A 104,471-nucleotide genomic window follows, 5' to 3' on the forward strand; every position below is an offset into this window, starting at 1 on the left:
GAATCCAGCGTGCTGGGCGTCGAGTCGGCCCTGTGGGGCGAGTTCATCCGGCACGTCGGCCAGGCGCAGTACTACGCCTACCCGAGGCTGATCGCCACCGCCGAGGCGGGCTGGACGCCGCAGACCCAGCGGAGTTACGCCGACTTCACCACCCGGCTGTCCGCGATGGGAGGGCGGCTGACGGTCCAGGGGACGAACTTCTTCCCCACCGCCGACGTCCCCTGGCGGATGGCGGCGCTCGGCACGCCGACGACCGCGCAGATCGGTGCCCCGTCCCGCGCCACCTGGACGGTCACCGCACCCGGACTCGCCTCCACCGCGCTCACCGCGACCGTCACCTGGAGCGACGGCGTGACCGAGCGGCTCACGCCGACGACCACTCGTGAGGCGAGCATCCCCGAGATGCGGATCAACGACGCCTTCACCGTGGTGTCCGGCCGCGCGTTCAGCGATCCGGGGACGTTCACCGGCACGCTCTCGATCGGCGTACCGGGCCGGGCTCCCGCTGAGGAGACGCTGACGGTCACCGTGCGCGACTGACGTCGGCCACCGGCGACGAATCCCGCCCGGCCGATCCCCACGTGGGTGATCGGCCGGGCGGTCCGACTTCGGGCGGCGGATGGCAGCCGAGCAGCTCGCGCCGTCTCACAGGGGAGAGGGCGGTCCGCCGGGAACCGGCGCGATCACCGGTTCTCAGCGGTCGGTGCCCAGATCCGCCACCCGCATCTCGATCGCACGGGCGAATGATTCGTAGGACTCCGTCAACCGCTTCTCCACCCGGGCGGAGTCGAATCCCCCGTCGGGGATCTCCATGCCTCCGAGCGCGTCACCCAGCAGTTCGCGCGTCCTGCGCGCCCCGTCGTCCTGCGCCTCGCGGATGGTCTTCATCAGCTCCTCCGCCAGGACGTGGCTCTCCAGCCGCATCACGCGGGGGTTGAGCTCGATCTTCTCCACCCGGCCGCTGCCGTCGGCGACGACGGCGATCATGCCGTCCGCGCTCGTTCCTGTGCCGCGCACCCCACCGAGTTCGCCCTCGACCTCGGAGAGGCGCCGCATCATCTGTTCCGCTTCCCGGCTCACACGATCGAGGTCTTCTGCCTGGACGTTGTCGGGGTCAAACCGAAAACCGGACACGACAGTCCCCTTTTCACGCCGAGTGATCAAAGGTGACTCAAATCACTCCTGACACGACACAAAATGACAAGATACTGTCCCCTTCATAAGTACGCCATGCCACGAGATGTTGACACTTAGGTGAACAACGACGCACGGGTAAGGGAGAGACGGCGCATGAGCCAGGACATACACGTCACCTCTACGTGCATCACAAATGTGCAGCGCAATCTCAATGAATACCTCCTTCCCGCGTTGAAGGAGCTGAAGAAAGACATCGGGAGTACCGATGTCGGCTTCCCCGGATTCGGCACCCTGGGCGCGGTGATGCTCGGCAGGTACGGCGACGTACAGCACAACGTCCGAGGCAGGACCGAGGACGCCATCGAGACCGTGGAGGCCTGGATCGAGGCACTGGAGACCATCAAGAAGAACTGGATCCAGGCGGAGAACAACAGCACCGTGGTTTACAGGTAGCACCCGAGAGGAGAGGCCGAGCGTGCTCCCCGTCGCCCTGCAGTCCAGGGCAGCCCTCGAAGCACTCAAGGAAGCCGCGAAGTCGGCTCCCGCCCTGTGGACGGGAGTGGCCATCGCGCTCACGGCGGTGGCGAACGTTCCGGGGATGAGCGACGCCAAAGCGAACTGGAATGCCCTCGCCAAGGTTCTCGAAGTCGAGTACCCCGGCATCCTGGGCAACGCCGCCTTCGTGTCCCGCGGAGACTGGATCGCCGACGACCAGAGAGCCTTCCTGGACGCGACCTCGCATTTCGGTGGTGACCTGCAGAAGCTCAGCGGTCTCTGCTACACCATGGAGGGCCAGGTCGACCAGGTGCGCGACGCGTACCAGCTCTACTGGCAGGAGATCGGCGCACTCGCCGCCACCGTCGTCGGCTACATCGCAGCGGCCAAGCTCATGCTGCTCATGCCACAGTCGAGAGTTGCCGGGGAGATCTGGCTCCAGCGACTCGTCGCCTTCACGAACCTCATCATCGCGAACAAGACGAAGATCCTCCTGGGCTTCTTGGGCGCGGCGGGCGTCACGCTGAGCAACACCACTCAGTCCATGACGCAGATGTTCAACATCAAACCGACCGGACGCGGCGCGATCGATTTCAAGCGGGCCACGATCTCGACGGCGCCCCCTTCTCAGTGGATCGCTCCCAAGCGGGAGATCCCGGAGCCCGCGCCGCCCCCGACACCGACGCCGACATCCCCGGCGCCGACATCCCCGGCGCCGACATCCCCGGCGCCGACGTCCCCGGCGCCCCAAAGGCCCCCGGCTCCGTAAGCACCCCAGGGCCCTGCCTTCTTCCGCGATCGCGCGACGGCCACGCGGCTGTCACCGGGAAGCGCCGCACCTTATCGGCCGGTGTGCGGCCTTTACCAGCGAATCTGGCAAGGTGGATGGATGACGATCCTCGGGGTGCTCTTCGACGTCGACGACACGCTGTTCGACTACTCCACCTCGGAGCGGGTCGGCATCCTCAAGCACCTGGCGGCCGAGGAGATGCTGGAGCTGTTCCCGTCCCCCGCCGAGGCGGTCGAGGTCTGGCGGGAGATCATGGAGGAGGAGTACGCCCGGTTCCTCGCCGGCGAGCTGACGTTCGCCGGGCAGCAGCTCGCCCGGGCCCGGCGGCTGCTGGCGCACGTCGGGCGCCTGCCCGCCGACGGGATGCCCGACGACACGGTGACCGTTTGGTTCTCGAGGTACACGGAGTTCCGGAAGACCGCGTGGGCCGCCTTCCCGGACGCCGCCCCCACGCTCGCCTCGCTCGCGGTGCGATACCGGCTCGGCGTCGTCTCCAACTCGTCACTCGCGCACCAGCGGGAGAAGTTGCGCGTGATCGGGCTGCTCGACCACTTCGGCGACGCGATCCTCTGTTCCGACGACCACGGCGCGCCCAAGCCGGATCCCGGCATCTTCCTGGCGGGGTGCGCGCTCCTCGGCCTGCCGCCGCACCAGGTCGCGTACGTCGGGGACAAGTACGACGTGGACGCGCTCGGCGCCAGGGACGCCGGGCTGCACGCGTACTGGCTCGACAGGGCGGCCACCGGAACGGCCGACGGCGCCGCGCCACCAGACGGCGCGGACGGCGTCACGATGATCGGTTCGCTGGATGAGCTGGTGACCGCACTGACCACACTGACCGCCTGAGCGCGATCAGGTCGCGGCCGGCCGCCTGATGCCGGTGTCCAGCATGGACTGCCGAGGGGCCGGGCGGCGCCCGGGCGGCTGCGTGGGCGGTTCGCCCGGGGATATCGGGGGGATCGGGCGGCTGACCGGCGCGCCCATGGCCACGGTGTCCGGCCGTCCGCAATGGACGATCTTGATTGGTTCGCCGGCGAGCAGGGTGTAGGTGGCGGTCTCCCGGTCCACCGTGACCCTCAGCCGCCGCCCCAGCAGGGAGACCGTGAAGGAGAGCCTGGTGAGCGCCGAGGGCAGGCGCGGCGCGAAGCACAGGAGGTCCCCGTGGTGGCGCATCCCGGCGAGCCCCTCGACCAGGGCGATCCAGCTCCCGACCAGGGCCGCGATGTGCAGTCCGTCGCGGGTGTTGTGCTCGACGTCCTCGAGGTCCATCAGCGCCGCCTCGGCGAGGTAGTCGTAGGCGAGGTCCATGTGGCCGACCTCGGCCGCGATCACCGACTGGGTGCAGGCCGACAGCGAGGAGTCCCGTACGGTGATCCGCTCGTAGTAGGCGAAGTCGCGCGCCTTCTGCTCGGGCGTGAACGCGTCGCCCCGGCGGTGCAGGGCCAGGACGAGGTCGGCCTGCTTGACGACCTGCTTGCGGTAGAGGTCGAAGTACGGAAAATACAGCATCAGGGGGTACTGGTCGGGTTTGGTGGCGGCGAAATCCCACACCTGGTGGTTGGTGAAGTTGTCGGACTGCGGATGGACGCCGAGCACCGGGTCATAGGGGACGTACATCGCCTGGGCGGCGTCCCGCCAGCCCGCCATCTCCTCCTCGTCGACGTCCAGTCTCCTCGCCTCGGCGGGGTGGCGTTTGGCCGCGTCGGCAGCGGCGCGCAGGTTCCGCTGCGCCATCAGGTTGGTGTACACGTTGTTGTCCGCGACGGCGCTGTACTCGTCCGGGCCGGTGACCCCGGCGATGCGGAAGGCGCCTTCGGTGTCGTGGTGCCCCAGGGACCGCCACAGCCGGGCCGTCTGGACGAGGAGCTCCAGGCCGACGGTCTTCTCGAACGCCTCGTCCTGTGTGATGTCGAAATAGCGGGTGACGGCGTCGGCGATGGCGGCGTTGACGTGGAAGGCCGCCGTTCCGGCGGGCCAGTAGCCCGAGCATTCCTCGCCGTGGATGGTCCGCCAGGGGAAGGCCGCCCCGCGCAGCCCGAGCTGCCGGGCCCGGTCCAGGGCCATCGGCAGCGTGCTCTGCCGCCAGCTCAGGGCGTGGGCGACGGCCTCGGGAAGGAGATAGGTGAGCACCGGCATCACGAACGCCTCGCTGTCCCAGAAGCAGTGCCCTTCGTAGCCGCTGCCGGTCAGCCCCTTGGCCGGGATGCCCCTGCCCTCGCCGCGCGCGGTGGCCTGGAGCATGTGGAACAGCCCGAACCGCACCGCCTGCTGGATCTCGGCGTCGCCGTCCACCTGGACGTCGGCCCGGGCCCAGAAGTCGTCCAGGTAGCCCCGCTGCTCGGCGAGCAGGCCGTCCCAGCCGGTCTGGCGGGCGGCGGCGAGCGCGGCGTCGGCCTGGTCGCGGACCGCGGGGCGCGACCGCGACCCCGACCAGCCGTACGACACGAACTTGACCAGCCGCAGCGGATGTCCTGGAGAGATCGAGGCCGTCACCGTCACCCGGCCGAGGTCGGGGGAGCTCTCCGCGACGACGCCGGTGCCGGGCGGCCCGTCGACGACGTGGTCCATCGACGCCGCGAGGCACAGGCCGCTCTCGCGGGTGAGGTGCACCAGCCGGGCACGGACGTCCCGGGCGTCGTCCTCGCAGGCGAGCAGCGGCGCCTCCAGCACGGCGGTGGCCCGGGGATCGCCCGCCACCGACGGTAGCTGCTCGTTGGCGACCAGCTCGGACTGCACGACCACCCGCAGCGGCTCGTCCAGGGGCTCCACCTCGTACCAGATCGCCGCGACCGCCCGCTGGACCAGCGATACCAGCCGGACCGAGGACACCCGCACCGCGTACCCGTCCGGGGACTCCCATTCGGCGGTACGGCGCAGCACACCGTCCCGGAAGTCCAGCGACAGCTCGTGCGACCGCAGCTGTCCATAGCGGATGTCGAAGGGCTCGTCGTTGACGAGCAGGCGGATCAGCTTGCCGTTCGTGACGTTGATGACGGTCTGCCCGGACTCGGGGTAGCCGTAGCCGCCCTCGGGGTACGGCAGCGGCCGCAGCTCGTAGACACCGGACAGATAGCTGCCGGGCAGGCCGTGCGGCTCCCCCTCGTCGAGGTTGCCGCGCCAGCCGATGTGCCCGTTGGACAGGGCGAACAGCGACTCCGACTGGGCGAGGACGTCCACGTCCAGCCCGGTCAGCCGCAGGCTCCACGGCTCGCACGCGAAGGCAGGATGGCGGATCATGCGCGCTCCAACAGCTCGGAGAGGTCGGACACCACCACGTCGGCGCCGTGCTCGCGCAGCGCGGCCGCCTGCCCGGCCCGGTCCACCCCGACCACGCAGGCGAACCGCCCGGCCCGCCCGGCCTCGACCCCCGCGAGCGCGTCCTCGAACACCGCCGCCTGGTCCGGCGCCACCCCGAGGGCCCGCGCGGCGGCCAGGAAGGTGTCCGGAGCCGGTTTGCCGGCCAGGTGGTCCCGGGCCGCGGTGCGGCCGTCGACGCTCTCCTCGAACAGGTCCTCGATCCCGGCGCCGGCGAGCATCTCGCGGCAGTTCGCGCTGGACGACACCACCGCACGGCGCAGTCCGGCGTCCCGTACCGCGCGGACGTAGCGGACCGATCCCTCGTACACGCCCACACCGTCCTTCTTGACCCGGTCCAGCACGAGCCGGTTCTTGCGGTTGCCCAGGCCGTGCACGGTTTCGGCGCCCGGCGGGTCGTCGGGGCTCCCCTCCGGCAGGTGGATGCCTCGCGAGGCGAGGAACGACCGGGTGCCGTCGGCCCTGGGCTTGCCATCCACGTAGGTGTCGTAGTCGTCCACCTGGTCGAAGGGGACCATGGGCGTACCGGTGCGCTCGGCCCGCTCGCGGAGGAACCCGTCGAACATTTCCTTCCACGCGGCGGCGTGCAGCCCCGCCGTACGGGTCAGGACCCCGTCGAGGTCGAACAGGCACGCCCGCACCCGGTCCGGCAGGCCCAGCGTCTTGGCGGCAGACGGCTCCATCCTGGATGACCTCCTCGACCATGCGGAACCCGGTATTCGCTCCCCATACCCATAAAGGGACAGATCACCAGAATTCGGGCAGACCGCCTACGCCTGCGGCTCCGGTTCCGCCCCTCGGGGCAGCCGAACGCTGACAGCGAGGCCGCCCTCGGGGCGGGGCCGGGTCGCGACCGTGCCGCCGTGGGCCTCCACGATGGCGCGCACGATCGACAGGCCGAGCCCGGCGCCGCGGTCGGAGCGGACCCGGTCGCCGTGCAGCCGCCGGAATGGCTGGAACAGGTCGTCCACCTCGTACGGCGGGACCTGGGGCCCGGAGTTCTCCACCGTGACGATCACTCCGTCGCCGTCCTCACGGAGCACGACCCAGACGTCGCCGTCCCGGACGTTGTACTTGACCGCGTTCTCCACGAGGTTGAACACGCAGCGCTCCAGGAGCAGCGGGTCCCCCAGGACGACCGCGGGACGTAGGTCCCGATGGACGGTGACCCCCCTCTTCCGCGGCCCGAGAGCGAGCTCGTCCAGCACGACGCGGACCACATCGCGGAGATCGACCGGCTTGCGCACGGTGAGCTCCTGCTCCGACTGGGCGAGCAGCAGCAGCCCGTCGATCAGCCGTTCGTACCGGGCGTTCGTGCCGAGTAGCGCGCGGGCCAGCGCCTTGAGGTCCTCGGAGGCCGCGGGCTCCTCCAGCGACACCTCCAGCACCGTGCGGTTGATGGCCAGCGGGGTGCGCAGTTCGTGCGAGGCGTTGGCGATGAAGCGGCGCTGGGCGTCGAACACCCGGTGCAGCCGGTCGAGCATCGCGTCGAAGGTGTCGGCCAGCCGCTTGACCTCGTCCTGCGGGCCGCGCAATGCGATCCGCTCGTGCAGCGTGCTCTCCGAGAGCCGCCGCGCGGTTTCGGTCACGTGGTCGAGCGGCCGCAGCGCGCGGTCGGCCACCAGATAGCCGAGCATCAGGGCGATGATCCCGATCAGGACCATGATGATCAGCGAGGAGCGCATCGCCTCGTCCAGCACGCCGGCCGCGCGCTGCTCGACCTGCACCTGCTGCGGCAGCGGGCCGTCGATCAGCGCCCTCGGCCCGATCTCGGCGAGCAGGCTGACGGGGGCCTTCGCGAGCTTCATGACCAGCTGCTGGTCCAGCGCCCGGGCGGTCATCAGGTAGCTGGACCAGAGCACCGCCGAGCTGCCGACGAAGAACAACCCGCCGTACAGCAGGGTGAGCCGCACGCGCAGCCCCAGCCTGTTCCAGGGGAACACCGCGCCGAGGAGCCGCCGCGCTCGCGAGCCGCCGGGGGCGGTCAAAACCGGTACCCCTTTCCGGGCACGTTCTCGATCAACGGAGGAGCCCCGAGCTTCCTGCGCAGCGAGGTGAGGGTCACGCGCAGCACGCCCGTCCCCGTGTCGGCGTACTCGTCCCAGACGGTCCTGCGCAGCTCGGCCGAGGAGACCAGCTCCCCGCCCGCGCGCAGCAGTTCGAGCAGGACGTCGAACTCCTTGCGGCTCAGCGTGATCTCCCGCCCATCCCGGGACACCGTACGGCGGGCCGGGTCGAGCCGTACGCCGGCCCGTTCGAGCGCGGGCGGCGCCGTCCGGGGCGAGCGGCGGGCCAGCGTCCGCACCCGAGCCACCAGCTCCGCGAACGCGAACGGCTTGACCAGGTAGTCGTCGGCGCCGAGGGACAGCCCGTCCACCCGGTCGCGTACCTGCCCGGCGGCGGTCAGCATGAGGATCCGGCTCGCCGCGCTCGTGGCCAGCAGCTCGCGGCAGACGTCGTCGCCGTGCACCTCCGGCAGGTCGCGATCGAGGACGATGACGTCGTAGTCGATGTAGGCCGCCAGCTCCAGCGCCTCCTGGCCGTCGTAGGCGACGTCCACGGCGAGAGCGTGCAGCCGCAGCCCCCGCGCGACGGCGTCGGCCAGTTGTTCCTCGTCCTCGACGACGAGCACGCGCATCCCCACCTCCCGGGTCCCGCCACGAGAGTGGCCGACCACGTGTTAGCCGCGAGTAAGACGATCCGGGTCGAATCCGGGATCGCATCCGGGCTCGTCCCGGCTTATCCGCGTTTAGCACCGCGCCCGCTGGAGTTGGGCCGCGCCCCGGGCGAGCGACCCGCGGCGCGAAGGAGCGCACCATGAAGATCCGACTACTCGCGGCCGCCGCCCCGCTGGCTCTGGCGCTGGCTGCCTGCGGCACCGCTTCCTCCGGGGACGACGGCATCGCTTCGGCGAGTGGGGGCACATCCCGCCCCGATTCCTCCGCGTCCCCGTCCGCCACGCTCGACCCGCATGAGGCGCCGCTGAAGTTCGCCCAGTGCATGCGGGAGCACGGCGTCGACATGCCCGACCCCGACACGGACGGCAGGATCCGCGTCGCGATGCCCAAGGGCATGGACAAGAGCAAGGCCGACGCGGCGATGAAGGCGTGCCAGCCGATCATGGAGCAGGCCGTCGGCGACAAGGCGAAGATGAACGATCCGGAGATCCGCGACCGGATGGTGAAGTTCGCCCAGTGCATGCGCGAGCACGGCGTCGACATGCCCGACCCGAGCGACGGCCCCATCAAGCTCCAGGTCCCCGAGGGAGGCGAGCAGAAGCTCAAGGAGGCGCAGGAGGCGTGCAAGGAGTTCGCGCCGAACATGGGAGGCAAGCCGTGAGGAAGGCCCTCACCGCCGTCGCCGGCGTCCTCGCGCTCGCCGCCGCCTGGGCCGTGGTGACCCTCCTCGATGACGGCGGCACGGAGGCGGCGTCGCCGAGCACACCGGCCGCCGCCACCGCCACAGCGCCGATCACCCGGCAGGACCTGGTGGACACCAAGACGGTGGACGGTTCGCTCACCTACGCGGGCGAGCGGCAGGTCAGCACGGACGCCTCGGGCACGGTGACGTGGGTGGCCGCCGAGGGTTCCGTGGTACGGCGGGGCCGGCCGCTGCTCAAGGTCGACCGGAAGCCGGTCGTCGTGATGTACGGCTCGCTCCCGCTCTACCGTCCCCTGCGGCAGGGCGTGTCGGACGGACCGGACGTCAAGCAACTCGAGCGCAACCTCAAGGCCCTCGGCTACGGCGACGACCTGACGGTGGACGACCACTTCAGCTATGCGACGTACCTGGCCGTCAAGGCGTGGCAGGACGACAACGGCCTCCCGGAGACCGGTCAGGTGGACGCCACGCAGGTGGTGTTCCTCCCCTCGGCCGTCCGGGTGACCGACGCGAAGACCGAGGTCGGCGGCCGGGCCGCCCCCGGACAGCCGATCATCACGGTCAGCGGCCTGCGGCGGCTGGTACACGTGGACCTGGACACCGGCGACCAGGCACTGGCCAAGAAGGGCGCCAAGGTCACCGTGGAGCTCCCCGGCGGAGAGAAGGTCAACGGCAAGATCAGCTCGGTGGGGACGGTGGCCAAGTCCAGCGGGTCCGACCAGGGGCAGAGCTCCGGGACCACCACCGTCGACGTCGACATCACCCTGGACAAGACGCCGAAGACCAAGCTGGACCAGGCACCGGTCGAGGTCGAGCTGGTGAGCGAGCGGCACAAGAACGTGCTGGCCGTACCGGTCGAGGCGCTGCTCGCCCTCCGCGAGGGCGGGTTCGGCGTCGAGGTCGTCGAGAACGGCGCCACCCGCCTCGTGGCGGTCGAGACCGGCGCCTTCGGCGGCGGCATGGTGGAGATCACCGGCACCGGCCTGGCCGAAGGCATGCGCGTGGGGGTGCCCGAGTCTTGAGCGAGCGAACCAACGAACGAATCGACGAACGAATCGACAAACACCGCGCGCTTCGCGAATGCGACTCCGACCCGCTAGGCGAGGGGGCCGTCGCGAGCGAGCCGTACGTCGTCGAGCTGCGCGACGTGACCAAGGTCTACGCCGGTCACGTGCAGGCGCTGCGCGGGGTGGACCTGATGGTCGGTAGCGGCGAACTGCTCGCCATCGTCGGCCCCTCCGGGTCGGGCAAGTCCACGATGCTCCACATGATCGGCACCCTGGACCGGCCCACCAGCGGAACCGTGCGCATCGCGGATCACGACGTCGCCGAGCTCTCCGACCGCGAGCTGTCCGCGCTGCGCGCGCAGCACCTGGGGTTCGTCTTCCAGAAGTTCCACCTGTCCCCCGGGACGAGCGCGCTGGACAACGTTGCCGACGGCCTCCTCTACGCGGGCGTCCCGCTGCGGGTCCGGCGGGAGCGGGCCGCCGCCGCGCTGGAACGGGTCGGCCTCGGCCACCGCCTGGAGCACAAGCCGGACCAGCTCTCCGGCGGCGAGCAGCAACGGGTGGCGGTGGCCCGTGCGGTCGCCGGCGACCCTCCGCTGCTGCTCGCCGACGAGCCGACCGGCAACCTGGACTCCGCCGCGGGCGCCGAGGTGCTGCGCGTCCTGCGCGACCTGCACGCCGCCGGGACCACGATCGCGGTCATCACGCACGACATGGAGATCGCCGCGTGGTGCCCGCGTCAGGTCCGGGTCCGGGACGGCCGGATCGTCGCCGACGAGGGTTCCGGCCGCCGCGCGCCCGCGGAGATCACGATCGGAGCACGCGAATGACCCGGCGCCCCACGCCCGCCCGGCTCGGCCCCGCCGACGTCCTGCGGGTCGGCGCGGCTGGGCTGCGCACCCGCCCGACCCGCGTGTTCCTGTCCGCGCTGGGGATCGCCATCGGCATCGCGACCATGATCGCGGTGATCGGCATCTCCTCGTCCTCACGCGAGCAGCTGCTGCGCCAGCTCGACCGGCTCGGCACCAACATGCTCACCGTCTCAGCCGGGCGCACGCTCTTCGGCGGCGAGTCGAAGCTGCCCGTCGACGCGGTCGCCATGGTCAAGCGCGTCGGCCCGGTCCGTACGGCCGGCGCCACCGGCTCCACCGAGGCGACGGTGCGGCGCACCGACCGGATCTCCAAGGCGGTGACCGGCGGCATCGCCGTACAGGCGGCCACCGTCGATCTGCTCACGACGCTGGAGGGGCGGGTGGAGAAGGGGACCTGGCTGAACGCCGCGACCGAGCGGCAGCCCGCCGTCGTCCTCGGCTCCGCGGCCGCGAAACGGCTCGGCGTCGACAGGATCGGCGTGCAGGTGTGGATGGGGAACCGGTGGTTCACCGTCATCGGCGTCCTCGGCCCCATGCCCCTCGCACCCGAGATCGAGCGGTCGGCCCTGGTCGGGTTCCCCGCCGCCGAGAAGCATCTGAACTTCGACGGACACCCGACGACGATCTACGAGCGGTCGTCGGAGGAGTCGGTCGAGGCCGTCCGGGCCGTGCTCCCCCGGACGGTGAATCCGGAGAACCCCGAGGAGGTCGAGGTCAGCAGGCCGTCCGACGCGCTGGCCGCGCGCGCCGCCGCCGCGGGCGCGTTCACCAACCTGCTGCTCGGGCTCGGCGGCGTCGCGCTGCTGGTCGGCGGGGTCGGCGTGGCCAACACGATGGTGATCTCGGTGCTGGAACGCCGCAAGGAGATCGGCCTGCGCCGCTCGCTCGGCGCCACCCGAGGACAGGTGCGGATCCAGTTCCTGGCGGAGTCCCTGCTGCTGTCCGCGCTGGGCGGCCTCGCGGGCTCAGTGCTGGGGGCGCTGGCCACGATCGGCTACGCGTTGTCGCGGGACTGGCCGCCCGTGGTGCCGCCATGGGCGATCGGAGGGGCGATCGGCGCCACGCTCGTCGTCGGCACGATCGCCGGACTCTATCCCGCCATGCGCGCGGCGCGGCTCTCGCCCACCGTCGCCCTGGCCACCACCTGACGGCCGTCACCTTCAGACGGCCGTCACCTCGGACAGCGGGTCACCTTCAGACAGCGGGTCACCTTCTGCCGGCCGGACCCGGCCTCGGGCGAATCGATCACTTCACCACAGATCGTCGAGGCCGGGTTCCGGCCAGAGCAGGAGCATGTCGAGCATTGCCGGGTCCACGTCGCCCGGACCGGCCGTCGTCACCGGGTCCGGTTCGGGCTCATCAGCCTCCAGCGGAACATCGGTGATGTTCGCCGACCCCGGATCGCTTTTCAGCGCTTTCTCCGGGACGACGATGGTGACCTTCTGCGTCAGGTTGCATACCTTGACATTGCGGCAGAAGGCGTTCTGAACGCTGGTCTCACCGCCGATGGCGCTGGTGGACGTGTGCTGAGTGCCACGATTGTGCGTCGGGCTCTTCACCGACGAGATATTGCTGTTATTGCTGCCGTTTCCGGTGTGGACGGTGTCTCCGCCGCCACCGGAGCCGATGCTCGGCACCCGCCGATGCGTCGGGGCACGCTCTGCTTCCGCGTCCGCGGGAACCGGAGCCATGCCCGCGATGAATGCCGTCGACGCGGACACACCGACAAAAAAGAGCGCGATGCGATTTCCGCGGAGCGCCCTGCCGCCATGCTGACAAAACATCTGAGTCGCCCTCTGCTGAATTCGAACGAGTTCGGGCCACCTTCAGAGCCGGAACCGTTTCGCCAGCGTACTGTTCGACCGGACCTCGATCCGGGCGCCCATAACGAGAGGGCCGGTTATTACCGGATCATTACCGTGAACTCCGACGGCCGATGAGCGTCTTCATCGCCCGCCGTGGAACGCCTTGAGCCTCTGGCGGATCTTGCAGGCGCGGCCCCGCTTCCTGCAGAGGGCCGTCTGAGCGTTGTTGCCCTCGCCGGTGTTCGACACCTGCTGCACTCCGTGCTGGATGGTGGGGCTGTGGACCGAGACCGAAACGTTCTTGTTGCACTTGCCGTTCCCCGTACGCACGACGGGGCCATGGCCCTCGGCGAGCGTGGTCACCCAGGCGACGGGGCGGATCGCCGTCACATTCGCCATCGCGTTCGCGGTCACGTTCGCTGTCACATTCGCCATCGCGTTCGCCCTCTCGTGTGGCCATGCGACGGCCCCGGATATCGCGACCGCCGTCACGACCGTCGTCAGCCGCAAGGCGTTGCGGAGCGACATCACGCGCGAGCGTCCCGCAGGGTGACGGACCATCTCGTAGTGCACCTGCCCCTTCACGTTATTCGACGGCGGAGACTTCGAAATAGGCGATACCAGCCTGTGTACCCCGCAGCCAGGAGACAGCCACGCCTTTCCTGATCGACAACTGGGATGATTACCGACTCTTGCCGCAATGAAGAGAACCACCGGCCGCCGAATAACGAAATATCGATAAATATGGCAAACGGCGGGCGGACACGACAAATGTTGAGACCTGACGGTCGCGCTTCAGTGGGTCAGCTTCTCGGCCCTGAAGGGCCAAGCTTGCAGCTCCTCCCCGTACCTGGCGGGTACAGGTCAGGCCGCGTCGTCGGCAGCGTGACTCACTGCCCAGCCCGTGACACCGCGCGAGGCGATGTTGCGGGCCGCGTTGACGTCGGCGTGCTCAGCGAAGCCGCACGACGTACAGCAGAAGGTTGCCTGGCCCGGCCGGTTGGCCTTGTCCACATGCCCGCAGGCCGAGCAGGTCTGGGACGTGTAGGCCGGATCAACGTGGATCACGGCGACCCCATGCCGGGCCGCCTTGTAGACGATGAAGCTCCCCAACTGGTGGAAACTCCACGAGTGCAGCGTGACCCGCTGGGGCTTGCGGAGCCGTACCCGGCCGCGGATCCCGCCCAGGTCTTCCAGAGCGATGCCGCGTCCGGTGCGTTCTGCCTCGGTCACGATGCGTTTGGCGATGCGATGATTGGTGTCGGCGGCGAACCGCGCCTCCTTGCGGCGGCGCTTCTTCAGCAGCCGTTTGGCGGACCTGGTGGCCTTAACCTGCAACCGGCGGCGCAACTCCCGGTTGCGATGGCGGACCGCGTTCAGGCCCTTACCGCAGTGGCGGGCGCCGTCACTGGTGGTGGCGATGTTGGCGATGCCCAGATCCACCCCTACGAAGGCGCCGGGTTCGGTGACCGGAACATCAGGGATCTCACACGTCGCATACAGAAACCACATGCCATCCCGGCAAACCAGGTCGGATTCGCCCTTCCGATACAAGGCGAGCATCTTGAGCTGGTCGGCCGAGCCGACGAACGCGACATTCTTCACCCGGCCGGCCGTGGTCCAGATCGACACCGTGTGGGCGGTGTGATCCCAGGACAGGCAGCGGTCATCGAACGGCTGCGCCGCATCGGCGCGGAAGACGATCGGTTTACCCTCGGCCCGCATGCGGCGCCGGGAGCCTCCCGGTCCCAGGTTCCCGGCCCGGATGTTGGCCTTCAGCGTGGTGTAGGCGTCGGCGACCTTCTTGATCACATGCTGGGCGGCCTGCGCCCCCAACCCGCGCGCTCTCACCTCGCGATAGGCGTGCTTGCGCAACGCGTACTCACGCCGGTCCCCGGTCGTGAACGCCGTCACCGAGGCGAAGTTCGCCGCATCGTTGCAGGCACGCAAGGTCGCCTCCAACGCCGCCGCCTGCTCAGGCGTCGGCCGGAGCCTCACCTGCACCACCAGCTTCACATCGAACACATTATCGGTTGGCTCATGTCGCCGTGATGGAAACCGAAACCGGATGTCCGCCAAGGTCGCAGTGTGATCTACAGGCCTACAGCCTCCACGCGCATCCGGTCTTCCCCACCAAGTACCGGCGTGGTGTGTTCACGGGCGACCTGCTGTCACGAGGCGAATACATCATGATCAAGGTCGCCGTCTCCTGTGGCGGCGCCCGCCGAGACGGCAGACTCAGTCGGCTGCCGCTGTCGATCATCAGGGAGTACATCGAGAACCAGAAACGCCCGGACCAGCGTCCTGGTGGGGAGAGGGAAGCGATTCCTCCCGGGCGTGAACGCCCGGGGTTCCTCGCTAAATCACGCTGAACCCGCCTCACGGCCTCCCCGCACCTGGTCTGGCCCGGCCCGGGGGCGATGACGCCCGGCCGTTCGAGAACGTGAGCCCATCGGTCGAGTCGCTCCGAGGCGTCCCCGCCAGGAAAGCGGTGAACGCGCGCCACCCATGACGGTCGTCACGGGTCAAGTCACGATTCACGCCACTTATCGGCGACGATCGGCAAATCTACTGTCGAAGGCATGGAGAACTCGACAGTCCTCTTCCGCGAGGTGAGCAGGCGCTTCGGAACGACGCAGGCCCTTGACCGGGCGAGCTTCAGTGTCGGCCGAGGCGAGACGGTCGCTCTGCTGGGACACAACGGCGCGGGCAAGTCCACCGCAGTGGATCTCATGCTCGGGCTCCGCCGCCCGGACGACGGCGACATCACCATCCTCGGCACGTCCCCGTCACGAGCGGTGGCGGGGGGCCGGGTCGGCGCGCTCCTGCAGACCGGCGGCCTGCCCGACGGGGCGACGATCCGCGACATCGTACGGCTGGCCTGCGGCCTGTACGGCGGGAAGCGCCGCGTCGGCGAGGTCCTGGAACTGGCGGGGCTGACAGAGCTGGCCGGCCGCCAGGCGACCGAGCTGTCCGGTGGTCAGGCGCAGCGGGTGCGGTTCGCCATCGCGGTCTCCGGCCGTCCCGACCTGCTGTTCCTCGACGAGCCGACGGTCGCTCTCGACGTGGAGGCGCGCCGCGAATTCTGGGCCGTGGTCCGGGGCGCGGCCGAGGACGGCGCCAGCGTGGTCTTCGCCACGCACTATCTGGAGGAGGCCGACCAGTTCGCCGACCGGGTGGTCGTGCTGAGCCACGGCCGGGTGGTCGCCGACGCCACCCCCTCCGCGATCAAGGCGATGGCGGGGGGCCGCGCGGTCCGCTGCGTGCTCGCCGCGCCGGACCCGCAGCGCCTGCTCGCCCTGCCGGGCGTGGTCGACGTGACGATCCACGGAAACGACGTACTGCTCCGCACGGACGACGCGGACCGGACCGTCGAGATGCTCTACACCTCGATCGGCGGCGTACGCGACCTCGAAGTGACCGGTGCAGGTCTGGAAGAAGCCCTTATCTCTCTCTCGTCGCGGAAGGACCAGTCATGATGTCGTTCATGCGGTTTGAGATCGCCCGTACGGCACGCAACGTGAAGTACCTGATCTTCCTGATCGCCGTCCCTGTCGGGTTCTACCTGCTCTGGGGACGCCAGAGCGGCGAGCAGGACGGCGTGCAGATCTCGGCGCTGGCGCTGGTCGCGATGGCCGTGTACGCGGCGACGGGCGGAGCGCTCATGGCGGCCGGGGGCGGAGTCGCCGACGACCGGGCCCAGGGGTGGATCCGGCAGCTGAAGGTCACCCCGCTCAGCGACGCGCGGTGGCTGGCCGGCCGGATCGTGCTCGGCGTCCTGATGGTCCTGCCCGGCGTGGCCGGCGTGTCCCTGGCGGGGCTGCTCGCCGGCCACGTGCACCTGCCGGCCGGGCGGTGGGCCGCGCTGATCGGGCTGTTGCTCGTCGGCTCGCTGCCGTTCGGGCTGCTCGGTCTGTTCCTCGGTCTCATCCTGCGGGGCAAGACCGCCCAGCTCGGCATCGTCGTCGTCTTCTTCGCGCTCGCCGTGCTCGGCGGGGTGATCGGAGCGGGCGCGCTGCCCGGAATCTGGGAGAAGGTCCGGCAGCTCACCCCGTCCTACGGGCTCGTCCAGGGCGGCAACGCCGTGATCGCGGGGCACGCGCCCACGGTCACGCAGGCCGGCGTGCTGGCCGTCTGGACCGTCGTCGCCGGTGTCGCCGTGATCCTGCGGTGGCGGCAGAGCTCGGGCGCATGAGCGCCGTGTCCGACAGGCCAGAGGACGGCTCCGCGCAACGGATCACCTCGGTGTGGTCGGCACGGAGCTGGTCCCGTTTCATCCTGATGATCGTGGCGACGGTCTTCGCCTCGATCGTGTACGTGAACGGTGCCCACCCCGCGTGGGCCGTCGCCCTCACCCTCGGACTCGCCGCGCTGACCGCCGTCCTCGGCGTGGTGACCAGGGTCATCCCGGACGATCGGGAGAGTCACTGGCTCCTCGCGTTCGGGGCGCTGGTGGTGCTCGCTCTCGGGCTGGTGGCGTGGGGCGGCCCTGAGTGGGCGGTGAACGTCGCCTGGGCGACCTCGGCCGCGGGCTGGAGCCGGAGGAAGCAAAGGAAACCGCTGATCCTCGGCATCGGCGCGGTGACCGGGCTGCTCGTCCTCGCGCACGGCGCGGATGCCGGACAGGCCGTGATCCTCACCGCGTCCGTCCTGCTGATCGGCATGTTCTCGGCCCAGGCGCGCAGAAGCGCCGAGCTGATCGACGAGCTCCGGGATACGCGGCGGGAGCTGGCCCGGCTCGCCGTACTGGAGGAGCGCAACCGCATCGCCCGCGACCTGCACGACCTGGTCGGGCACAGCCTCTCGGTCGTCGCGGTGAAGACGGAGCTCGCCCGCCGCCTGCTCCCCATCGACAAGGAACGGACCGACGCGGAGCTGAAGGACATCGACGCGACCGTGCGCCGGGCCCTCTCCGAGGTGCGGCAGGCCGTCACCAGCTACCGCCAGCCCACACTCGCCGCGGAGCTGTCGTCCGCCGTCCAGGCGGCGGAGGCGGCGGGCATCGTGTGCACAGTACGCGCACCGGACACCTGGGACCTGCCGGTGCCCGTGGAGGGGCTGCTCGCGTGGACGGTGCGCGAGGGGATCACCAACGTCCTGCGGCACAGCGGCGCGTCGTCGTGCGTCATCACCGTGTCCGCGGACCCGCCCGTGTCGGTGGAGGTCGCCGACGACGGCTCGGGCGCCCCGGACGGAGGACACCCGGGCAACGGGCTCATCGGGCTGAGCGAGCGGGCCCGCGCCCTCGGCGGGTCGCTCACCGTGGGACGCCGCGACGGAGGCGGCTTCCTGCTGAGGGTCGAGGCACCGAAGGAGACACGATGACGATCCGCATCCTGCTGGCCGAGGACCAGACCATGTTCCGCGGCGCGATGGCGGCGCTGCTGTCGCTTGAACCCGGCTTCGAGGTGGTCGGCGACGTGGCACGCGGCGACCAGGTCGTGGGCGCCTGCGAGGCGTTCCGTCCCGACGTGGCGCTGCTCGACATCGAGATGCCCGGCATCGACGGGCTGGAGGCGGCCAGGCGGCTGCGTACGGCGGTGCCGGAGACGAAGGTCGTCATCGTCACCACCTTCGGCCGACCGGGCTACCTGCACGCCGCGCTCGCCGCCGGGGCCAAGGGCTTCCTCATCAAGGACACCCCGATCGAGCAGCTGTCGGCCGCGATCCGGAAGGTCGCGGACGGCGGGCAGGCGATCGACCCGGCGCTGGCGGTCGCCGCTCTCAGCGAGGGTGCCAGCCCGCTCACGCCGCGCGAGAGGGACGTGCTCGCCGCCGCCCGCGGCCACGGCACCATCGCTGACATCGCGTCCGACCTCCACCTTTCGGCGGGTACGGTGCGCAACCACCTGTCCGCGGCCATTCAGAAGCTCGGCGCGCGGACCAGGGCCGAGGCCGTGGAGATCGCGGCGGGCAAGGGCTGGCTCTGAGGGTGGCTCTCACCGGCTCTTGGCTGCTCTGAGGGTGGCTCTCACCGGCTCTTGGCTGCTCTGAGGGTGGCTCTCACCGGCTCTTGGCTGCTCTGAGGGTGGCTCTCACCGGCTCTTGGCTGCTCTGAGGGTGGCTCTCACCGGCTCTTGGCTGCTCTGACGTCGGCTGCTCCCGCCGTCCGGCCCGCCGGCCGAGCCTCTCGGCAGGTCGCGGGGTATAATTCGGTTGTTGCCTAACAAGGAAACGATGCGATGAATCTCGTCTACGAGGCCCTGGCGCACCCCACGCGCCGGCAGATCATCGCGCTGTTGCGGCGGGGAGACCTCCCCGCGGGAGAGATCGCCGCCCACTTCGACATCGCCAAGCCCACGCTCTCCGGCCACCTGCGAGTGCTGCGCGAGGCCGGCCTGGTGCTCGGAGAGCGGCACGGCACCTCGATCGTCTACAGCCTCCAGCTCTCCCTGCTGGAGGAGTCGCTGGCCGCGCTTCTCAACCTCTTCCAGATCGACTCGGCCGGGCCCCCTGAACCGGATTCGTCCTCTCCTGACCCGACCCCGGCCCCCATCACGACGAGGAAAGGATCCCCATGACCAAGGACGCCGTTCCCGAGGACCCCGTGAACGAGACCCGGCTGAACACGCGCCCCGGCCTCATCGCCACCGCCGCCGCCCTGCTCCTGACCGGCGGGATCTCCCTGTGGGGGTGGCAAAACCTCCCCAACGACGCGCGGATCCCCATGCACTGGGGGATCTCCGGCGAGGCGGACCGCTTCGGCGGCAAGACGGAGGCCCTGCTGACGCTCCCCCTGATCATCCTCGGGATCGGCGCGCTGCTCGCCTTCTCTCCCCGCCTGGCGCCCAGGCAGCAGAACACGGCGCGGTCGCGGCACGTCTACTTCGCCGCCTGGATCGGCATGCTGGTCCTGCTCACGGTCCTGCACGCCGTGAGCATCATCAACGCGGCCGGCGGCGATCTCCCCATGACCAGGATCATCGTGGCCCTGCTCGGCGCCCTCTTCCTGGTGCTGGGGAACTACCTGCCCAAGTCGCGCAGCAACTGGCTCGCGGGCGTACGCACCCCCTGGACCCTCGACAGCGACCTGGCCTGGAGGCGCGCCAACCGCCTGGCGGGGTTCCTCTTCGCCGGGTTGGGCCTGGTGCTCCTGGTCACGGCCTTCATCCTGCCGATCCCCGCGCTGTTCGCCGTCCTCCTCGCCGGAGTGGTGATCTGCTCGATCGGCCCGACCGCCTACTCATGGTGGACGTGGCGCGCCGAAAACGGCCGCTGACCGGAGCCCTGCCACGCACCGGAGCGCGCCTCGGGCCGGAGCCGGGTCGCCGTACGGTCTCGCCCGGCGCGAGGACTCTCGGCCAAGGTCACGTCTTCCTGGCCCGGGGCCGGCGCAGCAACAGGAAGGCGCCAAGCAGGAAGAGGAGCCCGATCGCCACCCCGGTGCCGCCGATGAGCAGGTAACCGGAGTCGATGGGCGGGTGCGTGAAGGGCTCGTCGGTCGGGCCGTTCCCGAAGTACTTCTTCCCCTTGTACGGCACCGCCGCGATCTCGGCCTTCGTCGCCGATCCCGCCGCCGTGACCGCCGCCGCCGCGTCCACCTGCCCGTAGCCCACCAAGGGATTCCAGCCGCCGGTCGGATGCTTGGCGGTCTTCGTCAGGATGTCCCGCACCTGACCGGGGTTCAGATCCGGGTTGCGCGACAGCATCAACGCCACCACCCCGGCGGCGAGCGAGCACGAGTCAGACGTGCCATCACCCTGCCGGTAGCCGCCGGTGTTAGAGGCGCCGACAATCCCCACGCCCGGAGCGGAGATCGCGTTGTAGGTGTGCACCTGGGAGAACTCGGCGCGGCGGCCGTCCGGCCCCGATGCCGCCACGCCGATCACTCCCGGATAGGCGGCGGGATAGGACACGTTATTGTTCGCGTCCTTGTCGAAGTTCTTGTCAAAGATGCTGCTGGTGCCGCCGCCGTTGCCCGAAGCGGCCACGATGACCACGCCCTTGGCGAGCGCGTAGCCCACCGCGGCGGCCGTGTCCTCCTCGTAAATGTCGAAGAACGCCCACTCACTGGTGCCGAGGGACATCGAGATGACCTTGGCGCCCTTGTCGACGGCGTACTTAATACCCTTGGCCAGCGCCTCACGGGCCTTCCAGGCCTGTTTGTCCGACTTGAGCAGCTTTTTGGCCTTCTCGCGGGCAGGGTCCTTATGGTCGTAGATAACGCGCACCGACAGGACCCGCGCCTGGGGCGCCACGTTCAGCACATTGGACGCCATCGCGGTCCCGTGCTCTCCCCAGTACGACATTCCCGGGCGGGCACCGCCGCCGACGAAGTCAGGTCCCGTGATCACCCGCCCCTTGAGCGCGGGGTGGTTCGCCACGACGCCCGTATCGAGGACCGCGACCGTGACCCCCTTCCCCTGCGCCGCCTTGTGCGCCTGGGGCACGTTCATGGCCGCCACTTCCCAGTGTGGTGGCGCGTCCGCCGCCGCTGGCGGCGCTGTACCGGTGGCGAGCAGGACGCCGAACACAGGGGTGAGCAGAGCCGTACCGGCCCGCTTGCGCATCATCGTCACGCTCCGAACGTGAGATCGGTCAGCCGCCACGCGACGGACTTTGCCAGCCCCTTAGCGGTCTCGACCCAGGGGGAGCGGTCCTGCCACTGGTCGATCGGCGCCCGCCCCCAGGGTTGTGGGAGCCTGCCCGGCTTTCTGCCGTCGGCGGGTCCGGCCGTGGCCACCACGAAACAGGGCGTGTACGTATCCATCACGTAGTTTCCGCCGTCTCCGGTCCGCGCCCGGTCGTCCCACTTCGTTCCGGGTGCGGCCAGGGCGCGTACCGCGTGGTCCACCCGTTCATCGGACAGCTGGGCCAGCAGTGGTTCGAAAATACGCGGCCAGGCGGTGTCCTCCCGCTTCAGCGTGACGATGGCGATCGTCGCCGCGCTCCCACCGGTGTCGTCGACGTAGGTGGCGCGCACGGCCGCCACGCAACCGCTCTTGGCCGCCAGCTGGGCGAACTTTTGCGACAGCGCCTTGTCGCAGGAGGTGTCCTCCGAGATCGCGACTCGCGTCCAGCCGCGCTCGTCGTTCGGATCGCCCTGCTTCTTCTCCGGGTCCTGCAGGCCGATCACATTGGGGAACAGCTTATCCACGGGCTCGTTGCGCCACAGGTTCCGCGCGTACTCCTGGTTGCGGATCTCCTGCCGGCTGTTGGAGATCGCTTGGGCGATCACAGCGCCACCTCCGAGCAGGGGCAGGAGGCCGATGGCGGCCGTGAGGATCCCTCCCACGATCCGGCCGGGGCCGCGCCGGGGCCTCTCCTCACCGGCGAATGGTTCCGCTGCGGGGTACTGCTGAGGCGCCGCCGGAGAGTACTGCTGAAACGGCGCCGCGGGAGGGGACTGCTGATACGTCCCCGGTGGCTGCCCCGACGCATATTGCTGATACGGCGCCGCCGGTTGGCCCGGAGCGTACTGCTGCATCGTGGGCGGTTGCTCCGGCGCGTACTGCGGATACGCGGTCGGCGGTTGCTGCACCGCGGGCGGGTACGTGCCGTACCCCTGGTTCTGCCCTTGGGCTTGACCTGGTCCCGGCCAGGCGCCCTGTCCTGGAACCTGCCCTGGCCCCTGTTCTGGGCCTTGTCCTAGCCCCGGGCCTTGTCCAGGAACCGGGACCTGGCCGTGGCTTGGGGGCGGGAACTGCCCCGGCGCCGGTGGCGGATATGGGGCGGGCCACTGGCCATAGGGACCGGCGGGGTTGGGGGGATAGCCCGGGCCCGGCGGGTCCGGGGGATGCCCGGAGCCCGGGTCCGGGGGATTCGGAGGGTGTGCGGGATGCCCGGGATCTTGGGAGGGGGGATACACCATCTCTCTCCGGTTGTGCGTGCCGTACGGCGAGACCGCTCACTCGAAGGGGTCGGCCGCCCGACCGGAATGTGGGGCGGTACCGGGCGCACGCCGGATTTAACCTCTCCGCCCCCGATCATCACATTCGGCACTATAGTCACCTTCCTCCCACACGCCGCCGACCGGCTGCAGCGCACCGCGTCCTGGCTGGAGGGCCTCGAAGGCGGCATCGACTACCTGCACAGGGTGATCATCGAGGACCGGCTCGGATCTGCGCCGAACTCGACGCCGCCATGGCCCGCCACGTGTCGGACCACACCGGCGAGTGGCGCGCCACGCTGGAGGACCCCGAGAAGCTGCGCCGCTTCGTGTCCTTCGTGAACGCGCCGGACACCCCGGACCCGAGCATCGTCTTCGAGCCCGAACGCGACCAGATCAAGCCCGTCATATTGAAGATCATCCGGCCACGGGGGATGCCCGCGACGTTGACTAGTGCCCCAACCGGCAAGGTTTGCCCGGTAGGAGCGGTGTCCAGGGTGGTGCATCGCAAGGCGGAGGAGGAGGTCGTAGCGGAGCCTACGGGCGACGACGACAACGCGGCGAGGTGCCGCCCTGGGCGACGCGACGGGGCAAAGATTGACGGGCGGGGCACTGGCATGAGATCTAACGCGAAATCGCACCCGTCCTGCCGGCCGTCACGGGCCGGCATGTCATCAGATGGGAGCGAAACATGAAGCAGACTCAGACGATTCCAGAGACGTTTCTCGGCGTCGGTTACACAAGAGACCGAGCTGGGCTGCCGCTTGAGGCGGTGCGTGTTCCCGTCCCGCAGCCGGCGGCCGACCAGGTTCTGATCCGCGTCGCCACCTCGTCGCTCAACCCGCTGGAGTACAAGCTGGCCGACCTCAATTTCATGGGACGGACGCCCCCCGTCGTTCTCGGTCTTGACCTCGCTGGCGTGGTGGTCGCCGTGGGCCATGGTGTGAGTGGCGTAGCCGTCGGCGACGCGGTGGCCGCCATGGCCGATTTGAACGGTGATGGCGGCTGGGTCGCAACGGGCGGGAGCGGAGGGGAAGGCGGCTATGCCGTCGCACGCCGATTCCTCACCGTCCGCAAGCCGCCATCCCTGAGCTTCCGCGATGCGGCGGCGCTTCCGATGTGCTTCCTGTCCGCTTTCGTGAGCCTTTACCGAGCCGTCCAGGCCGGTGACACGGTCTATATCCCGGGCGGTGGGGGCGGCGTCGGGCATCTCGCCGTGCAGATGGCGGCGCATGCCCTGGGGGCTGGACTGGTCATCAGCAGCGGCAGCACGCCGCAGTCGATGGCGCTGGCCCGGCAGTCTGGCGCCCACCTCACTTTCAATTACAAGCGCGACGACATCGCCGCCGAAATCTCGAAGCTGACCAGTGGGCGGGGCGTTGACCTTGTCTTCGACGCCACCTACAGCGAGCAGGGCTTTGTCGAGACCGCGAAGACCGTTCGGCGGGGTGGCAGTTGGATCGTGCTCGGTGTCGGCCCCGGCAAGACGACACGCTTGGTCGAGACGCATAACCCGGTGGATGCCATCCTGGCCGAGCGGGGCGCCAAGCATGTCAACGTCAATCTGCTGCGTTACTTCTCCGAACCCGCCACGCTGGACAGCGAGGCGCGTGGCTTTCTCCAGCGCGGGATGGCTCTGGCGATGGAGTGGGCGACGCAGGGACTTGTGGTCCCGCATGTCAGTCAGACCATCGACAGCACCGTTGAGGCGATCAATGCGGGACTGCAGTCGCTGAAGGCGGGCCGTGGCGTACTGGGCAAGGTGGCGGTGATCGTGGATCGCGACCTGGCCGCGGGGAAGTGACGGGCGGTCGCCTGTTTTCCCACGCCGCCCGGCTGTTCATCACCGAGGCTACGGTCAAGACGCACCTGCTCAACATCTAGCAGCTTCCGCAGCTTTTGCCGCCTTCAGCGGCAAAAGCCCTTGGATATCCCCATCCCGAAAACTCCGGCAAATTCTGACAACTCCTGCAAAACCACTGCGTAACACAGGAGAGCCGGATAATCTCAGCCACCAAAGCACTACATCCGGACTTCAGAGGTACCCGTGGCCTGGTCGTGGGGAGAGCTGCCTATAGGCCGCGTCGTGCGCCTCCAAGGGGCCGGCATGGAGGCCCTGACCCTGTCGATCGAGCCGTTGCCCGATGACGCCCCGGCGATCGTCACGTACTTCCCGAGCGAGGCGCGGTCCACCGCCGACATGGTGGCCTCGATGTTGAGCGCTATGGAAACGGCGGCCCTCGGCCTGTTCCCGGCGTGGCTGCCTGAGGCGGCGGGCATCGGCGGCCCGGGAGGCGCGGGCGCGCGGGCCGTACGTTCGCTCGCCCTGCGAGCGGCCCCGGCGACCGGCCACTTCGGCCCCTTCCTCGCCGACCTGGCCGAGCTCTCCGTCAGAAGGGCCGCTTCTGCCGTCGGTGGCGTCCCACCACGGCTCGGGGCGAGGTTCACGCCGGAGGTACGGGCAACCGGCCTCGCTCGGGTCCTCGCCGCCGGGTTCCATCGGGCGCACGCGTCGATCCTCGTGGCTGTTCCGCCTGGCCTCTCGCCGGTCGCGGAGGAGATCCTCGTCGGAGCCTGCGAATGGCTCGCGCAGCGTGGCGGGCTGGGCGTCTGGCTGGCCGGCGCGCCCCTGGCCGCCGTCGACCGCCTGGAGACACGGACCGTACGGCTGTTCTCTCCGGAGTACGGAGACGTCGCCGCCGGAGACGCGACGAGGCCGCCCGCCAGACTGCAGGGCGGCCACGGCCAGGCGAGCGAGCGGACCGACGGAAGCGAGACGACGAGCGGTTCGACGCCCGTCGCGGGCAGGCCGCATCCCGGAAGCGTCGTCGAACAGATCCTGGAAAGAGCCCTCTCCTCCTGCGCCTGGGCGGCCGGCCGGGCGTGGAACCAGTCGTACCAGTCACATCCCCTGGTGAATCCGATCCGCGTGGATCTGCTCTGGCGTGAGGAGCGCTGCGCCGTCGAGATCGACGGGTCCGACCACCGCGGTTCGGCGAAGTACGAGCGGGACCGGCAGCGGGACATACGGCTCCAGACTGACGGCTACGCCGTTTTGCGGTTCACCAACGAGCAAATCATGAGCGATCCGAAATCCGTGCTCAGCCAGATAGAGCGGTTCCTGCGGGCCCGTCGCCATGGAAAACACGGAAGCCCCCACGGAATCCCGAAAGGATAAGACATGCCCGAAAAGGCGTTGACGTTCTCCGAGGTCGCAATACTGCTGGTTCTGATGGCCGAGGCCGACGAGATTTCCAATCCGGAACTCAAGGAACGCTACGGCGTGACGCTGACAGGAGACGCGCGCAAGAAGCTGAACGACCTGAAGTGGGTTGAGAGCCGGAAGCAGGGCCGCGCCTACGCGCACATGCTCACCGACACCGGTTGGGCCCACATCGCCGGGATGGAGGTGCAGGCGGTCATCGGCAAGCCGAACGTCGGTGGAACAGCCGTGGCGGCGGTACGTGCCCTGGTCGCCGGTTTGCAGCGGTTCCTGGACCGGACCGACCAGAGGTATTCGGACATCTTCACCCCCCAGGACGACACGGAACCCTCCAACGCCTCACAAAACGACAGCGGTCTCACCCCGGCAGCGGACGACGACGCCGCGCTCATGGCCCTCAACGGAACATCCCCCGCTTCGCACAACGATTCCTCCACCACCTCCGCTGACTGCCTGACCCCCTCCAGCGGGCAGGCGGCCCCGGCCCCTTCCACGCCGAAGGAAGTACCGTCCCCGGTCTCCCCGACCAGGGCCGCCCCGGGCTCGGAGACCGACCTCATGACCCGCATCCGGGCCACATACGCCGAACTGGCCAAGGAGCCCGGCGCCTGGGTGAGCCTCACCCGACTCCGCCCCCTGCTCAGCGATGTGCCGAGAGAGGATCTCGACGAAGCACTCAGGCGGATGAACCGCATGCCAGGTGTGAACATCGTTCCCGCGTCGGATCAGAAGGCGCTCACCTGGCAGGACCGGGACGCGGCCGTGATCATCGGCGACCAGGACAAGCACTTCCTCTGGATCGGCGCGCGATGACGACACGCGAGTTGAGCGCCCTCGGGGCCCTCAGGTTCAACTACACCCACGTTCCCGACGACGTGTGGCGCCCTTCGCCGTTCCACGTGGAGAGCCTGCACCGGCACACCACGCGCATCCTTCTCACCGGCGTGGCCGAGGCCAAGGACAGCCGCGACTCCAACCCGATCGGCGTGGTCGTCCAGGGCCAACGAGGCACCGGCAAGACCCACCTGCTCGGCTGGCTGCGCGAGCAGGTGCAGCACGACGGCGGTTACTTCTTCCTGGTGGGCCTGCTCGACGCGAAGGGCTTCTGGGAGAGCACCGTGGTTTCGATGTTCGACAGCCTGTCGCGTTCTGGAACGAGCGGCGAGAGTCAGTTGACCACCTTCCTGGAGCGTCTGTCAGCGCTGGTGGACGTGCCGCGTATGGTGCGACGAGCCGTGTCCGGGAAAACGACACTCTCGAAGGAGGCCCTCGACACGTTCATCGAGGGGCTGCGTCGCTTCGACCGGCAGATCGGCCGTGACTCGCAGGACACCGCGAGAGCACTCGCGTTGCTCGCCTCCCACGACCTCAACGCGCAGGACATCGCAGACTCGTTCCTGTCCTCAGCGCCGGAGGAAGAGCCCGGCGAGCGTGCGCAGTGGGGTATTCGTCAGGTCCAGAAGTCTCCTCAGGAGATCGTCCGGGATCTGTCCCGGCTGCTTTCCCTCACTGGGCCGTCCGTCATCGCCATTGACCAGATAGACGCCCTTCTCGCGCAGTCATGGGTGACTACTGACGGCAACGCGACCCCGGACGGGCGCGAGCTGGTCAAGGTCGAGCAGGTTGCGCATGGGCTGATGGCATTGCGCGAGGTCACCCGCCGCACGTTGACCGTCGTCTCGTGCATCCCGGCAACATGGGTGCTCATCGAGGAGTACGCCACCGACACCGTACGAGATCGCTTTCGGCAGGCACTTCAGCTCATGACGATCCCCGATGCCGAGACCGGGCGGCTCCTCGTGGCGAAGCGGTTCGAGGCGCAATTCGGCGCGGTCGGCTTCGAGCCGCCGTACCCCACCTGGCCCGTCAGGGCGGAAGCGTTCGAGGACGCGCCCGACTACACCGCGCGCCAACTGCTGATCAAAATCGACAACCACATCCAGTCCTGCCTGCTCGATGAGGAGATCAGGGAGCTGGAGCACTTCGGGGGCTCGGCCGTGGTGATTCCGCGCCCTGGGCCGACTCCGCCGCCCGAGGATCTCGCCGTACTCGACACGAGGTTCGCGGAGCTGAGGAAGGCCGCGGACATCCGGACGGCGCTCTCGCCCGCGACGGAGGACGTGGCGATGCCCGCGCTCCTCTCGGCCGGGCTCGCCGCGTGGGTCGCGGGGCTCGGCGACGCCGGGCGGGAGTTCACGCAGGATCCCCCGCCGAGCTCGAAGCCCCCGCTGCACGCGCGCCTGCGCCGGATCCTGGACGAGCACACCGAGGACGAGGCGCACTGGGCCTTCCGCGCGATCGCCTCGGAGAACGCCGTTGCCGCGCTGAACCGGCTGCGCAACGCGTCTGTGGCCACGGGGCTGGACGCCGACGTTCCGAAGCGGCGGCTGTTCGTACTGCGCAACGCCAAGTGGGCGAACGGCCCGCGCACCCGTGAGGCTCTCGCCGCCTTCGAACGGGCGGGCGGGCGGATCCTCGGCCTCGACACCGAGGACCTCACGATGATGGCCGCGCTTCGCACCCTGATCGACGAGGATCCGCCCGGCCTGCGGACCTGGCTCGCCTCCCGGAGGCCCGCCGCGGACATCAAGTTGTTCAACGAGGCGTTGGAGGACGCCTGGACCGTTCCGGACGGTCCGCCCGCCCTCCCCACCCTCTCCGAGCCGGCTGTGCCGACTGCTCCGACGGTGCCGGTCGTTCCACCTGTTCCGGCACCCCAGACCGTCGCGGCGGATCCGGTCGCCCCGGCGATCCAGAACGCCCCGGGCGCATCCACGACGCCTCCGCATACGGAACCGGTCCCGAGCACCGCGCCGTACGTCACGATCGGCAGGGCGATGAGCGATGGTGCCCCGATGCGCGTGGACCTGGAGACGCTCAGGAAGCACACCGCGATCTTCGCGGGCTCCGGGTCGGGGAAGACGGTGCTCATCCGCCGCCTGGTCGAAGAATGCGCGCTCCAGGGCGTGTCCGCGATCGTGCTCGACCCGAACAACGACCTGTCCCGCCTGGGCGATCCGTGGCCGGAGGCTCCACCGTACTGGGGCGAGGGAGACGCGACGCGAGCCGAGGACTATCTCGCGAACACCGACGTGGTGATCTGGACCCCGCGCTGGCAGCGGGGCCGGCCGCTCAGCTTCCAGCCGCTGCCGGACTTCGCGAGCGTCACCGACGACCCGGACGAGTTCGACGCGGCGCTGGACGTCGCGGTCGCCTCAATCGTGCCGCGCGCGAGACTGGGCGCGAACACGCACAAGGCGCAGCGCGGCCAGGCCGTGCTACGGGAGACGGTCAGGTACTACGGGCGACAGCGGGGACGCACCACCCTGAAAGGTCTCATCGAGCTGCTGTCGGATCTGCCCGACGGCGTGAGCGATCTCGACGGCGGAGCGAAGATCGCGGCGGACCTGGCCCAGACCCTGACCGCAGCCATGGTCAACGACCCGATGTTCGGCGGCCAGGGGACACCGGTGGACCCCGGATTGCTGCTCACACCACCCGACGGCAAGCGGGCACGGATCTCGGTGATCAGTTTCATCGGTCTGCAGGGCGACGAGCAGCGGCAGAGCTTCGTCAACCAGCTCCAGATGGCGCTGTTCGCCTGGATCAAACGGAACCCGGCCGGCGACCGGCCGCTGGGCGGGCTGTTCGTGATGGACGAGGCGCAGACGTTCGCGCCGTCCACCACGCTGACCCCGTGCACCCGGAGCACGCTCGCGCTCGCGTCCCAGGCCCGCAAGTACGGCCTCGGCCTGGTGTTCGCCACCCAGGCCCCGAAGGGGCTGCACAACCAGATCCCCGGAAACGCGGCCACCCAGTTCTTCGGCCTGCTCAACAGCCCGGTGCAGATCGCCTCCGCGAAGGAGATCGCCCAGGCCAAGGGCAGCGGCGTGGACGAGATCTCGCGGCTCGGCTCCGGACAGTTCTACGTGGCATCCGAGGGAACGCCGTTCGTGAAAGTGCGGGTCCCGATGTGTCTGAGCCATCACCCCAAAGCGGCGCTCACCACTGATGAGGTGATCGAAAGGGCGAACAGCTCCATCTCACGCACAAGCGAACAATGAGTGACGATCTACCTCTATCTCGATTTACCTGGATATTGTGATCTCCACCTGTTCGAGGGGAAGGCGGGCGATGGCTACGGGTGGGTCCGAGGTGTCTCTGGGCAGCCGGTACGTGCTTCTCGACGAGATCGGCGCCGGTGGGATGGGCACCGTCTGGCGGGCGCGGCACCGGGAGACCGGGGAGACCGTGGCGGTGAAGCTGCTGCGCGAGAGCCTCACCGGCGACCAGGACCTGGTGCTGCGGTTCGTGCAGGAACGCAACGTGATGCGGACCCTGCGCCACCCCAACATCGTCACGGTGCGCGACTTCGTCATCGAGGGAGAGCGTCTCGCCCTCGTGATGGACCTCGTCGACGGCGGAGACCTCCGTACCCTGCTCCGGCAGCACGGCACGCTGCCCCCGGCCGAAGCGGCGCGGCTGATGGCCCAGGTCGCCGACGCGCTCGCGGCCGCGCACGCCGCGGGCGTCGTGCACCGCGACATCAAGCCGGGAAACGTCCTGATCGACGGCGCCACCGGGCAGGTACGGCTGACCGACTTCGGCGTGGCCCGCATCGTCCACGGCCCGGGCATCACCCAGACCACCTCGATCATCGGCACGCCCGCGTACCTGCCTCCCGAGGTGGCCGACGGCAGCGCCCCCACGCCGGCGGTGGATGTCTACGCCATCGGCCTGATCCTTTACGAACTGCTCGCCGGACGCCCGCCGTTCGTCGGCGACCACCCCATGGCCCTGCTCCGGCAACATGCGACGGCCATGCCCCGCCGGCTGCCCGGGATGCCCGACGCCCTGTGGGCGGTCATCGCCGCCTGCTCCGCGAAGGATCCGGCCGAGCGCCCCGCCGCCGGGCAGGTGGCGGCGGCACTGCGCGCGGCCGCGCCCTCGCTGGCCGGACTCCCCGCCCTGCCGCCGGTCACCAGGAGCGACGCGCCGTCCGTCACCTCCGAGCCACTCCAATCGGCGGGCTCCCCCGCGGCGGCCGTATGGGCCTCTTCCCCACCCTCCCGTGCGACCGACACACCCGGCGCGGCCGGCATCCCCGATCAGGCCAGCTCGTCCGGTACGGGTTCCAGCACCGGGGAGGTTCTCCGCGCCGGCGAGGAGACCGTGGCCTCCAAGCGGGGCAAGCGCACCCGGCAACGGGTGATCATCACCGCGACGACCGCCACGGCCCTGGCGCTCAGCACGGCGGCCGTGGCCGTCGTAGCCCCGTGGCAGGCGTCGGACACGGGAGACGAGCGGAACTCTGCCGCGTCAATCAAACTCACCGGCGGTGAACCCGGCTCCGGAACCGCGACCCCCGCTCCGTCCGACGCCACGGGGGGCTCGCCCACGCCGTCGCACAAGGTACGGCCGACGCGGACCCGCACCCCGGACACGAGGGTCTCCACGCCGCCCGCGCAGCCGCCCCCGACGAAACAGACAGCACCCGCGACGCAGGGCACCCGTACGCCCCAGCCGCGGCGATCGGCGACCGTGGCGGCCGACCCGAAGCCGGAGGAGAAGATCACGGTCGGCTCCACGCCCCAGGACACGCAACCGAAGTGGCAGTGCCGCTCGTGGATCTCCACAGGCGCCGGCACGGGCACGGAGATGTCGCCCTGCATGGCCATAGTGGGCGACGTCTTCTACCTGATGGGCCGGATCAGAGGATCCAGTTCGGTCCGGTCGGACGTACACGTCCAGCTGTACAACACCGACGCCGACGTCAACGTCTCGCAGCCCTTCATCTGCTCGGGCGTCTCCCCCTCCCGTGACGGCGCGATCGCCACCTGTGGACCGTTCACCACCACGGCCCCGCATGCGGGGGCCAAGCACGACGTCCGCCAGCGGTGGAGGAAGACGGGAACGGCCAATTTCGGCGGCGGCGCGGAAAGCCCCTGGGTCCTCTGGTGATCCCCGCCCGGGCCGTACGGCCCGGGTGGGGAGGAGGGTCAGCCGAGGGGGACGCAGATCGCGTAGACCTCGACGCTGATCTTCTGCTTCATCGGGTTCACCACGACGAAGTCCCACGCGTCCTGGACGCTGCCGGGAGCGTCGCTCGTGCTGCCGGGCGCGCTGACCGGGAAGGCCACCGGCTTGCGCGGGTCGTGCGCGCCGTTGAAGGCCTGACCGCCGCCCACGGCGCGCCTGCCTTCTCCGCACACCACGTTGGTACTGAGGATTCCGCGGCCAGGGACCTTCCGTGTCTCCTTCACCACGGTCACCTCCGATCCGCGGAGCCCGGTCGACCCGCTGCTCCGGTCAGCCGAGGCGATCCCGCCCAGCGCGACCGCGGCTGTCGCCAGCACCCCCGCCCCGGCGCCGACCAGTGCGATCTTCCTGCCCAGAGGCCCGAGAAGCTCCACGTGATTCCCCTTGTCGATCTGATACGAGCTGACATACGAGCTGACACTGACAAGAGCGCGGCCGCCGACGCCGTGGCACCGGGCAGACGTTCCCTAACGAACCGTTAGATGCGGCGTTGGCCCGGATTGTTCTCCCCGACTGTTCTCCCGGATTGCTCTCGCGCCCCGGCTCCGCGTTCGTTCGTGCCGTGCGGCGCCGTCGGCATCGCCGCGCCAGTACGGTGATCTTCGCGCTTGATGATCTTTGAATGACAACCTAAGGTTGCCAAGCATGGAGCCATCAGAATTACTCACACAGGCGCGGTCGCGGTCGATCGATCCGGCGGACCCCCTGGAGACCCTGTCAGCCGCGATCACGCTGAGCGTCGAGCTGAGCCGTGACGCGGACGCCCTGCTCGATCTCGCCGTACGCGATGCCCGTGAGGCCGGCGCCTCCTGGACGGTCATCGGAGAGCGGTTCGGTTTCTCGAAGCAGGCCGCCAGGAAACGCTTCACCCAGCCCTTCGCCGGCCGCCATCTGGCGAACCGCCGCAAGAAGCGCGACGCGGCCTGCTCCTTCTGCCGTCAGACCCCTGGGCCGCGCATCCAGATGGTGCACGGCGAGGCCGGCCGGATCTGCGGCACCTGCGTGTCACTGGCCGGCGACATCGTGGCCGACCTCAACAAGCGCCGCTGATCCGAGAGCCGACGACGACGAAACCGACAATGGAACCGACGACGAAGACAGCCGATCAGGTCACGGTCAGGCGCTGCTGGTAACGCTCGTCCCGCCACGACTCCTTGTCGAGCACCTCGGCCAGCGCCGTGGCGGAGTCGTACACGTCGACGTAACGCAGGTACAGCGGCGCGAAGCCGAACCGCATGATGCCCGGCTCGCGGTAGTCACCCACGACGCCCCGGTCCGCGAGCGCGCGCACCACCGGGTAGCCGTCGGCGTGCCGGTAGCTCACCTGGCTGCCGCGCCGGTCCGGATCACGCGGTGTGACGAGGGCCAGGTCGGGCCGGAGCTCGTCGATCAGGTCGATGAACAACGTGGTCAGGGCCAGGCTCTTGGCCCTGACCACGGACATGTCGACCGTCTCCCAGATGTCCAGCGACGCGTTGAGCGCGCTGTAGGCGAGGACCGGCGGGCTGCCCGTGGCGAACCGCCGTACGCCGTCGGCGGGCCGGTAGTACGGCTCGAAGGCGAACGGCGCGGCGTGCCCGTGCCATCCGGAGATGACGTTGTGCGCCGCGTCCTGGTGCCGCTCGGCGACGTAGAGGTACGCGGGGGCGCCGGGCCCTCCGTTCAGGTACTTGTACGTGCAGCCGATGGCGAAATCCGCGTCGGCGGCGCGCAGGTCCACCGGCACGGCGCCCGCGCTGTGGCAGAGGTCCCAGATCATGAGCGCTCCGGCGGCCCGCACCCGCGCGGTGATCGCGTCCATGTCGCGCAGCGCGCCCGTCCGGTAGTCCACGTGGCTGAGCAGGACCGCCGCCACGTCACCGTCCAGCGCCTCGTCCAGCGCCTCGTCCAGCGCCATGTCCAGCGCCTCGTCGAGCGACCCGACGTCCCTGATCTCGTACGCGCCGAGCGCCTTGGCGACCCCTTCGACGACGTACCGGTCTGTGGGGAAGTTCTCCAGCTCCGAGACGATCACGCGGCGGCCGGGCCGGAGCGGCAGCGCGGCGGCCATCACCTTGAAGATGTTCGTCGACGTGGAGTCGCCGGCGAGGACCTCGCCGGGGCCGGCACCGATCAGCGGCGCCAGCCGGTCACCGGTGGACTGCGGCAGATCCCACCAGCCGGCCGTGTTCCAGCTCGCGCTGAGATCGCGACCCCATTCGGTCTCGACGGTGTGCGCGACCTTCGCCGCCGTACGCCGCGGCAGCGCGCCCAGAGAGTTGCCGAGCAGGTACGTGATGCCGTCGGGCAGGGAGAACTCCTCCCGAAGATCCCGCAGCGGATCCTCGGCGTCGAGGGCGTGACAGTCGGCACGGCTGATGGCCACGATCAGAACTCCTTCATTTGGTCGTTGATTCCTGAAATACCGTCAAATGTGCCGTTGCACACAGTCGGGAGGCAATACCTGTCTTCGGCTTACCGGGTGGCCACCTTCCCGGCACCACCTCCAGAATGTCCGCCATGTGGCTCGTATGGCGTATGTGGGGTCATGTCATCCTGGGCGCCGTCCTGGCGATCCCGGTCGCGCTGATCGCGGCCCACCTGCTCGCCCGCGCGAGAGAGTCCCGCGGCCACCCCCACCCGGCTCGTACGGCCTACGCGGACGTCCTCATGGTCGCCGGAACGGCCCCCTGACTGTGGATGATCCTCACCCCGGGAAGCACCACCGAGGGGATCAACCTCGTTCCCCTCCGCGACCTGATCGAGGTCTTCCAGGCGCCGGTTCAGACCGTGATCGTGCAGGTCGGGGGCAATCTCCTGGTGTTCGCGGCGCTGGGCGCGCTGCTGCCGATCAGATCCGCGCGGTTCGCCCGGCTCCGGATGGTCGCGCTGGTCGCCGCCACCGCCTCGGTCACCGTCGAGGCCCTCCAGTACGGCCTGGACCTCCACCGCGTGTCATCGATCGACGACGTGCTGCTCAACACGGCGGGAGCCGTCCTGGCCGCGATCATGACGCAGCGTTGGCATGCGGCCCCGACAGCGACCCCGACAGCGGCCGGGACCGTTCCACGGTAACGGGTCGCAATAATCCCTCGAGATCGCCACAGGGGCACGATCCACTCAAAATAAGCACGGGACCACCGTCATTTCTTGTGCGATCGTGGACAAGACGGGGCAAGTTCTCTGGAGACGCTTACCCCCGTTGGTGACAGAGGGTGATCAAACGTGACGGACTCCTCCCCGGTGCATCACGAACTCCCGATCTATCGGCGCATCGCCGACCAGCTGCGCGGCAAGATCCTGTCCGGCGACCTGCGCGATGGAGATCGGCTACCGGGCGAGAACGTGCTCATGGCCGAGTACGGCATCGCACGCGCCACGGCCCGGCAGGCCCTCGCCGTACTCATCAACGAGGGCCTGGCGGTGCCCAGACGCGGGTCGGGCGTGTACGTACGGCTGTTTCGCCCGATCCGGAGGCACGGCTCCCGGCGGCTCTCCCGGGAGCAGTGGGGAGAGGGCCGGGCCATCTGGGACAACGACACCCATGGCCGCGCCTACACGGTCGACCAGGTCCAGATCCAGCGGGAACGGGCCAGCGCGGAGATCGGCCGCGTACTGGACACCGATGAGGTGTGGGTGCGCCGCCGCAGGTATCTCGTGGACGGCCGGCCGGTGCAGCTCGCCAGCTCGCATTTCCCGGCCGACCTGGTCGAGGGAACGGCGGTCGTGCTCCCCGACACCGGGCCGGGAGGCGTCTACGCCCGCCTGGGCGATCTCGGCCACACTCCGGCGCACTTCACCGAGGAACTGCGGGCCCGGATGCCCCATCCACGGGAGGCGGAGCTGCTCGGCCTGCCCGCGGGCACCCCCGTCATCGCCATCGGCCGTACGGCCTACACCGCGGCGGGCCGCCCGATCGAGCACAACGAGATGATCCTCGACGCCGCCTCGTACATACTTCAGTACGACTTTGACGCATAGGTCACGGAAATAGGCGGCGAGTCGGCGATAGGTTGACCTGACCCTGCCGCCATTGATTTCTCTAGAGATGTCCCGCACCGTGAGTGGGAGAGGTCAAGGCGCCCCCGGCGGTCCGCGGCGAACACTGCACGGCGAATGCTGCACGGCGAACACTGGGGAACGTCGGGAGTGGCCGACCCGGCCACGAGCGCGGAAGCCTCCGACCCGATCGGGGGCGGAGGCTTCCGCTTCCATGAACCCCCGTGGGGGCGTCGCCACTGGTGCCATCCCAACGGCGCCTCCACGGGCACCAACCGCGCCACGATGCTGCCGGTGGGCGGCGGCTGCTACCGGTGCGTGGGCTGGCCGTTCTGCTCGTTCTGCTCGTTCTGCGCCCGGACCACGGAGACGTCCGTGGTGACGTCCGTGTCCGCGGGCTGCTGCGGGATGCCCTCCACCTGGACCACCACGTCCTCCACGATGACCCGGATGTCCTCGTCGTCCTCGACGGCGGGCTCGGCCGGGGCGATCTCCTGCGGCTGGGGCAGCTGCGGAGCCGACGGCAGCACAGCGGCCTCGTCGATCAGCGGGCCCGCCGCGCCCTCCCGGTGGAGCAGGTCGCCCAGGACCGAACCGATCTCGCCGAGCCTGCGCATGACCTCGCTGTGCGTGTCCGTGAGGTAGGCCACCCGGCGGCCGGTGTGCTCGTCCAGCGCGGCGACCCGCTGCTGGGCCGCGGTGAGCGTCGAGTGCGCCTCGGCCCGAGCGTCGCCGACCAGCGTCTCCACCTCCAGGCGGGCGACGGTGAGCTGCCGGTCGGCCTCGGCACGGGCGGCGCGCAGGGTGTCCTCGGCCTCGGCGCGGGCCGTGCCCAGCGTCTCCTCGGCGTCCGAACCGGCCTGGGCGAGCAGGCGCTCGGCGGCGCTGGTGGCGTCGGCGACGCGGCGCTCGGCCTCCTCCTGGGCGGCGGACCTGATCGAGTCGGCCTGCTCCCGCGCGGTCGTGATCACCCGTTCGGCCTCGGTGGTGGCCTGGTCGCGCAACCTGCTGGCCTCCGACTGCGACGCCTCCTTGTTGGCGGCCGCCTCCTCGTGCGCCAGCTTGAGGATCTGGCTCAGCCGCTCGCCCAGCTCGTCGGGGTTCTGCGGGGCCTCCGCCAGCCTGCGGCGCGCCTCGGCCAGCTCCACCCGACCCTGCTCGGCCTGGTCGATGGTCCGCGCCAGCCGCTCTTCCAGGTCCCTGATCTGGTTCCGGGTCCTGATCATGTAGTCATGGACCTGCCGGCGGCTGTATCCACGCATCACGACTTCGAAGGAGTCGTCACTCAAGAGGTCGGGGAAGTTCTCGGTCTGATTCGTCATGACAAGCCCTGGGGTTGGGAATTGAGGCGGTAACGCACGTCAGAACATGACTCTCCTGCTATCCGCCCTACCTCGCAACCCGAACGCCGGACCTCGCGCCCTCTGGCGCCGGACCTCCCGCCGAAAACCAGCCCTCCGCGCCGAGCTCCACGCGCGCGCTCATGGAATCATGACGCCATGCCGTACATCGCTGCTCTGGACGACGACGCGACCCCCGACCTGCACCCCGAGTCCTGGGTCGCCCCCGGCGCGGTGATCGTCGGCCGGGTACGGCTCGGCCGCGCGTCGAGCGTCTGGTACGGCTCGGTCCTACGGGGTGACGACGAGCGCATCGAGATCGGCGCCGAGTGCAACATCCAGGACCTGTGCTGCCTGCACGCCGACCCCGGTCAGCCCGCGCTGCTGGAGGACCGGGTGAGCCTCGGGCACAAGGCGATGGTGCACGGCGCCCACGTCGAGACCGGCGCGCTCGTCGGCATCGGGGCCGTCGTCCTCGGCGGCGCGCGGATCGGCGCCGGCACGCTGGTCGCCGCGGGCGCGGTGGTCACGCCCGGCGCGCGGATCCCGGCGGGGGTGCTGGTCGCGGGCGTGCCCGGCCGGGTCGTCCGCGAGCTGACCGACGCCGACCGCGCCTCGTTCGCCCGCACGCCGGACAACTACATGGCCAAGGCCCACCGCCACGCCGCGGCCGCCCGGCTCACTTCGGGGTAACGCTGAACGCCTCGCTGACCACCTGGGTGAACGTGTGCGCGGACGCCTGGGTGTACATCCCCTCGAGAGTGCCGATGAACGAGCCGACCAGCGGGCGGTGGTCCGAGAGCTCCGGCGTGGGGTTGATCACTTCGGCGCCGGCGTTCCGGTAGTCCGACTGCGTCGCGAAGATGTAGTCGATCTTCCGGCCGCCTCTCGTGGTGACGGCTCCGCCGCGCTGCTCGTGCCCCGCGGGGCCGGCGTCGACCTCCGTGTACTTCCCCGTGCCGAGGCTCGGCCCGTACACCGGGGTCAGCTCGGGGTGCTCCGGCTTGCGGTTGAAGTCGCCGCCGAGGATGACCGGAGCGTCGCCCGCCCACTCACCGATGTCCCTGGTGACCTGCTGGGGGGTCTCCAGAGCCGAGATGTGCGTCACGCAGCCGACGCCGTACTCCATGCCGATGACGGAACGCGCGCACAGCACGCCGCGCCGGTGCACGGACGCGGCGGGGTCGGCGTCGGGGTTGTCGATGACGAGCCGCCGCCGGAGCGGGGCGCCCACGACAGGGTTCTTGAAGGCCAGCGCGATGCCGGCGGTCCTGCCGTTCGGAGCCACCGTCTGATCCGTCATGTCACCCCAGATCTGGGGGCAGGAGGCCGACCTGCCGAGGCCGTACCACACGAAGTCGTAGTCCGGGAGCTGCTGCCGCAGGAGGTCGACCTGGGCGTAGCACATCTCGGTGAAGGCCGCCACGTCCACATCCCTGTTCCTGATCAGGGACGAGACCTGTGGAGCCCACGTCCTCCGCCGCTCCGGGGTGAGATCCTCCCCGCAGGTGTTCGCCTTGTTGTTGCCCCCACACAGGTTGAAGGTGAGCACGTTCACCCGGTACGTCAGCGCGCCGTCGGCGACCGCTCCGGTCGTCCCGACGAGCGGCGAGGCGAGCAGCACGCCGGAGATCAGGACCCTCGCCATGCCGCGCTGGCTCGTACCGATCATCTCTCACTCTCCACAATCATTCGATTACTCAGAGTAACAAACGTGATCATACTAGCGAGACAGTGACAGACAGCGGCAAAAGGGACGTCTTATCCCACCCAGGCACCGGTGGTGAAATTTCCCACATTGATGGCCATGATCGGCGCGGCCACCGACAGATACGCCATGAACACCCACGGACGGCGCGATCCCACGATGCCGACCGAGAGATAGAGCGGCCACCACAGCAGCGAGGCCCGTCCGATGGACATGTAGAACGACGACATCGCCAGCAGCGCCACCGCCTGCGGCGCGAGATAGGCGACGTCGGCCCACCGGCGGCGGACCAGCCGCCAGACGATGAGCGCCACGAGCACGCCCGCCGCCAGAATCTCCTCCTGGTACGACGTGCGCAGCGCGACCTCGTCGATCGACCTGTTCCAGGTGTTGATCAGCACCTTCCAGGGCAGCTCGGGAAACCGTCCCCAGTACTGCGCCTCGGCCGCCTTCCACGCCATCAGGTCGCCCGTACGGTTCCAGAGGTAGAGCATGTAGGCGAGCACCGGCACGCCGGGCAGCACCAGCCAGGGCAGCTTGCGCCACTGGCGGCCGTTCTCCGCCACCAGGAACATCACGGCGAGGCCGAGCGCGAGAAACAGCCCCGACACCCGGATCGAGGACGCCAGCGCCGCGCAGACGGAGGCGGCGGCCCAGCGGCCGCGCCGCGCGAGCAGCCAGGCGGGGATCGCGAGCGCGAGGAACGGCGCCTCGGAGTAGCCCGCCAGCATGAACACCGCCCACGGGCTGAGGAAGAACGCCAGCACCGTCCAGGTGCCGGTGCCCTCCCGGTACGAGTCGCTCAGCCGGGACAGCGCCACGGCGACGACGGCGCTCGCCACCAGGGTGACCAGGACGATCGACAGGCTCCAGTCGGGGATCAGCCAGTGCAGGTTGCGCAACAGCAGCGGCAGCCCAGGGAAGAACGCGACCAGCTTCGGCGCGTCCGTCATGTCCGGCGCGCCGTCGTAGCCGTACCGCGCGATGGCGATGAAGTTGTCCGCGTCCCACGGCGTGAGCCGGTCGAGCAGCGGCGCCTCCGTGCGACCCGGCGCCGCCAGCACCATGTAGATGTACGTCGCGACGTGCCAGAAGAACCAGATCAGCAGGGCCGTGCGGTCGGCGGGCCGGCCGAGGAACCGCCGGAAACCGTCGAGCCGGATCTTGCCTGGCGTCGCGCCGGACTCCGACGCGGGTTCCATCGCGGGTTCCATCGCGGGTTCCAATGCGGCCTCCGCCTGCCGAATCTCCCTCACATCGACCAATGGAAGTACGTACGGACCGCCCGTGCAAAGAAAATGGCGGACAGAGGCCGCGCCACCCCGCGAAACCATGGACATTCACCCAGTTCGTGACCATTTTCCGAGGTGAAACTTTGCCGCCGTCTCGTCGGAGGCGGGATCTACCATTATCGCGTGCACTGGGACGGCTTCACGGCGATCGAGCGGGATGTCCGCGCCATGGTCGCCGATCCACGCTGGGCGGCGCTGCCCGCCACCGCGCGCGCCCAGGCGATGGCCCAGCGGTCCCTGGTGACCCCTGACGGCTCGTTCTGGCTGTTCGGGACGCACGCCCGGTGGTACCGGCAGGACCGCGTGGACGGCCGGTGGCACCTCTCGGCGCCCCCGGCGCTGCTGGCGGTCCGCTCGGCCGCCCGCCCGCTGCCCCCGGCCACGGGGATCCCGCCCCTGCTCATCCCCGCCGGGCCCGACTTCGCGGTCGAGCGCGGCACCACACAGGCGTTCGTCGGGCCGGACGTGCCCGAGGACATCACCGAGCGGATCAGGGACCTGGTCGTGGCGCACCGCCGGCTGCGCCGTGGGGACTTCCCGCTGCATGGGAGCGTCTTCCGCGACGTCTTCGCGGCCGACGTGACCGGCACCGTGGCGGCCGTGTGGGGCACGATCATGTGGTGCGCCTACGCCCCCGCCTTCGACGGCAACGAGGTGCTGCTGTCGCTGTTCGGCGAGTTCCTGGCCCGGCCGCTGCCCGGTGACGACTGGGTGCGCTGGCTGCCGCCGGTGCCCCTCGACGCGCTCGTGACGCTGTACGCCGAGCGGATGCTGGCGCAGCCGGGCGAGGGCGGAGCGCGGCTGGCCGGACTCCTGGCCGGACTCATCGCCGAGACCGCCTCGGTGCTGCGGACCGACCCGCGCTTCCGGCTCCGGGCCGACACCCTCCTGGCCATGGTGGGTCCGGCCGCCGCGCAACCGTGGCTGGACCGTCCCGCCGCGCTGGCCGGCGCCGTACGGCAGGCCTGGCTGGCGCGCCGCCCTCCGCACCTGGCCGTGGCGACCCTGTCCGAGACATCCCCGGGCGAGGATTTTCGGCATCGGCTGTACGACCTGGTGGAGGCGCTCGGGCACGTGGCCGCGACGGGGGCCGATCCGCGGGCGGTGGCCGCCTCGCTCCTCGCCGCCGACGTCGCGGCCGTGTCGTCCGGTGCGGCGACCGGCGCCGTGACCGGAACGGCGACCAGCGGAGTGACCAGCGTGGTGACCATGCTCTATCCGTGGATGGACGACGAGATGCGCCGGTCGTTCTATGTGGCGCTCACGGATCCGGCGCATCCGTTGCGCGGCTGCTGGCCTGTCTCGGGCGAGCTGCCCGCCGCCCTGACTCCCCCGGGCCGGGACGCGACCGCCGCCCTGCTGGGCGCGGCGTACGCCACCGGGCTGGCGTGGTGCCGCCTGGCGGGCACGGCGCCGCCGCCGCGCGGATTCCCGGTGTCGTCGGCGGCCGTCGCGTGGCTCATGCACCAGCGGGACGACACGGTCCCCGAGCTCCCGGTGACCGGTGAATTTCACGATCAGTCAGAGTCGGGGTGGCTCTTTCACAGGTGACACTTTCTTCACCTGAATCCCGAAAGATCGCTATTTCCTCGGCTTTTACCAAAGCCCCCCTACACCCTCCCGAAATTAACCGAATTGTGATCTCGGAATCCGGGAAATGGTCACTGATAGGGGGCGGGCCAGTCCTCAGGAATGGTCCCGATGGGCCATGTCGGGGAAAGACAGCCGGACGTAACCTCGTGGTGGGTGTGGGCTGCAGAAGGAAGGACGACGCGGTGGGGCACGACGACCTGGACTCTCGGGTTCACGACCGTGTCGCGTTGGACGAGATCGCGCTCTATGCGGAGGTGCTGGAGGCCGTCAACTTCAGCGATGACCGACTGACCTTGGACGAACTCGACAACGCACTCGGATTGGGGACTTCGGCGAGCCGCTGAAGGCAATTCACGAGAACCATCCCGGGCTCCGGCGACGGAGTCCGGGATTGCTTTATCCGGGGCTAGTGCCCCAACCGGCAAGGTTTGCCCGGAAGGAGCGGTGTCCAGGGTGGTGCGGGCGGGGCACTAGTCAACCAGCCCCCGCCGGTCAGGAGCGTACGAGCCGGGCGATGGCCGCCGACGCCTCCTTGACCTTCTCGTCGGCCGCCGGACCGCCCTCGCTCACCGCGTGGGCGACGCAGTGGGCGATGTGGTCCTCCAGCAGCCCGAGAGCAACCGCCTGCAACGCACGGGTGGCCGCCGACACCTGGGTGAGGATGTCGATGCAGTACGCGTCCTCGTCGACCATCCGATGCAGCCCGCGGATCTGCCCCTCGATCCGGCGCAGCCGCTTGAGATACGCCTGCTTGTCACCGCTGTACCCATGCATGACCTCACGCTACCCGTTTTGGGTATGAACGCCACTCACTCGCGGGATCGCAAACCGTACATCAGCTCCTGCCAGCGGGCGGCGACCACGTCCGCGGCGTGCGCCGCGGCGGACTGGATCGCCCCCGCCGCCAGCGCCGAGCGGCGGCGGTCGTCGTCCACCAGGCCGAGCAGTGCGGCGGCGTACGCCTCGACCTCGTCCTCGCCCTCGGGCACCAAGACGCTGTCGTGGCCGGGCCGGACGAACTCCACGGGACCGCGCGCCCCGTCGAACCCCACCACGGGGACGCCGCAACTCAGCGCCTCGACCACGCTCATGCCGGGCGCCTCCTGCCGGGACGGCACCGCGACGATGGACGCCTTGGCGAACTCGCCGGGCAGGTCGGACGTCGTGCCCATGAAATAGACGTGGTTGTGCAGGTCCAGCTCGCCGACCAGGGCGCGCAGCCGCTTCTCCTCCGGGCCGGCGCCGTACAGCCGCAGCCGCCAGTCCGGCCGCTTGTCCGCGACGACGGCGAACGCGCGGATCAGCCGGTCGTACCCCTTGACCGGCACCAGCCTGCCCCCGGCGCCGACGATGCGGTTGTCCATACGGGACCGGGGCCACGGGCCGGCGGGCAGCGCGTCCGGGACGGCGTGTACGGAGAGGTCGTCGTCGAGGAGGCGCGCCCAGTCCTCCCGCGCGCCCGCCGTGCTGGTCACCACCGCGTCGAGGCGGGGATAGAACCGGCGGACGGGGCCGGGCACCGCGGGACGCGACCACTCCCTGGCGATCCGCACGACCTCCCGCGGCGCGTACCGGGCGGACTGGACGCTGAGGCTCGGCCTGGCCGTGACCAGCACGTCGGTGCGCAGCCCGCGCAGCATGCGCCAGAGGGCGACCTCGGCCCGCACCTGGCCGGACGGCAGCAGGTGGCGGACACCCGGCCGGGAGTCCACCAGCCAGCGCATGGAGATCCGCGGATCCACCGGGAAGAACGGCGTCTCCCTGGCCCGCTTCACACTGATGATCTCGACCTCGTTGCGGGCGGCGAGCCCCGCCGCGAGGTTCAGGACCGCCCGCACGTCCCCTCGCATCGCGTACGCCGAGGGGAGGAGGAAGGAGATCTTCACGTGCCCACCTCCAGGCGCAGCTCGTCGTCCGAGGTGAAGGTGGGCGTGACCGGGACGCCGTCGACCACCACGCGGGGATAGTGCACCCGGCGGCGCTTGCCCTCGACGTCGTCGATCCTCGCGCCGAGCGGGAGCCGGCCGTCGATGCCGTCCACCTCCAGGGACGGCTGCCAGACGCCTTCCTGGTCGGGCGCCGCCGCGAGCACGTCGCACAGCGAGAGGGCCGCGTGGAACCGTACGCCCTGGACCGTGGCGGCGACCGTCACGGTCGCGTCCGGGTCGCCGCATCGCAGCGCGAGCTTCGCGTCGTGGTGGCGGTCGTCGTCGTCCAGCCCCGTGTAGGCGAGCAGGCCGGTGACCTCGAATCGTCCCTCGCGGAACCACAGCGCCCGGACGTCCGCGACCGGCACGGCCGGGGCGATCTTGATGGCGAGGAAGCCGTTGCGGGTTCGGTACGCGCGGTAGGCCAGGGTGCGCCGGCCCAGGGCGTACGCGTCGAGGTGGTCGAGGGAGAACCCGGGGTCGATGCTGCGCATCCGCACCCGGGGACCGTCCTGCTGGAGGTAGGCGTCCCAGCGCCCCGGCGTGAGCGAGAGCGGGGCCAGCGGGACCGCGAGCGCGGCCTCCTCGGCGGCCCCGTCGGGGACGTCCGGGGTGTCGAGCTTGTCAAGGGGGATGTGGCGCTCGGTTCCGGTGCCGCGGTGGCGCAGGACCAGCCGGGCTTCGCTTGACAGCGGCTCCTCGATCGTCATCCGCACGGAGAGGACATCGGCAAGGGTGACCTCGGCATCCGTAACGATCACGCCCACCGCTCAGCCCCCTCCCCGTTGATTGAGCCACGATGAGGTTACCGTGATTTTCCCGTTATGTGGATATGCAGAGAAAGACATTTGGGACTATGGGCCGGCTTGCCGATAGTCCTGCAGATCTGACGGATCAATTCCACAAATTGTGGATATCATTAACAAGAACGCGGACCGCCCTTCCCGTTCCTCCCTGGGAAGGGCGGTCCGTTGTGGACGCGCGGGCCGTCAGCCGGCGACGGGCTCGCCCTTGACGGACTTGATCAGAAGCTGGGCCACGTCGACGACTTCCAGCGTCTCCTTGGCCTCGCCGCTGTTCTTCTTCTCGTTGATGGCGTCACCCAGCATGACGAGACAGAACGGGCACGCGGTGGACACGGTGTCGGGATCGGTGGTCAGCGCCTCGTCGACGCGCTCGGTGTTGATCCGCTTGCCGATCCGCTCCTCCATCCACATGCGCGCGCCTCCGGCGCCGCAGCAGAAGCCGCGGTCCTTGCAGCGGTGCATCTCCTGCGCCTGGACACCGGGCACCTTCGCCATGATGTCGCGGGGCTGGGCGTACACCTTGTTGTGGCGGCCGAGGAAGCACGGGTCGTGGTAGGTGATCTTCTCCTCGATCGGCGTGATCGGGGTGAGCCTGCCCTCCTCCACCAGGTGCGCCAGCAACTGCGTGTGGTGGACGACCTCGTAGGTGCCGCCGAGCTGCGGGTACTCGTTGGCGAGCGTGTTGAAGCAGTGCGGGCAGGTGGCGACGATCTTCTTGACCCCGGCCTCGTTCAGCGTCTCGATGTTCTGCTGGGCGAGCATGTTGAACAGGAACTCCATGCCCAGGCGGCGGGCCGGGTCACCCGTGCACGCCTCCATCGGGCCGAGCACGCCGAACTTCACGCCCGCGATGTGCAGCAGCTCGGCGACCGCCTTGGTGGTCTTCTTGGCCCGGTCCTCCAGGGCGCCGGCGCAGCCGACCCAGAAGAGGTACTCGACGTCCTCGGGCATCGTCTCGTCGATGATCGGGACCTCGAAGTCGAGCTCCTCGATCCACTCGGCCCGCTTCATCTCCGGCATGCCCCACGGGTTGCCCTTGTTCTCGAGGTTCTTGAGCATGACGCCCGCCTCGGACGGGAACGAGGACTCGATCATGACCTGGTAACGGCGCATGTCGAGGATGTGGTCGATGTGCTCGATGTCGACCGGGCACTGCTCGACGCAGGCGCCGCAGTTGGTGCAGGACCACAGCACGTCGGGGTGGATCACGCCGTCCTCGCCGACCAGGGGCTTCTCCAGCAGGGCGAGCACGTCCTGCGGATGCGAGTCCTTCTGCTCCTCGCCCGCCAGCAGGTACGGAGCGACCTGGAAGGCGTAGTCGCGCTGGTCGATGATCAGCATCTTGGGTGACAGCGGCTTGCCGGTGTTCCACGCCGGGCACTGCGACTGGCAGCGACCGCACTCGGTGCAGGTGTAGAAGTCGAGGAAGCCCTTCCAGCTGGTGTCGGTGATCTTGCCCCGGCCGAAGACGTCGACGTCGGGGTCGGCCTCCTCGAAGTCCAGCACCTTGCCGCCGCTGCGCATCTCCTGCGCCGCGCCCAGGCCGTCCGGACGGCGGGAGAACAGCACGTTCAGCGGGGCGGTGAAGATGTGCAGGTGCTTGGAGTTCACCACGATGATGAGGAACACCAGCATGACGCCGATGTGCAGCAGGAGGCCGATCTCCTCCAGCAGCTCGCTGGTCGGCAGGATCTTCGCGGTCAGCTCAGAGGCGAACGCACCCGAGGCGTACGGGAAGTTCCCCGTGTTGATCGCGGCGCCGCGGAAGAGGAACATCGTCCAGATCACGTTGAAGATCATGAAGAGGACGAGCCACGCGCCGCCCAGGTGCGAACCGGAGAACCGGGAGTCGCGGCCGAGCTTCTTCGGCGAGTTCTTGAACCGGATCGCGGCGAAGGCGATCAGGCCCACGAGCGCGGCGACGGCGATGAAGTCCTGAAGGAAGCCGAGGACCGGCCACGTCCCGATGAGCGGGATGTGGAAGTCGGGCGTGTCGGTGATGGCCCCCTGGATGAGCGCGCCGTACGCCTCGACGTAGACCGTCGCCAGGATGAAGAACGCCCACATCACGAAGAAGTGCGCGGTGCCCGACGGCGTCCATTTCAGCAGCTTCTTCTGCCCGAAGACCTCGACCAGCTGGGTCTTGATCTCCGTGCCGACGTTCTCCTTGGCGTACTCGATCCGTTCGGGCGCGGGCTGGCCGCTTGTGGCGAGCTTGTAGAGGAACGCCACGCGGCGGCCCGCGAGGGCGAGCGCCACGCCCGTCATGACGAGCCCGATGATCGCAACCCAGAGCACGGGTCCTCCCTTACCAAAGTTGGCTGCCAGCGTACGACCGCAGGTCATCCACAATTACGCCGAGGCCGCACCAAATCCTACCCGCGGGTAACTTCCCGGGCAAAAGTCCAATACGTCCAGCGTCGATATTAGAAGAAAGCTCTAGATCAGGGCGAGCCGGGCTACGCGGTGAGATAACGCTGCAGCGTGGGGGCGAGGATCTCGACCAGTTCCTCCGTGTCCGCCGAGGCGAGGGGTTCCAGTTCGACGATGTACCGCATCATCATCACCCCGAACATCTGGGCGAAGGCCACCTCCATCCTGATGGGTGGGATGGACAGCGTCTGCGCGACCCGGGTCAGGATCGCGTCCGTGATGAACTCACGCAGCATACCCACTGCCTGCTCGTTCACCATCGCGGTGCGCATCAGCGCGACGACCGGCTCGCGGGCCTCCGGCGTGGAGGTCATCGTCAGCAAGAAGCGGACCAGCCGCTCGCCGATCTGCTCACGCGGACCCGCGAGGATCGCCGGGAGCACGTTCGCCGGAATCGCCGGGAACTGCATGGCCGCGACGAAGACGCCCTCCTTCGAGGCGAAGTAATGGTGCACGAGGGCCGGATCGACCCCCGCCTCCGCCGCGATCCCCCGGACCGTCGCCTTGTCGTACCCCTTCTCGGCGAAGACCTTCCGCGCGGCGGCGAGCACCTCACCACGCGTGTCGGCGGTCCCGGGCCGGCGCCCCGGGCGCCTCTTCGGCGCCGCCCGCTCCGTCACCGCTGGCCCGTGGCCGCCAGATGCAGCCGTGCGAATGCCAGCGCCTCCGCGAGATCGTCGATCCGCTCGCTCCGGCTGGACGCCCTGCGCGTGTTGATCTCCAGCACCACGAGGCCGGTGTACCCGTTGCCGGAGAGCCGCTCCAGCATCTGGGCGCACGGCTGGTTGCCCCGTCCGGGCACCAGGTGCTCGTCCTTGTTGGTGGTCCCGACGCCGTCGGCCAGGTGCAGGTGGGCCAGCCGGTCGCCCAGCTTGGCCGCCATCTCCATCGCGTCCGACCCCGAGACGGCGGTGTGCGACAGGTCCAGCGTGACGTTGGGGAAGTCGTAGTCGACCGGGTCCCAGCCCGGCGCGTACGGCACGACCTCGCTGCCACGCGCGCGGAGGGGGAACATGTTCTCCACCGCGAAGACCACGTCCGTCTCCTCGCGCATGCGGGCCAGACCGACCTCGAAGTCCCGCGCGTAGTCCCGCTGCCAGCGGAAGGGCGGGTGGACCACCACTGTCTGCGCGCCCAGGCGCTCGGCCGCGCGTCGCGCGCGCTGCAGCTTCAGCCACGGGTCGCGCCCCCACACCCGCTGGGTGACGAGCAGGCACGGCGCGTGCACGGCCAGGATGGGCATCTGGTAGTGGTCCACCAGCCGCTCCAGGACCTCGACATCCTGGCTGACCGGGTCCTGCCCTACCATGATCTCTACGCCGTCGTATCCCAGGCGCTGCGCCAGCTCGAAGGCGTCCGGCGTCCGCTCGGGGTACACCGACGCCGTAGACAACGCGATCTTCGCATTGGGGACACGGATGGCACTCACTGCTCCAGCCTAAGCCGGGTGGAGACCACGTGCCGCGACGCCACAATGATGCAGCGAAGATCACAACCTATCGTTGACGCATGGCGCACATCCTGACCGGGGCCGTTCCCAGCCCGAACATCTGGAACTCCCCGCAGATCTACGAGCTGGAGAACCGCGCGGTGGACCCCGACGGCGTCGCCGACGCGGCCATGCGCGCGATCCGCCCGTGGGACGGCGCCAACGTGCTCGACATCGGCTGCGGCACCGGGTTCCACCTGCCCGCGCTCGCCGCGACCGCGGCCCGCGTGGTCGGAGTGGAGCCGCACGCCGGCCTCGCGTCCCAGGCCGCCGCCCGCTGCGCCGCCCTGCCCAACGTCAGGGTCCGTACGGCCACCGCGCAGGCGCTCCCGGTGCCCGACTCCTCCGTGGACGTGGCCATCGCCCGCTGGGCCTACTTCTTCGGTCCGGGATGCGAACCGGGGCTGCGGGAGCTGTCGCGGGTCATGCGCCGCGGCGGCACGGCCTTCGTGGTGGACCTGGACGCCACGAGGGGCGCGTTCGGGCGTTGGTTCCGCCAGTCGCTGCCGTCGTACTCCGCCAAGGACGTCGAGGCGTTCTGGTCCCGGCAGGGGTGGCAGCGCCGCGAGCTCGACCTGCGGATGGTCTTCGCGTCCAGGGCCGACCTGGAGAGCGTGCTCCGCATCGAGTTCACGCCCGCAGTCGCCCGCGCCGCGGCCGAGGAGACCGAGGGCCTGGAGCTCCCCTACCCCAACCTCCTGCGCTGGCGGCATTTCTAACCCCCGCGAACTCCTTGACATTGACGCTGGCGTCAAGGCTTACCGTCGGGTTCCGGGAGGGCCGATGCGGATCGGAGAGCTGGCTCGGCGCGCGGGCGTGAGCACCCGGGCGCTGCGCTACTACGAACAACAGGGGCTGATCCAGGCGCGCCGCTCGGCGAACGGATATCGGGACTATGACGAGACCGATCTCCGGCTGGTCGTGGAGATCCGTTCGCTCATGGCGGTGGGATTCACTCTGGAGGACGCCCGGCCGTTCGTGGAGTGCCTGCGCTCCGGGCAGCCTTCGGGGCATGCCTGCGCAGATTCCGTCGCGGTCTACCGGCGCAAGCTGGCCGAGATCGACGCGGAGATCCGCTCGCTGATCGCTCGCAGGTCCGAAGTGGCCGCCCAGCTCGCACTGGCCTGTCCGGGCTGTGTGCTTCCCAAGGGAGGAGAGCCATGATCACCCTGACGGCCGAGACGTTCGACGAGCAGGTGCTGCGGAGCGACAAGCCCGTCCTGGTGGACTTCTGGGCGGAGTGGTGCCCTCCGTGCCGGATGATCGCCCCGATTCTGGAGGAGATCGCCTCCGAGTACGGCGACCGCCTCACCGTGGCCAAGATCAACGCCGACGACCATCCCGAGATCGCACGGCGGTACGGCATCCTCGGCTTCCCGACGCTGAACCTCTACCGCAACGGCGAGGTGGTCCAGCAGATCCGCGGCGCGAAGCCCAAGCGCATGCTGCTGGCCGACCTGTCCGAGCACATCTGACGCGCACATCTGACGCGCACATCTGACACGGCCCCGGGCCTCGGCGTCCGTACGCGATTGTCGGCGCGGGCCGATAGCGTGCCCCCGTGGCGACGAAGCAGAGAGTGTCCTACCGGTGCGGCGAGTGCGGGTGGACCACCGCCAAGTGGGTGGGGCGCTGTGGCGAGTGCCAGGCGTGGGGCACGGTCGAGGAGGCCGGCGCCCGGCAGGGCGCCAGCGTGGTCAAGCCCGGAGCCGTGTCCGCGCCGGCCGTCCCGATCGGCGAGGTCAAGGCCGAGGTGGCGCACGCCCGCCCGACCGGCGTCGGTGAGCTCGACCGGGTCCTGGGCGGCGGCCTGGTGCCGGGAGCGGTCGTCCTGCTCGCCGGTGAGCCCGGCATCGGCAAGTCCACGCTGCTGCTGGAGGCCGCCGCCCGCACCGCGGGCCACGAGACCGTCCTCTACGTCACCGGAGAGGAGTCGGCCGCCCAGGTTCGCATGCGCGCGGACCGCATCGGCGCGATCGAGCCCCGGCTCTACCTCGCCGCGGAGACCGACCTGTCAGCCCTGGTGACGCACGTCGAGAAGGTCCAGCCGCGGCTCCTCATCGTGGACTCGGTGCAGACCATCGGCTCCGCCGACACCACCGGGGTGCCCGGCGGCGTCACCCAGGTGAGAGAGGTCGCGGGCAACCTCGTCCGGCTGGCCAAGGAGCGCGGCATGTCCACGGTGCTCGTCGGCCACGTGACCAAGGACGGCACGATCGCCGGTCCCCGCGTGCTGGAGCACCTCGTCGACGTCGTGCTCCACTTCGAGGGTGACCGCAACTCCCGGCTCCGCATGGTCCGCGCGGTGAAGAACAGGTTCGGCCCCATCGAGGAGGTCGGCTGCTTCGACCTGCACGAGCGCGGCATCACCGGGATCACCGACCCCAGCGGGCTGTTCCTCTCGCGGCACGCCGAGCCGGTGCCGGGCACCTGCGTCACGGTCACCATCGAGGGCACCCGCCCGATCCCCGCCGAGGTGCAGGCCCTCGTGGGGCCCACCGAGGCGCCGCAGCCCCGGCGGACCTCGTCCGGCCTCGACTCCTACCGCGTGGCGATGGTGCTCGCGGTGATGGAGCGGCGCCTGCAGGCCAAGATCGGCAAATGCGACGTGTTCACCGCGACCGTGGGCGGCATCCGGCTCACGGACCCCGCCGTCGATCTGGCCCTGATGCTCTCCGTGGTCAGCGCGGCCGCCGACCAGGCGCTGCCCGCCGGCCTGGTGGTGTTGGGCGAGGTCGGTCTCGCCGGAGAGCTGCGCCCCGTCCGTGACGTACGCCGCCGGCTCGCGGAGGCCGCCCGGCTCGGCTTCACCCGGGCTCTGGTGCCCAAGGGCTCCCTTGAGGACGAGGCGCCCAAGCTGGAGCGTTCGCCGTCGCGGGGTCATCTCGTCGCCGTCCGCGAGCCCACGCTCCGCACCACGAGCTTCGCTCCGGGCTTCGAGGTCACCGAGGCGGAATTCGTCTGGGACGCTCTCTCACATGTCCGGTGACGGCGGGCCCCCGCCGGTAAACTGGGCGAGGTAATGCGTCCGACCGCGGGGGTCACGTGCCACACGACGACAAGGGATCTGACGAGCGGCGCAGGGCGATTCTCGCCGCCGTAGCCCCTGGCACCGCGCTGCGTGAGGGCCTGGAGCGGGTGCTCCGCGGCCACACCGGGGGTCTCATCGTTCTCGGTTACGACCGCACCGTCGAGGAGATCTGCACCGGCGGTTTCGAGCTCGACGTCGAGTTCGCCGCGACGCGGCTGCGCGAACTCGCCAAGATGGACGGCGCGATCGTGCTCAACAGCGGCGACCTACGGATCGTCCGCGCCGCCGTTCATCTCGTGCCCGACCCCAGCATCCCGACCGACGAGTCCGGCACCCGCCACCGCACCGCCCAGCGAGTGGCCCGGCAGACGTCCTTCCCCGTCATCGCGATCAGCAAGTCGATGCGGATGATCGCGCTCTACCTCGACGGCATCCGCTACGTGCTGGAGGAGTCCGCGGCGATCCTCTCCAAGGCCAACCAGGCGCTGGCGACGCTGGAGCGCTACAAGATGCGGCTGGACGAGGTGTCCGGCACGCTGTCCGCCCTGGAGATCGAGGACCTGGTCACCGTCCGCGAGGTGGTGACGGTGGTCCAGCGCCTGGAGATGGTCCGCCGCATCGCGGGCGAGATCGAGGGGTACGTCGTGGAGCTCGGCACCGACGGCCGGCTCCTCTCGCTCCAGCTCGACGAGCTGGTCGCCGGAGTGGACGCCGACCGCGAGCTGATCGTCCGCGACTACCTGCCCGACTCGGCCCTTGAACGGTCCGGCGGCTTCACCAAGCACCTGCGCGCGCTAGACGGGCTCTCCTCCACCGACCTGCTCGACCCGTCGAAGGTCGCCCATGTGCTCGGCTACGCCGGCGCGGGCGCGCTGGACGGGCCGGTCAGCCCGCGCGGCTTCCGGCTGCTGGCCAAGGTGCCGCGGCTGCCCGGCACGATCGTGGACCGGCTCGTCGAGCACTTCGGCGGCCTGCAGAAACTCCTGGCCGCCAGCATCGACGATCTCCAGTCCGTGGGCGGCGTCGGCGAGACCCGGGCCCGCAGCGTCCGCGAGGGGCTGTCCCGCCTCGCCGAGTCCTCGCTGCTGGAGCGCTACATCTGAGCCCCGCAGGCGGGCGAGGTCAGCGCAGGTAGAAGACCGTCTTCGAGCTCTGCAGCCCGTCCGCGTGCGTCCAGGCGACGTACGTGCCCGGCAGTGCGGCGGCCCGCTTCACCGCGCAGTCGGCCCCCGAACGGTGCCGATCCCATCGGATCGTCCGCACGTACGGCACGCCGCGCTTGAGCATCTGGATGTCCGTGCCTTCGCCGCTGACGCAGTCGGCCGTGGACCACACCCGGTCGTTGCCGGAGACGATGCGCGTCTCCAGCATCCGCGGCCCCACGTCCACTGTGCAGTCCACGCGGCCGGTGCTCACGATGGTCATCAGGAACGTCGGCTCGGCGCTCCCGGCGTAGGTCTGCTGGCCCCCGCGCAGGCTGAGCACGAGGTCCTTGGGATCGCAGGCGTCTCCGGGACGGCGCGGCGCCGCGGCCTTCGCCTCCTTGGCGTCCTTCGCGTCCTTCGCGGCCTTCGCGTCGCCGCCGTTCTTGCCGTCCTTGGCATCCTTGCCGTCCTTCGCCTCCTTGGCCGTGGACGGCGACGCGGCGGGCGAGGCGGAGTCTCCGCTCCCTGAGGCCGACGGCGAGGCGAGGGGCGACGGGAGCGAGACGACCAGCGCGTCCGGCCCGGGCGTGGCGCCCTTGGCGGCTCCGGTGTCCGTCTGCCTCCCCGAAGCGCTCGTGCATGCCCAGGCCACGACCGCCACCACGACGAGAACGCCGGTGAGCACCGCCATTCGACGGCGCCAGTAGACGTCCGTCCCCTCGATGCCAATGTCGCTACGGAACGTGTCCGGATCCATACGTTCAGTATGGTGAGTCATTGGGCGCGAAGGGGAACGGCTCGCCGAGGGTGACGCCACCGGACCACCGATAGGGTCGGCAGGTGTCCATCTCACTGCGCGAGCCCATCCTCGACTGGTACGCCGAGCACAACCGGGACCTGCCGTGGCGGCGCCCGGAGGCGACCCCCTGGGGCATCCTCGTCAGCGAGATCATGCTCCAGCAGACCCCCGTCGTCAGGGTGCTGCCGGTGTGGAACGAGTGGATGGAGCGCTGGCCCACCCCTGAGGCACTCGCCGCGGAGCCCGCCGGCGAGGCCGTACGCCACTGGGGCCGCCTCGGATACCCGCGCCGGGCGCTGAATCTGCACGCGTGCGCCCGGGCCATCACGGCGGACCACGGCGGCCGGGTGCCCGACGCCTATGACGAGCTGAGGACGCTGCCCGGCATCGGGGACTACACCGCCGCCGCGGTGGCGAGCTTCGCCTACGGACACAGCCACGCCGTCCTGGACACCAACGTCCGGCGGGTGCTGGCCCGGGCCGTAGGCGGCGAGGAGTATCCGCCGAAGGCCACCACGTCGGCCGAGCGCAAGCTGGCCGAGTCGCTTCTCCCCGCCGTCGGCGCGCCGCGCTGGGCGGTCGCGGTGATGGAGCTGGGGGCGCTGGTCTGCACCGCGCGTTCCCCGCGCTGTGAAGGCTGCCCCGTCGCGTCACAGTGCGCCTGGCGCCTCGCCGGGCGCCCCGCCCACGATGGCCCCGTACGGCGCGGCCAGACCTACGCGGGCACCGACCGGCAGTGCAGGGGACGACTGCTCGCCGTTCTGCGGGACGCGCACGGACCGGTGCCCAAAGAGGCGCTGGACGTGGTCTGGGCAGACCACGTCCAGCGTGAGAGGGCTCTGGACGGCCTTCTGGACGACGGGCTGGCCGAAGTCCTCGCCGACGGGACCTACCGGCTGCCCGGTTGATCAGGCCGCGAGCTTGAGTCCGAGGGCGGTCAGGTTCCTGCGGGTCCAGTCGAGCTCGTCGGCCAGCCGCGCCACCAGCGCCGCCGGGCCCTTCGACTTCGGCGCGCTCCAGTCGTGCACCTCGACCTCGACGTGGGCGCTGCCGCTCACGGCGCCGGACAGGATCGCGTTGAGCGTGCCCTCGATCACAGGCTGGGTGCTCGGGATCTCCTGGCCGTGATTGTGCACATGGCCGAGCTTCACCACGGGCGCGCCCGTCTGCGCGAGACCACGCAGCGCGGCGCCGGTCTCCTCGTCGCCGGAGGACAGGTGGCAGGCGTCAAGGCACACGCCGAGGTGCTCGGAGTCGATGCCGCCGACGCGCCGCAGGGCCTGCTCGGTGGTCTCCAGCACGCAGCCCGGCCACGGCTCGAAGCCGACCCGGATCGTCTTGCCCGTGACGCTGTAGAGGCCGCGCAGCTCGCGCGAGAGCCGCTCCAGCCGCCGCGAGGCGATCGAGTGCAGGTCGGCGGGCCAGTCACGGCGCCAGCCGATCGGGATCGTGGAGATGCTGCCGAACCTGACGTCATCCGGAAGGAGGAACGAGAGGATCTTGGCCAGCGCCATGGTGTACCGGTACCGCTCGGGCTTCGCCCAGTCCGGTCCGGGAACCTCCTGGTTGCGCCCGCCGGTGCCGTTGAGGCTGACGACCTCCAGGCCGCGCTCCTCGAGCGAGCGGCGCAGCCGTACCAACTCTATGCGGTCGGCGACCAGGTGGTCGGCGACCGCGGGGGCGAGCCAGAGGCACACTCCGAGCCGGTCGACGCCCAGCTTCCTGCGCACCGGCACCGCGTAGCGGGTGAGGTGCGCGATCAGGTTCTCCAGGTCCTCGGCGGGATGTACTCCCGTGTTGTAGGCCAGATGAACGAGCGTCCCGTCGTCGTGCAACAGGCGCATCAGGTCCCTCCAAGGCTTGTCCGCTTTCCCGACCCCATTGGCCCACGCGGTCTGTCCTGACCACATGGGACGGGAGTCCCCTCCCTGCCGGGAATCCGGCCCGGGCCACCGAGCTTGCCCCGGTGCTTCCGGTTACCGCGTCCGCCCCGCGGCTGATCTCTCGGTACGCCGCAGGGCTGATTTCGGGCCCGCCGTGTCTCCGGCGGGCGCTCTACGCAGTGTAGTACTACATCGAGTGGCGGCATAGCCGGGTATCACAGAAAGCAGGAACCCCGCGTGAGTGCTGTCTCACGCGGGGTCCCCATCAGCGGAACGCCGGATCGGCCCAGTGCCGGACCGGCTCAGTATCGGTTCAGTGCTGGATCGGCTCCACGATCGACGCGGCAGAGTCCGGCACCTCGGGGCTCTTGGTCGCACCGGTGAAGGTGAACTTCGCCGTGTCGCCCTCGCCCTCGATGTCGATCTTGACGATCTGGCCCGGGCGCAGGTCGCCATACAGGATCTTCTCGGAGAGAATGTCCTCCAGCTCGCGCTGGATCGTACGGCGCAGCGGACGGGCGCCCATCACCGGGTCGTAGCCGCGGTCGGCGAGCAGCTTCTTGGCGGCGTCGCTGAGCTCCAGGCCCATGTCGCGGTCCTTGAGCCGCTCGTCCACCTGGGCGAGCATCAGGTCGACGATCTGGATGATCTCCTTCGGCGTGAGCTGGTGGAAGACCACGATGTCGTCGACGCGGTTCAGGAACTCGGGCCGGAAGTGCTGCTTGAGCTCCTCCTGGACCTTGGACTTCATCCGCTCGTAGTTGCTCTCGACGTCGTTGGACTTCGCGAAGCCCACCCCGATGCCCTTGGAGATGTCCCGGGTGCCGAGGTTGGTCGTCATGATGATGACGGTGTTCTTGAAGTCCACCACGCGGCCCTGGGCGTCGGTCAGACGACCGTCCTCCAGGATCTGCAGCAGCGAGTTGAAGATGTCCGGGTGGGCCTTCTCGATCTCGTCGAACAGGACCACCGAGAACGGCTTGCGCCGCACCTTCTCGGTGAGCTGGCCGCCCTCCTCGTACCCGACGTAGCCGGGCGGGGAGCCGAACAGCCGCGAGACGGTGTGCTTCTCCATGAACTCGGACATGTCGAGCATGATCAGCGCGTCCTCGTCCCCGAACAGGAACTCGGCCAGCGCCTTGGACAGCTCCGTCTTACCGACACCGGACGGGCCGGCGAAGATGAACGAGCCACCCGGACGGCGCGGGTCCTTCAGACCGGCGCGGGTGCGGCGGATGGACCGGGACAGACCCTTGATCGCGTCGTCCTGGCCGATGATCCGCTTGTGGAGCTCGTCCTCCATGCGGAGCAGCCGCTGGGACTCCTCCTCGGTCAGCTTGAAGACCGGGATGCCGGTGGCGGTCGCGAGAACCTCGGCGATGAGCTCCTCGGTGACCTCGGCCACGACGTCCATGTCGCCGGCCTTCCACTCCTTCTCCCGGCGCTCGCGCTTGAGCTGGAGCTGCTTCTCCTGGTCGCGCAGCGCGGCGGCCTTCTCGAAGTCCTGCGCGTCGATCGCGGACTCCTTCTCGCGCCGCACGTTGGCGATCTTCTCGTCGTACTCACGCAGGTCCGGCGGAGCGGTCATCCGGCGGATGCGCATCCGCGAGCCGGCCTCGTCGATCAGGTCGATCGCCTTGTCCGGCAGGAACCGGTCGCTGATGTACCGGTCGGCCAGCGTGGCGGCGGCGACGAGCGCGCCGTCGGTGATGGACACCCGGTGGTGCGCCTCGTAGCGGTCCCGCAGACCCTTGAGGATCTCGATGGTGTGGCTGAGGCTGGGCTCGGCGACCTGGATCGGCTGGAAGCGCCGCTCCAGGGCGGCGTCCTTCTCCAGGTGCTTGCGGTACTCGTCCAGCGTGGTGGCGCCGATGGTCTGCAGCTCACCACGGGCCAGCATCGGCTTGAGGATGCTGGCGGCGTCGATGGCGCCCTCGGCCGCGCCCGCACCGACCAGCGTGTGCAGCTCGTCGATGAACAGGATGATGTCGCCGCGGGTGCGGATCTCCTTCAGCACCTTCTTCAGGCGCTCCTCGAAGTCACCCCGGTAACGCGAACCCGCGACCAGCGCACCCAGGTCCAGGGTGTAGAGCTGCTTGTCCTTGAGCGTCTCGGGAACCTCGCCCTTGACGATCTTCTGGGACAGGCCCTCGACGACGGCGGTCTTGCCGACGCCGGGCTCACCCACGAGAACCGGGTTGTTCTTGGTCCTCCGGGAGAGGACCTGCATGACCCGCTCGATCTCCTTCTCCCGGCCGATGACCGGGTCGAGCTTGCCCTCACGGGCGGCCTGGGTCAGGTTGCGGCCAAACTGGTCCAGCACAAGGGACGTGGACGGCGCGGCCTCCTGCGGCCCCCCGGCTGCCGCGGGCTCCTTGCCCTGGTAACCGTGGAGCAACTGGATGACCTGCTGCCGCACTCGGTTGAGGTCGGCCCCCAGCTTCACCAGCACCTGGGCCGCCACGCCCTCACCCTCGCGGATGAGGCCGAGCAGGATGTGCTCGGTGCCGATGTAGTTGTGGCCGAGTTGCAGGGCCTCGCGGAGCGACAGCTCAAGGACCTTCTTGGCGCGCGGGGTGAAAGGAATGTGCCCCGAAGGCGCAGACTGGCCCTGGCCGATGATCTCCTCGACCTGCTGGCGCACACCTTCAAGACTGATGCCCAGGCTCTCCAGGGCCTTGGCGGCAACGCCTTCTCCCTCATGGATCAAGCCAAGAAGAATGTGCTCAGTACCGATGTAGTTGTGGTTGAGCATCCGGGCCTCTTCCTGGGCCAGGACGACAACCCGCCGCGCACGGTCGGTGAACCTCTCGAACATCTCGTCGCTCCTCACAGAGCGGTCAGGCGGACCCGGGATATCCGGCCCGTCCTTCCGCATGGTAGCCCCGACCCGGCAACCGCTCCTATCAGAGGGGACGTTCCCCGGGAACAGGGCGTTCACCCTTCATCCAACTACCTGCCGGGGGTGAGGTGTTCCCGATACGCCGCAAGCGAACGAGGTTTAGGGAAGTGCAAACAGAATCGTGCGGCCCCACCGAAGGTCGTAACATCCGACGACCGGTTTGACCGCACGATCAAAAGGGCCCTTAGTGGGCGGCCTCGTACGCGTCAACGATCGAGGCGGCAATGCGGCCACGCTCGCTGACCGGGTGCCCGTGCGCCTTGGCCCAGGCACGGATCTCCGCGCTCTTCTCGCGGGTCATCGCCCGCTGCGCACCAGCGGCGGCACCACGACGACGACCACGCGTCGGAGCGGGCTCCGCGTGCCGCGCGCCGCCGACGAAAGGCGAGAGCGCCTCACGCAGCTTCTTCGCGTTCCCATCGCTGAGATCAATCTCATAAGACTTGCCATCAAGCGCGAAGATGACCGTCTCATTGGCCTCGCCGCCATCGAGATCGTCGATGAGAATCACCTGCGTGTGCTTGGCCATACGGCAATCCTTTCGCAGAGCATTGTTTGATTCGTCAGCCAAACATATACCCGGTTCGGACGGCTGACAATTCAACTTTCAGCTCGTCCTCAGGAACTCGTGTTGTCCTTGTCACGCCGTTCGGGTGCGGTCCGAAGGCCGGCCGCCTCGGAACGCACCAACTTAACCACGGCGTAGACGACCGCACCGCCGACAACTACGACGGGTATCAAGGCGGACAATACCTCTGTCATTCGTCCTCGCTCGTGCCGGGGGTGTCTTTCTCGGCACCCAGGATTTTCGGGCCCCTGGCGCGGCGCACCGCCTGCTACCCTCACGGAGTCCCTGACCTGACGATAGCCCCACGTGGCGCCCGGTGCGCTCCCGGGGGCGGCCGGTGGCGACGGAGCGAATCCATGTCTCTCCAGCCGCCTTACCGGATGCATAGAAATCGTACCCATGAATGACAAGTGGGGCGGTCCGCGACGGGGCCGCCCCACTGTTTTGACCGGACGCCGGTCAAGTTGTTCCAGAGATCAACGAGGCGCCTTCACCACCACAGTTCCGGCGACCTTGTCGTGCAGGCCCTGCTGCAGGGGCTTGTCGACGAGGATGAACACGCCCGTCACGAAGGCGAAAAGGCCGGCCAGGAGTCCGACCAGCGGAATGCCGTAGAGCACCAGGACGCCTGGATACAGCGCCGAGCGCCGCATCACGACCGAGGAATCCAGCGGTGCGCCGCCCAGCGCGACCACCTGGATCTTCATGATCTTCTTTCCGATGGTCTGGCCATCCTTGGAGTGCAGCACGTAATCGTAGGCCGTGAACGCACCATAGGCGATCAGGGCCGAGAGGAAGCCGCCGAGAAAGGTGCCGCCGCCCCCCACGACGATGACCATGGTGAGAATCAGGTACACGACGCCGAAGATGACGCCGTCGATGATTCGCGCGACCAGCCGCTCCCACCATTCGGCGAGCGGGGCCGGAACACCGGGCGGAAGGGGAGCACCCTGCGGCGCCCCATATGCGCCCTGTGTCGCTCCATAAGCTCCGGGCGGTGGGTAGGCGCCGGGCGGCGGGGGCGGCGGAGCCGAGCCATACGGATTCTGGCCGGGGGGCGGTTCCGCGGTCATTGAGTCACCTCTCACGTGTGAGGACATGCGTGCCCAACCATCGCAGGCACGATCCCGACTGTTACCGCTTTTTCTCCCCCATTTGGACACAGTTCCAATCCCGGTCACGCGCCCACGAAAACGGGACCGATGGATCGTTGCATCGGTCCCGTTTCCCGGCATTACCCGGTCTCGATTATTTGATCTTGACGACGACGGTGCCGGCCGCCTTGTCGTGCAGGGCCTGCCACAACGGCCGGTCCCACAGCAGCCAGAGCGTGTTCAGCAGCGAGAAGATGTTGAGCAGCCATCCGACGATCGGAATCCAGCGGAGGAACTGCGGCCCGAACAGGACTCCGGCCCGCTTACCCGCCACGTCCGTGGCGAGGCCGCCGGAGGGGAGGACGTCGCCGACGGGGACGACCTTGATGCCCATGACGATCTTGCCGACCGTCTGGCCGCGCTGCTTGAGCATCATGAACTCGTACGCGGTCATGATCGCGGCACCGACGAGCACGATGAGCACGCCCGCGAGGAAGAGGCCGCTCGCAGTCGTGGAGGCGCCCGTCCTCGGGTCGAAGCTGGCGTTGGTGACGATGAGCGCCGTGAGAACACTCGAGACGATGGCGTAGGGGATACCGATGATCACGAGGTCGACCAGGCGGGCCACCAGGCGCTGCCACCACTCCGCGAGCGGGGCGGGAGCACCCGGCGGGATCGCCCCGGCGCCCTGTCCGCCGTACGGCTGACCGTATCCCTGCTGACCGTATCCCTGCTGGCCGTATCCCTGCTGGCCGTATCCGGGCTGGCCGTAGCCCTGCTGGGGCTGCTGCGGGTAACCGGGCTGCTGCTGGCCATAGCCCTGCTGCCCGTAGCCCGGCTGCTGCCCGTAGCCCGGCTGCTGCCCGTAGCCCGGCTGCTGCGCGTAGCCCTGCTGGCCGTAACCCTGCTGGGGCTGCTGACCATAGCCCTGCTGGCCGTATCCGGGCTGCTGGCCGTATTGCTGCTCCTGGCCGTATCCGGGCTGCTGGCCGTACCCCTGAGGCTGGCCGAAGGCGCCCGTGCCGGGCTGCTGGCCATAGCCCTGCTGGGGCTGCTGCTCCTGGCCGTAACCGGGCTGTGCCTGCTGGCCGTAACCGGGCTGCTGGCCGTACCCCTGAGGCTGGCCGAAGGCGCCCGTGCCGGGCTGCTGGCCATAGCCCTGCTGGGGCTGCTGCTCCTGGCCGTAACCGGGCTGCGCCTGCTGGCCGTAACCGGGCTGCTGGCCGTACCCCTGAGGCTGGCCGAAGGCACCCGTGCCGGGCTGCTGGCCATAGCCCTGCTGGGGCTGCTGCGGATAACCGGGCTGCTGCTGGCCGTAGACCTGCTGATCGTGCTGCTGACCGTATCCGTAGGCCTGCTGGGGCCCTGTCGGCTGGGACGGGTTCAGGGACGGGTTGCGGTAGGTGACGACCGTGACATCAGGGTCGTACTGCTGGGCTGGATTGTCCGCACCCTGTTCACGGTCCGAAGGCGGCGGTGGGGTGCCGTCCGGAGCGTCCTGGGGGTACGGCGGCTGTCCGGAGCTCACCGTTTCACCTCGTTTCGGGTTCGCATGCGGCAATCGTCATGCGCATGCCGATATGGCCAAAGTAGCGACAGGCGTATCAACAGTCACCTTTCCGGACAGTAGCCGCCACGGTCAGGATCGGGGTTGGAGATGCAACAGCATGCGGGTGTTGCCGAGCGTATTCGGCTTGACGTGCTCGAGTTCGAGGAACTCGGCGACCCCTTCGTCATAGGAGGCGAGCAGCTCGGCGTACACCTCCGGAGAGACCGGAGTCCCGTGGATGGGAACGAAGCCGTGCCTCCCGAAGAACGTGACCTCGAATGTCAGGCAGAAGACCCGGCGCACGCCCAGCTCGCGGGCCGCGTCGATGAGAGCACCGACGATGCGATGTCCGACGCCCATCCCCCGTGCGGCGGGATCGACCGCCACCGTGCGGATCTCCGCCAGGTCCTCCCACAGCACGTGCAGCGCCCCGCAGCCGACGACCGTCCCGTCGACCTCGGCGACCCAGAACTCCTGGACGTCCTCGTAGAGGGTGACGGTGGTCTTCTTCAGCAGCCGCGGCCCGACGCCGCAGTACGCGTCGACAAAGCGGCGGATGGCACGGACGTCGGGGGTCCTGGCCCTGCGCACGTCCACGGCTGGGCACACGTCCACGGTCCGGGGCGCGCGCTCGCCGCTCTCGGCTTCCGAGGGCCGGCCCGCAACCTGCTCCATGGATCGCCAGCCTAGTCGGCACGTGGCGCGTACGAGCGCGCGACAAGGCCCCCTCACCACACCGTTCACCACCGCGCGGAGAGAACGCCGAGTAACGGTCATGCCAAAACCCGGGAGCCGTCGGTGCGTGTCACCGTGGGTATCCGTTCGCGCACATTCCGCTCTCACCCTACGCACGTTCCGGGAATTTCCGCTTTTGCGAACTCCAGAGACTGCGATGACCTGCTACGGGACCGGTCAGCGCCAGGTAAACGCGGGGTAATGGGCGTTCCGGCCCTCTATCATACGTGACCGGGCCGTGATCATTCGGTTGTGCAACCTAGACGGAATCCGGAGTTCTGGTTGAGCAGGAACCCCGGGTGCACTAGTGTCCAGCGACGATGCCGGTCATCGCGGTAAGGCGCGGCGACCGGACCGCCGAGTCCCCAAAGCGCCCGTGCCGAGGGGAGCCGGGGAACCAACTGCGGAGATCCGGGGTCAAACCCAGGTCATCAAGGGGTGAATCCGAAAGGTAGGGCTACTCCGGCCCGAACCCGTCAGCTAACCCGGTAGGCGGCCAGAGTGCCGGACAGATGCCGCCGTCGCCCTCGGGAGCGGCGCGGCGCGGGAATCCGCCTGCCGGGCACGCGTAGGAGAGGAGCTTTGGTGCGCATCTCTGGAGGACGCTCCGCGGGCAGGCACGCTCGCGGACGGCGGCGCCGCGCCCGGTCTTCCACCGGCGGCCCGATCCGCAGGTTCGCGTTGTTCGGCGTCGCCCTCGTCTCGATCGGCTTCGGCGCCCCCGTCACGTCCGCGACCGCCGACCCGGGGCCCAGCCTCAAGCAGCTGACCGCCGAGGTCGAGCGTCTCTACACCGAGATCGAGACCCTCACCGAGGAATACAACGGCGCCCGGGTCAAGCTCAAGGAGGCCCAGCGGTCGGCCGATCTCGCGAAGAAGACCCTCGCCAAGAGCGAGACCGAGCTGGAGACCCGGCGCAGGACGGCGAGCTTCCTCGCGCAGAACTCCTACATGACCGGCGGCTTCGGCTCCGCGTTCGCGCTGATGGGCACGGACGACCCCGATTCCTACCTCGACCGGGCGTCCACGACCTACGCGCTCCAGATGCAGCAGGGCGAGGAGGTCGCCCAGGTGGCCAAGGCCATGGAGGCGGCCGAGCGGGCCAGGACCAGCGCGAATGCCCGCCAGAAGGAAGTGAAGGACCTGCTCGCCGGACTCGACGTGCAGCGCGACAAGATCCGCAAGCTGGTCAAGAAGTCCGAGAGCGACCTCTACAGCAGGGTCGCCGGAAGCGTCACCACGGGCCGCGCGGCCACGCGGCTGGCCTTCCCCATCATCGGTGACGGCAAGGCCGCCGAGGCGGCGCGCTGGGCCCTTTCGCAGCAGCTCAAGCCGTACGTCTGGGGCGCCGACGGCCCGAGCTCCTACGACTGCTCAGGCCTCGTCATGGCGGCCTACCAGCGGGTCGGGATCAGTCTGCCCCACTACACAGGCTCCCAGTGGTCGGCCGGCACGCACATCGACCCCAAGGACATGCGCCCCGGTGACCTGGTCTTCTTCTACAACGACCTGCACCACGTGGGGCTCTACATCGGCGGCGGCTACATGGTCCACGCGCCCCGCACGGGCGACGTCGTCCGGGTCGCCTCGCTGGCCAACCGGCCGATCGTCGGAGCCGTACGGATCGCGGACTGACGGTCCCGCTCGTCGGCCGTGGATCAGCCGTGGATCAGGGCTCAGGTCAGGCGTGGACTGTCCCCGGATCAGCCGTGGACAGTCCTCGGGTCAGCCGTGGATCAGGGCTCAGATCAGGCGGCGCCTTGCCGCCCACGCGACCGCCTCGATGGCGGTCGCGACGCCGATCCGGTCACAGATGCCCCGCAGCCGGCGCCGGACGGTGCGACCGCTCACGTCGAGACGGCGCCCCACCTTGTCGACGGTGCCCCCCTTGGCCAGCTCGGCCAGCAATCTCAGATCGTCATCGCTGAGACCGGCGCGGTCGCATTCCGACGCGGGGCTCTCGCCTCGGGAAACCACATCGGAAAGCGTCATCGTCAGCCCTCCCCCACCAGGATGAATTTTCGGCTCGCCCTGGGAAGGTAAACACTTTGTTCAAAAATCGTCAAGTTCGGACCCTCGTTGGCCATTGACATCTGGTACGGCAAACCGGGCAAGTATCGCGATTGAGGCATCACCTTTAACTCGCATTTCTAGGAGAACGCGGGAAATCGGTTGCCCGCCAGTCCCGGAAAGCCAGAACTTCTCCGGCGCACGAAGCGCGCGTTCAAAGCGCGGCGTCATAGGCGATGCGGGCGGCCTCGACCTCTTCCACGTGGATCTCGGCCCACTCTTTGACGGCGTACATCAACGGCATGAGGGTCCAGCCGAGGGGGGTCAGCTCATAGTCCACCCGGACGGGCACGGTCGGGGTGACCCTCCGGGACACCAAGCCGTCACGCTCCATCATGCGCAGCGTCTGCGTGAGCATCTTCTGGCTCACCCCGGCGACGGCCCGCGCGATGTCGCTGTACCGCAGGGGGCCGTCGGCGAGGGCGCTGAGCGCGAGGCTGACCCACTTGTCGCTGAGTCGGTCGAGAAGCTTGCGCGAGGGGCAGGACGCGACGTACGCGTCGTACTCCTGCTTGGCCTCCTGACGCCGCTGATCCGTCGAGAGTGTCGCCATTTACAGTCCTTGAGGGGGCTTACATACTTTTGGGGATCTTCTTACCAAAAGAGAGTAACTCTTCGTCGGTTGGGCAACACACTCTCCGGCCGGCCCCCGGCCACCGGCCTCACTCACCCGCGCGGCCTGACCAGCGGGAACAGGATCGTCTCGCGGATGCTCCTGCCGGTGAACGCCATGATCATGCGGTCGATCCCGGCGCCCACCCCGCCTGTCGGCGGCATGCCGTACTCCAGGGCGCGCAGGAAGTCCTCGTCGAGCTGCATGGCCTCGGGATCGCCGCCGGCGGCGAGGACGGACTGCTCGGTGAGGCGGCGGCGCTGCTCGACCGGGTCGACGAGCTCCGAGTAGGCGGTGCCCAACTCGGTGCCGAACCCGATGAGGTCCCACTTCTCCGTCAGCAGCGGATCGTTTCGGTGCCGGCGAGCGAGCGGCGACGTCTCCAGCGGGTAGTCCATGACGAAGGTCGGCTGGATCAGCGTGTGCTCGACCAGCGCCTCGAAGATCTCCTGGACGAGCTTTCCCTGTCCCCATCCGGAGTCCCAGTCGACCCGCCGCCGATCCGCATATTTCCGGACCTGTTCCAGCGGGGTCTTCGTGGTGACCTCCTCGCCCAGGGCGGCCGACACCGAGCCGTAGAGCGTGATCCGCGGCCACTCGGGCCGGCCCAGGTCGATCTCCTCGCCCCTGTGGACGACCACCGTCGTCCCCAGTGCGGCCACGACCGCCTTCTGGTACATCCGCCGGGTCAGGTCCGCCATGTCGTTGTAGTCGAGGTACGTGCCGTACGCCTCCAGCATGGTGAACTCGGGGTTGTGCGTGGCGTCCACGCCCTCGTTCCGGAAGTTCCGGTTGATCTCGAAGACCTTTTCCAGGCCGCCGACCACCAGCCGCTTGAGGTAGAGCTCGATCGCGATGCGCAGGTAGAGGTCCATGTCGTACGCGTTGATGTGCGTGCGGAACGGCCGCGCCGCCGCGCCGCCGTGGATCGGCTGCAGCATCGGCGTCTCGACCTCGAGGTAGCCCTCGTCGTGCCAGAAGTCCCGGACGGCCCGCACCGTGGCGCTGCGGATCCGCGCCATCCGCCTGGCCTCGTCGTTGACGATCAGATCGACGTAGCGGAACCGCACCCGCGACTCGGGGTCGGTGAGCCCGGCGTGCTTCTCGGGCAGCGGGCGAAGGCACTTGGACGTGATCTGCCAGCGTTCCGCCATGACGGACAGCTCGCCCCTGCGCGAGGTGACGACCTCGCCCTCGACGCCGACGTGGTCGCCGAGATCGACGTCGCGCTTCCACGCGGCCAGGGACTCCTCACCGAGCCGGTCGAGCGACAGCATGATCTGGAGGTCGCCGGTGCCGTCCCTGATCGTGGCGAAGCACAGCTTGCCGCCGATCCGCGACAGCATCACCCGGCCGGCGACGCCCACCCGGTCACCGGTCGCGGCTCCGGGACCGAGATCGGCGTACTTCTCCCGAACCTCCGCGACGGTGGCGGTGCGCGGGAAGTTCACCGGGTAGGGATCGATGCCCTCGGCCCGGAGCCGGGCCAGCTTCTCTCGCCGGACCCGCGTCTGCTCGGACACCCCGTTGAGGTCGTCGCTCACAGTCAAAAGGCTATCGACCGTGCTCCAGACCGCACTCCAGACCGTGCTCCGGATCGTGTCCCGCCGATCCGGTACGGCTACGCGCCGCGAAAACACGTGCGCGTTTAGTGACGAATGCTCTAATGTGGGGCAGGTGATACGAATGTCGATCGACGTGGACGATGAGCTGCTCGCCGACGTCATGCGTCAACTGCCCGAGATGTCCACCGAAGAGGTCGTCGACCACGCCCTGCGGCGCCTGATCTATCCCAGCCTCGTCCGTCAGCCGGTGTTCCGCGCGTAGATCAGCCGCAGGCCGATCAGCGTGAGCCACGGCTCGTGCACGTCGATCGTGCGCGCCTCGCTGACCACGAGAGGGGCGCCGGTGCCGGTGGCGACCACCGTGACCTCCTCCCGGTCGGCGGCCAGCTCCGCCGCCATGCGCTCGACGATGCCGTCGACCAGCCCGGCGAAGCCGTACACGATGCCCGACTGGAGCGCCTCCACGGCGTTCTTGGCGATGACGGACCGGGGACGGATCAGCTCGACCTTGTGCAGCTGGGCCCCGGCCGAGGCGAGGGCGTCCACGGAGATCTCCACACCGGGCGCGGTCACCGCCCCGATGTACTCCCCGCGGGCGGACACCGCGTCGAACGACGTCGCGGTGCCGAAGTCGACGATCACGCACGGCCCGCCGTACAGCGTGGTGGCGGCGAGCGCGTTGACGATGCGGTCGCTGCCGACCTCCTTGGGGTTGTCCATCCGGACCGGCACGCCGGTCCGCACGCCGGGCTCGACGACCACGGCGGTGACGTCCCCGAAGTAGCGGCGGGACATGTCGCGCATCTCGTTCAGCACCGACGGCACCGTCGAGCAGATGGCGATGCCGCTGATGTCGGCGTCCTTGAGCAGCGGCGACTGGCTGAGCAGTCCCTGGAGGATCACGGCTATCTCGTCCGCGGTGCGCCGGGGGTCGGTGGCGATCCGCCAGTGCTCGATGACCTCTTCACCTTCGAACAGGCCAAGCACCGTGTGGGTGTTGCTGACATCGATGGTGAGCAGCATGCCCTGATTATGCACTCTGTCGATCAATCCCTCACCATGGCCTCGTTCAGCGCCCGCCGGGCCGGTCCGCGTCGCGCAGGTCCAGGGCGATGTCCAGCGCGGGCGCGGAATGCGTCAGGCCGCCCACGGCGAGGTAGTCCACGCCGGTCCGCGCCACGGCGGCCGCGGTGTCCAGGGTCAGCCCGCCGCTGGACTCCAGCCGCGCCCGGCCGTCGACCAGACGTACGGCCTCGGCCAGCCGCTCCACCGTGAAGTTGTCGAGGAGGATCTCCTCGGCTCCCTCCGCCAGCACGGGCTCGATCTGGTCGATCCGGTCCACCTCGACCTCGATCGGCAGGTCGGGGCAGGCCTGCCGTACGGCGCGGTAGGCCTCGGCGACCCCGCCCGCGGCGACGACGTGGTTGTCCTTGATCAGCGCGGCGTCGTACAGGCCCATGCGGTGGTTGACCCCGCCGCCGCAGCGTACGGCGTACTTCTCCAGGACGCGCAGGCCGGGCAGGGTCTTGCGGCTGTCGCGGATCCGCGCCTTCGTCCCGGCGACGGCGTCCACCCACCGCCGCGTCAGCGTGGCGATGCCGGACAGGTGGGTGAGGAAGTTCAGCGCGGTGCGTTCGAGCGTGAGCAGGTCCGTCGTCAGGCCGCGCACGGTCATGAGGACGTCGCCGCGGCTCACCCGGTCGCCGTCCTTGGCGTGCCGTTCGACGACGACCAGGCCCGGGGCCTGGCGGAACACGGCCTCCGCGACGGCCAGACCCGCCACCACGCCGTCCGCGCGCGCGACGACGTCGGCGACGGCGGTCTGGTCGGCGGGGATGGTGTGGACCGAGGTGACGTCCCGCAGGCCGGCGAGGTCCTCGGCGAGGGCCTCGGTCACCAGCGCGAGAAGGCGCGCCGGGTCGATGCCGACCTCCGCGAGCTCGGCGGACAGCTCCTCCGGGAGCTCCGTAGGCCGGTACCCGGGCCGCTCCTCGTGGGGCGCGTGCCGCATGAACAGTCCTTCCTCTTCCAGGGTGATGTCGATGTGGAGCCGCCAGTTCAGGTCGTCGCGGGCGGGGTGGTCCTCGCGCCAGTGCGACCCCCGGGTCTCCCGCCGCTCGGCGGCCGCGCCCGACAGCGCGCACGCGACGGTCAGGAGGTTGGTCGCCTCCCAGGACTCCGTGCACGGCTCGACCGCGATCGGGGTCCACATGGCGCCCGACAGCGCCCGGGACACGTCGATCAGGCTCTGCTCACTGCGCAGCACGCCGGCGCCGCGGCTCATGTGGTTCTGGATCCTGGGCCGGGTACGCGGATCGACCAGTCCCTCCGGCCGGCCGTCGTCGACCGGCTCGCCCGGCTCCGCCGGGTACGCCACCAGGTCGGAGGCGATCCGCTCGGCGAAGACCAGCCCTTCGAGGAGGGAGTTGGACGCGAGGCGGTTCGCCCCGTGGACGCCGGTGCACGCGACCTCTCCGCAGGCGTACAGGCCGGGGACGCTGGTCCGGCCGCGCAGGTCGGTGCGGATGCCGCCGCTCGCGTAGTGGGCCGCGGGGGCGACCGGGATCGGCTCGGTCACCGGGTCGATGCCGTGCTCGCGGCAGACGGCCAGGATCGTGGGGAACCGAGCCCGCCACTTCTCCTCGCCGAAGTGCCGCGCGTCCAGGTGGACGTGGTCCGCGCCGGTCTCGTGCATCTTCCGGGTGATGGCCTTGGCCACGACGTCCCTCGGCGCGAGGTCCGCGAGCTCGTGCACGCCGCGCATGAAGCGCTCGCCCTCGGCGTCGATCAGCACCGCCCCCTCACCGCGTACGGCCTCGGAGACGAGGGGCTGCTGGCCGGTCGAGTCCTCGCCCAGCCACAGGACCGTGGGGTGGAACTGGACGAACTCGATGTCCCTGACGACGGCCCCGGCGCGCAGCGCGAGGGCGACGCCGTCACCGGTGGACACGACGGGGTTGGTGGTGGAGGCGTAGACCTGGCCCATGCCGCCGCTCGCCAGGACGACGGCGTTCGCCCGCGCGGCGCCGACGCCGTCACGCGCGCCCTCGCCCATGACGTGCAGCGTCACGCCGCAGGCGCGGCCGTCGCCGTCCTTGAGCAGGTCGAGCGCGAGGGCGTGCTCGATGACCTCGATGCGCGGTTCGGCCGCGGCGGCCGCCATGAGGGCGCGCTGGACCTCGGCGCCGGTGGCGTCGCCACCCGCGTGGACGATGCGGTTGCGCCGGTGGCCTCCCTCGCGGGTGAGCTGGAGTTCGCCGCCCTCGTCGCGGTCGAAGCGGGCGCCGTGATCCATCAGCCGCCGCAGCGCGTCCGGCCCCTCGGTGACGAGGGCGTGTACCGCCTCCTCGTCGCACAGGCCGACACCGGCGACAAGCGTGTCCCTGAGGTGCTCGCCCGGGGTGTCCTCCGGGTCGAGCACGGCCGCGATGCCGCCCTGGGCCCAGCGGGTGGACCCGGCCGACAGCGTGTCCTTGGTGACGACCAGCGCCTTCCCCCTGGGGGAGAGCTCGGTGTAGCGGAGCGCCACGGTCAGCCCCGCGATGCCGGAGCCGATCACGACGATATCGGCATGGACCGTCCAGCCGGGGGCGGGCGCCGTGAGCCTTCTCGGAATCGCCACCATCGGGGGCTCCCCTTTCGTCAAGATGACGATAACGCCCCAAGGATACGCGGCACCACGGCCCCCCCCTCAAAACCGTCAAGGGGAGGCGGTCTCCCAGATCAGGGGATCTGGACGGCGATGTTGTCGATCAGCCGGGTGTTGCCGACCTTGGCGGCCACGGCGAGGATCGCGTCACCGTGGTGCTCCTCGTCCACGGAGGCGAACGTCGCCGGGTCCACCAGCGCCAGGTAGTCCAGGAGCAGCGGCGGCGACAGCCGCGCCGCCTCTTCCAGTACGGCTCTCGCCGCGTCGAGCACCCGGGCAGGGGTGGCCTGGGCGGCCCCGGCGCGCAGCGCCCTGGAGAGGTGGAGCGCGGTGGCCCGGTCGGCGTGCGACAGGTAGCGGTTGCGGCTGGACAGGGCCAGCCCGTCCCCCTCGCGGACCGTCGGCGCGCCGATGATCGAGACGGGCACGTTGAGGTCGCGCACCATGCGGCGGATGAGGGCGAGCTGCTGCGCGTCCTTCTCCCCGAAGATCGCGACATCGGGCTGGACCAGGTTGAACAGCTTCAGCACGACGGTCAGCATGCCGTCGAAGTGGCCGGGCCGGAACGCGCCCTCGACCGTGGCGCCCATCGCCCCGGCGGACACCCCGACCTGGTGGCCCTCGGGGTACATCTCCTCGACCGACGGCGCGAAGACGATCCGCACGCCCTCTTCCGCGCACACCTCGAGGTCGGCGTCGAGCGTGCGCGGATAGCGCGCGAAGTCCTCGGCCGGGCCGAACTGCAGGGGGTTGACGAAGATGCTCACCGCCACTTGCTCGGCGTGCTCGTGGGCCAGCCGCACCAGCGAGCGGTGCCCGGGGTGCAGCGCCCCCATCGTGGGGACCAACGCGAGACTGCCGGGGCCGATCGCCTCCCTCGCCTTGGCGAGCTCAGCGCGGTCACCCGCAACGATCACGTCCATATGTTCCCTCCCAGCGCGTCCAGGAGGCGCTCAGCGGTCTCGGGCTTGAGCAGCCCGGCGGCGAGCGCCCGGTCCGCGGTGAGCCTAGCGAGGGCGACGTAGGCGTCCGCCGCTTCGGGTGCCGCGAGGATCAGGGCGTCCACGTGTTTGCGCACGGTTCCGGCGTCGCCGCGGACGACGGGACCGGTGAGGCCGGCGATGCCGAGGCGCAGCACGTTGTCCAACGCGGCCCCGAGGAGCGGGCCGAGCATCCGGCCCGGATGCTCGACACCGATCTTCGCCAGCAGCTCCTGCGACTCGGCGATCAGGGTGACCATGTGGTTGGCCGCTCCCGCGATCGCGGCGTGGTAGAGCGCGCGGTCCTGGTCGGCGATCCAGACCGGCTCCGCCCCCATCTCGATGACGAGCGCCTCGGCCACCGGCCGCAGCATCACCGGGGCGGTCACCCCGAACGACGCGCCGGTGAGCCGGGTCAGGTCGTCCGCTCGGCCGGTGAACGTCATGACCGGGTGCAGCGCGAGTGGCAGCGCCCCCGCCTCCGCCGCCGGGTCGAGCACGGCGAGGCCGTACGCGCCGCTCGCGTGGACGAGGAGCTTGCCGCGCAGGTCGGCCCCGGTCGCGGCCAGGCCGGACACCAGATCCGGCAGCACGTCGTCCGGCACGGTGAGCAGCACCAGGTTGGATCGCCGCAGCACGTCCTCCGGCAGGCTGAGTTCGACGCCGAGCCGCTCGGCCGCCCGCCGCCTGGACGAGTCGGAGACACCGCTGGCGGCCACGACCCTGTGGCCCGCCTGGGCGAGCGCGGCCCCGAGCACCGAGCCCACGCGTCCCGCGCCGAGCACCCCCACGGCAAGCCGCGCGGGGCGGTCACCTGTATCCATGACGCCTCCCTTCGGCCCAGCGTAACGGCGGCGGGCATTGCTCCGCCGCCGCGACTCGACAGGCCAGTGTTCATTGGGCCTCGCTTCGCTCGGCGGCTCGGGGCGCCCGAAGTCGGATCTTGCCCTGACCCGCGGCCGTCTAATACCGCCGCCGTTCCTCGGTAACGTCGATCGGTGTGTGGGTCACCTGGCGGGAAGCGACACGACGGGCACTGTACGGCGACGGCGGCTTCTACCTGCGAGAACGGCCTGGCCGGCACTTCCGCACGTCCGTGCACGCCTCACTGGCCTTCGCCGAGGCGGTGCTGCGCCTGCTGGGCGAGGTCGACGCCGCGCTCGGGCACCCGCCGATCCTCGATCTGGTCGACGTCGGGGCGGGGGACGGCGTTCTCGCCACGTCCGTACTGGCGTCCGCCCCGCCGGAGCTCGGGGACCGGCTCCGGGTCACGGCCGTCGATCTGTCGTCGCGGCCCGAGGGGGTGGACGAGCGCGTGGCGTGGACGCCGACCGTGCCGGACGAGGTCCACGGGCTGATCTTCGCCAACGAGTGGCTCGACAACGTGCCGGTGGACGTGGTGGAACGGACCCCCCGCGGGCCGCGCCTGATCCTGGTGAACCCCGCGACCGGCGAGGAACGCCCCGGGCCGGAGCCGGACGAGCACGACCTCGCGTGGCTGGAGCGGTGGTGGCCGTTGCGGGAGGTGGGCGACCGCGCCGAGATCGGCCGTCCCCGGGACGACGCCTGGGCGTCCCTGATCGTACGGCTCGCGCGCGGCACCGCGGTCGCGGTGGATTATGCACACCCTGTGGACGACCGGCCGGGGGCCGGGAGCCTCGTGGGCTACCGGGACGGCGCCGCCGTACCTCCCGTGCCGGACGGGTCGTGCGACATCACGGCGCATGTCGCCCTGGACGCGTGCGCCGCGGCGGGAGAGCGGGCCGGGGCGCGGGCCACGACGCTGACGACGCAGCGGGAGGCGCTGCGGCGGCTGGGCGTCACCGGGGCCCGGCCGCCGCTCACGCTCGCGCACGCCGACCCGCGCGGCTACCTCCGGGCGCTGGGACGCGCCTCGGAGGAGGCCGAGCTGATCGATCCGGCCGGGCTCGGGAGGTTCGGCTGGCTCAGCCAGTCACGCTGACCTTGAGCGACTCCAGGCCGCGGATGATGTAGCCCGGCTTCCAGACCGGCTCCTCGACCAGCTCGATCGTCGAGGCCGCGTCGAGCAGCGCGTTGAAGGACTCCACCAGCTCGACCCGGGCAAGAGGGGCGCCGAGGCAGAAGTGGATGCCCGCGCCGAAGGAGATGTGCGGGTTGTCCACACGCCCGATGTCCAGGCGGTCCGGGTCGGCGAAGACCTCCGGGTCCCGGTTGGCCGAGCCGAAGAGCAGCCCGATCTCCACTCCGCGCGGGATGGTCACACCGCCGACCTCGATGTCCTCGAGCACCCAGCGCTCGAACATCTGCAGCGGGGTGTCCCACCGCAGCAGCTCCTCGATGGCCGTGGGCATCAGGGTGCGGTCGTTCCTCAGCCGCTCCAGCTCGGCGGGGTTCCGGAACAGCGACCACCAGCCGTTGCCGGTGACGTTCACGGTGGCCTCGTGGCCGGCGTTGAGCAGCAGCACGCAGGTGCCGATCAGCTCGTCCTCGGTCAGCCGGTCGCCCTCGTCCGCCACCTGGGCGAGCGCGGAGATGAGGTCGTCGCCCGGCTGGTCCTTGCGCGACCTGGCCAGGTCGCGCAGGTATTCGGCGAACTCCTTCGCCGCCCGCACGGCCGTGTGCTGGGCGTCCAGCGAGGGGTTGAGCTCGTACATGCCGCAGATGTCGGCGGACCACGGCCGCAGCAGGTGCCGGTCGGCCTCGGGCACGCCCAGCATCTCGGCGATCACGGTCACCGGGAGCGGCTCGGCGATCTCGGCGAGGAGGTCGCCGCCGCCGCGCTCGACCAACCCCCCGGCCAGCTCCCGGGCGATCTTGCGAACCCGGGGACGGAGCGACTCCACCATCCGCGGCGTGAACGCCTTGGACACCAGGCGCCGAAGGCGGGTGTGGACGGGGGGCTCGACATCGAGCATCCCGGCCCGGACCACCCTCCAGAAGGGTTCCTGGAACTCCGGCTCGGGTTCCCTGCCGAACGCCTCGTGCGAGGCCATGTGGAGATAGGAGCGACCCAGCCGCCGGTCCCGCAGCAGCGTGTTGACGTCGGCGTGGCGGGCGATCAGCCACTGGCCGGTCGGCTCAAAGAAGCTGACCGGGTCGCTCTCCCGTAGATCGGCGTAGACGTCGTACGGGTGGGCCACGAACTCGGGATTCCAAGGATCAAACTTCACAAACCAACCATACGAAGCATTCTTCCTGGTCGCACCACTCGAACCACCGGAACACACATCACATTTCGGGCAAGTGACGGCTTGCGGGGCCGGGGAGGGCCTGGGCTATAGTGCCGCTCAGGTCATGAGTGCCAGCGCACAGCCCCGGCTTGCTGGCCGGCAACCCTCGCGTCCGCGGCGGGGTGCCCCGGGTGAGGACCAGGTCCGGCGCGAGGTGCGCCGGTCAAGCGCGGGCTCCGCCGTACGACGCCATGGCCGGGGTCCCTGACCTCAGGAGGCCGTCGTTGTCCGTTCTCTCGCTGCCCGCCGTATCCCCCGCCGTATCCCCCGCTGTGTCCCCGGCTGCGTCCCCCGTCGGGTCCCCCGCGGTATCGCCCACCGCCCTGGCCCGGCCGACCCCCGCCGTCCTGGGCGCCGACCTCGAAGTGCCGGTCAAGGGCGGGCGGCTGGTGCCGTACGCGAACCTGGACTACGCGGCGAGCGCGCCGTGTCTGGAGCCGGTGAGCGCCGCCGTCGCCGCGGCGCTGCCGGCCTACTCCAGCGTGCACCGCGGCGCCGGATACGCCTCCCAGCTCACGACGGCCAGGTACGAGCAGGCGCGGCACGCCGCGCGGGCCTTCGTGGGCGCCCGGCCCGACGACGCGCTGATCTTCACCCGGAACACGACCGACGCGATGAACCTGCTGGCCCGCAGCCTGCCGGAGGGCACCACCACCGTCGTGTTCGACACCGAGCACCACGCCTCGCTGCTGCCCTGGCCGGGCGCCGTACGGCTCGCGCCCCCGGCCTTCCCCGGTGAGGCGATCAGGGCCGTGGACGAGACGCTGGCCGGGATCGACGGGCCGGCCCTGCTGGTCGTCACCGCGGCCTCCAACGTGACCGGCGAGCTGTGGCCGATCGCCGGGCTCGCGCACGTGGCGCACCGGCACGGCGCCCGCATCGCGGTCGACGCCGCCCAGCTCGTCCCGCACCGGCGGCTCAACCTGGCCGCGCTCGACCTCGACTACGTGGCCTTCTCCGGGCACAAGCTCTACGCGCCGTTCGGCGCCGGGGCCCTGATCGGGCGGGCCGACTGGCTCGCGGAGGCGTCGCCGTACCTGCTGGGGGGCGGCGCGGTGACCTCGGTCGGCTCGCGTGGTGACGGCGGCGACGAGGCGCCGGAGACGCTGTGGAGCGACGACCCCGAGGTGCGGCACGAGGCCGGGACGCCGAACGTGCTGGGCGCGATCGCGCTCGCCGCCGCCTGCGACGCGCTGGCCGCGACCGGCTGGACGGCCCTGGTCCGCGAGGAGGAGCGGCTGGTGGCCCGCCTGCGCGCGGGGATCGCCGGGATCGAGGGCGTGCGCGAGCTGTCCCTCTGGGGCCCCGACCACCCCAGGGTCGGCATCGTGTCGTTCACCGTGGACGGGCTGACCGCCCGTGAGGTCGCCGAGGCCCTGTCCGCGGACCACGGCATCGGCGTCCGGGACGGCAAGTTCTGCGCCCACCCGTTCGTCCGCCACCTGCTCGGGACCTCGGACGGCGGCTGCGACGACGGCACGGCCAGCGCCGTACGGGCGTCCATCGGCATCGGCACGACCGACGAGCACGTGGACCGGCTGATCGACGCGCTGCGCGACCTCGCCGCATCCGGAGCGGGCGTTTCGTCCTGAACCGCCCACCGGCGTGGGAGCATGGGCCGTATGACAGGAGAGCCTCGGGCCGAGGGGGCGTTCCGGGAACGCGTCGTGGGCATCGGGTCTGGCGCTGGAGCGGTGGCCCCCCGGGAGCTGGCCACCGAGGACATGGTCCTCAACATCGGACCCCAGCACCCGTCGACGCACGGCGTGCTGCGGCTGCGCCTCACCCTGGACGGCGAGCGCATCGTCGGCGCCGAGCCGATCATCGGCTACATGCACCGGGGCGCCGAGAAGCTGTTCGAGGTGCGCGACTACCGCCAGATCATCGTCCTGGCGAACCGGCACGACTGGCTGTCGGCCTTCGCCAACGAGCTGGGCGTCGTGATGGCGGTCGAGCGCATGCTCGGCATGGAGGTCCCCCTCCGGGCCGTGTGGGCCCGCACCCTGCTGGCCGAGCTCAACCGGGTACTCAACCACCTGATGTTCCTCGGCTCCTACCCCCTGGAGCTGGGCGCGATCACGCCGGTCTTCTACGCGTTCCGCGAGCGGGAGACGCTGCAGCACGTCATGGAGGAGATCTCCGGCGGCCGCATGCACTACATGTTCAACCGCGTCGGCGGCCTCAAGGAGGATCTGCCGCTCGGCTGGCTCGACCGCACCGCCCAGGCCGTCGCCGACGTCCGGCGCCGCCTTCCGGACATCGAGGGGCTCATCTCGGGCAACGAGATCTTCCTCGCCCGGACGAAGGGCGTCGGGGTGCTGGACCGCGAGACGATCATGCAGTACGGCGTGAGCGGCCCGATCGCCCGCGCCTCCGGCGTCGACTTCGACCTGCGCAGGGACGAGCCCTACCTCGCGTACGGCGAGCTGCCGGTCAGGGTGGTGACCAGGACGGCGGGCGACTGCCACGCCCGGTTCGAGGTGCTGCTCGACCAGGCCAAGGCCTCCCTCGACCTGGCGGACGCCTGCCTGGAGCGGCTGCGGGAGCTCCCGCCGGGGCCGATCAACCAGCGGCTGCCGAAGATCCTCAAGGCGCCCGAGGGGCACACGTACGCCTGGACGGAGAGCCCGCTCGGCCTCAACGGGTACTACCTCGTGTCCCGGGGCGAGAAGACCCCGTGGCGGTTGAAGCTGCGCAGCGCGTCGTTCAACAACGTCCAGGTGCTGCGGGAGATCCTGCCGGGGAACCTGGTGGCGGACATGATCGCCATCCTCGGCTCGCTGTTCTTCGTCGTCGGAGACATCGACAAATAGCCGACCGACGTCAGGTGCGGTCCTCCGGCTTGCCCGGCACCCGGCAGCAGTGCTCGAGGAACAGCGCCGCGCAGATCAGCACGACGCAGGAGGCGAACGAGCCGCCCGCGACGAACGCGTCCTGCCGCGGCTGGGGCAGGTCCAGCAGGTTGAGCACGTGGAACACGAAGCCCGCGAACACACCGGCGAACACCGCGCCCGCGTGGGCGGTGGCCTTCGCCAGGGCGGCCAGCCGGGCGACGGCGAGCGGCTCCGGCGGCTTGGTGCCCGGCTTGCGGCGGATCCTGGCCCGGGTCAGCCAGCCGGTGTAACCCTCGCCGATGGCGAGCAGCAGCAGCGTCGGAATCGCGCTCCACGGCACCGTCGGCAGCTGGGAATAGGTCTTCTGCAGCAGGCCCCAGGTGAGCAGCGCGAACACCACCACCAGGCCGACCAGCACGCCGGGGTTGCTGGGCTTCACGCGAACTCCTCGAACGACATCAGGCGGGGGGTTCCAGGGAGAGGTCGTCGCGCAGCCGTACACCGGCCTGGTCGAGCCCGGCGAGCAGGTCCGCCACGGAGCCGTGCCCGGTGAGCGTCGCGTCCGGATCGGCACGCGACCAGGGGACCAGCACGAACGCCCGCTCGTGCGCCCGGGGGTGCGGGAGCGTGAGCTCGGGGTCCGCCGACACGACGTCGTCCACCATGATCAGGTCCACGTCGAGCGTCCGCGCCCCCCACCGCTCGGCGCGCGTACGGCCGAAGGCGTTCTCGACGCCCTGGGCGCGTTCGAGGAGCGCCCGCGCGTCCAGCATGGACTCCGCCACGACGACGGCGTTGAGGTAGGGACCCTGCTCGGGCCCGCCGACGGGGTCGGTCTCGTATACGGGGGAAACCGCGACGAATGTCAGTCCCGGAGCATCGAAAAGGGTGTCGAGCGCCCCCTGGAGGTAGTCCATCCGGCGGCCGAGGTTGCTGCCGAGCGCGAGCACGACCCTCATGCGCGCCCCCTCCTGATGGTCACCACCACATCGTCGAACGGCAGCGGAATGGGCGCGGCAGGCTTGTGCACGCTGACCTCCACCTCGTCGACCAGGTCGTACGCGAGGCAGACGGAGGCCAGCCGGTCGGCGAGGGTCTCGATGAGGTTGACCGGCTCCCCCTCGACCGTCTCGGCCAGGCGCACCGCCAACTCGCCGTAGTTGACGGTTTTGGCCAGGTCGTCCCCTCCGGCGGCGGGCGCGGTGTCGAGGAACAACGTCACGTCGACCACGAACTCCTGGCCGAGCTCACGCTCCGCGGGCAGGCAGCCGTGCCGCCCTCGCGCCCGCAGCCCCACCAGACGGACGCTGTCACGCGCACCACTCACTCTTCTTCCTCCTCCTCGTCCTCGCTCTGCAGGACGGGGGAGCCGTGGTAGAGCCACAGGCGCCAGCCCTCCGGCGTGCGGACGTACGTGCTGCTCGCGACCACCCGGCCGGCGGCGAACCCCGCCTCGTCGGTGTCCGCGGCGGTCAGGATGTTCTCCGCGCAGGTGAGCACGGCCACGTCGCCAAGCACCGAGGTCCGCACGTCGGTCAGCACGAACTGGATGTACGGCGTGTTCGCCATGATCAGCGCCCACGAGCGGAGCACCTCGGATCGCCCGCTGAGCATGGGCCAACCGGGGTGGACGCACATGGCGACCCGATCGCCCGCGTCCTCGACCCAGATCTCGGACATCCGGTCCAGGTCCGCGCTCTCGATCGCGTCGTAGAACTCCTGGTTGAGTTCCTCAACGTCCTTCATCGGCTGCCTTCCACGCCGCGGCGACGCGTACAGCGTCCGCGTTGGGTCCGACCTGGTGTACCCGGACGCACCAGGCGCCCTCCCGCGCGGCCAGCGCGGAGACCGCCAGCGTGGCGTCGTCGCAGCGGTCGAAGGGCCGCGGCCGGCCCTCGGCGTCCGGCAGCAGCCGCCCGAGGAACCGCTTCCTCGACGCGCCGATGAGCACCGGATGCCCCAGCTCGACCAGCTTGCGGGTGCCGGCGAGCAGCGCCCAGTTGTGCCCGGGATGTTTGGAGAAGCCCAGGCCGGGATCGATGACGATCTGCTCCTCGCGCACGCCCTCGCCGAGCACGGAGTCGACCCGCTTGCGCAGCTCCTCGGTCACCTCGGTGACCACATCGCCGTACATCGCGCGGCTGTCCATGTCGTGGCTGTGGCCCCGCCAGTGCATCACGACGTACGACACGCCGGTCGCCGCGACGACTCTGGGCATCGCCGGATCGGCCAGCCCGCCGCTCACGTCGTTGACGAGCGTGGCACCGGCCGCCACGGCCGCCTCGGCGACCTCGGCCCGCATGGTGTCCACGCTGACCGTGACGCCCTCCTCCCGCAGGGCCCGGATCACCGGCTCGACCCTGCGGAGTTCCTCTCCGAGGGAGACCCGGGCGGAGCCGGGACGGGTGGACTCGCCGCCGACGTCGACGATGTCCGCGCCCTGGGCGACCAGCTCCAGCCCGCGGGCGATCGCGGCGTCCGCGTCGAACCACTGGCCTCCGTCGGAAAAGGAGTCAGGCGTCACGTTGACCACGCCCATGACCAGGCATCGCCCGAGATCGGGCATCCCGGGCACGTGGTGTGTGGTCATGCTCCCTCCTCTTCCGTGACGGAGATGACGAACGGTATCCGGATCAGTTGCGTCCGAGGATGAGCGACATCGCCTCGGCCCGCGTGCTCTCACAGGTGCGGAAATCGCCCCTGACCGCGGAGGTGATGGTCTTGGCACCCGGCTTGCGCACGCCGCGCATGGTCATGCACATGTGCTCGGCCTCGATGACCACGATCACGCCGCGGGGCTCGAGCACCCGCATCAGGCCGTCGGCGATCTGCGAGGTCATCCGCTCCTGGACCTGGGGCCGGCGGGCGTAGACGTCCACCAGCCGGGCCAGCTTGGACAACCCGGTGATCTGACCCTTGGCGTTCGGCGTGTACCCGACGTGGGCCACGCCGTGGAACGGCAGCAGGTGGTGCTCGCAGGTGGACATCACCTCGATGTCCTTCACCAGCACCATCTCGTCGTGGTCGGCGTCGAACATCGTGGTCAGCGCGTCCTCCGGGCGCTGCCCGAGACCCGCGAACTGCTCCGTGTAGGCGCGCGCGACCCGAGCCGGGGTGTCGCGCAGGCCGTCCCGGTCGGGATCCTCGCCAATGGCGAAGAGGATCTCCCGGACGGCCTTCTCGATCCGCCCCTGGTCCACGAAATGAGGCTCGACCGTCACGGTCAGGCCTCGTCCTTCTGCGACGCCTGGTCGTTCATCCACGGAGCCGGGCTGCCGGCGGGCAGAGCCTGGCCGTTGCCGTTCGCCCGCTCCTTGGGAGTGATGACCGGCGGGCGGTCGGACGGCAGGCGCTTGCCGTACCCGGCGTACGACGGACGCTTCTCCTTCGTCTGGACCGGCGCGAAGACCTGGAGCACCATCTCGCGGGAGAGGGTCTCCTTCTCCATGAGCTCGAGCACGAGGTTGTCGAGCACGTCGCGGTACTGGACGAGGATCTCCCACGCCTGGTCGTGCGCGGACTCGATCAGCCGGCGGACCTCCTCGTCGATCGTGGAGGCGATCTGCTCGGAGTAGTCGCGCTCGTGGCCCATCTCACGGCCGAGGAAGACCTCGCCGTTGCCGCTGCCGAACTTGCGGGCGCCGAGCTTCTCGCTCATGCCGTACTCGGTGACCATGCGGCGGGCGATGGAGGTGGCCTTCTCGATGTCGTTGGAGGCGCCCGTGGTGGGCTCGTGGAACACGAGCTCCTCCGCGGTGCGGCCGCCCAGCAGCATGGCGAGCTGGTCCATCATCTCGGACCTGGTCGCGAGGAACTTGTCCTCCATCGGCAGCGTCATCGTGTAACCGAGGGCGCGGCCGCGGGACAGGATCGTGATCTTGTGGACCGGGTCGGAGTTGGGCAGCGCGTGCGCGACCAGGGCGTGACCACCCTCGTGGTACGCGATGATCTTCTTCTCTTCGTCGGACATCACGCGCGACTTGCGCTCGGGACCGGCCATCACGCGGTCGATGGACTCCTCAAGGGTGTTCATCGAGATGAGCTTCTGATCCTGGCGGGCGGTCAGCAGCGCCGCCTCGTTGATCACGTTCGCGAGGTCGGCTCCGGTGAAGCCGGGCGTCCGCCGCGCGATGACGTCGAGGTCGACGTCCTCGGCGAACGGCTTGCCGCGGCCGTGGACGCGCAGGATGCCCTTGCGGCCCTCCAGGTCCGGACGGTCGATGACGACCTGGCGGTCGAAGCGGCCGGGACGCAGCAGGGCGGGGTCGAGGATGTCGGGCCGGTTGGTCGCGGCGATGAGGATCACGCCGCCCTTCACGTCGAAGCCGTCCATCTCGACGAGGAGCTGGTTCAGCGTCTGCTCGCGCTCGTCGTGGCCACCGCCGAGACCCGCGCCGCGGTGACGGCCCACCGCGTCGATCTCGTCGATGAAGATGATCGCCGGGGCGTTGGCCTTGGCCTGCTCGAACAGGTCGCGGACGCGCGAGGCGCCGACACCCACGAACATCTCGACGAAGTCGGAACCCGAGATGGAGTAGAACGGCACCCCGGCCTCGCCGGCGACGGCCCTGGCGAGCAGGGTCTTACCGGTTCCGGGCGGGCCGTACAGCAGAACGCCCTTGGGGATCTTGGCGCCGATCGCCTGGAACTTGGCCGGGGCCTGCAGGAACTCCTTGATCTCCTGGAGCTCCTCGATGGCCTCGTCGGCACCGGCGACGTCGGCGAACGTCGTCTTGGGAGTGTCCTTGGTGATCAGCTTCGCCCGCGACTTCCCGAAGTTCATGACGCGGGAGCCGCCGCCCTGCATCTGGTTCATGATGAACAGGAAGATCAGGACGATGATGATGATCGGCAGGAAGCTGACCAGCAGGCTGACCAGGAAGTTCTCCCTGGGGACCTCGACGGTCCAGCCCTTGGAGGGATTGGCCTTCGCCAGCGCCTCGGTCAGCTGGACACCCTGGCCCTGCACCCAGGGGGCCTGGATCCGGTCGACGGTCTTGCCTCCGACGTCGATCGGCTTCAGCAGCGTCAGCTCGGCGCGCTGTTCCTTGTCGACGACTTTGGCGCTCTTCACGTTGCCCTGCTGAATCTGCTGGACAACAGTAGAAGTGTCGGCGGTGGTGTAGTTGCCGTCACCGTTGAACATCGTGGTGACGAGCAGGAGAAGCACGACGATGCCCAGGATCCACAGTAGTGGCCCACGTGTAAATCGCTTGAGATCCATCCGTTGCGGAACCCCGGCGGGCCCGTCCCTTCCTGACCAAGGCCTGGCCCCGGGTCGAACCCGGGTCGCGGCATCTTTCGCCGCTCCTACTGACTACCCGCAAGTAACCGAACGGCACCCGCAGATATCAGAAGGTACACCGGGCCGCCGCATGCGGTAACTGCAAGAGCGGCTCCGGCTTTACCTTTCCAACGTACGTGACGCAATCCGTGTTCCCTACCAGGGAGCGGACCGCGACTCGCACAAGGGGACTTCGCTCAGGGCTTACTCGCCGCCGTAGACGTGTGGGGCGAGCGTGCCGATGAACGGAAGGTTGCGGTACCGCTCGGAGTAGTCGAGGCCATAACCGATCACGAACTCGTTCGGAATGTCGAACCCGACATACTTCACATCAATTGGCACCTTGACCGCTTCCGGCTTGCGAAGCAGCGCGCAGATCTCCAGCGAGGCCGGGTTGCGCGACTTCAAATTGTTCATCAGCCAGGAGAGCGTGAGGCCGGAGTCGATGATGTCCTCGACCACGAGCACGTGCCGGTCCTCGATGTCGGTGTCGAGGTCCTTCAGGACCCGCACCACGCCGGACGACTTGGTGCCCGCGCCGTACGAGGACACCGCCATCCAGTCCATCTGCACCGAAACGTGCAACGCCCTGGCCAGGTCGGCCATGACCATGACCGCGCCCTTCAGGACGCCGACGATCAGCAGGTCCTTCCCGTCGTAGTCGGCGTCGATCTGGCCGGAGAGCTCCTTGATCTTGGCTTGGAGCTCGTGTTCCGGAATGAGGACGCTCAAAAGGTCCTTGCCCATGTCGGCTGCATCCACCTGCGGATTCCTTACGCGAGGTTGTTCCCTGTAGCGAATATCAGGGTGCCACAGCGCCGGACCGCTCCCACCCCCCCGGGTAGATCGACCCGCTTCTGCCCCCGCCACGCGGTGAGCAGCCGTTCCACCTCGTCGATGTGCACGGCGGCGAGCGCGGAGGCGGGCGCGCCCGCCTCGACGGCCGCCCGCTGGATCACCCGCCGCCGCACCGCCCCCGGGACCTTCTCCAGGACGGCGACCGCCAGTTCGACGCCGGGTCCCGTCCGCGACTCGGCGAGAACGGCGTCCGCCCACTCATCCAGGGCGTCGGCGTCGTCCCGGCACAGCCGCGCGGTGCGGGCCAGCGCCTCCGCGACGCCCGGCCCGAGCGCCGCCTCAAGGACGGGCACGACGTCGCGGCGGACCCGGACCCGGGTGAAGGCGGGATCGACATTGTGCGGGTCATGCCACGGTTCGAGGCCGAGGGCCGCGCACGCTTCCTCCGTCCTCGCCCGGCTCAGGCCGAGCAGCGGCCGGCGGTAGACGCCGGAGACCCGCGCCATCCCGGAGAGCGACCGGGTGCCGCTGCCGCGCGCCAGCCGCAGCAGCACCGTCTCCGCCTGGTCGTTCAGCGTGTGCCCCAGCAGCACGGCCGCCGCGTCCAAACGCCGGGCCGCCTCCGAGAGCGCCGCGTAGCGGGCGTCACGCGCCGCAGCCTCCGGCCCGCCCTCGGTGCCCACAGTGACCGGCAGGACCAGCGCCGGGTCGAGGCCGAGCTCAGGCGCGAGCCGTACGAGGTCGTGCGCGCGGGACGCCGAGCCGTCCTGCAGGCCGTGATCGACGGTCAGCAGGCCGGCGCGCAGGCCCATGCGGGGCGCGGAGAAGCCGACGGCCGCGGCGAGCGCGAGCGAGTCAGCGCCGCCGCTGCACGCGACCAGGACGAGCGCCCCTTGGGGCAGGTCCGCGAGCGACAGCCGTACGGCACGGCGGACGTCGGCGACGGCGGGATGGGGACCCATGAGGCCATTGTGTCCGCCGATCCGGGCGGACGTGAAAAACCGTGTCCGCCGACCGTGTGGACGCGGACAACCGTGTCCGCCGACCGTGTGGACGCGGACAACCGTGTCCCCGGCCGTGTGGACGTGGACAACCGTGTGCGCCGGCCGGGCGGACGGGGAAAAGCGAGGGACGGTCAGGACTCGGGACCGGCCGCCCCCTGATCCGGTGATGGTTCCAGCGAGCGGGTGCCGAGGACGCGGCCCATCCAGGCCTGAGGGTCGGTGATCTCGTCCCGGGTCGGCAGCGTGTCGGGAGACGTCCAGACCCGGTTGAAGCCGTCCATCCCGGCCGCGTCGACGACGGTGCGGACGAAATGGGCGCCCTCGGCGTACTGCTTCATCTTGAGCTCGATGCCGAGCAGGCGCCGGATGAGCTGGTCGGTGCGGGATCCGCCCTCCCTACGGCGCTGGAACCGGGACCTGATCTCCGCCACCGACGGCACGACGGACGGGCCCACGGCGTCCATGACGTAGTCGCCGTGCCCCTCGACCAGCGTCATCACCGCGGTGACCCGGTCGAGCACGGCCTTCTGCTCCGGGGTCTGGATGGCCTCGATGAGGTTGCCGTCGCCTCCCCTGAAGGCGTCGGCGACCGCGTCGGAGGCGGCGCGCAGCCGTTCGAGCAGGGTCGTCAGGTCCATGTCGGAGGCGAGCAGGAAATCGGTCATCTGGGTCCGGACGTACTCCCGGAGCCAGGGCACGCCGGTGAACTGCACGCGGTGGGTCTCCTCGTGGAGGCAGACCCAGAGGCGGAAGTCACGCGCGTTGACCCCCATCTCGCGCTCGGTGTGCACGATGTTGGGCGCCACCAGCGTCAGCCGCCCCGTGGGCGCGCGGCCGTCGGGATCCGGCGGGAGGAACAGTTCGTACTGCCCGAGCACACGGGAGGCGAGGAACGCCAGCACGGCGCCCACCTCCAGGCCGGTGATGCGGGAGCCCACCGCGCCGACGATCGCGGGCATGCTGCTCGACATCTTCTGGGTCAGCGGCTCGAAGACCACCCTGAACCCGTCGACGTTGGCGCGGATCCATCCGGGCCGGTCGACGACGGTCGCGGCCTCCGGCGGCGCTGAGTCGATGCGGGTGAAGTCCCGCACGTGCCCCTCGGCCTCGCGGGACAGCCGCCTCAGCTCGGCGACCGCCTGTCTGGCCTCTTCCCGACTCACCTGTGGTCCCGGGCGCACGAGGCGCACTCCGGTCGCGACGGCCAGATCCCAGTCGATCACCTGCATACTCACCACCGTACGTTCTTCCCCCTCACTGTGCGCGCGAGGGGCGCGGCGGTGTGCTGAGGAGGAGCGAGCGGGGAGCGCAGCGACCCCGAGCGACGAACGAAGCACATCGCCTCAAAGGGCGCCCCGAGCCGTCACGCCGAAGGCGCGACAAATCAGCACAGAGGGGCGCGGCGGTGTGCTCGGAGCGACGGACCCGGCGACGGGCCTCAACTTTGGGAGACGATCGTGGCGAGGCGGTCCAGCGCGGCCACCGCCGCGCCGGCGTCGGGCACGTCGTCGGCCATGAAGGCGAAGGCGAGCAGCCGTCCGTCGGCGGTGTAGGCGATTCCGGCCAGGGTGTTCACGCCGTTGAGCGTGCCTGTTTTAGCCCGGACCAGCCCGGCGCCCGCTTCCGAACCAGCGCTGTCGTACCGGTTGTGCAGGGTGCCGGTGTATCCGGCGATGGGCAGCCCGCTGACGAGGGAGTGCAGGTCGGGGTTGGCCGGCAGCACGGAGGCGGCGAGCAGGCGGGCCAGCGCGGTGGGGGTGATGCGGTTCTTGATGGACAGGCCGCTGCCGTCGGTGATCGTGACGTCCTTGTCGAGGCCCAGTCTGCCGAGGACGCGGTGGACGGCGGCCACCTGCCCGGCGAAGGTGTGCGGCAGGCCCTCCTGGATCGCGACATGGCGGGCGAGTGCCTCGGCGAGGTCGTTGTCGCTCTGCGTGAGCATGCGTTCCACCAGGGCGTAGACAGGCGGCGACTCGACCCGGGCGAGTTCCTTGGCCGTCTTCAAGGCCGTGACGGGCTTGACATCGTTGCCGACCTTGATGCCGTACTTGCCGAGGAGCGACGCGAAGGCGTCCGCGGCCGCGCGCGGCGGGTCGGGGACGCGGGCGCTCTGGCCGGGCGCGACCCGGCCCTCGTCGATCGCGAGCGCGGTCACCGGAGCGGCGCTGCCCTCCGGCACGTACGTGGGCTTCCATCCGGGCGGGGTCACCGGCCCCTCGAAGAGCGAGGCGTCGTATCCGAGCGTGACCGATGTGATCTTGGCCGCCTTCAGCGCCTTCGCCGTACGGGAGGCGAGGACGGCGAGCGAGGCGGGCTCGGGATAGATGTCGCGGGACTTCTTCGGCCCGGCGAGGGTGGGATCGCCGCCGCCGACGAGGACGATCGAGTTCTTCTCCGCTCCCGTGACGACCGTGGTCGCGAACGTGGCGTCCGGCCCGACGGAGGCCAGGACCGCCACGGCGGTGACGATCTTGGTGGTCGAGGCCGGGGTGAGCGCCACATCCGCGCGGCCGTCGAAGAGCGTGGCGCCGGTCGCTGCGTCGATCACGACCCCGCCGGAGCTGCGGCCGAGCGCGGGGTCACCCAGGGCGCGGGTGAGCCGGGCGGTCAAAGTACCCTTAGCGGGGAGAGGCGCGTCCCCAACCGCGGCCAGAACCGCGCCTGCGGTGATGATGGGGGTGGGGGTCGGTTTCGGTGACGCGATCGGAGCCGATGGTCCGCGGGTGACCTTAGTGATCATATGGACACCTGCGGCGACGGCGAACACCTGCAGTAGGGCGAGGGTGACCAACAGCACCCATCGCTCGCGTCGCACCATGTCACCTCTTGTCGCGCCAAATGGGTTATACGCCTACGAGACATTAACGCCCCCCGGGATGCCGGGAGAGCCTGAGTGGAGGAACCGTAGTGGAGTTCGACGTTGTCGTTGAGATTCCCAAGGGGCAACGGAACAAGTACGAGGTGGACCACGAGACCGGTCGCATCCGGCTGGATCGCCTGCTGTTCACGTCCACTCAGTACCCCGCCGACTACGGGTTCATCGAGGACACGCTGGGCGAGGACGGCGACCCGCTGGACGCGCTCGTCCTGCTCCAGGAGCCGACCTTCCCCGGCTGCCTGATCAAGTGCCGCGCGGTCGGCATGTTCCGCATGACGGACGAGAAGGGCGGCGACGACAAGGTCCTGTGCGTCCCCGCCACCGACCCGCGCATGGAGCACATCCGCGACATCCACCACGTCGCGGAGTTCGACCGGCTGGAGATCCAGCACTTCTTCGAGGTCTACAAGGACCTGGAGCCCGGCAAGTCAGTCGAGGGCGCCAACTGGGTGGGCCGGATCGAGGCCGAGGCCGAGATCGTCAACTCTGTGAAGCGCTTCCAGGAACAGGGCCACGAGCACGCCTGATCAGGTCGGCCTGGTGGCTCCCACGAGGTCGGGACGCCAGATGGGCGCGATGCGGACCACGTCCCCCGTCTGGGGGGCGTGGACCATCAACCCCCGCCCGATGTAGAGGCCGACGTGGTGGATCGAGCCGGGGTCACGCGTCACCCGCCCGAAGAAGACCAGGTCACCCGGCTGAAGCTGCTCGACCGGCACGTGCGGGCCCGACTGCCACTGCGTGCCGGTCCAGTGGTCGAGATCCACTCCCGCGCGCTCCCACGCCCGCATCGTCAGCCCCGAGCAGTCGAAGCTGGACGGACCCGCCGCGGCCCACACGTACGGCTTGCCGAGCTGCTGGAGCGCCCAGTTCACCGCGACGCCGCCGGGACCCTCCACCTCCGTGCTCGCCCACGCCGGAGCTTTGAGCGCCGCCCGCGTGGCTATGGCGCGCAGTTGGGCCTGTCGGCGCGCCTGGCGGGCCTGCCGTAACTGCTCGACCCGCGAGCGGGCGGCGTCGAGGCGCCGCGAGATCTCCTCGGTCGCCCGCTCCATCTCCGCCGTCTGCTGTTGCTGCTCGGTCACCGCCTCGGCGGCGGCCTCCTTGGCCAGCCTGGCCCGCTCGGCATTCTCGGCCTGCTCGGTGTAGGCCCGTTCGGCCTGCGTCTGCACGATCTTGAGTACGGTCTGGGTGTCGGTCAGGTTCTGCATGCTCGCGGCCTGCTCGTCGCCGAGCTGGCTCAGCACGCTGGCTTGCTGCATGAACCCCTCGAAACCCTGGGGCCCCGTCACCATGGCGAGGCCCATCTCCCCGATGCTCAGGTTCGCGTAGCGCTGCGCGGCCACCGCCGCGACCGGTTTTCGGGCCTCCTCGACCTCGGCCCGCGCCTGCGCGACCCGATCGGACACCTGCTTGTACGCCTCCTCGGCCGACCGCAGCATGACGAGCTGGCCGTTGTACGCCTCGACGAGGCGCTCGACGTCTGCGTTGAGCTCGCCCAAGCGCGCCTTGGCAGCGGCGAGATCGGCCTGGGCCCGGCCGAGTTCCTCGGCGCGGGTGCGAACCTGCTCACGCGCGTCGGCGATTTTTCCCGCCGGTTTTCCGGCCGGTTGTCCCGGATCGGCACCCGCCGGGGTGACGAAAGTGAGAATGAGCCCGCAAGCGAGCCCGGCGACGTGCCCGGATGCCAAGCGGAGTGGCATGCTGACCCCTTCCGTTTCTCCACTCCCAGACTCCCCGAGAATAACTCTGCGCACACACTAGGCTCACCGACGGTAATCATCGGAAAGCTGAAATTCTCAACGGCATTCTCGGGCAATTCCGGCTACGGCCGAGCGGGACGGAAAAAGGGCCGCTTTATCTCCGTATTGGGATAACGAACACGGACGGGATTATGCGCCCAGGGCGGGCTCCGCCGGTGACGGAACGGCGGGCGGAGTGTTCTGTGAAGGGCTTTCCGGGCTCCGGCTTCCCGGACTTCCCGCGCTTGCCAGACTCGCCGGGGTTGCCGAACGTCCGGAGCGCTGAGGACGCTCAGGGCGTTCCTGGCGTGCCAAGGAAGTGGCCGGCGTCACCGCCGGGGAGGGCGACGCCGTAGGACTGGACGATGGCGAGGGATCGGGCGACGGCGAGGGATCGGGCGGGCAGCTCCGCTGGGGGCGGGGATGGTGGTGCTGGTGGTCACGGCTCGGCACCGGCAGGTCGGAGGGATCGTCGGGAGTGGGCGATCCGCTCGGCGAGTCCGACGGGGACGGCACCGGAGACGCGTCTCCGGACGGGCTCGCCGACGGCGCCGCCGACGGGGACTCCGCCCTCGACGGCCGCGGCGTCGGCGCGGACGGGGAGGCGGACGGTGAGGGCGTGGTCCGCGCGTCCGGCTCGGTGTCCGGACTGGCGCGTCCGGCGGGCCCGTCGGACTCGTCGTGCGATCCCGCCCGCCGCGCCGGGTCCCGGTCGAGGATCGGGGTGAGGATCATCGGCCGGTCCCGCGGGGTGGCCTTCCACGGCACTTTGAGGCCGGGAGGATCGCCCGCGGCGGGAAAGGCGTCCGACGCGATGCCGACGATCCGGTCCTCCGGCCGGTCGGCGAACTGGTTGAACGACACGAGGACGAGGCCGACCGCCGCCACGGTGGCCAGCGCGCCGCCCAGCGCCCGCGGCCAGCCGCGCCCGCCGCCGCCCGAGGGGAACCCGGAGGAGGTGAGCCGCCCCACCCGCTTGGCGACGTAACGGCGGTAGGCGACCAGCTCGGGATCGGCGAAGCAGCTCATCACTCGGACGCGTACGGTGTCCGGCAGGACCGCCTCGGGAAGCAGGCCGAAGACCTTGGCCAGGGAGACGTGCCGCACCCGATGGGCGGAGCAGGTCTCGCAGCGCGCGAGGTGGCGGGCGATCCGCTCCCGCATCTCGGCGGTCAACTCACCGGCGAACCCGGTGAGGATCTTGGCCCTGCGGGGGCAGTCGTACGGCCCCTTCCGCGCGAGGATCTCCACGGTGACCGCGTCGCTGAGCCGTTCGGTCGCGGCCTCCTGGAGGCCGTCGGCGTAGCGCTGGCCCGTTCCGAGGACCGTCGCGAGGTCGGGGCCGGTCAGGCCGTGCCTGCTGGCGAGTTCGAGGACCTCCCGGTCCTCCGGGCTCAGACCGCGCGTGGCGTGCCAGGCGACCACCCGCAGCTCCGCGTCGGCGGGGTCGGTCAGATGGGGCACGAGCGCGGCGGAAAGGCCGGTGTCCGGCTGCTCGGCGCCCTGCGGCATGCGGCGGCGCAGGCACTCCCCTCTGGCCAGGGTGTAGAGCCAGACGCGGAACCGATTCGGGTCCGCCAGCGAGCCGACCAGCGCCTCGGCGGCGATCAGCGTGTCGCGCAGGGCGACCTGCGCGCTGTCCGGACCGCCGAGCATGACCAGGCAGTACCGGTAGATCGCTTGGGCATATGAGTCATACAGCGTGGCCAGGGCGCCCGGGTCCCGAGCCCGCAACGCCTCGACCAGGACGCGGTCATTCATATGACCGAGAGTAAATGATTAATAACTAGCAGCTCTACTGATTCCACTGAACGAGCACAAATGATATTGACTTGCCCGACTTATACAATGGGATTTGCTTTTTGTACGGCTTGTGCCGAGCAGGGCTCGATTTATCCGCAGTCGTTTTGGATATATCGTGGCATGTGGTGATAAGTGGCGTCAGGCGGGAGTGACGTGCAGCCCGGCGCCGACGCAGCCGTCGAGCAGGGCATCCAGCCCGAACGCCTCCACGGGGCCGAGCGCTCCGATCCCCTTCACGCCGTCGGCCAGGGCGGTGGTCGCCGCCCACGCCAGGATCCGCGCCGTGAAGTCGTACGGGTCGCCTCCGTCGAGCTGCACGGAGGCGAGCAGCCTGCCGTCCTTGTCGTAGGCCTCCGCGACAGTCTGCGAGGAGATGCCGGGGTCGGCCGCCTTCCCTCGGTTGCCCAGGCGGATCACCCGGTCGGCCATCGCCTCGGTCACCCGCTTGGCGCCGGGAAGCGCGGCCAGCACCGGAGTCGCCCTGGCCAGGACGCCCGCCGCTCGGGTCAGTCCGCCGAGCCAGCCCAGGTAGACGTTCACCTCGCGCAGCCCCGGGAAGGCCCTCGGCAGGGCGAAGTGCTCCGAGGCTCCCATCGAGATGCCGTGCCGGCGACGCCCGCCCACGGTGAACTGGCGGGTCCGGCCGTGCTCGCGGACGATGCGGCCCTCGCGGAAACCGTACATCGGCTCCAGGACGACGCCGAGCGCGGAGGCCCGGGTCCCGGCGCTGGCCCGCTTGGCCATGTTGCCCCGGACGAAGTAGCCGACGTCCACCCGGACCGCCTCACCGCCGGCCTTGCGCAGCGCCAGCGCGGCGGCCACGTTGCCGGGCACGTAGTCGTACCCGAACGCGGTGATCAGGGCGGCCTGCCTGGTGGCGGCGGCCGGGCCGTACCGCTGGAAGATGCGCTTGATGAACGTCGGCTCGCCCGCGGAGTCGAGGTAGATCGCCCCCGACTCGCTCGCCGCCATGACCGCGCCCTCGCCCCACCGGGCGAAGGGGCCGACCGTGGAGATCAGGACGTCGCCGGGGTTGAGCATCCGTTCCAGCGACTCGGACCGACCGGCGTCGGCGACCGCCGTGGGGAGCGCCACCGGCAGCGACGCGGCGAACGCGTCCAGCCTGGTCTGGTCACGACCGACGAGGAGCGGCCGGGCGCCCAGCATGAGCAGTGCCTGCGCGGTGAGCCTGCCGGTGAACCCGGTGGCCCCGAACAGCACGATCCGGGAGGTAGTCATGCCGTTACGGTAACCCGCCTCCGAATTCAAGATCCATAGTGGGTCCGCTCCGATGCGAGGCTCGGGGACCGTCACCATGCCGTTCATGGCCGCCGGTCGCCGATGAGCGGATATCCGCGGTCCTTGGCGAACGGCTTGGTCGTGGGCTTGGTCACGTTCACGGGAATCGTCCCGCCCGCGACCAGTTCCTCGTACGGCTTGGCCGTCGCGCCCCAGGTCCTGACCGACACGTCGGTGTCGGCGACCTTCCCCTTGACGCCGGGCACGGTGATGACGAAACGCCGCTTGATCTCGGCGCGGACGTCGTCGACGAAGGTCGTGCCGCCCCCGATCAGGGTGCCCGCGTCGTCACGGAGCAGCGCGGTGACCACCAGGCTGCTCACCGCCTTGCGGAACGGGTCGGAGATGTAGCCGGTGACGAGGTAGGACCCCGCATCCAGCTTGTCCGTCACCACGTCGGACACCGGGAACGCCCGGAACGCCGACGGTATCCGCGCCACCGGCCGCCACGACGCGGGACGGTAGTCGATCTTCACGTGCTCGGGCTTGACCTTGGACATCGCCTCGCCCGTGAACGCCAGGGAGCGGCCCGGAGGAACCGCGTCCAGCGGCTGCTCCATGTGGACGACTTCCTTGCCGGCGGCGTCGCGTGCGCTGATCAGGGCGACGGCGTTCTCCCCGAAGTGCCACCGGTTGGCGTTGCCGAGCACGCCCGCCCAGGTCACGACGTAGCCGTTGCTCGACTTCTCGATCGAGGAGACCTGCTCCTTCAACGCGAGTGGGGAGAGCTGCTTCTCCTCATCCTCGCTCGTGCTGCACCCCGCCACCACCATCACGACGACGAGGGCCAATGCTGCTGCAATGCGGCTGCGCTGAGTCACTTAGCCGTCATAACCCGGTGAATGGGACGCCACCCAACGGACACGCGCAGCCGTACGAACTCTTTAGGGATCTTCGCCTATCTCGGGCGGACCACCCGGGTTTCATCCCAAACGGGCTCAGGAGCCTCATATACCCGGCCGTCCGATCCGAAGACCAGGAAGCGGTCGAAGTCCGCCGCGAACCACCGGTCGTGGGTGACCGCGAGCACCGTGCCGTCGAAGGCGTTCAGGCCGTCCTGCAACGCCTCGGCGCTGGCCAGGTCCAGGTTGTCCGTCGGCTCGTCGAGCAGCAGCAGCGTGGCGCCCGACAGCTCCAGAAGCAGGATCTGGAGCCGCGCCTGCTGTCCTCCGGACAGCGTCTCGAAGCGCTGCTCGGCGATGCCGCCCGCCAGCTCGTAGCGGGCGAGCACCTTCATCGCCTCGTTCTTGAGCTTGGCGTGCTCGGTCATGACGATCTCGCAGGGCGTCCGCTTCATCAGCTCGGGCCTGGAGTGCGTCTGGGCGAAATGTCCGGAGACGACCCGCGCGCCGAGCCGCGCCACGCCCGTGTGCCGTACCGCGTCTCCGGCGATCAGCCGCAGGAAGTGCGACTTGCCCGAGCCGTTCGAGCCGAGCACGGCGACGCGCTCGCCGTACCAGATCTCCAGGTCGAACGGCTTCATCAGGCCGGTCAGTTCGAGGGTCTCGCAGATCACGGCCCGTTTGCCCGTGCGGCCGCCGCGCAGGCGCATGTTGATGAGCTGGTCCTTCGGCGCGACCTCCGGCGGACCCGCCTCCTCGAACTTGCGCAGCCGGGTCTGCGCCGCGTGGTAGGCGCTCGCCATGCCGTCGTTGTAGGTCGCCTTGTTCTTCAGCATGTTGACGAGGCGCTTGAGCTTGGCGTGCTCCTCGTCCCAGCGGCGGCGAAGCTCGTCCAGGCGCTCGTTGCGCTCCTTGCGGGCGTCGGCGTACGTGGCGAACCCGCCGCCGTGGACCCAGATGTTCCCGGACTCGACGGTGACGATCCGGTCCGCCGCGTTGGCCAGCAGTTGCCGGTCGTGGGACACGAGAAGAACCGTCTTGGGCGTCTCCCTCAGCGCCTGTTCCAGCCAGAGCTTGCCCGGGACGTCGAGGTAGTTGTCGGGCTCGTCGAGCAGCAGGGTCTGGTCGGGGCCCCGGAGCAGCGCCTCCAGCACGAGCCGCTTCTGCTCGCCACCGGACAGCGTGTTGACCTCGCGATATTTGCACCGGTCGTACGGCATGCCGAGGGCCGCCAGGGTGCAGGTGTCCCACAGGACCTCGATGTCGTAGCCGCCGGCGTCCGTGTAGTCAGTGATCGCCTGGGCGTAGCGCATCTGGGTCTTCTCGTCGTCCCGCTCCATCATCACGAGCTCGGCGTCGTTCAGCCGCGCCGCCGCCTCCCTGACGCGCGTGGGCGCGACGCTGAGCAGCAGGTCGTGGACGGTGCGGCTGTCGCGGATGCTGCCGATGAACTGCCGCATCACGCCGAGCCCGCCCGAGTGGGCGACGGTGCCCTCGACGGGTTGGAGATCAGCCGAGATGAGCCGCATCAGCGTCGTCTTCCCCGCCCCGTTGGGCCCGACGAGCGCGGCCTTGACGCCCTCACCGATCCGGAACGACACGTCGTCGAGCAACGGCCTCCCGTCGGGCAGTACATAGGTCAGGTGCCCGATCTCGACGTGTCCCACAGCGGCTTCCCTTCTCGCGTCTCGCGCAGGGTACCGGCCGGTTTCGTACGTGAGCATCCCAATTTCCCACCGGCTACAGCGGCCCGCTGACCGCCGGCTTGCAGCAGGACAGCGCGGAGGGCCTTGTGGGGGCCATCACCCACTGCCCGGGATGGGGACTCGGTGAGGCGGGTCGATCGCCGCGGGGTCCTCCCCCGGCGGCGGTCGACCGGTGTGCGCTCTCATTTCATCGAGCCGCGATGAGCCCTCGCTGATAGGCGCGGACGAGGCGGCGCGGGACCAGCAGATCCTGTCCGTTCACGGTGATCGGGACGAGGTCGGGGGTGGTCGCCTTCCACTGGCTGCGGCGGTGCCGCGTGTTGCTGCGGGAGGTCTTGCGCTTGGGCACGGCCATGGCTACCAACTCGCCTTCGTGATGCCGGGGAGCTCGCCCCGGTGGGCCATCTCGCGGAAGCGCACGCGGGAGAGCCCGAACTTCGTCAGATGGCCGCGGGGACGGCCGTCGACGGAGTCGCGGTTGCGGATGCGGGTAGCGCTGGCGTCGCGCGGCTGGCGGCTGAGTTCCTGTACTGCTATCGCCCGCTGTTCCGGCGTGCCGGTGCGGATGATCTCCTTCAGCTCGGCTCGCCGTTCGGCGTGGCGGAGGACCACTTTCTTCCGCCGCTCGTTGGCCGCGATCTTGCTTTTCTTGGCCATCAGATCCTCTCTCCCCGGGCGCGGATCTGGGCGACAGCCTTCTCGATGCCGATCCTGTCGATGGTCTTGATCGCTCGGGCGCTGAGCATCAGCCGGACGTATCGGCCCTCGCTCGGCACCCAGTAGCGGCGGTTCTGGATGTTGGGCTTCCATCGCCGCCGGGTGCGCCGGTGGGAGTGGGAGACGTTGTTGCCGAAAACCGGCTTGATGCCGGTGAGCTGGCAGTGGGCGGACATCAGTTCCTCCCGTAGCGCTGGTTGAACCGCTCGACACGGCCCGCGGCGTCCAGGACGCGGTTGCGGCCGGTGTAGAAGGGGTGGCTCGCGGAGGAGACGTCGACGTCGACCACCGGGTAGGTGTTGCCGTCGATCCACTCGATGGTCTTGTCGCTGGCGATCGTGGACCGGGTGAGGAACGCGAAGTCCGCACTCGGGTCCCGGAAGACGACCGGGTGATAGTCGGGGTGGATGTCCTTCTTCATCGTTCCTCCCGGAAGTCCACGTGCTGGCGGATGGTCGGGTCGTACTTGCGGAGCACGAGCCTGTCGGGGTCATTGCGCCGGTTCTTCGTGGTCACGTAGGTGTAGCCGGTCCCGGCGGTCGAGCGGAGTTTGATCACCGGGCGTAGCTCGTTTCTGGCCATGTCGGATCCTTTCTGGTCACCAGAGTGTGTAATGATAACGATAACCGTTTTTATTCCTGCAACTGGAGGACCCGTGTCCACCCCCGTCGTCCTCGTCGCCGGCCTGCACTCCTCGGCCCGCACCGCCACCGTCGACCGGCTGCTGCGGGAGCACCCCGGATCCGTCGCGGTCCACCACGACCTGCGCGCGGTCACCCAGGACCGCGTCGAGCGAGTCGTCCGCGACAGCACGGACGTGCTCGACGTGACCGACGTACGGCTCGCACACGGCTGCGTCACCTGCACCGTCCGCGAGGATCTGCTCCCACAGCTGGTGCGGCTGTCAGCTGCCGCCTCAATGCTGATCGTGGATCTGTGGGACTCAGTGGAACCGCGTTCCGTGGCCGAGGCGATCGACTGCGACGAAGCCCAGGACATCCTGCGGCTGACCTCTGTGCTCACCGCGCTGGACGCCGAGCACATGCCCGTCGACATCACCCGCGGCGATCGCCTGGTCGAGGTCGGCAAGCCCGCGGCGGGAGGCGACCAGCGCTACCTGGCCGAGGTCCTCGCCCGCCAGCTCGAATACGCCACCGGTCTGGTCCTGCACGGCGGCGACGAGGAAGACGTCGAACTGTCCCTGGCAGTGCTCACCCACCTCGCGCCCGTCACGCCGACCTACCAGGTCAGCGAACTGCCCACGGCCACCGGCTCTGCCCTCTGCACCGGCGAACTCGCCGAACGCGTCGACCCCGCCACCGCCCAGCTCCCCTGCGACACCCAGACCGACGAGATCACCACGGTGGTGTGGCACCGCGTCCGCCCGCTGCACCCCACCCGCCTGTTCGATGCCGTGGACGAGCTGGTCACCACATCAGTCCGCTCGCGCGGCCGGTTCTGGCTGGCGACCAGGCACGAGCGGCTGCTCGCCTGGGACGCGGTCGCGGGAGTCGTCTCGGTGGAGGACTCCGGCCCCTGGCTGGCCGCACTGCCCGAGGCCGCCTGGGACATGATCTCCCCCGGCCGCCGCATGGCCGCCACCCTGGACTGGCACCCGATCAGCGGCGACCGCGTCCAGCACCTGATCTTCACCGGCCCGGATCTCGACCGCGAGCACATCCACGACCTGCTCGACTCCTGCCTGCTCACCCGGGAGGAAGAAGAAGCCGGTCCCGACGCCTGGGCCCACTACAACGACCCGTTCGCCCCCATCCTCAGCCTGAAGGAGACCGCATGAAACCCGGCCGTACCCCGCGCAAGAAGAGCAACCCGCTGCACGGCGTCGGCTACGTCGACTACAAGGACACCGACCTGCTGCGCAAGTTCATCTCCGACCGTGGCAAGATCCGCAGCCGTCGCGTCACCGGTGTCACCGTCCAGCAGCAACGGCAGCTGGCCCGCGCGATCAAGAACGCCCGCGAGATGGCCCTGCTCCCCTACTCCTCCCGGAGCCGCGGATGACCCGGCTTCCGGTCACCGTGCTGTCGGGGTTCCTCGGCGCGGGCAAGACCACGCTGCTCAACCACATCCTGATGGGACTTCGGGTCGCTGTGATCGTCAACGACATGAGCGAAGTCAACGTCGATGCCAGTCTCGTCCGCGACGGCGCCTCGCTGTCGCGGACCGAGGAGCGGCTGGTGGAGATGACCAACGGCTGCATCTGCTGCACGCTCCGTGATGACCTGCTGGAGGAGGCGGGCCGTCTCGCGCGGGAGGGCCGCTTCGACTACCTGCTCATCGAGTCCAGCGGCATCTCCGAACCCATGCCGGTCGCGGCCACCTTCGCCTTCGGAGAGCTGGCCGACAGACCGCTGTCCGACCTCACCGACCTGGACACGATGGTGACCGTGGTCGACGCGGTCGCCTTCCTCGACGAGCTCCGCCGCGGCGACGACCTGACCGCGCGTCACCTCGCCGCCGACGAGGAGGACGACCGTACGGTCACCGATCTACTCATCGAGCAGGTCGAGTTCGCCGACATCATCGTGCTCAACAAGACCGACCTCGTCACCCCCGAGCAGACCAACGTGGTCGAGGCGTCCCTGCACAGGCTGAACCCCGAGGCTCGTGGCCAGCCGTCCCACCGTGACGGGTCTGTGGTCGCAGGCTGGGCCCGTCGCCAGATTCGAGCCGTACGGACTTCGTGAAGCGGACGGGCCACGGGACCAGGAGCTGGTTTTCATCGGCGTCGGGCTGGACCGGCAGCGGCTGCACACGGACCTCGCCTCGTGCCTGATCGCTCCCGGCGAGCTGCCCGCCGACATGCCGATCCTTTCCCCGACTGGGAAACCTTCGGGCTCCACGCGCACCACATGCACGAGCCTTCCTTCGCCGACTGACCGGCGTCCATGGATCGGTGGTGAGCAAGGCTCCCGACCGCGTACGTACGGCCAGGCCGTCCGGCGCGGGGGTGACCAGGAGGCGGTCGGGCCCCGGCGTGCGGAGGCGACCCACGGGTGGTCGCGCAGCGTGTCCAGCAGCCGGTCGAGTGGTGGGTCGAGAGGGGTTTCATCGCGCATCGGAAGCCTCCCTCCGATCGTCGTGATGGGTCGGGCCGGAACCGGCGGTGGGCGGCGCGCCCGTCCGGTCACGCAGAGCCCCGGAGTCCAGATGGAGGACCCGGTCCGCGCGGCGGGCGACGTCCGGGTCGTGCGTGGCCATGAGCACCGCGAGCCCGTCGGCGCGCAGCAGGTCGAGCAGGTCGAGCAGGCCCGCGGCGGTGGCGGCGTCCACCGCCGAGGTGATCTCGTCGGCGAGCAGGACGGACGCCCGGGGCGCGAGTGCGCGGGCCAGGGCGACGCTTCGCGACAGATCCGACGGGTGCCTATCAGCTTCTCTATGACGCCTCCAGAAAAGCCCTGGCATCCATCCTGGAGAACCAAGGTCTTCGCGCCACCAGCCGGGGTGGGCACCTCGCGGTCCTGGACGCGGTCACAGCTCAACTGGATCCCCCACTCGGACCGACACTCCGTTCCTTTGACCGGATGCGCCGCCGTCGCAACAGCGCCGAATACCCTCGGCCCGACACTCCCGAGATCACGTCCGACGACGTCGTGCAGGACCTGACCAAGGCCGAACAGTTCCTGGCGCTCGCCGCCAAGGTCCTGGATCAGATGAGCCCTTACTGAGTGCGCCGTCGGTGCCTGTTACCAGGCCGCGAGCATTTCCTGCGGTGACGCGTCCGGGGAATCCGGGTCCGGAGAGTCCGTGGCCCCGGCCTCCGGACGAACGAGGACCATCACCTCGCCGTCGTCCAGCCTGCTCAGCGGATAGACGTTGCCCTTGATCAGGAGATGTCGTCCTGTCGCGTCGTAGCGGATGAGGGTCCACCGCGCACCCGCTCTCGTGGCGTTCTCCGCGCTGAACAGCGTGCGGAGCCTCGTGCCGTCCGCGACCGAGTACTCCTCGATCGAGTAGCGCTGCGGTCCCTTGCCGTCAGGCGGTGAGAAAGGGCTGCCGACCGCGATCGTGCGGCCGTCCGGGCTGATCGCCGCACCTACCGGAGCCTCCACGGAGCGCACCACGACGCGACTGCTCTTGAGCGTGTCACCTGTGGCAGCCGTGTCGAGGACGCGGAGCTCCGAGTTGACCACGAACCCGAGCGTGCGGCCGTCGGCCGCCCACGACAGGCTCTCGATGCGCCCGAAGGCGTTCGTCGTCCAGGACCGTGTCGTCCTGCCGGGAAGATCGACGACCACGAGCCGCGCGCCCGGACAGAAGCGCAGTGTCTTGCCCGCACCGCACACCTTGCCGTCAAGGCTGTAGGCCAACCGGGTGCCGTCGTCCGTTATCGCGATGGAGCTGACGGCATCTCCGATCACAGGAGCGATCACATCCCGCGTCACTTCGGCGACCTTCCCCCGGTCGTCCACCCGCAGGCGGTAGAACCACGTGGTGCTCACCATCGTCGTGTGCGATTTCACGCTCTGGGCGACATAGAACGTCGTGCCCTCACCGGTTCCCGCGAGCAGATATCCACCGGGCACGCCTCGGGTGATCCCCTTCGGCGCCGCGGGCATCGTGACCCGGTCGGTGATCTTTCCGTTGCGCGCGTCACGGACCACCAGCCCGTCGTTCCCCGCAGTCAGCAGGTAGCGCGGACCCGACGGATGACCTCCCGCTCCGATACGTGTCGGAGTCGGACCTCCGAGCCCGGCCACGGCGGCGACGCTGATCACCACGACGGCCAGAGCGGCCATCATCGGAGCCAGCACGAGAGATCTGCGGAAGCGCGGGCGGGCCTCCGGCCGTAGAACCCGGTCGGCGGGACGCAGCGTCTCGGCGCGCACGAGCTCCGCACCGGTGGTGAAGGCGTCACGGAGCTGCTGTTCGATTCGCTGGGTCATCGGCCCTCCTCCAGTTTCGCGGCGAGCGCTCTGAGCGCCCGGGACGTGGTCGACTTCACCGTTCCGCGGCTGACCCCCATGACCACGGCCATCTCCGCCTCGGAAAGATCGAGGTAATAGCGCAACACCACCGCCTCACGCTGGCGGCGCGGTAGATCACGAACGGCCGTGAACACCTCGCGGCGGGCCTCCCCGAGCAAGGCCGAGGCCTCCGCGGACCAGAACGGGACTTCTGGATCACCGCGGAACCGCCGGGCGATCGCCCGGCGGCGGTGAACCGTACGGCAGCCGTTGAGCACCGCGGTGCGGAGATAGGGCAGCAGCTGACCGTGATCGGCCAAGCGCCTCCATCGGCGATGCACGGCCGCGAAGGCGTCCTGTACGACGTCCTCGGCCGTTTCCTGGTCTCCCACCAGCAGAAAGGCGAAGCGGACGAGGCCGAGACGGTGGGCCATGAACAACTCGGCGACGGTGGCGTCCGCTGGAGGCGCCACCGCGTGGAGCTCCGGCGGGGGATCCTCCATCACATTCCTGATCTCAGTCTGCATGCCCATCTCATGCGGATGCCCCCGATGAGGTTGCTTCGGGAGACCGAATTCTTTCCAGCATGACCAGCCTTCGCGCACACGACCATGTCGGCAGGCCTTCCCGAGCCTCGACGCGCGCGATGCCGCCGGGAGGCCGTGAACCGGCCGGCTCCGGCGGAGTCGCGAGCCTGTTGGCCGCACCCCCGGCGAACGCTCAGGACCTGCTGAAGCTCGCCGCGCGAGCCGCCGCGACGGAACCCGGACTCCGCCCCGGGCCGGGCCAGTACGTCCACATCGGGATGCGGACCGTGAGCTATCGGGCCGGCGACCGTAAGGGGATGCAGGTCACAGCAACCGAGGAGCGATGGACTCCGGCCGACGGGGCGAAGCCCTGGCTCCAACGGGAGCAGACAATCGGCACATCCCCGGTGCCGGGCGTGCCGATGCCCGAAGGGTCGTGGTCCACCACCCAGATCGTGGACACGCTTTACGAGCCCTCCTGCGACACCGGGGCCAAGAACGTCGTCACACAGGAGCAGATGGGCACCTGGCCAACCGACGTGGAATGGCTGCGGGCGCGGGTCCAGGAAGAAGCCGCCAAGGCCACGGCGGTGCCGGAGCAGCGCCAGCGCGTCTGGGGCGCCGCCGGCACCTTGATCCGCTCATCGGTATTCCGTCCCTCGCTGACCGCGGCCCTCTACCAGATCGCCGCCGAGGTCGACGGGATCGCTCTGGTCCCGGACGCGGTGGACGCGGCGGGCAGGCACGGCATCGCCGTCGCATTGGAGGATGGCGACACCCGGTCTGAGCTGATCTTCGACAAACAGACCTACCGCTATTTCGGCGAACGGACGGTGGCCACTCGGGACAAGACGACACAGCTCACCGCTCCGGCCTTGTCTAAGAGCACGGTCGACCGCATGGTGCGGGACGCGGTCGCCAAGGGCGAGAACGGCGAGGAGGTACGCAAGAGCCTCCTGCCTGACATGAAGGCCAGAAAGCTGACGCTCCTGACGCCGAAGGGCGCGGTGATCGGCTCCTCGGCCGTCGTCGAGGTCGGCTTGGTGGAGGCCATGCCTCCTCTCTCGGAAAACGTCTCCCGCATGAAGATTCCCTGCTGAGCTACATTCCGAGCAGACCGGCGCACGGCGGTGCTGATCGAACGGCGGCGGCCGTGGCCTGATCCGCGCTTCTACGCGGCGGGCTCGGCGATCAGGGCCGTGCCGATGCGGCGGAAGCCGAGCCGCGCGTAGATCCGGGCGACGTCGTCGTCACCGGCCGACAGAAAGACGATCTCCATGCCCTGGGCCCGCGCCTCTGTGACCAGCGTCGCCGTGACTGAGAGCGCGAGCCCCCGGCGGCGGGCGGCGGGCAGCGTCCCCACGCCCACGATCTCTCCGACGTCTCCGACCCGGTTGTACTGGCCCGAGCACACCGCCGATCCGTTCTCGACCGCGGCCGCCATCGTGGCGAGGCCGTCCCGCATCCGTTCGACGGTGCGTTCCACCGAACCGTCGTCGGCCCGCGCACGCGCCTTCTCCGCCAGTTCTTCCAGGCCCGCCACGCCGATGCCGGTTCCCGGCTCGGCGAAGGCGAGGTCGGGAACCGAGAGCGCCGTGAGCAACGCCGGGTCGTCCGGGCCCAGGATCCGAACAGTCGAGTCGGCGGGCCGCCGCTCCGGCAAGGCCGCCCAGGCGTCCGCGTCGAGCACCATCAGCGGATGTTCATGGACCGCGAGCCCCGCGTCTTCAACGGCCGCGCGCAGCCCCGGCGACGTCTCCGCCACCCATTCGAAGCTCTCCGGAATTCCGAGCTCGCGCTGCCGTTCACGAACCCGGGCGACGTCGGCGGCGCGCGCTTCGCCCGTCCAGTGCAGGGTCGGGCGGGCGTAGAACGGCCATCCCGCCCCCTCCCGTACGAAAAGCGTGATCGGACCGTGGTCCTCGGCTCGGGCCCCGTGACGCGGGACGGCGTCGTAAAACTCCTCGATCCGGGCCAGCAATTCTTGATCATCAAGGGTAACCATGCCGACCATCCAACAGGGACGGCGCGAGCCGATGCCATCGGATTACGGGCAGGCCACGGGGTTCCACGGTCGAGCGGATGGTCACACGATGACGGTGATCATGGTGTCGGTGACCACGAATCCGAGCCTCTCGTAGAGCCGTTTCGCCGGGTTGCTGTGGGTGACCGCCAGCCCCAGGGTGGTCAGCCCGTCACGGGCGGCCCGTACCTGAACGGCCCGCACGGCGAGCGCACCGATCCCGCGAGGTGCGTGGACGGGGTGGCGGAAGACCTGAGAGACCCACGGTTGGCCGTCCATGTCGTTGACGACGACTCCCGCCACCACCGTGTCCTCAGAATCCACGGCGAGCAGGCTGCACGGCATGACCTGCCCGATCAGCCGTCCCTCCAGGAGCGTGACGAACTCCTCGCGCAGCTTCTCCGCATCGTCACCCGGCCGGCGATCGGGATGTCCGGGCGGGTAGGCCGCGACCACCGCGGGGAGCACCTGCTCCGGGTCGCGGTCGCACGGCACGAACCGGAACCCCTCGGGTGCTGCGACCTCGGTCAGCCCCTCCTCCCGCAGGTCACAGGACATGGTGTGGGCATGCCGCAGCATCCGGGCGCCCCGCGCGAGCAACTCTTCCGACAGGTCCGGCGGAGCGGAGACCGCCCAGCCGCGCATGCCGGACATGATGACGTCCGCCGGATCGGGACCGACCACCTCGACCATGTCCGCCCAGGGACGTCCGTCCCTGACGCCTTCGATATAACTGACCGCGTCTGCCATGATTTGGCGCTTCTCATCCATCCCGGGATCGTCACGCCGCGCGCGTACGGCAGGCAACGGGTTTTTCCGATTCACGCACTGTGCCGGCGCAGGCGGCGCGCCACACGCCACGCGATGAAGACGGCGGCCGCGATGCCGAGGGCGATCCACGCGTAGTTCTGGTAACGGTCGATCGTGGCGTAAATGGCGCCGATCTTCTTTCCGGCGAGATAGGCGAGGCTGGCCCACACGCCGACCCACAGGACCGCGCCGATGACGTTGAACATGAAGAAGCGCCGCCACGACATTCCGGTGGTGCCGGCGACGATGCCGTTGACCTGGCGCAGTCCCTCAACGAACCGAGCGATCACCACGATCTTGCCTCCGTGATGGAGGAAGAATCTCTCGGTCGTGTGGAAGCGCTCGGGCGTGATCAGGACATACCGACCCCAGCGGTGGATCAGCCTCCGGCCCCCGACTCGGCCGATCAGGTAGCCGATATTGTCACCGGCGATGGCGGCCACCACCGCGACGACGGCGACGAGCACGATGTTGAGATGCCCGGCTCCCGCGTAGACCGCGGCGGCGATGAGGATCGTCTCCCCGGGCGCGGGGACGCCGAAATCCTCCAGGAAGATCAGCCCTCCTACCGCGGCGTAGCCGTACTGGTGAAGAATCGGAGCCAGGTCGGCCAGCGGGCCGGGCAATGGTGGGCCCATACGAGCACTCTATGTCCGCGCAGCTCACGGGCCACGCCGACGTGCGGATCAGCCCGCTGGCAGAGTCAGCTTCTCGGCCCTGAAGGGCCAAGCTTGCAGCTCCTCCCCGTACCTGGCGGGTACGGGTCAGGCCGCGTCGTCGGCAGCGTGACTCACTGCCCAACCCGCGACACCGCGCGAGGCGATGTTGCGGGCTGCGTTGACGTCGGCGTGCTCAGCGAAGCCACACGACGTACAGGAGAAGGTTGCCTGGTCGGGCCGGTTGGCCTTGTCCACATGCCCGCAGGCCGAGCAGGTCTGGGAGGTGTAGGCCGGATCAACGTGGATCACGGCGACCCCATGCCGGGCCGCCTTGTAGACGATGAAGCTCCCCAACTGGTGGA

The 104,471-nt window shown here is 69.7% G+C and carries 109 protein-coding genes, 1 pseudogene and 2 riboswitches (1 of these 112 running past the window's edge); of the genes and pseudogenes, 45 read left to right on the forward strand and 65 right to left on the reverse strand.

Translation table 11 applies throughout. From position 1 onward, the window contains the following. Positions 1-540: the 3' end of a family 20 glycosylhydrolase gene (locus tag QSK17_RS23160; RefSeq protein ID WP_285707221.1), read on the forward strand. 1,926 nt of this gene lie to the left of the window's left edge; the window shows 540 of its 2,466 coding nt (coding positions 1,927-2,466); its start codon lies beyond the left edge, outside the window; its stop codon occupies positions 538-540. Between the two features lie 153 nt (positions 541-693). Here QSK17_RS23160 and QSK17_RS23165 read toward each other — a convergent pair whose 3' ends face one another. Next, the gene (locus QSK17_RS23165) at positions 694-1,134 is read right to left on the reverse strand and encodes a YbaB/EbfC family nucleoid-associated protein (protein WP_285707222.1); all 441 of its coding nucleotides are present in this window, start codon (positions 1,132-1,134) and stop codon (positions 694-696) included. 156 nt (positions 1,135-1,290) lie between these two features. Here QSK17_RS23165 and QSK17_RS23170 point away from each other — a divergent pair, with 156 nt between their 5' ends. The 3 genes from QSK17_RS23170 (at position 1,291) to QSK17_RS23180 (ending at position 3,268) form a co-directional block, all read left to right on the forward strand. Next, positions 1,291-1,590 (forward strand): hypothetical protein, encoded by a 300-nt coding sequence (locus QSK17_RS23170; RefSeq protein ID WP_285707223.1) that lies wholly within the window; start codon positions 1,291-1,293, stop codon positions 1,588-1,590. Between the two features lie 22 nt (positions 1,591-1,612). Continuing rightward, entirely contained in the window at positions 1,613-2,401 is a 789-nt protein-coding gene (locus tag QSK17_RS23175; RefSeq protein ID WP_285707224.1) for a hypothetical protein, read from the forward strand. A gap of 120 nt (positions 2,402-2,521) precedes the next feature. Then, positions 2,522-3,268, forward strand: coding sequence for an HAD family hydrolase (locus QSK17_RS23180; RefSeq protein WP_285707225.1), 747 nt, complete (start codon positions 2,522-2,524; stop codon positions 3,266-3,268). A gap of 6 nt (positions 3,269-3,274) precedes the next feature. On the opposite strand, the gene QSK17_RS23185 is transcribed toward QSK17_RS23180, so the two are convergent. The 4 genes from QSK17_RS23185 to QSK17_RS23200 all read right to left on the reverse strand — a co-directional run bounded on the left by QSK17_RS23185 (position 3,275) and on the right by QSK17_RS23200 (position 8,375). Next, a complete protein-coding gene (locus QSK17_RS23185) occupies positions 3,275-5,659 on the reverse strand; it encodes a glycoside hydrolase family 65 protein (protein ID WP_285707226.1) in 2,385 nt (794 codons plus the stop codon). Next, the gene (locus tag QSK17_RS23190; RefSeq protein ID WP_285707228.1) at positions 5,656-6,420 is read right to left on the reverse strand and encodes an HAD family hydrolase; all 765 of its coding nucleotides are present in this window, start codon (positions 6,418-6,420) and stop codon (positions 5,656-5,658) included. The genes QSK17_RS23185 and QSK17_RS23190 overlap by 4 nt, the downstream gene beginning before the upstream one ends. A gap of 87 nt (positions 6,421-6,507) precedes the next feature. Beyond that, positions 6,508-7,725 carry a sensor histidine kinase gene (locus QSK17_RS23195; RefSeq protein WP_285707230.1) on the reverse strand — a complete coding sequence of 406 codons (1,218 nt, stop codon included), beginning with the start codon at positions 7,723-7,725 and terminating at the stop codon, positions 6,508-6,510. Next, entirely contained in the window at positions 7,722-8,375 is a 654-nt protein-coding gene (locus QSK17_RS23200; RefSeq protein WP_285707232.1) for a response regulator transcription factor, read from the reverse strand. Before QSK17_RS23200 ends, QSK17_RS23195 begins: the two co-directional genes overlap by 4 nt. A gap of 179 nt (positions 8,376-8,554) precedes the next feature. Between QSK17_RS23200 and QSK17_RS23205 the strand changes: the two genes are divergently transcribed. The 4 genes from QSK17_RS23205 (at position 8,555) to QSK17_RS23220 (ending at position 12,145) form a co-directional block, all read left to right on the forward strand. Next, positions 8,555-9,076, forward strand: coding sequence for a hypothetical protein (locus QSK17_RS23205; RefSeq protein ID WP_285707233.1), 522 nt, complete (start codon positions 8,555-8,557; stop codon positions 9,074-9,076). Further along, complete coding sequence (locus tag QSK17_RS23210; protein ID WP_285707234.1) at positions 9,073-10,140, forward strand: efflux RND transporter periplasmic adaptor subunit; 1,068 nt, start codon at positions 9,073-9,075, stop codon at positions 10,138-10,140. The genes QSK17_RS23205 and QSK17_RS23210 overlap by 4 nt, the downstream gene beginning before the upstream one ends. Positions 10,141-10,256: 116 nt before the next feature. Then, on the forward strand, positions 10,257-10,955 hold the full coding sequence (locus QSK17_RS23215; RefSeq protein ID WP_285707352.1) for an ABC transporter ATP-binding protein: 699 nt from the start codon (positions 10,257-10,259) through the stop codon (positions 10,953-10,955). Beyond that, positions 10,952-12,145, forward strand: coding sequence for an ABC transporter permease (locus tag QSK17_RS23220; RefSeq protein WP_285707236.1), 1,194 nt, complete (start codon positions 10,952-10,954; stop codon positions 12,143-12,145). Before QSK17_RS23215 ends, QSK17_RS23220 begins: the two co-directional genes overlap by 4 nt. A gap of 102 nt (positions 12,146-12,247) precedes the next feature. Here the strand turns inward: QSK17_RS23220 and QSK17_RS23225 are convergent, their stop codons facing one another. From QSK17_RS23225 to QSK17_RS23235, 3 genes are all read right to left on the reverse strand, one after another. Further along, positions 12,248-12,718, reverse strand: a complete 471-nt coding sequence (locus QSK17_RS23225) for a hypothetical protein (protein ID WP_285707237.1) — start codon at positions 12,716-12,718, stop codon at positions 12,248-12,250. A 225-nt stretch (positions 12,719-12,943) separates the two neighbouring features. Then, positions 12,944-13,237 (reverse strand): hypothetical protein, encoded by a 294-nt coding sequence (locus QSK17_RS23230; RefSeq protein ID WP_285707239.1) that lies wholly within the window; start codon positions 13,235-13,237, stop codon positions 12,944-12,946. Between the two features lie 429 nt (positions 13,238-13,666). Beyond that, entirely contained in the window at positions 13,667-14,818 is a 1,152-nt protein-coding gene (locus tag QSK17_RS23235; protein WP_285707241.1) for an RNA-guided endonuclease InsQ/TnpB family protein, read from the reverse strand. A gap of 35 nt (positions 14,819-14,853) precedes the next feature. On the opposite strand from QSK17_RS23235, the gene QSK17_RS23240 reads away from it, so the two are divergent. The 7 genes from QSK17_RS23240 to QSK17_RS23270 all read left to right on the forward strand — a co-directional run bounded on the left by QSK17_RS23240 (position 14,854) and on the right by QSK17_RS23270 (position 20,021). Next, positions 14,854-15,174 carry a hypothetical protein gene (locus QSK17_RS23240; RefSeq protein WP_285707243.1) on the forward strand — a complete coding sequence of 107 codons (321 nt, stop codon included), beginning with the start codon at positions 14,854-14,856 and terminating at the stop codon, positions 15,172-15,174. Between the two features lie 210 nt (positions 15,175-15,384). Next, complete coding sequence (locus QSK17_RS23245) at positions 15,385-16,281, forward strand: ABC transporter ATP-binding protein (protein ID WP_285707245.1); 897 nt, start codon at positions 15,385-15,387, stop codon at positions 16,279-16,281. 8 nt (positions 16,282-16,289) lie between these two features. After that, on the forward strand, positions 16,290-16,997 hold the full coding sequence (locus tag QSK17_RS23250) for an ABC transporter permease (protein WP_285707247.1): 708 nt from the start codon (positions 16,290-16,292) through the stop codon (positions 16,995-16,997). A gap of 5 nt (positions 16,998-17,002) precedes the next feature. After that, entirely contained in the window at positions 17,003-18,127 is a 1,125-nt protein-coding gene (locus QSK17_RS23255) for a sensor histidine kinase (protein ID WP_285707248.1), read from the forward strand. Then, a complete protein-coding gene (locus QSK17_RS23260) occupies positions 18,124-18,732 on the forward strand; it encodes a response regulator transcription factor (RefSeq protein WP_285707249.1) in 609 nt (202 codons plus the stop codon). The genes QSK17_RS23255 and QSK17_RS23260 overlap by 4 nt, the downstream gene beginning before the upstream one ends. A 252-nt stretch (positions 18,733-18,984) precedes the next feature. Next, positions 18,985-19,323 (forward strand): metalloregulator ArsR/SmtB family transcription factor, encoded by a 339-nt coding sequence (locus tag QSK17_RS23265; RefSeq protein ID WP_285707251.1) that lies wholly within the window; start codon positions 18,985-18,987, stop codon positions 19,321-19,323. Beyond that, positions 19,320-20,021: an SdpI family protein gene (locus QSK17_RS23270; RefSeq protein WP_285707252.1), complete on the forward strand. Its 702-nt coding sequence runs from the start codon at positions 19,320-19,322 to the stop codon at positions 20,019-20,021. Before QSK17_RS23265 ends, QSK17_RS23270 begins: the two co-directional genes overlap by 4 nt. A gap of 88 nt (positions 20,022-20,109) precedes the next feature. On the opposite strand, the gene QSK17_RS23275 is transcribed toward QSK17_RS23270, so the two are convergent. From QSK17_RS23275 to QSK17_RS36455, 3 genes are all read right to left on the reverse strand, one after another. Next, positions 20,110-21,315, reverse strand: a complete 1,206-nt coding sequence (locus QSK17_RS23275; protein WP_285707353.1) for a S8 family serine peptidase — start codon at positions 21,313-21,315, stop codon at positions 20,110-20,112. Positions 21,316-21,317: 2 nt separating this feature from the next. Then, entirely contained in the window at positions 21,318-21,980 is a 663-nt protein-coding gene (locus QSK17_RS23280; protein ID WP_285707254.1) for a hypothetical protein, read from the reverse strand. A gap of 862 nt (positions 21,981-22,842) precedes the next feature. Further along, positions 22,843-23,040 carry a hypothetical protein gene (locus tag QSK17_RS36455; protein ID WP_502889274.1) on the reverse strand — a complete coding sequence of 66 codons (198 nt, stop codon included), beginning with the start codon at positions 23,038-23,040 and terminating at the stop codon, positions 22,843-22,845. Positions 23,041-23,322: 282 nt separating this feature from the next. Here QSK17_RS36455 and QSK17_RS23290 point away from each other — a divergent pair, with 282 nt between their 5' ends. The 5 genes from QSK17_RS23290 to QSK17_RS23310 all read left to right on the forward strand — a co-directional run bounded on the left by QSK17_RS23290 (position 23,323) and on the right by QSK17_RS23310 (position 31,815). Beyond that, positions 23,323-24,435, forward strand: a complete 1,113-nt coding sequence (locus QSK17_RS23290) for a quinone oxidoreductase family protein (RefSeq protein ID WP_285707256.1) — start codon at positions 23,323-23,325, stop codon at positions 24,433-24,435. A 303-nt stretch (positions 24,436-24,738) separates the two neighbouring features. Then, a complete protein-coding gene (locus QSK17_RS23295) occupies positions 24,739-25,809 on the forward strand; it encodes an endonuclease domain-containing protein (protein ID WP_285707257.1) in 1,071 nt (356 codons plus the stop codon). 3 nt (positions 25,810-25,812) lie between these two features. Next, positions 25,813-26,667: a hypothetical protein gene (locus tag QSK17_RS23300; protein ID WP_285707258.1), complete on the forward strand. Its 855-nt coding sequence runs from the start codon at positions 25,813-25,815 to the stop codon at positions 26,665-26,667. Then, positions 26,664-29,918 carry an ATP-binding protein gene (locus tag QSK17_RS23305; RefSeq protein ID WP_285707259.1) on the forward strand — a complete coding sequence of 1,085 codons (3,255 nt, stop codon included), beginning with the start codon at positions 26,664-26,666 and terminating at the stop codon, positions 29,916-29,918. Before QSK17_RS23300 ends, QSK17_RS23305 begins: the two co-directional genes overlap by 4 nt. 70 nt (positions 29,919-29,988) lie before the next feature. Continuing rightward, entirely contained in the window at positions 29,989-31,815 is a 1,827-nt protein-coding gene (locus QSK17_RS23310; RefSeq protein WP_285707260.1) for a serine/threonine-protein kinase, read from the forward strand. A gap of 38 nt (positions 31,816-31,853) precedes the next feature. On the opposite strand, the gene QSK17_RS23315 is transcribed toward QSK17_RS23310, so the two are convergent. Next, positions 31,854-32,267 (reverse strand): hypothetical protein, encoded by a 414-nt coding sequence (locus tag QSK17_RS23315; RefSeq protein WP_285707261.1) that lies wholly within the window; start codon positions 32,265-32,267, stop codon positions 31,854-31,856. A gap of 271 nt (positions 32,268-32,538) precedes the next feature. Between QSK17_RS23315 and QSK17_RS23320 the strand changes: the two genes are divergently transcribed. Then, positions 32,539-32,943: a ClpX C4-type zinc finger protein gene (locus QSK17_RS23320; protein ID WP_285707262.1), complete on the forward strand. Its 405-nt coding sequence runs from the start codon at positions 32,539-32,541 to the stop codon at positions 32,941-32,943. 55 nt (positions 32,944-32,998) lie between these two features. On the opposite strand, the gene kynU is transcribed toward QSK17_RS23320, so the two are convergent. After that, positions 32,999-34,261, reverse strand: a complete 1,263-nt coding sequence (gene kynU, locus QSK17_RS23325; RefSeq protein ID WP_285707354.1) for a kynureninase — start codon at positions 34,259-34,261, stop codon at positions 32,999-33,001. Between the two features lie 131 nt (positions 34,262-34,392). On the opposite strand from kynU, the gene QSK17_RS23330 reads away from it, so the two are divergent. The 3 genes from QSK17_RS23330 to QSK17_RS23340 all read left to right on the forward strand — a co-directional run bounded on the left by QSK17_RS23330 (position 34,393) and on the right by QSK17_RS23340 (position 35,853). Beyond that, positions 34,393-34,566 carry a hypothetical protein gene (locus tag QSK17_RS23330; protein ID WP_285707263.1) on the forward strand — a complete coding sequence of 58 codons (174 nt, stop codon included), beginning with the start codon at positions 34,393-34,395 and terminating at the stop codon, positions 34,564-34,566. Between the two features lie 6 nt (positions 34,567-34,572). Further along, a complete protein-coding gene (locus tag QSK17_RS23335) occupies positions 34,573-34,947 on the forward strand; it encodes a VanZ family protein (protein WP_285707264.1) in 375 nt (124 codons plus the stop codon). Between the two features lie 150 nt (positions 34,948-35,097). After that, positions 35,098-35,853: a GntR family transcriptional regulator gene (locus QSK17_RS23340; RefSeq protein WP_285707265.1), complete on the forward strand. Its 756-nt coding sequence runs from the start codon at positions 35,098-35,100 to the stop codon at positions 35,851-35,853. Between the two features lie 326 nt (positions 35,854-36,179). On the opposite strand, the gene QSK17_RS23345 is transcribed toward QSK17_RS23340, so the two are convergent. Next, the gene (locus QSK17_RS23345; protein WP_285707266.1) at positions 36,180-37,193 is read right to left on the reverse strand and encodes a hypothetical protein; all 1,014 of its coding nucleotides are present in this window, start codon (positions 37,191-37,193) and stop codon (positions 36,180-36,182) included. 177 nt (positions 37,194-37,370) lie between these two features. On the opposite strand from QSK17_RS23345, the gene QSK17_RS23350 reads away from it, so the two are divergent. Then, positions 37,371-37,904 carry a gamma carbonic anhydrase family protein gene (locus QSK17_RS23350; RefSeq protein ID WP_285707267.1) on the forward strand — a complete coding sequence of 178 codons (534 nt, stop codon included), beginning with the start codon at positions 37,371-37,373 and terminating at the stop codon, positions 37,902-37,904. Here QSK17_RS23350 and QSK17_RS23355 read toward each other — a convergent pair. Both QSK17_RS23355 and QSK17_RS23360 read right to left on the reverse strand, forming a co-directional pair. Beyond that, positions 37,891-38,883, reverse strand: coding sequence for an endonuclease/exonuclease/phosphatase family protein (locus QSK17_RS23355; RefSeq protein ID WP_285707268.1), 993 nt, complete (start codon positions 38,881-38,883; stop codon positions 37,891-37,893). The two genes, QSK17_RS23350 and QSK17_RS23355, sit on opposite strands and share 14 nt — an antisense overlap. A gap of 89 nt (positions 38,884-38,972) precedes the next feature. Beyond that, a complete protein-coding gene (locus QSK17_RS23360) occupies positions 38,973-40,175 on the reverse strand; it encodes a mannosyltransferase family protein (protein WP_285707269.1) in 1,203 nt (400 codons plus the stop codon). A gap of 159 nt (positions 40,176-40,334) precedes the next feature. Between QSK17_RS23360 and QSK17_RS23365 the strand changes: the two genes are divergently transcribed. Both QSK17_RS23365 and QSK17_RS23370 read left to right on the forward strand, forming a co-directional pair. Further along, positions 40,335-41,762, forward strand: coding sequence for a hypothetical protein (locus QSK17_RS23365; protein WP_285707270.1), 1,428 nt, complete (start codon positions 40,335-40,337; stop codon positions 41,760-41,762). A gap of 224 nt (positions 41,763-41,986) precedes the next feature. Further along, positions 41,987-42,148, forward strand: a complete 162-nt coding sequence (locus QSK17_RS23370; protein ID WP_285707271.1) for a hypothetical protein — start codon at positions 41,987-41,989, stop codon at positions 42,146-42,148. A 148-nt stretch (positions 42,149-42,296) separates the two neighbouring features. Here QSK17_RS23370 and QSK17_RS23375 read toward each other — a convergent pair whose 3' ends face one another. The 6 genes from QSK17_RS23375 to QSK17_RS23400 all read right to left on the reverse strand — a co-directional run bounded on the left by QSK17_RS23375 (position 42,297) and on the right by QSK17_RS23400 (position 48,400). Beyond that, complete coding sequence (locus QSK17_RS23375; protein ID WP_285707272.1) at positions 42,297-42,578, reverse strand: metal-sensitive transcriptional regulator; 282 nt, start codon at positions 42,576-42,578, stop codon at positions 42,297-42,299. A gap of 35 nt (positions 42,579-42,613) precedes the next feature. After that, the gene (locus QSK17_RS23380; RefSeq protein ID WP_285707274.1) at positions 42,614-43,690 is read right to left on the reverse strand and encodes a glycosyltransferase; all 1,077 of its coding nucleotides are present in this window, start codon (positions 43,688-43,690) and stop codon (positions 42,614-42,616) included. Continuing rightward, entirely contained in the window at positions 43,687-44,499 is an 813-nt protein-coding gene (locus tag QSK17_RS23385) for a hypothetical protein (protein ID WP_285707275.1), read from the reverse strand. The genes QSK17_RS23380 and QSK17_RS23385 overlap by 4 nt, the downstream gene beginning before the upstream one ends. A gap of 222 nt (positions 44,500-44,721) precedes the next feature. Beyond that, the gene (locus QSK17_RS23390; protein WP_285707276.1) at positions 44,722-46,836 is read right to left on the reverse strand and encodes a (Fe-S)-binding protein; all 2,115 of its coding nucleotides are present in this window, start codon (positions 46,834-46,836) and stop codon (positions 44,722-44,724) included. Between the two features lie 161 nt (positions 46,837-46,997). Beyond that, positions 46,998-47,591: a TetR/AcrR family transcriptional regulator gene (locus QSK17_RS23395; protein WP_285707277.1), complete on the reverse strand. Its 594-nt coding sequence runs from the start codon at positions 47,589-47,591 to the stop codon at positions 46,998-47,000. Beyond that, positions 47,588-48,400: a sugar phosphate isomerase/epimerase family protein gene (locus QSK17_RS23400; protein ID WP_285707279.1), complete on the reverse strand. Its 813-nt coding sequence runs from the start codon at positions 48,398-48,400 to the stop codon at positions 47,588-47,590. Before QSK17_RS23400 ends, QSK17_RS23395 begins: the two co-directional genes overlap by 4 nt. Positions 48,401-48,480: 80 nt before the next feature. Between QSK17_RS23400 and QSK17_RS23405 the strand changes: the two genes are divergently transcribed. The 5 genes from QSK17_RS23405 (at position 48,481) to disA (ending at position 52,594) form a co-directional block, all read left to right on the forward strand. Continuing rightward, entirely contained in the window at positions 48,481-49,179 is a 699-nt protein-coding gene (locus QSK17_RS23405; RefSeq protein ID WP_285707280.1) for a class I SAM-dependent methyltransferase, read from the forward strand. A gap of 64 nt (positions 49,180-49,243) precedes the next feature. After that, positions 49,244-49,624 (forward strand): MerR family transcriptional regulator, encoded by a 381-nt coding sequence (locus QSK17_RS23410; RefSeq protein ID WP_285707281.1) that lies wholly within the window; start codon positions 49,244-49,246, stop codon positions 49,622-49,624. After that, positions 49,621-49,935, forward strand: a complete 315-nt coding sequence (gene trxA, locus QSK17_RS23415; RefSeq protein ID WP_285707282.1) for a thioredoxin — start codon at positions 49,621-49,623, stop codon at positions 49,933-49,935. The genes QSK17_RS23410 and trxA overlap by 4 nt, the downstream gene beginning before the upstream one ends. Before the next feature lie 86 nt (positions 49,936-50,021). Continuing rightward, positions 50,022-51,449: a DNA repair protein RadA gene (radA, locus tag QSK17_RS23420; RefSeq protein ID WP_285707283.1), complete on the forward strand. Its 1,428-nt coding sequence runs from the start codon at positions 50,022-50,024 to the stop codon at positions 51,447-51,449. A gap of 56 nt (positions 51,450-51,505) precedes the next feature. Then, entirely contained in the window at positions 51,506-52,594 is a 1,089-nt protein-coding gene (disA, locus tag QSK17_RS23425; RefSeq protein WP_285707284.1) for a DNA integrity scanning diadenylate cyclase DisA, read from the forward strand. 19 nt (positions 52,595-52,613) lie between these two features. Here the strand turns inward: disA and QSK17_RS23430 are convergent, their stop codons facing one another. After that, the gene (locus QSK17_RS23430; protein WP_285707286.1) at positions 52,614-53,393 is read right to left on the reverse strand and encodes a hypothetical protein; all 780 of its coding nucleotides are present in this window, start codon (positions 53,391-53,393) and stop codon (positions 52,614-52,616) included. 83 nt (positions 53,394-53,476) lie between these two features. Here QSK17_RS23430 and QSK17_RS23435 point away from each other — a divergent pair, with 83 nt between their 5' ends. Continuing rightward, complete coding sequence (locus QSK17_RS23435; RefSeq protein WP_285707287.1) at positions 53,477-54,343, forward strand: iron-sulfur binding domain-containing protein; 867 nt, start codon at positions 53,477-53,479, stop codon at positions 54,341-54,343. Here QSK17_RS23435 and QSK17_RS23440 read toward each other — a convergent pair whose 3' ends face one another. The 6 genes from QSK17_RS23440 to QSK17_RS23465 form a co-directional block, all read right to left on the reverse strand. Then, positions 54,344-55,279 carry a sugar phosphate isomerase/epimerase family protein gene (locus tag QSK17_RS23440; RefSeq protein ID WP_285707288.1) on the reverse strand — a complete coding sequence of 312 codons (936 nt, stop codon included), beginning with the start codon at positions 55,277-55,279 and terminating at the stop codon, positions 54,344-54,346. A 352-nt stretch (positions 55,280-55,631) separates the two neighbouring features. Continuing rightward, a complete protein-coding gene (locus tag QSK17_RS23445) occupies positions 55,632-58,136 on the reverse strand; it encodes an ATP-dependent Clp protease ATP-binding subunit (protein WP_285707289.1) in 2,505 nt (834 codons plus the stop codon). Between the two features lie 268 nt (positions 58,137-58,404). Beyond that, a complete protein-coding gene (locus QSK17_RS23450) occupies positions 58,405-58,749 on the reverse strand; it encodes a histone-like nucleoid-structuring protein Lsr2 (RefSeq protein WP_285707290.1) in 345 nt (114 codons plus the stop codon). A gap of 515 nt (positions 58,750-59,264) precedes the next feature. After that, positions 59,265-59,861: an RDD family protein gene (locus tag QSK17_RS23455; RefSeq protein ID WP_285707291.1), complete on the reverse strand. Its 597-nt coding sequence runs from the start codon at positions 59,859-59,861 to the stop codon at positions 59,265-59,267. Positions 59,862-60,036: 175 nt separating this feature from the next. Beyond that, entirely contained in the window at positions 60,037-61,410 is a 1,374-nt protein-coding gene (locus QSK17_RS23460) for an RDD family protein (protein ID WP_285707292.1), read from the reverse strand. A gap of 111 nt (positions 61,411-61,521) precedes the next feature. Further along, entirely contained in the window at positions 61,522-62,106 is a 585-nt protein-coding gene (locus QSK17_RS23465) for an amino-acid N-acetyltransferase (protein ID WP_285707293.1), read from the reverse strand. A gap of 421 nt (positions 62,107-62,527) precedes the next feature. Then, positions 62,528-62,675: riboswitch (cyclic di-AMP (ydaO/yuaA leader) on the forward strand. A 76-nt stretch (positions 62,676-62,751) separates the two neighbouring features. Between QSK17_RS23465 and QSK17_RS23470 the strand changes: the two genes are divergently transcribed. Then, positions 62,752-63,801: a C40 family peptidase gene (locus QSK17_RS23470; RefSeq protein ID WP_285707295.1), complete on the forward strand. Its 1,050-nt coding sequence runs from the start codon at positions 62,752-62,754 to the stop codon at positions 63,799-63,801. A 108-nt stretch (positions 63,802-63,909) separates the two neighbouring features. Here the strand turns inward: QSK17_RS23470 and QSK17_RS23475 are convergent, their stop codons facing one another. The 3 genes from QSK17_RS23475 to lysX form a co-directional block, all read right to left on the reverse strand. Then, positions 63,910-64,158, reverse strand: coding sequence for a helix-turn-helix domain-containing protein (locus QSK17_RS23475; protein WP_285707297.1), 249 nt, complete (start codon positions 64,156-64,158; stop codon positions 63,910-63,912). Positions 64,159-64,390: 232 nt separating this feature from the next. Then, positions 64,391-64,789: a winged helix-turn-helix transcriptional regulator gene (locus QSK17_RS23480; RefSeq protein WP_285707299.1), complete on the reverse strand. Its 399-nt coding sequence runs from the start codon at positions 64,787-64,789 to the stop codon at positions 64,391-64,393. 113 nt (positions 64,790-64,902) lie between these two features. Then, positions 64,903-66,393, reverse strand: a complete 1,491-nt coding sequence (lysX, locus tag QSK17_RS23485; protein ID WP_285707300.1) for a bifunctional lysylphosphatidylglycerol synthetase/lysine--tRNA ligase LysX — start codon at positions 66,391-66,393, stop codon at positions 64,903-64,905. 142 nt (positions 66,394-66,535) lie between these two features. On the opposite strand from lysX, the gene QSK17_RS23490 reads away from it, so the two are divergent. Beyond that, positions 66,536-66,676, forward strand: coding sequence for a type II toxin-antitoxin system VapB family antitoxin (locus tag QSK17_RS23490; RefSeq protein WP_285707301.1), 141 nt, complete (start codon positions 66,536-66,538; stop codon positions 66,674-66,676). Here the strand turns inward: QSK17_RS23490 and QSK17_RS23495 are convergent. The 4 genes from QSK17_RS23495 to QSK17_RS23510 all read right to left on the reverse strand — a co-directional run bounded on the left by QSK17_RS23495 (position 66,655) and on the right by QSK17_RS23510 (position 71,867). Beyond that, a complete protein-coding gene (locus tag QSK17_RS23495; protein WP_285707302.1) occupies positions 66,655-67,437 on the reverse strand; it encodes a type III pantothenate kinase in 783 nt (260 codons plus the stop codon). The genes QSK17_RS23490 and QSK17_RS23495 overlap by 22 nt on opposite strands. A 46-nt stretch (positions 67,438-67,483) precedes the next feature. Then, positions 67,484-70,039, reverse strand: a complete 2,556-nt coding sequence (locus tag QSK17_RS23500) for an L-aspartate oxidase (RefSeq protein WP_285707303.1) — start codon at positions 70,037-70,039, stop codon at positions 67,484-67,486. A gap of 98 nt (positions 70,040-70,137) precedes the next feature. Beyond that, positions 70,138-70,986 carry a pantoate--beta-alanine ligase gene (gene panC, locus QSK17_RS23505; protein ID WP_285707305.1) on the reverse strand — a complete coding sequence of 283 codons (849 nt, stop codon included), beginning with the start codon at positions 70,984-70,986 and terminating at the stop codon, positions 70,138-70,140. After that, positions 70,977-71,867 carry a Rossmann-like and DUF2520 domain-containing protein gene (locus QSK17_RS23510; RefSeq protein ID WP_285707306.1) on the reverse strand — a complete coding sequence of 297 codons (891 nt, stop codon included), beginning with the start codon at positions 71,865-71,867 and terminating at the stop codon, positions 70,977-70,979. Before QSK17_RS23510 ends, panC begins: the two co-directional genes overlap by 10 nt. Before the next feature lie 176 nt (positions 71,868-72,043). Here QSK17_RS23510 and QSK17_RS23515 point away from each other — a divergent pair, with 176 nt between their 5' ends. Further along, a complete protein-coding gene (locus QSK17_RS23515) occupies positions 72,044-73,006 on the forward strand; it encodes an SAM-dependent methyltransferase (RefSeq protein ID WP_285707307.1) in 963 nt (320 codons plus the stop codon). Here QSK17_RS23515 and QSK17_RS23520 read toward each other — a convergent pair. Continuing rightward, positions 72,990-74,195: a cytochrome P450 gene (locus tag QSK17_RS23520; protein ID WP_285707308.1), complete on the reverse strand. Its 1,206-nt coding sequence runs from the start codon at positions 74,193-74,195 to the stop codon at positions 72,990-72,992. The genes QSK17_RS23515 and QSK17_RS23520 overlap by 17 nt on opposite strands. A gap of 120 nt (positions 74,196-74,315) precedes the next feature. Continuing rightward, positions 74,316-74,431: riboswitch (SAM riboswitch) on the forward strand. Positions 74,432-74,527: 96 nt separating this feature from the next. On the opposite strand from QSK17_RS23520, the gene QSK17_RS23525 reads away from it, so the two are divergent. Together QSK17_RS23525 and QSK17_RS23530 are read left to right on the forward strand one after the other, a co-directional pair. Then, positions 74,528-75,847: an aminotransferase class V-fold PLP-dependent enzyme gene (locus tag QSK17_RS23525; protein WP_502889275.1), complete on the forward strand. Its 1,320-nt coding sequence runs from the start codon at positions 74,528-74,530 to the stop codon at positions 75,845-75,847. Between the two features lie 30 nt (positions 75,848-75,877). Continuing rightward, the gene (locus QSK17_RS23530) at positions 75,878-77,068 is read left to right on the forward strand and encodes an NADH-quinone oxidoreductase subunit D (protein WP_285707309.1); all 1,191 of its coding nucleotides are present in this window, start codon (positions 75,878-75,880) and stop codon (positions 77,066-77,068) included. Between the two features lie 10 nt (positions 77,069-77,078). Here the strand turns inward: QSK17_RS23530 and QSK17_RS23535 are convergent, their stop codons facing one another. From QSK17_RS23535 to dacB, 11 genes are all read right to left on the reverse strand, one after another. After that, positions 77,079-77,528: a DUF3180 domain-containing protein gene (locus QSK17_RS23535; RefSeq protein ID WP_285707310.1), complete on the reverse strand. Its 450-nt coding sequence runs from the start codon at positions 77,526-77,528 to the stop codon at positions 77,079-77,081. 19 nt (positions 77,529-77,547) lie between these two features. Beyond that, on the reverse strand, positions 77,548-78,048 hold the full coding sequence (folK, locus tag QSK17_RS23540; RefSeq protein ID WP_285707311.1) for a 2-amino-4-hydroxy-6-hydroxymethyldihydropteridine diphosphokinase: 501 nt from the start codon (positions 78,046-78,048) through the stop codon (positions 77,548-77,550). Further along, positions 78,045-78,416, reverse strand: coding sequence for a dihydroneopterin aldolase (gene folB / locus QSK17_RS23545; protein ID WP_285707313.1), 372 nt, complete (start codon positions 78,414-78,416; stop codon positions 78,045-78,047). The genes folK and folB overlap by 4 nt, the downstream gene beginning before the upstream one ends. Then, positions 78,413-78,835, reverse strand: a complete 423-nt coding sequence (locus QSK17_RS23550) for a nuclear transport factor 2 family protein (RefSeq protein ID WP_285707314.1) — start codon at positions 78,833-78,835, stop codon at positions 78,413-78,415. Before QSK17_RS23550 ends, folB begins: the two co-directional genes overlap by 4 nt. Then, on the reverse strand, positions 78,822-79,679 hold the full coding sequence (gene folP / locus QSK17_RS23555; RefSeq protein ID WP_285707316.1) for a dihydropteroate synthase: 858 nt from the start codon (positions 79,677-79,679) through the stop codon (positions 78,822-78,824). The genes QSK17_RS23550 and folP overlap by 14 nt, the downstream gene beginning before the upstream one ends. A gap of 43 nt (positions 79,680-79,722) precedes the next feature. Then, a complete protein-coding gene (gene folE, locus QSK17_RS23560; protein ID WP_285707318.1) occupies positions 79,723-80,310 on the reverse strand; it encodes a GTP cyclohydrolase I FolE in 588 nt (195 codons plus the stop codon). A 2-nt stretch (positions 80,311-80,312) separates the two neighbouring features. Further along, a complete protein-coding gene (ftsH, locus tag QSK17_RS23565; RefSeq protein WP_285707319.1) occupies positions 80,313-82,313 on the reverse strand; it encodes an ATP-dependent zinc metalloprotease FtsH in 2,001 nt (666 codons plus the stop codon). 264 nt (positions 82,314-82,577) lie between these two features. After that, the gene (gene hpt / locus QSK17_RS23570) at positions 82,578-83,135 is read right to left on the reverse strand and encodes a hypoxanthine phosphoribosyltransferase (protein WP_285707320.1); all 558 of its coding nucleotides are present in this window, start codon (positions 83,133-83,135) and stop codon (positions 82,578-82,580) included. 11 nt (positions 83,136-83,146) lie between these two features. After that, entirely contained in the window at positions 83,147-84,133 is a 987-nt protein-coding gene (tilS, locus tag QSK17_RS23575; RefSeq protein ID WP_285707321.1) for a tRNA lysidine(34) synthetase TilS, read from the reverse strand. Positions 84,134-84,306: 173 nt separating this feature from the next. Then, positions 84,307-85,404, reverse strand: a complete 1,098-nt coding sequence (locus QSK17_RS23580) for an Rv3626c family coenzyme F420 biosynthesis-associated protein (protein WP_285707358.1) — start codon at positions 85,402-85,404, stop codon at positions 84,307-84,309. A gap of 209 nt (positions 85,405-85,613) precedes the next feature. Then, positions 85,614-86,993 (reverse strand): D-alanyl-D-alanine carboxypeptidase/D-alanyl-D-alanine endopeptidase, encoded by a 1,380-nt coding sequence (dacB, locus tag QSK17_RS23585; RefSeq protein WP_285707322.1) that lies wholly within the window; start codon positions 86,991-86,993, stop codon positions 85,614-85,616. A gap of 89 nt (positions 86,994-87,082) precedes the next feature. Between dacB and QSK17_RS23590 the strand changes: the two genes are divergently transcribed. After that, on the forward strand, positions 87,083-87,580 hold the full coding sequence (locus QSK17_RS23590) for an inorganic diphosphatase (RefSeq protein ID WP_285707324.1): 498 nt from the start codon (positions 87,083-87,085) through the stop codon (positions 87,578-87,580). Here the strand turns inward: QSK17_RS23590 and QSK17_RS23595 are convergent, their stop codons facing one another. The 10 genes from QSK17_RS23595 to rpmG form a co-directional block, all read right to left on the reverse strand. Then, positions 87,581-88,756, reverse strand: coding sequence for a C40 family peptidase (locus QSK17_RS23595; protein ID WP_285707326.1), 1,176 nt, complete (start codon positions 88,754-88,756; stop codon positions 87,581-87,583). It lies immediately after the preceding gene. Between the two features lie 189 nt (positions 88,757-88,945). Continuing rightward, positions 88,946-90,556 (reverse strand): RNA polymerase sigma factor, encoded by a 1,611-nt coding sequence (locus tag QSK17_RS23600; RefSeq protein WP_285707328.1) that lies wholly within the window; start codon positions 90,554-90,556, stop codon positions 88,946-88,948. A gap of 180 nt (positions 90,557-90,736) precedes the next feature. Further along, positions 90,737-91,837 carry a saccharopine dehydrogenase NADP-binding domain-containing protein gene (locus QSK17_RS23605; protein ID WP_285707330.1) on the reverse strand — a complete coding sequence of 367 codons (1,101 nt, stop codon included), beginning with the start codon at positions 91,835-91,837 and terminating at the stop codon, positions 90,737-90,739. An 83-nt stretch (positions 91,838-91,920) separates the two neighbouring features. Continuing rightward, positions 91,921-92,718: a hypothetical protein gene (locus QSK17_RS23610; protein ID WP_285707332.1), complete on the reverse strand. Its 798-nt coding sequence runs from the start codon at positions 92,716-92,718 to the stop codon at positions 91,921-91,923. 77 nt (positions 92,719-92,795) lie between these two features. Then, positions 92,796-94,406: an ABC-F family ATP-binding cassette domain-containing protein gene (locus QSK17_RS23615; RefSeq protein ID WP_285707333.1), complete on the reverse strand. Its 1,611-nt coding sequence runs from the start codon at positions 94,404-94,406 to the stop codon at positions 92,796-92,798. Positions 94,407-94,632: 226 nt separating this feature from the next. Continuing rightward, positions 94,633-94,800: a 50S ribosomal protein L32 gene (gene rpmF / locus QSK17_RS23620; RefSeq protein ID WP_285707334.1), complete on the reverse strand. Its 168-nt coding sequence runs from the start codon at positions 94,798-94,800 to the stop codon at positions 94,633-94,635. A gap of 2 nt (positions 94,801-94,802) precedes the next feature. Further along, on the reverse strand, positions 94,803-95,102 hold the full coding sequence (gene rpsN / locus QSK17_RS23625; protein ID WP_285707335.1) for a 30S ribosomal protein S14: 300 nt from the start codon (positions 95,100-95,102) through the stop codon (positions 94,803-94,805). Further along, on the reverse strand, positions 95,102-95,338 hold the full coding sequence (gene rpmB, locus QSK17_RS23630; protein ID WP_285707336.1) for a 50S ribosomal protein L28: 237 nt from the start codon (positions 95,336-95,338) through the stop codon (positions 95,102-95,104). The genes rpsN and rpmB overlap by 1 nt, the downstream gene beginning before the upstream one ends. Continuing rightward, positions 95,338-95,583 (reverse strand): type B 50S ribosomal protein L31, encoded by a 246-nt coding sequence (locus tag QSK17_RS23635; protein ID WP_285707337.1) that lies wholly within the window; start codon positions 95,581-95,583, stop codon positions 95,338-95,340. The genes rpmB and QSK17_RS23635 overlap by 1 nt, the downstream gene beginning before the upstream one ends. Continuing rightward, positions 95,580-95,744 (reverse strand): 50S ribosomal protein L33, encoded by a 165-nt coding sequence (gene rpmG, locus QSK17_RS23640; RefSeq protein WP_285707338.1) that lies wholly within the window; start codon positions 95,742-95,744, stop codon positions 95,580-95,582. Before rpmG ends, QSK17_RS23635 begins: the two co-directional genes overlap by 4 nt. A 73-nt stretch (positions 95,745-95,817) precedes the next feature. Between rpmG and QSK17_RS23645 the strand changes: the two genes are divergently transcribed. The 4 genes and pseudogenes from QSK17_RS23645 to QSK17_RS23660 form a co-directional block, all read left to right on the forward strand. Then, complete coding sequence (locus QSK17_RS23645; RefSeq protein WP_285707339.1) at positions 95,818-96,960, forward strand: CobW family GTP-binding protein; 1,143 nt, start codon at positions 95,818-95,820, stop codon at positions 96,958-96,960. Then, entirely contained in the window at positions 96,957-97,184 is a 228-nt protein-coding gene (rpsR, locus tag QSK17_RS23650; protein ID WP_285707340.1) for a 30S ribosomal protein S18, read from the forward strand. Before QSK17_RS23645 ends, rpsR begins: the two co-directional genes overlap by 4 nt. Further along, the gene (locus QSK17_RS23655; protein WP_285707341.1) at positions 97,181-97,870 is read left to right on the forward strand and encodes a GTP-binding protein; all 690 of its coding nucleotides are present in this window, start codon (positions 97,181-97,183) and stop codon (positions 97,868-97,870) included. The genes rpsR and QSK17_RS23655 overlap by 4 nt, the downstream gene beginning before the upstream one ends. Continuing rightward, positions 97,851-97,898, forward strand: a pseudogene (locus tag QSK17_RS23660) (hypothetical protein); the annotation flags it as partial. The gene QSK17_RS23655 and the pseudogene QSK17_RS23660, both read left to right, overlap by 20 nt. A 333-nt stretch (positions 97,899-98,231) precedes the next feature. On the opposite strand, the gene QSK17_RS23665 reads toward QSK17_RS23660, so the two are convergent. Then, positions 98,232-98,588, reverse strand: a complete 357-nt coding sequence (locus QSK17_RS23665; protein ID WP_285707359.1) for an ATP-binding cassette domain-containing protein — start codon at positions 98,586-98,588, stop codon at positions 98,232-98,234. 119 nt (positions 98,589-98,707) lie between these two features. On the opposite strand from QSK17_RS23665, the gene QSK17_RS23670 reads away from it, so the two are divergent. Next, positions 98,708-98,851, forward strand: coding sequence for a hypothetical protein (locus QSK17_RS23670; RefSeq protein WP_285707361.1), 144 nt, complete (start codon positions 98,708-98,710; stop codon positions 98,849-98,851). An 18-nt stretch (positions 98,852-98,869) separates the two neighbouring features. Here the strand turns inward: QSK17_RS23670 and QSK17_RS23675 are convergent, their stop codons facing one another. Then, complete coding sequence (locus QSK17_RS23675; RefSeq protein ID WP_285707342.1) at positions 98,870-100,069, reverse strand: WD40 repeat domain-containing protein; 1,200 nt, start codon at positions 100,067-100,069, stop codon at positions 98,870-98,872. After that, entirely contained in the window at positions 100,066-100,617 is a 552-nt protein-coding gene (locus tag QSK17_RS23680; RefSeq protein WP_285707344.1) for a SigE family RNA polymerase sigma factor, read from the reverse strand. The genes QSK17_RS23675 and QSK17_RS23680 overlap by 4 nt, the downstream gene beginning before the upstream one ends. A 59-nt stretch (positions 100,618-100,676) precedes the next feature. On the opposite strand from QSK17_RS23680, the gene QSK17_RS23685 reads away from it, so the two are divergent. Then, the gene (locus QSK17_RS23685) at positions 100,677-101,717 is read left to right on the forward strand and encodes a CU044_5270 family protein (protein WP_285707345.1); all 1,041 of its coding nucleotides are present in this window, start codon (positions 100,677-100,679) and stop codon (positions 101,715-101,717) included. 71 nt (positions 101,718-101,788) lie between these two features. Here QSK17_RS23685 and QSK17_RS23690 read toward each other — a convergent pair whose 3' ends face one another. The 4 genes from QSK17_RS23690 to QSK17_RS23705 all read right to left on the reverse strand — a co-directional run. Beyond that, positions 101,789-102,622 carry a GNAT family N-acetyltransferase gene (locus QSK17_RS23690; RefSeq protein ID WP_285707346.1) on the reverse strand — a complete coding sequence of 278 codons (834 nt, stop codon included), beginning with the start codon at positions 102,620-102,622 and terminating at the stop codon, positions 101,789-101,791. 81 nt (positions 102,623-102,703) lie between these two features. Further along, positions 102,704-103,390, reverse strand: coding sequence for a GNAT family N-acetyltransferase (locus QSK17_RS23695; protein ID WP_285707347.1), 687 nt, complete (start codon positions 103,388-103,390; stop codon positions 102,704-102,706). A gap of 71 nt (positions 103,391-103,461) precedes the next feature. Then, positions 103,462-104,088, reverse strand: coding sequence for a DedA family protein (locus QSK17_RS23700; RefSeq protein WP_285707348.1), 627 nt, complete (start codon positions 104,086-104,088; stop codon positions 103,462-103,464). Positions 104,089-104,214: 126 nt separating this feature from the next. Then, positions 104,215-104,471 (reverse strand): zinc ribbon domain-containing protein (locus QSK17_RS23705; RefSeq protein WP_285707349.1); only part of this gene is annotated, 257 nt, incomplete at its 5' end.

The organism is Microtetraspora sp. NBRC 16547, from assembly GCF_030268965.1.
Lineage (GTDB): Bacteria > Actinomycetota > Actinomycetes > Streptosporangiales > Streptosporangiaceae > Microtetraspora.

Excerpts from the sequence above, each read along its gene's own strand:
- QSK17_RS23170 (WP_285707223.1), top strand. The coding sequence starts at position 1,291 with ATGAGCCAGGACATACACGTCACCTCTACGTGCATCACAAATGTGCAG.
- QSK17_RS23180 (WP_285707225.1), top strand. The coding sequence starts at position 2,522 with ATGACGATCCTCGGGGTGCTCTTCGACGTCGACGACACGCTGTTCGAC.
- QSK17_RS23185 (WP_285707226.1), bottom strand. The coding sequence starts at position 5,659 with ATGATCCGCCATCCTGCCTTCGCGTGCGAGCCGTGGAGCCTGCGGCTG.
- QSK17_RS23190 (WP_285707228.1), bottom strand. The coding sequence starts at position 6,420 with ATGGAGCCGTCTGCCGCCAAGACGCTGGGCCTGCCGGACCGGGTGCGG.
- QSK17_RS23200 (WP_285707232.1), bottom strand. The coding sequence starts at position 8,375 with ATGCGCGTGCTCGTCGTCGAGGACGAGGAACAACTGGCCGACGCCGTC.
- QSK17_RS23205 (WP_285707233.1), top strand. The coding sequence starts at position 8,555 with ATGAAGATCCGACTACTCGCGGCCGCCGCCCCGCTGGCTCTGGCGCTG.
- QSK17_RS23220 (WP_285707236.1), top strand. The coding sequence starts at position 10,952 with ATGACCCGGCGCCCCACGCCCGCCCGGCTCGGCCCCGCCGACGTCCTG.
- QSK17_RS23230 (WP_285707239.1), bottom strand. The coding sequence starts at position 13,237 with ATGGCGAATGTGACAGCGAACGTGACCGCGAACGCGATGGCGAATGTG.
- QSK17_RS23240 (WP_285707243.1), top strand. The coding sequence starts at position 14,854 with ATGGAAACCGAAACCGGATGTCCGCCAAGGTCGCAGTGTGATCTACAG.
- QSK17_RS23245 (WP_285707245.1), top strand. The coding sequence starts at position 15,385 with ATGGAGAACTCGACAGTCCTCTTCCGCGAGGTGAGCAGGCGCTTCGGA.
- QSK17_RS23250 (WP_285707247.1), top strand. The coding sequence starts at position 16,290 with ATGCGGTTTGAGATCGCCCGTACGGCACGCAACGTGAAGTACCTGATC.
- QSK17_RS23260 (WP_285707249.1), top strand. The coding sequence starts at position 18,124 with ATGACGATCCGCATCCTGCTGGCCGAGGACCAGACCATGTTCCGCGGC.
- QSK17_RS23265 (WP_285707251.1), top strand. The coding sequence starts at position 18,985 with ATGAATCTCGTCTACGAGGCCCTGGCGCACCCCACGCGCCGGCAGATC.
- QSK17_RS23270 (WP_285707252.1), top strand. The coding sequence starts at position 19,320 with ATGACCAAGGACGCCGTTCCCGAGGACCCCGTGAACGAGACCCGGCTG.
- QSK17_RS23275 (WP_285707353.1), bottom strand. The coding sequence starts at position 21,315 with ATGATGCGCAAGCGGGCCGGTACGGCTCTGCTCACCCCTGTGTTCGGC.
- QSK17_RS36455 (WP_502889274.1), bottom strand. The coding sequence starts at position 23,040 with ATGACGGGCTTGATCTGGTCGCGTTCGGGCTCGAAGACGATGCTCGGG.
- QSK17_RS23290 (WP_285707256.1), top strand. The coding sequence starts at position 23,323 with ATGAAGCAGACTCAGACGATTCCAGAGACGTTTCTCGGCGTCGGTTAC.
- QSK17_RS23295 (WP_285707257.1), top strand. The coding sequence starts at position 24,739 with ATGGAGGCCCTGACCCTGTCGATCGAGCCGTTGCCCGATGACGCCCCG.
- QSK17_RS23300 (WP_285707258.1), top strand. The coding sequence starts at position 25,813 with ATGCCCGAAAAGGCGTTGACGTTCTCCGAGGTCGCAATACTGCTGGTT.
- QSK17_RS23305 (WP_285707259.1), top strand. The coding sequence starts at position 26,664 with ATGACGACACGCGAGTTGAGCGCCCTCGGGGCCCTCAGGTTCAACTAC.
- QSK17_RS23310 (WP_285707260.1), top strand. The coding sequence starts at position 29,989 with ATGGCTACGGGTGGGTCCGAGGTGTCTCTGGGCAGCCGGTACGTGCTT.
- QSK17_RS23320 (WP_285707262.1), top strand. The coding sequence starts at position 32,539 with ATGGAGCCATCAGAATTACTCACACAGGCGCGGTCGCGGTCGATCGAT.
- QSK17_RS23330 (WP_285707263.1), top strand. The coding sequence starts at position 34,393 with ATGTGGCTCGTATGGCGTATGTGGGGTCATGTCATCCTGGGCGCCGTC.
- QSK17_RS23335 (WP_285707264.1), top strand. The coding sequence starts at position 34,573 with ATGATCCTCACCCCGGGAAGCACCACCGAGGGGATCAACCTCGTTCCC.
- QSK17_RS23345 (WP_285707266.1), bottom strand. The coding sequence starts at position 37,193 with ATGACGAATCAGACCGAGAACTTCCCCGACCTCTTGAGTGACGACTCC.
- QSK17_RS23350 (WP_285707267.1), top strand. The coding sequence starts at position 37,371 with ATGCCGTACATCGCTGCTCTGGACGACGACGCGACCCCCGACCTGCAC.
- QSK17_RS23355 (WP_285707268.1), bottom strand. The coding sequence starts at position 38,883 with ATGATCGGTACGAGCCAGCGCGGCATGGCGAGGGTCCTGATCTCCGGC.
- QSK17_RS23375 (WP_285707272.1), bottom strand. The coding sequence starts at position 42,578 with ATGCATGGGTACAGCGGTGACAAGCAGGCGTATCTCAAGCGGCTGCGC.
- QSK17_RS23405 (WP_285707280.1), top strand. The coding sequence starts at position 48,481 with ATGGCGCACATCCTGACCGGGGCCGTTCCCAGCCCGAACATCTGGAAC.
- QSK17_RS23410 (WP_285707281.1), top strand. The coding sequence starts at position 49,244 with ATGCGGATCGGAGAGCTGGCTCGGCGCGCGGGCGTGAGCACCCGGGCG.
- trxA (WP_285707282.1), top strand. The coding sequence starts at position 49,621 with ATGATCACCCTGACGGCCGAGACGTTCGACGAGCAGGTGCTGCGGAGC.
- QSK17_RS23430 (WP_285707286.1), bottom strand. The coding sequence starts at position 53,393 with ATGGATCCGGACACGTTCCGTAGCGACATTGGCATCGAGGGGACGGAC.
- QSK17_RS23440 (WP_285707288.1), bottom strand. The coding sequence starts at position 55,279 with ATGCGCCTGTTGCACGACGACGGGACGCTCGTTCATCTGGCCTACAAC.
- QSK17_RS23445 (WP_285707289.1), bottom strand. The coding sequence starts at position 58,136 with ATGTTCGAGAGGTTCACCGACCGTGCGCGGCGGGTTGTCGTCCTGGCC.
- QSK17_RS23450 (WP_285707290.1), bottom strand. The coding sequence starts at position 58,749 with ATGGCCAAGCACACGCAGGTGATTCTCATCGACGATCTCGATGGCGGC.
- QSK17_RS23455 (WP_285707291.1), bottom strand. The coding sequence starts at position 59,861 with ATGACCGCGGAACCGCCCCCCGGCCAGAATCCGTATGGCTCGGCTCCG.
- QSK17_RS23465 (WP_285707293.1), bottom strand. The coding sequence starts at position 62,106 with ATGGAGCAGGTTGCGGGCCGGCCCTCGGAAGCCGAGAGCGGCGAGCGC.
- QSK17_RS23475 (WP_285707297.1), bottom strand. The coding sequence starts at position 64,158 with ATGACGCTTTCCGATGTGGTTTCCCGAGGCGAGAGCCCCGCGTCGGAA.
- QSK17_RS23480 (WP_285707299.1), bottom strand. The coding sequence starts at position 64,789 with ATGGCGACACTCTCGACGGATCAGCGGCGTCAGGAGGCCAAGCAGGAG.
- QSK17_RS23490 (WP_285707301.1), top strand. The coding sequence starts at position 66,536 with ATGTCGATCGACGTGGACGATGAGCTGCTCGCCGACGTCATGCGTCAA.
- QSK17_RS23495 (WP_285707302.1), bottom strand. The coding sequence starts at position 67,437 with ATGCTGCTCACCATCGATGTCAGCAACACCCACACGGTGCTTGGCCTG.
- QSK17_RS23500 (WP_285707303.1), bottom strand. The coding sequence starts at position 70,039 with ATGGTGGCGATTCCGAGAAGGCTCACGGCGCCCGCCCCCGGCTGGACG.
- panC (WP_285707305.1), bottom strand. The coding sequence starts at position 70,986 with ATGGACGTGATCGTTGCGGGTGACCGCGCTGAGCTCGCCAAGGCGAGG.
- QSK17_RS23510 (WP_285707306.1), bottom strand. The coding sequence starts at position 71,867 with ATGGATACAGGTGACCGCCCCGCGCGGCTTGCCGTGGGGGTGCTCGGC.
- QSK17_RS23530 (WP_285707309.1), top strand. The coding sequence starts at position 75,878 with ATGACAGGAGAGCCTCGGGCCGAGGGGGCGTTCCGGGAACGCGTCGTG.
- folK (WP_285707311.1), bottom strand. The coding sequence starts at position 78,048 with ATGAGGGTCGTGCTCGCGCTCGGCAGCAACCTCGGCCGCCGGATGGAC.
- QSK17_RS23550 (WP_285707314.1), bottom strand. The coding sequence starts at position 78,835 with ATGAAGGACGTTGAGGAACTCAACCAGGAGTTCTACGACGCGATCGAG.
- folP (WP_285707316.1), bottom strand. The coding sequence starts at position 79,679 with ATGACCACACACCACGTGCCCGGGATGCCCGATCTCGGGCGATGCCTG.
- ftsH (WP_285707319.1), bottom strand. The coding sequence starts at position 82,313 with ATGGATCTCAAGCGATTTACACGTGGGCCACTACTGTGGATCCTGGGC.
- tilS (WP_285707321.1), bottom strand. The coding sequence starts at position 84,133 with ATGGGTCCCCATCCCGCCGTCGCCGACGTCCGCCGTGCCGTACGGCTG.
- QSK17_RS23580 (WP_285707358.1), bottom strand. The coding sequence starts at position 85,404 with ATGCAGGTGATCGACTGGGATCTGGCCGTCGCGACCGGAGTGCGCCTC.
- dacB (WP_285707322.1), bottom strand. The coding sequence starts at position 86,993 with ATGGTGCGACGCGAGCGATGGGTGCTGTTGGTCACCCTCGCCCTACTG.
- QSK17_RS23595 (WP_285707326.1), bottom strand. The coding sequence starts at position 88,756 with ATGCCACTCCGCTTGGCATCCGGGCACGTCGCCGGGCTCGCTTGCGGG.
- QSK17_RS23600 (WP_285707328.1), bottom strand. The coding sequence starts at position 90,556 with ATGAATGACCGCGTCCTGGTCGAGGCGTTGCGGGCTCGGGACCCGGGC.
- QSK17_RS23605 (WP_285707330.1), bottom strand. The coding sequence starts at position 91,837 with ATGACTACCTCCCGGATCGTGCTGTTCGGGGCCACCGGGTTCACCGGC.
- rpmF (WP_285707334.1), bottom strand. The coding sequence starts at position 94,800 with ATGGCCGTGCCCAAGCGCAAGACCTCCCGCAGCAACACGCGGCACCGC.
- rpsN (WP_285707335.1), bottom strand. The coding sequence starts at position 95,102 with ATGGCCAAGAAAAGCAAGATCGCGGCCAACGAGCGGCGGAAGAAAGTG.
- rpmB (WP_285707336.1), bottom strand. The coding sequence starts at position 95,338 with ATGTCCGCCCACTGCCAGCTCACCGGCATCAAGCCGGTTTTCGGCAAC.
- QSK17_RS23635 (WP_285707337.1), bottom strand. The coding sequence starts at position 95,583 with ATGAAGAAGGACATCCACCCCGACTATCACCCGGTCGTCTTCCGGGAC.
- rpmG (WP_285707338.1), bottom strand. The coding sequence starts at position 95,744 with ATGGCCAGAAACGAGCTACGCCCGGTGATCAAACTCCGCTCGACCGCC.
- rpsR (WP_285707340.1), top strand. The coding sequence starts at position 96,957 with ATGAAACCCGGCCGTACCCCGCGCAAGAAGAGCAACCCGCTGCACGGC.
- QSK17_RS23655 (WP_285707341.1), top strand. The coding sequence starts at position 97,181 with ATGACCCGGCTTCCGGTCACCGTGCTGTCGGGGTTCCTCGGCGCGGGC.
- QSK17_RS23665 (WP_285707359.1), bottom strand. The coding sequence starts at position 98,588 with ATGCCAGGGCTTTTCTGGAGGCGTCATAGAGAAGCTGATAGGCACCCG.
- QSK17_RS23670 (WP_285707361.1), top strand. The coding sequence starts at position 98,708 with ATGCGCCGCCGTCGCAACAGCGCCGAATACCCTCGGCCCGACACTCCC.
- QSK17_RS23675 (WP_285707342.1), bottom strand. The coding sequence starts at position 100,069 with ATGACCCAGCGAATCGAACAGCAGCTCCGTGACGCCTTCACCACCGGT.
- QSK17_RS23680 (WP_285707344.1), bottom strand. The coding sequence starts at position 100,617 with ATGCAGACTGAGATCAGGAATGTGATGGAGGATCCCCCGCCGGAGCTC.
- QSK17_RS23685 (WP_285707345.1), top strand. The coding sequence starts at position 100,677 with ATGACCAGCCTTCGCGCACACGACCATGTCGGCAGGCCTTCCCGAGCC.
- QSK17_RS23690 (WP_285707346.1), bottom strand. The coding sequence starts at position 102,622 with ATGGTTACCCTTGATGATCAAGAATTGCTGGCCCGGATCGAGGAGTTT.
- QSK17_RS23695 (WP_285707347.1), bottom strand. The coding sequence starts at position 103,390 with ATGGCAGACGCGGTCAGTTATATCGAAGGCGTCAGGGACGGACGTCCC.
- QSK17_RS23700 (WP_285707348.1), bottom strand. The coding sequence starts at position 104,088 with ATGGGCCCACCATTGCCCGGCCCGCTGGCCGACCTGGCTCCGATTCTT.